This window comes from Streptomyces sp. NPDC001843 (genome assembly GCF_042891955.1).
Classification (GTDB): Bacteria; Actinomycetota; Actinomycetes; order Streptomycetales; family Streptomycetaceae; genus Streptomyces.
Genome location: NZ_JBIATQ010000002.1, coordinates 1 through 110,907, shown reverse-complemented (window position 1 = coordinate 110,907; position 110,907 = coordinate 1). Strand labels below are relative to the sequence as shown.

General features: G+C 72.0%; 106 protein-coding genes and 1 pseudogene (1 of these 107 only partly in view). 54 read left to right on the top strand and 53 right to left on the bottom strand.

The annotated features are described in order from the left end of the window. From ACFYZQ_RS06010 to ACFYZQ_RS05990, 5 genes are all read right to left on the bottom strand, one after another. Positions 1 to 846: the 5' portion of a ricin-type beta-trefoil lectin domain protein gene (locus ACFYZQ_RS06010; protein WP_389142125.1), read on the bottom strand. The gene continues 780 nt to the left of window position 1, outside the view; 846 of the gene's 1,626 nt are visible here — the first part of the coding sequence; the start codon lies at positions 844 to 846; its stop codon lies beyond the left edge, outside the window. Between the two features lie 370 nt (positions 847 to 1,216). Then, positions 1,217 to 1,594, bottom strand: coding sequence for a toxin Doc (locus ACFYZQ_RS06005; RefSeq protein WP_388793742.1), 378 nt, complete (start codon positions 1,592 to 1,594; stop codon positions 1,217 to 1,219). 3 nt (positions 1,595 to 1,597) lie between these two features. Then, positions 1,598 to 1,837 carry a hypothetical protein gene (locus ACFYZQ_RS06000; protein ID WP_388793744.1) on the bottom strand — a complete coding sequence of 80 codons (240 nt, stop codon included), beginning with the start codon at positions 1,835 to 1,837 and terminating at the stop codon, positions 1,598 to 1,600. 83 nt (positions 1,838 to 1,920) lie between these two features. Next, the gene (locus tag ACFYZQ_RS05995) at positions 1,921 to 4,161 is read right to left on the bottom strand and encodes a glycoside hydrolase family 9 protein (RefSeq protein WP_389142123.1); all 2,241 of its coding nucleotides are present in this window, start codon (positions 4,159 to 4,161) and stop codon (positions 1,921 to 1,923) included. A gap of 131 nt (positions 4,162 to 4,292) precedes the next feature. Continuing rightward, positions 4,293 to 7,397: a glycoside hydrolase family 2 TIM barrel-domain containing protein gene (locus ACFYZQ_RS05990; RefSeq protein ID WP_389142121.1), complete on the bottom strand. Its 3,105-nt coding sequence runs from the start codon at positions 7,395 to 7,397 to the stop codon at positions 4,293 to 4,295. Positions 7,398 to 7,640: 243 nt separating this feature from the next. Here ACFYZQ_RS05990 and ACFYZQ_RS05985 point away from each other — a divergent pair, with 243 nt between their 5' ends. Beyond that, positions 7,641 to 10,028 (top strand): SpoIIE family protein phosphatase, encoded by a 2,388-nt coding sequence (locus tag ACFYZQ_RS05985; protein ID WP_389142119.1) that lies wholly within the window; start codon positions 7,641 to 7,643, stop codon positions 10,026 to 10,028. A gap of 19 nt (positions 10,029 to 10,047) precedes the next feature. Here ACFYZQ_RS05985 and ACFYZQ_RS05980 read toward each other — a convergent pair whose 3' ends face one another. Next, positions 10,048 to 10,596 carry an RNA polymerase sigma factor gene (locus ACFYZQ_RS05980; RefSeq protein WP_389142117.1) on the bottom strand — a complete coding sequence of 183 codons (549 nt, stop codon included), beginning with the start codon at positions 10,594 to 10,596 and terminating at the stop codon, positions 10,048 to 10,050. 46 nt (positions 10,597 to 10,642) lie between these two features. Between ACFYZQ_RS05980 and ACFYZQ_RS05975 the strand changes: the two genes are divergently transcribed. The 5 genes from ACFYZQ_RS05975 to ACFYZQ_RS05955 all read left to right on the top strand — a co-directional run bounded on the left by ACFYZQ_RS05975 (position 10,643) and on the right by ACFYZQ_RS05955 (position 16,310). After that, positions 10,643 to 12,043 (top strand): serine/threonine-protein kinase, encoded by a 1,401-nt coding sequence (locus tag ACFYZQ_RS05975; protein ID WP_389142115.1) that lies wholly within the window; start codon positions 10,643 to 10,645, stop codon positions 12,041 to 12,043. Positions 12,044 to 12,275: 232 nt separating this feature from the next. Next, positions 12,276 to 12,977, top strand: coding sequence for a DUF4232 domain-containing protein (locus ACFYZQ_RS05970; protein ID WP_389142113.1), 702 nt, complete (start codon positions 12,276 to 12,278; stop codon positions 12,975 to 12,977). 214 nt (positions 12,978 to 13,191) lie between these two features. Next, positions 13,192 to 14,430, top strand: coding sequence for a hypothetical protein (locus tag ACFYZQ_RS05965; RefSeq protein WP_389142111.1), 1,239 nt, complete (start codon positions 13,192 to 13,194; stop codon positions 14,428 to 14,430). Between the two features lie 23 nt (positions 14,431 to 14,453). Continuing rightward, positions 14,454 to 15,749, top strand: a complete 1,296-nt coding sequence (locus ACFYZQ_RS05960; RefSeq protein ID WP_389142109.1) for an arsenic transporter — start codon at positions 14,454 to 14,456, stop codon at positions 15,747 to 15,749. A 69-nt stretch (positions 15,750 to 15,818) separates the two neighbouring features. Beyond that, complete coding sequence (locus ACFYZQ_RS05955) at positions 15,819 to 16,310, top strand: universal stress protein (RefSeq protein ID WP_389142107.1); 492 nt, start codon at positions 15,819 to 15,821, stop codon at positions 16,308 to 16,310. Between the two features lie 39 nt (positions 16,311 to 16,349). Here ACFYZQ_RS05955 and ACFYZQ_RS05950 read toward each other — a convergent pair whose 3' ends face one another. After that, the gene (locus ACFYZQ_RS05950) at positions 16,350 to 18,554 is read right to left on the bottom strand and encodes a ricin-type beta-trefoil lectin domain protein (protein WP_389142105.1); all 2,205 of its coding nucleotides are present in this window, start codon (positions 18,552 to 18,554) and stop codon (positions 16,350 to 16,352) included. A 380-nt stretch (positions 18,555 to 18,934) separates the two neighbouring features. Between ACFYZQ_RS05950 and ACFYZQ_RS05945 the strand changes: the two genes are divergently transcribed. Continuing rightward, positions 18,935 to 19,771 carry a phytanoyl-CoA dioxygenase family protein gene (locus tag ACFYZQ_RS05945; RefSeq protein WP_389142103.1) on the top strand — a complete coding sequence of 279 codons (837 nt, stop codon included), beginning with the start codon at positions 18,935 to 18,937 and terminating at the stop codon, positions 19,769 to 19,771. 3 nt (positions 19,772 to 19,774) lie between these two features. On the opposite strand, the gene ACFYZQ_RS05940 is transcribed toward ACFYZQ_RS05945, so the two are convergent. Further along, entirely contained in the window at positions 19,775 to 20,743 is a 969-nt protein-coding gene (locus tag ACFYZQ_RS05940; protein WP_389142101.1) for an aldo/keto reductase, read from the bottom strand. A gap of 112 nt (positions 20,744 to 20,855) precedes the next feature. Between ACFYZQ_RS05940 and ACFYZQ_RS05935 the strand changes: the two genes are divergently transcribed. Continuing rightward, positions 20,856 to 21,722 (top strand): endo alpha-1,4 polygalactosaminidase, encoded by an 867-nt coding sequence (locus ACFYZQ_RS05935; RefSeq protein WP_389142099.1) that lies wholly within the window; start codon positions 20,856 to 20,858, stop codon positions 21,720 to 21,722. A 156-nt stretch (positions 21,723 to 21,878) separates the two neighbouring features. Then, the gene (locus ACFYZQ_RS05930; protein ID WP_389142097.1) at positions 21,879 to 22,736 is read left to right on the top strand and encodes a hypothetical protein; all 858 of its coding nucleotides are present in this window, start codon (positions 21,879 to 21,881) and stop codon (positions 22,734 to 22,736) included. A 26-nt stretch (positions 22,737 to 22,762) separates the two neighbouring features. On the opposite strand, the gene ACFYZQ_RS05925 is transcribed toward ACFYZQ_RS05930, so the two are convergent. From ACFYZQ_RS05925 to ACFYZQ_RS05915, 3 genes are read right to left on the bottom strand one after another with little or no spacing between them, the layout of a single operon-like run. Beyond that, positions 22,763 to 23,296, bottom strand: coding sequence for a flavoprotein (locus tag ACFYZQ_RS05925; RefSeq protein WP_389142095.1), 534 nt, complete (start codon positions 23,294 to 23,296; stop codon positions 22,763 to 22,765). Between the two features lie 34 nt (positions 23,297 to 23,330). Continuing rightward, positions 23,331 to 23,531: a ferredoxin gene (locus ACFYZQ_RS05920; RefSeq protein WP_388793772.1), complete on the bottom strand. Its 201-nt coding sequence runs from the start codon at positions 23,529 to 23,531 to the stop codon at positions 23,331 to 23,333. 12 nt (positions 23,532 to 23,543) lie between these two features. Further along, positions 23,544 to 24,764, bottom strand: a complete 1,221-nt coding sequence (locus ACFYZQ_RS05915; RefSeq protein WP_389142093.1) for a cytochrome P450 — start codon at positions 24,762 to 24,764, stop codon at positions 23,544 to 23,546. A 288-nt stretch (positions 24,765 to 25,052) separates the two neighbouring features. Between ACFYZQ_RS05915 and ACFYZQ_RS05910 the strand changes: the two genes are divergently transcribed. Continuing rightward, positions 25,053 to 25,685, top strand: coding sequence for a LysE family transporter (locus ACFYZQ_RS05910; protein WP_389142091.1), 633 nt, complete (start codon positions 25,053 to 25,055; stop codon positions 25,683 to 25,685). Positions 25,686 to 25,830: 145 nt separating this feature from the next. Further along, complete coding sequence (locus ACFYZQ_RS05905; protein ID WP_389142089.1) at positions 25,831 to 26,280, top strand: nitroreductase family deazaflavin-dependent oxidoreductase; 450 nt, start codon at positions 25,831 to 25,833, stop codon at positions 26,278 to 26,280. Between the two features lie 68 nt (positions 26,281 to 26,348). On the opposite strand, the gene ACFYZQ_RS05900 is transcribed toward ACFYZQ_RS05905, so the two are convergent. Next, entirely contained in the window at positions 26,349 to 27,446 is a 1,098-nt protein-coding gene (locus tag ACFYZQ_RS05900; protein WP_389142087.1) for a cation diffusion facilitator family transporter, read from the bottom strand. A 65-nt stretch (positions 27,447 to 27,511) separates the two neighbouring features. Between ACFYZQ_RS05900 and ACFYZQ_RS05895 the strand changes: the two genes are divergently transcribed. Both ACFYZQ_RS05895 and ACFYZQ_RS05890 read left to right on the top strand, forming a co-directional pair. After that, on the top strand, positions 27,512 to 28,525 hold the full coding sequence (locus ACFYZQ_RS05895) for a glutathione S-transferase family protein (RefSeq protein ID WP_389142085.1): 1,014 nt from the start codon (positions 27,512 to 27,514) through the stop codon (positions 28,523 to 28,525). A 34-nt stretch (positions 28,526 to 28,559) separates the two neighbouring features. Further along, positions 28,560 to 28,859 carry a DUF4235 domain-containing protein gene (locus tag ACFYZQ_RS05890; protein ID WP_389142083.1) on the top strand — a complete coding sequence of 100 codons (300 nt, stop codon included), beginning with the start codon at positions 28,560 to 28,562 and terminating at the stop codon, positions 28,857 to 28,859. A 29-nt stretch (positions 28,860 to 28,888) separates the two neighbouring features. Here the strand turns inward: ACFYZQ_RS05890 and ACFYZQ_RS05885 are convergent, their stop codons facing one another. After that, positions 28,889 to 29,281 (bottom strand): VOC family protein, encoded by a 393-nt coding sequence (locus tag ACFYZQ_RS05885; protein ID WP_389142081.1) that lies wholly within the window; start codon positions 29,279 to 29,281, stop codon positions 28,889 to 28,891. Between the two features lie 59 nt (positions 29,282 to 29,340). After that, the gene (locus ACFYZQ_RS05880) at positions 29,341 to 29,805 is read right to left on the bottom strand and encodes a pyridoxamine 5'-phosphate oxidase family protein (RefSeq protein ID WP_389142079.1); all 465 of its coding nucleotides are present in this window, start codon (positions 29,803 to 29,805) and stop codon (positions 29,341 to 29,343) included. Between the two features lie 134 nt (positions 29,806 to 29,939). On the opposite strand from ACFYZQ_RS05880, the gene ACFYZQ_RS05875 reads away from it, so the two are divergent. Next, a complete protein-coding gene (locus ACFYZQ_RS05875; RefSeq protein ID WP_389142077.1) occupies positions 29,940 to 30,302 on the top strand; it encodes a DUF1304 domain-containing protein in 363 nt (120 codons plus the stop codon). Then, the gene (locus ACFYZQ_RS05870) at positions 30,299 to 30,862 is read left to right on the top strand and encodes a TetR/AcrR family transcriptional regulator (protein ID WP_389142075.1); all 564 of its coding nucleotides are present in this window, start codon (positions 30,299 to 30,301) and stop codon (positions 30,860 to 30,862) included. The genes ACFYZQ_RS05875 and ACFYZQ_RS05870 overlap by 4 nt, the downstream gene beginning before the upstream one ends. 4 nt (positions 30,863 to 30,866) lie before the next feature. Here ACFYZQ_RS05870 and ACFYZQ_RS05865 read toward each other — a convergent pair whose 3' ends face one another. Together ACFYZQ_RS05865 and ACFYZQ_RS05860 are read right to left on the bottom strand one after the other, a co-directional pair. Next, on the bottom strand, positions 30,867 to 31,673 hold the full coding sequence (locus ACFYZQ_RS05865) for a hypothetical protein (protein ID WP_389142073.1): 807 nt from the start codon (positions 31,671 to 31,673) through the stop codon (positions 30,867 to 30,869). Positions 31,674 to 31,737: 64 nt separating this feature from the next. Further along, complete coding sequence (locus tag ACFYZQ_RS05860; protein WP_389142071.1) at positions 31,738 to 32,685, bottom strand: GlxA family transcriptional regulator; 948 nt, start codon at positions 32,683 to 32,685, stop codon at positions 31,738 to 31,740. Between the two features lie 71 nt (positions 32,686 to 32,756). Here ACFYZQ_RS05860 and ACFYZQ_RS05855 point away from each other — a divergent pair, with 71 nt between their 5' ends. Further along, entirely contained in the window at positions 32,757 to 33,707 is a 951-nt protein-coding gene (locus tag ACFYZQ_RS05855; RefSeq protein ID WP_389142069.1) for an NADP-dependent oxidoreductase, read from the top strand. Between the two features lies 1 nt (position 33,708). On the opposite strand, the gene ACFYZQ_RS05850 is transcribed toward ACFYZQ_RS05855, so the two are convergent. After that, positions 33,709 to 34,815, bottom strand: coding sequence for an NAD(P)-dependent alcohol dehydrogenase (locus ACFYZQ_RS05850; protein WP_389142067.1), 1,107 nt, complete (start codon positions 34,813 to 34,815; stop codon positions 33,709 to 33,711). 36 nt (positions 34,816 to 34,851) lie between these two features. Further along, entirely contained in the window at positions 34,852 to 36,309 is a 1,458-nt protein-coding gene (locus tag ACFYZQ_RS05845) for an aldehyde dehydrogenase family protein (RefSeq protein WP_389142065.1), read from the bottom strand. Positions 36,310 to 36,413: 104 nt separating this feature from the next. On the opposite strand from ACFYZQ_RS05845, the gene ACFYZQ_RS05840 reads away from it, so the two are divergent. Together ACFYZQ_RS05840 and ACFYZQ_RS05835 are read left to right on the top strand one after the other, a co-directional pair. Next, entirely contained in the window at positions 36,414 to 36,842 is a 429-nt protein-coding gene (locus tag ACFYZQ_RS05840) for a MarR family winged helix-turn-helix transcriptional regulator (RefSeq protein WP_389142063.1), read from the top strand. 155 nt (positions 36,843 to 36,997) lie between these two features. Continuing rightward, positions 36,998 to 37,378 carry an anti-sigma factor antagonist gene (locus ACFYZQ_RS05835; protein ID WP_389142061.1) on the top strand — a complete coding sequence of 127 codons (381 nt, stop codon included), beginning with the start codon at positions 36,998 to 37,000 and terminating at the stop codon, positions 37,376 to 37,378. Positions 37,379 to 37,402: 24 nt separating this feature from the next. Here the strand turns inward: ACFYZQ_RS05835 and ACFYZQ_RS05830 are convergent, their stop codons facing one another. After that, a complete protein-coding gene (locus tag ACFYZQ_RS05830) occupies positions 37,403 to 38,356 on the bottom strand; it encodes a ribose-phosphate diphosphokinase (RefSeq protein WP_389142059.1) in 954 nt (317 codons plus the stop codon). A gap of 274 nt (positions 38,357 to 38,630) precedes the next feature. Between ACFYZQ_RS05830 and ACFYZQ_RS05825 the strand changes: the two genes are divergently transcribed. The 3 genes from ACFYZQ_RS05825 to ACFYZQ_RS05815 all read left to right on the top strand — a co-directional run bounded on the left by ACFYZQ_RS05825 (position 38,631) and on the right by ACFYZQ_RS05815 (position 41,140). Then, entirely contained in the window at positions 38,631 to 39,008 is a 378-nt protein-coding gene (locus tag ACFYZQ_RS05825) for a hypothetical protein (protein WP_389142057.1), read from the top strand. Positions 39,009 to 39,275: 267 nt separating this feature from the next. Beyond that, complete coding sequence (locus ACFYZQ_RS05820) at positions 39,276 to 40,307, top strand: hypothetical protein (protein WP_389142055.1); 1,032 nt, start codon at positions 39,276 to 39,278, stop codon at positions 40,305 to 40,307. A gap of 170 nt (positions 40,308 to 40,477) precedes the next feature. Beyond that, entirely contained in the window at positions 40,478 to 41,140 is a 663-nt protein-coding gene (locus ACFYZQ_RS05815; protein ID WP_389142053.1) for a DUF4230 domain-containing protein, read from the top strand. A 26-nt stretch (positions 41,141 to 41,166) separates the two neighbouring features. Here the strand turns inward: ACFYZQ_RS05815 and ACFYZQ_RS05810 are convergent, their stop codons facing one another. The 6 genes from ACFYZQ_RS05810 to ACFYZQ_RS05785 are packed head-to-tail and all read right to left on the bottom strand — an operon-like array spanning position 41,167 to position 44,924. Next, entirely contained in the window at positions 41,167 to 42,936 is a 1,770-nt protein-coding gene (locus ACFYZQ_RS05810; RefSeq protein WP_389142051.1) for a complex I subunit 5 family protein, read from the bottom strand. After that, on the bottom strand, positions 42,936 to 43,286 hold the full coding sequence (locus ACFYZQ_RS05805; protein ID WP_389143191.1) for a sodium:proton antiporter: 351 nt from the start codon (positions 43,284 to 43,286) through the stop codon (positions 42,936 to 42,938). Before ACFYZQ_RS05805 ends, ACFYZQ_RS05810 begins: the two co-directional genes overlap by 1 nt. Positions 43,287 to 43,302: 16 nt before the next feature. Beyond that, complete coding sequence (locus ACFYZQ_RS05800) at positions 43,303 to 44,043, bottom strand: MnhB domain-containing protein (RefSeq protein WP_389142049.1); 741 nt, start codon at positions 44,041 to 44,043, stop codon at positions 43,303 to 43,305. Continuing rightward, positions 44,040 to 44,300, bottom strand: coding sequence for a Na(+)/H(+) antiporter subunit B (locus ACFYZQ_RS05795; protein WP_389142047.1), 261 nt, complete (start codon positions 44,298 to 44,300; stop codon positions 44,040 to 44,042). The genes ACFYZQ_RS05800 and ACFYZQ_RS05795 overlap by 4 nt, the downstream gene beginning before the upstream one ends. Beyond that, on the bottom strand, positions 44,293 to 44,745 hold the full coding sequence (locus ACFYZQ_RS05790; RefSeq protein ID WP_389142045.1) for an MrpF/PhaF family protein: 453 nt from the start codon (positions 44,743 to 44,745) through the stop codon (positions 44,293 to 44,295). Before ACFYZQ_RS05790 ends, ACFYZQ_RS05795 begins: the two co-directional genes overlap by 8 nt. Next, positions 44,742 to 44,924, bottom strand: coding sequence for a hypothetical protein (locus tag ACFYZQ_RS05785; RefSeq protein WP_389142043.1), 183 nt, complete (start codon positions 44,922 to 44,924; stop codon positions 44,742 to 44,744). The genes ACFYZQ_RS05790 and ACFYZQ_RS05785 overlap by 4 nt, the downstream gene beginning before the upstream one ends. Before the next feature lie 252 nt (positions 44,925 to 45,176). Between ACFYZQ_RS05785 and ACFYZQ_RS05780 the strand changes: the two genes are divergently transcribed. Further along, positions 45,177 to 45,749 carry a VanZ family protein gene (locus ACFYZQ_RS05780; protein WP_389142041.1) on the top strand — a complete coding sequence of 191 codons (573 nt, stop codon included), beginning with the start codon at positions 45,177 to 45,179 and terminating at the stop codon, positions 45,747 to 45,749. Between the two features lie 58 nt (positions 45,750 to 45,807). Here ACFYZQ_RS05780 and ACFYZQ_RS05775 read toward each other — a convergent pair whose 3' ends face one another. From ACFYZQ_RS05775 to ACFYZQ_RS05760, 4 genes and pseudogenes are all read right to left on the bottom strand, one after another. Next, positions 45,808 to 46,053: a hypothetical protein gene (locus tag ACFYZQ_RS05775; protein WP_389142039.1), complete on the bottom strand. Its 246-nt coding sequence runs from the start codon at positions 46,051 to 46,053 to the stop codon at positions 45,808 to 45,810. 10 nt (positions 46,054 to 46,063) lie between these two features. After that, positions 46,064 to 46,204, bottom strand: a complete 141-nt coding sequence (locus ACFYZQ_RS05770; protein WP_389143257.1) for a hypothetical protein — start codon at positions 46,202 to 46,204, stop codon at positions 46,064 to 46,066. A gap of 238 nt (positions 46,205 to 46,442) precedes the next feature. Then, positions 46,443 to 46,682, bottom strand: a pseudogene (locus tag ACFYZQ_RS05765) (hypothetical protein); the annotation flags it as partial. Continuing rightward, the gene (locus ACFYZQ_RS05760; RefSeq protein WP_389142037.1) at positions 46,570 to 47,379 is read right to left on the bottom strand and encodes an SDR family oxidoreductase; all 810 of its coding nucleotides are present in this window, start codon (positions 47,377 to 47,379) and stop codon (positions 46,570 to 46,572) included. The gene ACFYZQ_RS05760 and the pseudogene ACFYZQ_RS05765, both read right to left, overlap by 113 nt. A 147-nt stretch (positions 47,380 to 47,526) precedes the next feature. Here ACFYZQ_RS05760 and ACFYZQ_RS05755 point away from each other — a divergent pair, with 147 nt between their 5' ends. The 5 genes from ACFYZQ_RS05755 (at position 47,527) to ACFYZQ_RS05735 (ending at position 52,187) form a co-directional block, all read left to right on the top strand. Continuing rightward, entirely contained in the window at positions 47,527 to 48,564 is a 1,038-nt protein-coding gene (locus ACFYZQ_RS05755) for a PHP domain-containing protein (RefSeq protein ID WP_389142035.1), read from the top strand. A 47-nt stretch (positions 48,565 to 48,611) separates the two neighbouring features. Continuing rightward, entirely contained in the window at positions 48,612 to 49,277 is a 666-nt protein-coding gene (locus tag ACFYZQ_RS05750) for an HAD family hydrolase (protein WP_389142033.1), read from the top strand. 59 nt (positions 49,278 to 49,336) lie between these two features. Next, entirely contained in the window at positions 49,337 to 50,548 is a 1,212-nt protein-coding gene (locus tag ACFYZQ_RS05745) for an aromatic acid exporter family protein (RefSeq protein ID WP_389142031.1), read from the top strand. Between the two features lie 304 nt (positions 50,549 to 50,852). Then, complete coding sequence (locus ACFYZQ_RS05740) at positions 50,853 to 51,884, top strand: SDR family oxidoreductase (RefSeq protein ID WP_389142029.1); 1,032 nt, start codon at positions 50,853 to 50,855, stop codon at positions 51,882 to 51,884. Between the two features lie 63 nt (positions 51,885 to 51,947). After that, positions 51,948 to 52,187 carry a hypothetical protein gene (locus ACFYZQ_RS05735; protein WP_389142027.1) on the top strand — a complete coding sequence of 80 codons (240 nt, stop codon included), beginning with the start codon at positions 51,948 to 51,950 and terminating at the stop codon, positions 52,185 to 52,187. A 10-nt stretch (positions 52,188 to 52,197) separates the two neighbouring features. Here the strand turns inward: ACFYZQ_RS05735 and ACFYZQ_RS05730 are convergent, their stop codons facing one another. From ACFYZQ_RS05730 to ACFYZQ_RS05720, 3 genes are all read right to left on the bottom strand, one after another. After that, on the bottom strand, positions 52,198 to 53,184 hold the full coding sequence (locus ACFYZQ_RS05730) for a phosphotransferase family protein (protein WP_389142025.1): 987 nt from the start codon (positions 53,182 to 53,184) through the stop codon (positions 52,198 to 52,200). 25 nt (positions 53,185 to 53,209) lie between these two features. Then, positions 53,210 to 56,377, bottom strand: coding sequence for a cytochrome P450 (locus ACFYZQ_RS05725; protein ID WP_389142023.1), 3,168 nt, complete (start codon positions 56,375 to 56,377; stop codon positions 53,210 to 53,212). Between the two features lie 129 nt (positions 56,378 to 56,506). Beyond that, positions 56,507 to 57,646, bottom strand: coding sequence for a winged helix DNA-binding domain-containing protein (locus tag ACFYZQ_RS05720; protein WP_389142021.1), 1,140 nt, complete (start codon positions 57,644 to 57,646; stop codon positions 56,507 to 56,509). Between the two features lie 115 nt (positions 57,647 to 57,761). On the opposite strand from ACFYZQ_RS05720, the gene ACFYZQ_RS05715 reads away from it, so the two are divergent. After that, positions 57,762 to 58,403 (top strand): PAS domain S-box protein, encoded by a 642-nt coding sequence (locus ACFYZQ_RS05715; protein WP_389143189.1) that lies wholly within the window; start codon positions 57,762 to 57,764, stop codon positions 58,401 to 58,403. On the opposite strand, the gene ACFYZQ_RS05710 is transcribed toward ACFYZQ_RS05715, so the two are convergent. Then, positions 58,337 to 59,257: a DUF3626 domain-containing protein gene (locus ACFYZQ_RS05710; RefSeq protein WP_389142019.1), complete on the bottom strand. Its 921-nt coding sequence runs from the start codon at positions 59,255 to 59,257 to the stop codon at positions 58,337 to 58,339. The genes ACFYZQ_RS05715 and ACFYZQ_RS05710 overlap by 67 nt on opposite strands. Before the next feature lie 79 nt (positions 59,258 to 59,336). Here ACFYZQ_RS05710 and ACFYZQ_RS05705 point away from each other — a divergent pair, with 79 nt between their 5' ends. The 4 genes from ACFYZQ_RS05705 (at position 59,337) to ACFYZQ_RS05690 (ending at position 63,604) form a co-directional block, all read left to right on the top strand. Next, positions 59,337 to 59,831 carry an FBP domain-containing protein gene (locus tag ACFYZQ_RS05705; protein ID WP_389142017.1) on the top strand — a complete coding sequence of 165 codons (495 nt, stop codon included), beginning with the start codon at positions 59,337 to 59,339 and terminating at the stop codon, positions 59,829 to 59,831. A 120-nt stretch (positions 59,832 to 59,951) separates the two neighbouring features. Then, positions 59,952 to 61,205, top strand: a complete 1,254-nt coding sequence (locus ACFYZQ_RS05700) for an aromatic acid exporter family protein (protein WP_389142015.1) — start codon at positions 59,952 to 59,954, stop codon at positions 61,203 to 61,205. A gap of 36 nt (positions 61,206 to 61,241) precedes the next feature. After that, a complete protein-coding gene (locus tag ACFYZQ_RS05695) occupies positions 61,242 to 62,288 on the top strand; it encodes a hypothetical protein (RefSeq protein WP_389142013.1) in 1,047 nt (348 codons plus the stop codon). 113 nt (positions 62,289 to 62,401) lie between these two features. Next, a complete protein-coding gene (locus ACFYZQ_RS05690) occupies positions 62,402 to 63,604 on the top strand; it encodes a lactonase family protein (RefSeq protein ID WP_389142011.1) in 1,203 nt (400 codons plus the stop codon). A 31-nt stretch (positions 63,605 to 63,635) separates the two neighbouring features. On the opposite strand, the gene ACFYZQ_RS05685 is transcribed toward ACFYZQ_RS05690, so the two are convergent. Continuing rightward, on the bottom strand, positions 63,636 to 64,235 hold the full coding sequence (locus ACFYZQ_RS05685) for a TetR/AcrR family transcriptional regulator (protein WP_389142009.1): 600 nt from the start codon (positions 64,233 to 64,235) through the stop codon (positions 63,636 to 63,638). A 109-nt stretch (positions 64,236 to 64,344) separates the two neighbouring features. Between ACFYZQ_RS05685 and ACFYZQ_RS05680 the strand changes: the two genes are divergently transcribed. Next, positions 64,345 to 65,889, top strand: coding sequence for a cytochrome P450 (locus ACFYZQ_RS05680; protein ID WP_389142007.1), 1,545 nt, complete (start codon positions 64,345 to 64,347; stop codon positions 65,887 to 65,889). On the opposite strand, the gene ACFYZQ_RS05675 is transcribed toward ACFYZQ_RS05680, so the two are convergent. The 11 genes from ACFYZQ_RS05675 to ACFYZQ_RS05625 form a co-directional block, all read right to left on the bottom strand. Further along, complete coding sequence (locus ACFYZQ_RS05675; RefSeq protein ID WP_389142005.1) at positions 65,851 to 66,690, bottom strand: pentapeptide repeat-containing protein; 840 nt, start codon at positions 66,688 to 66,690, stop codon at positions 65,851 to 65,853. The genes ACFYZQ_RS05680 and ACFYZQ_RS05675 overlap by 39 nt on opposite strands. 38 nt (positions 66,691 to 66,728) lie before the next feature. Further along, positions 66,729 to 67,622: an RNA polymerase sigma factor SigJ gene (gene sigJ / locus ACFYZQ_RS05670; RefSeq protein WP_389142003.1), complete on the bottom strand. Its 894-nt coding sequence runs from the start codon at positions 67,620 to 67,622 to the stop codon at positions 66,729 to 66,731. Between the two features lie 29 nt (positions 67,623 to 67,651). Next, on the bottom strand, positions 67,652 to 68,395 hold the full coding sequence (locus tag ACFYZQ_RS05665) for a PIG-L deacetylase family protein (protein WP_389142001.1): 744 nt from the start codon (positions 68,393 to 68,395) through the stop codon (positions 67,652 to 67,654). Positions 68,396 to 68,462: 67 nt separating this feature from the next. Next, positions 68,463 to 69,764: an alpha/beta fold hydrolase gene (locus tag ACFYZQ_RS05660; RefSeq protein ID WP_389141999.1), complete on the bottom strand. Its 1,302-nt coding sequence runs from the start codon at positions 69,762 to 69,764 to the stop codon at positions 68,463 to 68,465. Between the two features lie 97 nt (positions 69,765 to 69,861). Beyond that, a complete protein-coding gene (locus tag ACFYZQ_RS05655) occupies positions 69,862 to 70,890 on the bottom strand; it encodes a LacI family DNA-binding transcriptional regulator (RefSeq protein ID WP_389141997.1) in 1,029 nt (342 codons plus the stop codon). A gap of 81 nt (positions 70,891 to 70,971) precedes the next feature. Then, positions 70,972 to 72,384, bottom strand: coding sequence for a BNR repeat-containing protein (locus ACFYZQ_RS05650; RefSeq protein WP_389141995.1), 1,413 nt, complete (start codon positions 72,382 to 72,384; stop codon positions 70,972 to 70,974). Positions 72,385 to 72,404: 20 nt separating this feature from the next. Then, the gene (locus ACFYZQ_RS05645) at positions 72,405 to 72,725 is read right to left on the bottom strand and encodes an L-rhamnose mutarotase (RefSeq protein ID WP_389141993.1); all 321 of its coding nucleotides are present in this window, start codon (positions 72,723 to 72,725) and stop codon (positions 72,405 to 72,407) included. A gap of 17 nt (positions 72,726 to 72,742) precedes the next feature. Then, positions 72,743 to 73,822 (bottom strand): rhamnose ABC transporter substrate-binding protein, encoded by a 1,080-nt coding sequence (gene rhaS, locus ACFYZQ_RS05640; RefSeq protein WP_389141991.1) that lies wholly within the window; start codon positions 73,820 to 73,822, stop codon positions 72,743 to 72,745. 38 nt (positions 73,823 to 73,860) lie between these two features. Then, positions 73,861 to 74,874 carry an ABC transporter permease gene (locus ACFYZQ_RS05635; protein ID WP_389141989.1) on the bottom strand — a complete coding sequence of 338 codons (1,014 nt, stop codon included), beginning with the start codon at positions 74,872 to 74,874 and terminating at the stop codon, positions 73,861 to 73,863. After that, positions 74,867 to 75,940: an ABC transporter permease gene (locus ACFYZQ_RS05630; RefSeq protein ID WP_389141987.1), complete on the bottom strand. Its 1,074-nt coding sequence runs from the start codon at positions 75,938 to 75,940 to the stop codon at positions 74,867 to 74,869. Before ACFYZQ_RS05630 ends, ACFYZQ_RS05635 begins: the two co-directional genes overlap by 8 nt. Then, positions 75,937 to 77,454 (bottom strand): sugar ABC transporter ATP-binding protein, encoded by a 1,518-nt coding sequence (locus tag ACFYZQ_RS05625; protein ID WP_389141985.1) that lies wholly within the window; start codon positions 77,452 to 77,454, stop codon positions 75,937 to 75,939. Before ACFYZQ_RS05625 ends, ACFYZQ_RS05630 begins: the two co-directional genes overlap by 4 nt. Positions 77,455 to 77,716: 262 nt before the next feature. Between ACFYZQ_RS05625 and rhaI the strand changes: the two genes are divergently transcribed. From rhaI to ACFYZQ_RS05585, 8 genes are all read left to right on the top strand, one after another. Further along, on the top strand, positions 77,717 to 78,877 hold the full coding sequence (gene rhaI, locus ACFYZQ_RS05620) for an L-rhamnose isomerase (protein WP_389141983.1): 1,161 nt from the start codon (positions 77,717 to 77,719) through the stop codon (positions 78,875 to 78,877). 138 nt (positions 78,878 to 79,015) lie between these two features. After that, a complete protein-coding gene (locus tag ACFYZQ_RS05615; protein ID WP_389141981.1) occupies positions 79,016 to 81,055 on the top strand; it encodes a bifunctional aldolase/short-chain dehydrogenase in 2,040 nt (679 codons plus the stop codon). Further along, positions 81,052 to 82,500 (top strand): rhamnulokinase family protein, encoded by a 1,449-nt coding sequence (locus tag ACFYZQ_RS05610; RefSeq protein WP_389141979.1) that lies wholly within the window; start codon positions 81,052 to 81,054, stop codon positions 82,498 to 82,500. The genes ACFYZQ_RS05615 and ACFYZQ_RS05610 overlap by 4 nt, the downstream gene beginning before the upstream one ends. A gap of 72 nt (positions 82,501 to 82,572) precedes the next feature. Next, positions 82,573 to 83,328 (top strand): (Fe-S)-binding protein, encoded by a 756-nt coding sequence (locus ACFYZQ_RS05605; protein ID WP_389141977.1) that lies wholly within the window; start codon positions 82,573 to 82,575, stop codon positions 83,326 to 83,328. Continuing rightward, entirely contained in the window at positions 83,325 to 84,803 is a 1,479-nt protein-coding gene (locus ACFYZQ_RS05600) for a LutB/LldF family L-lactate oxidation iron-sulfur protein (RefSeq protein ID WP_389141975.1), read from the top strand. The genes ACFYZQ_RS05605 and ACFYZQ_RS05600 overlap by 4 nt, the downstream gene beginning before the upstream one ends. Continuing rightward, positions 84,800 to 85,444: a lactate utilization protein C gene (locus ACFYZQ_RS05595; RefSeq protein ID WP_389141973.1), complete on the top strand. Its 645-nt coding sequence runs from the start codon at positions 84,800 to 84,802 to the stop codon at positions 85,442 to 85,444. The genes ACFYZQ_RS05600 and ACFYZQ_RS05595 overlap by 4 nt, the downstream gene beginning before the upstream one ends. A 106-nt stretch (positions 85,445 to 85,550) precedes the next feature. Continuing rightward, positions 85,551 to 86,408: an AAA family ATPase gene (locus ACFYZQ_RS05590; RefSeq protein WP_389141971.1), complete on the top strand. Its 858-nt coding sequence runs from the start codon at positions 85,551 to 85,553 to the stop codon at positions 86,406 to 86,408. Further along, a complete protein-coding gene (locus ACFYZQ_RS05585) occupies positions 86,405 to 87,766 on the top strand; it encodes a VWA domain-containing protein (RefSeq protein WP_389141969.1) in 1,362 nt (453 codons plus the stop codon). The genes ACFYZQ_RS05590 and ACFYZQ_RS05585 overlap by 4 nt, the downstream gene beginning before the upstream one ends. Positions 87,767 to 87,791: 25 nt before the next feature. Here ACFYZQ_RS05585 and ACFYZQ_RS05580 read toward each other — a convergent pair whose 3' ends face one another. The 6 genes from ACFYZQ_RS05580 to ACFYZQ_RS05555 all read right to left on the bottom strand — a co-directional run bounded on the left by ACFYZQ_RS05580 (position 87,792) and on the right by ACFYZQ_RS05555 (position 93,240). Then, complete coding sequence (locus tag ACFYZQ_RS05580) at positions 87,792 to 88,151, bottom strand: cupin domain-containing protein (RefSeq protein WP_389143187.1); 360 nt, start codon at positions 88,149 to 88,151, stop codon at positions 87,792 to 87,794. A gap of 192 nt (positions 88,152 to 88,343) precedes the next feature. Then, entirely contained in the window at positions 88,344 to 89,024 is a 681-nt protein-coding gene (locus ACFYZQ_RS05575) for a transcriptional regulator (protein ID WP_389141967.1), read from the bottom strand. Between the two features lie 33 nt (positions 89,025 to 89,057). Then, positions 89,058 to 89,771: a hypothetical protein gene (locus ACFYZQ_RS05570; protein ID WP_389141965.1), complete on the bottom strand. Its 714-nt coding sequence runs from the start codon at positions 89,769 to 89,771 to the stop codon at positions 89,058 to 89,060. Between the two features lie 127 nt (positions 89,772 to 89,898). Next, the gene (locus ACFYZQ_RS05565; RefSeq protein WP_389141963.1) at positions 89,899 to 91,152 is read right to left on the bottom strand and encodes an alpha/beta hydrolase family protein; all 1,254 of its coding nucleotides are present in this window, start codon (positions 91,150 to 91,152) and stop codon (positions 89,899 to 89,901) included. 253 nt (positions 91,153 to 91,405) lie between these two features. Continuing rightward, on the bottom strand, positions 91,406 to 92,068 hold the full coding sequence (locus ACFYZQ_RS05560; protein ID WP_389141961.1) for a response regulator: 663 nt from the start codon (positions 92,066 to 92,068) through the stop codon (positions 91,406 to 91,408). After that, positions 92,065 to 93,240, bottom strand: coding sequence for a sensor histidine kinase (locus tag ACFYZQ_RS05555; RefSeq protein WP_389141959.1), 1,176 nt, complete (start codon positions 93,238 to 93,240; stop codon positions 92,065 to 92,067). The genes ACFYZQ_RS05560 and ACFYZQ_RS05555 overlap by 4 nt, the downstream gene beginning before the upstream one ends. Before the next feature lie 206 nt (positions 93,241 to 93,446). Here ACFYZQ_RS05555 and ACFYZQ_RS05550 point away from each other — a divergent pair, with 206 nt between their 5' ends. The 3 genes from ACFYZQ_RS05550 to ACFYZQ_RS05540 all read left to right on the top strand — a co-directional run bounded on the left by ACFYZQ_RS05550 (position 93,447) and on the right by ACFYZQ_RS05540 (position 96,574). Then, positions 93,447 to 94,367 (top strand): ATP-binding cassette domain-containing protein, encoded by a 921-nt coding sequence (locus ACFYZQ_RS05550; RefSeq protein ID WP_389141957.1) that lies wholly within the window; start codon positions 93,447 to 93,449, stop codon positions 94,365 to 94,367. Then, positions 94,364 to 95,188 carry an ABC transporter permease gene (locus ACFYZQ_RS05545; RefSeq protein ID WP_389141955.1) on the top strand — a complete coding sequence of 275 codons (825 nt, stop codon included), beginning with the start codon at positions 94,364 to 94,366 and terminating at the stop codon, positions 95,186 to 95,188. Before ACFYZQ_RS05550 ends, ACFYZQ_RS05545 begins: the two co-directional genes overlap by 4 nt. Positions 95,189 to 95,323: 135 nt before the next feature. Continuing rightward, positions 95,324 to 96,574, top strand: coding sequence for an MFS transporter (locus tag ACFYZQ_RS05540; protein WP_389141953.1), 1,251 nt, complete (start codon positions 95,324 to 95,326; stop codon positions 96,572 to 96,574). Between the two features lie 435 nt (positions 96,575 to 97,009). On the opposite strand, the gene ACFYZQ_RS05535 is transcribed toward ACFYZQ_RS05540, so the two are convergent. After that, on the bottom strand, positions 97,010 to 98,032 hold the full coding sequence (locus ACFYZQ_RS05535; RefSeq protein ID WP_389141951.1) for a LacI family DNA-binding transcriptional regulator: 1,023 nt from the start codon (positions 98,030 to 98,032) through the stop codon (positions 97,010 to 97,012). Between the two features lie 252 nt (positions 98,033 to 98,284). Here ACFYZQ_RS05535 and ACFYZQ_RS05530 point away from each other — a divergent pair, with 252 nt between their 5' ends. The 9 genes from ACFYZQ_RS05530 (at position 98,285) to ACFYZQ_RS05490 (ending at position 109,479) form a co-directional block, all read left to right on the top strand. After that, entirely contained in the window at positions 98,285 to 100,210 is a 1,926-nt protein-coding gene (locus ACFYZQ_RS05530; protein ID WP_389141949.1) for a glycoside hydrolase family 127 protein, read from the top strand. Between the two features lie 30 nt (positions 100,211 to 100,240). Next, a complete protein-coding gene (locus tag ACFYZQ_RS05525) occupies positions 100,241 to 101,485 on the top strand; it encodes an extracellular solute-binding protein (protein WP_389141947.1) in 1,245 nt (414 codons plus the stop codon). Positions 101,486 to 101,492: 7 nt separating this feature from the next. Next, entirely contained in the window at positions 101,493 to 102,461 is a 969-nt protein-coding gene (locus ACFYZQ_RS05520; protein ID WP_389141945.1) for a carbohydrate ABC transporter permease, read from the top strand. Between the two features lie 56 nt (positions 102,462 to 102,517). Then, positions 102,518 to 103,279, top strand: a complete 762-nt coding sequence (locus ACFYZQ_RS05515) for a carbohydrate ABC transporter permease (protein WP_389143184.1) — start codon at positions 102,518 to 102,520, stop codon at positions 103,277 to 103,279. Between the two features lie 44 nt (positions 103,280 to 103,323). After that, positions 103,324 to 105,066 (top strand): RICIN domain-containing protein, encoded by a 1,743-nt coding sequence (locus ACFYZQ_RS05510; RefSeq protein WP_389141944.1) that lies wholly within the window; start codon positions 103,324 to 103,326, stop codon positions 105,064 to 105,066. Between the two features lie 119 nt (positions 105,067 to 105,185). Next, complete coding sequence (locus ACFYZQ_RS05505) at positions 105,186 to 106,700, top strand: serine/threonine-protein kinase (RefSeq protein WP_389141942.1); 1,515 nt, start codon at positions 105,186 to 105,188, stop codon at positions 106,698 to 106,700. Between the two features lie 41 nt (positions 106,701 to 106,741). Next, positions 106,742 to 107,707: a pirin family protein gene (locus ACFYZQ_RS05500; RefSeq protein ID WP_389141940.1), complete on the top strand. Its 966-nt coding sequence runs from the start codon at positions 106,742 to 106,744 to the stop codon at positions 107,705 to 107,707. A 709-nt stretch (positions 107,708 to 108,416) separates the two neighbouring features. Beyond that, positions 108,417 to 108,572 carry a hypothetical protein gene (locus ACFYZQ_RS05495; protein WP_389141938.1) on the top strand — a complete coding sequence of 52 codons (156 nt, stop codon included), beginning with the start codon at positions 108,417 to 108,419 and terminating at the stop codon, positions 108,570 to 108,572. A 76-nt stretch (positions 108,573 to 108,648) separates the two neighbouring features. Continuing rightward, positions 108,649 to 109,479 carry an IS5 family transposase gene (locus ACFYZQ_RS05490; protein WP_389141936.1) on the top strand — a complete coding sequence of 277 codons (831 nt, stop codon included), beginning with the start codon at positions 108,649 to 108,651 and terminating at the stop codon, positions 109,477 to 109,479. A 12-nt stretch (positions 109,480 to 109,491) separates the two neighbouring features. On the opposite strand, the gene ACFYZQ_RS05485 is transcribed toward ACFYZQ_RS05490, so the two are convergent. Beyond that, a complete protein-coding gene (locus tag ACFYZQ_RS05485; protein WP_389141934.1) occupies positions 109,492 to 110,061 on the bottom strand; it encodes a dienelactone hydrolase family protein in 570 nt (189 codons plus the stop codon). Between the two features lie 53 nt (positions 110,062 to 110,114). On the opposite strand from ACFYZQ_RS05485, the gene ACFYZQ_RS05480 reads away from it, so the two are divergent. Further along, positions 110,115 to 110,699: an ArsR/SmtB family transcription factor gene (locus ACFYZQ_RS05480; RefSeq protein ID WP_389141932.1), complete on the top strand. Its 585-nt coding sequence runs from the start codon at positions 110,115 to 110,117 to the stop codon at positions 110,697 to 110,699. The last annotated feature ends 208 nt before the right edge of the window (positions 110,700 to 110,907 follow it).

The following is a 110,907-nucleotide window of genomic DNA, read 5'->3' as shown; positions in this document are numbered from 1 at the left end:
TGCGGCCGAACCGGCCCGTCCCGGGCGGGAGTCGAGATAGCGGCGGGCACCCCAGCCGAGCACGGCTTCGGCGAGCAGGATACCGGTACCGGCCTCGATCTGGCCGAGTTGCTCGGCGGCGTGCCGGCAGTAGCGGCAGGCGGCCAAGTGCTGCTGCACATCGGGCAGCAGGTCGCCGCCGCGCCGGATCGGCACGTCGAGGAGGCGGTTGTAGAAGCGGCAGTCCTTGCTGGGCGCGAGTTCCCGGTGGGCGCGGACGCAGCCCCGTCGGAAGGCTTCCCGGGCCTGCTCCAGCCCGGCCGCCGCGGTGTCGGCGTCCATACCGAGCAGACCCGCCGGGACGGTGAGAGGCTCCGCCTCGACCTCGGTGTGCCACAGCAGGCACTGGGCGAGCGGCATCAGCCCCCGGTAGGAGCGCTCGGCGAGGGCGCGGTTGTCGGGGGTCATGGACTGCACGGTGCGCATGCCCCGCCCCCCGGCCGGCTTCGCCAGGTCCGGCAGCACCTCGGGCAGGCGGTCGTCGGCCGACCACTGTGCGACCGTGTCGCGCACGGTCACCAGCAGCCGGGGCCGCAGCGGATCTGCCGGTTCGCCCAGCGCCAGCCGGTCGAGGACCCGGTGGAAGGCGGTGGCTGTGACCATGCGGACCACGGCGCCCTGGGCGGCGAGGCAGACGGCCGCGTAGTCCTCGGCCGGCTGCCAGTGCCGGGCCATGAGCAGTGCGACGGCGGAGGTGGCCTCTTCGTCCTCACGGCCGCGCAGTCGTTCGGCCAGTGATTCGTCGGACCCTCCGGGAGCACCGCCGGACGGCGGGTACGGGGGACGAGGGGGGTGGGGGGTGGGCACGGGGTGAATCCTTTGGTGCGTGTGCGCTCGAGTGGCTCACCCTTGCACAAGTCCCCAAAGCCCAACAAGGCGTTGGACCGCATCCATACCTCTGACAGAACTTCAGGCCATCGGTCTGCTCTCGCCTGTCCGAGCGCCCCGTGTGAAGCGCGCGCACACGCCGGACCTCCGCGCACGCTCCCGACGCCCGCCGCCGGGGAGTGCACTGGGAGCCGGCCTGCTCACAGGCCCCGCGCAGGACGGCGGCTCTGCTGCGCGATGTCGGCCGCCGGCCGCGTTCCTCCCGCCCTCGGCCGGCGGCCCCGGCCGGCCCGGGGCTTCTTCCCCTGCCGGCGGGGGCGGGTGCCGGACCGGCCGTCGGGTCCGGTGATCAGATCTGCCAGGAACGGAGCCGGTCGGCCGCGCCGTAGACGTCGGTCTTGCCGGACATCAGGTCCCGGGCGAGGTCGACGAGGGCCCCGTAGGGCGGGTCGATGCCGGCCCCGCTGACGAACATGTACGACACCGCCGTCGCACAGGCGAACCGCGCGTTGGCCGACGGCAGCGGCCTGAGCAGGGCGAGGGTGTGCAGCAGGGCCGCGGCCCGCCAGGCCGGGTCCGAGTCCACGCCGAGGCGGGGCGGATCGACCCGGTGCCGGGCGACGGCTGCGACCAGGGCCGAGAAGTCGTTGATCGTCGGCTGCTCGGGCAGCACTTCCTCGTGGCGCTGGAGCAGCCACGGCACGTCGATATGGAGGACTGGTGACATGGGTCAGGCGGCCTCGCCCTTGCCGGGGGGCTCGTCGTCCGGGAACGCGGCCGCGAACTCGTCGGCGTGCGTGGCGAAGAAGCGGCGGAACTCCTGGGCGCCTTCCTGCAGGGCGCGGTGCCGGGCGATGTCGGCCGCGGCCGCCTCGCGCACCAGGGCCTTCATCGACGTCCCACGCTCCTTGGCGATCTGCCGCAGGTCCTCTAGCTCGCGCTCGCTGAACTCCACGTTGAGAGCTGGCATGCCCCAAAAATAGCGCGCGGGTACTCAAGCGTAAATACCCCCAGGTCAGACGACATTTCCATCGGTACCCGCGCGTCCGTGCTCTACCTCTGGTCCGCCACGAACGACGCCATCCAGGCCAGGGCCGCGTTCCAGTTGATCGCGGTCTCGTTGGTCGACCAGGACTGGATGTCGTCGATGTAGCAGAACTGGCCGACGCAGCCGAGCAGTCTGCTCTGTGCGTACGGGTCCTGGATGCTCGAGTTGGGGCCTCCGGCGAGGGTTCCCTTCGGCGGGTTCGGGAGGGCCGGGTCGAGTTCGTGGGCGTACCAGCGGCTGTGCTCGTTGTGGGCGGCGACCTCGCCGTATCCGGTGACGTAGGAGATGTTGAGCGCGTTGCGGCCGAGGACGTAGTCCATGCTCTGGACCGCGGCGTCGCGGTACTTCGCGGCGCCGGTGAGGTCGTAGGCGGTCGCGATGACATGGGCGTTGTTGAGGACCTGGGCGTTGGAGCCCCAGTCGTAGCGGTTGCCGTCCGGGGCGTACGGCATGCCGTACGGCTGTGACCTCGCGGTCGCCAGGTAGGTGTCGGCCGCCCTGGTCACCGACCGGCGCACCTTGTCGCGGCCGGGGAGTCTGCTGGGCACGGTCGCCAGGTCCAGACGCCCTGCCGCGGCGGTGCGGCCCCAGTCGAAGCCCAGGCCGCCGAAGATGTCGGCGGTGTGCAGCGGGGAGCCGAGGACGTGGTCCGCGAACTGCTTCTCACCCGTGGTCAGGTACAGCTCGGCCGAGGCCCAGTAGAACTCGTCGGTGGCGTCGTCGTCGGGGTAGGCGCCGCCGCCGGTGCCGTCGTTCGGGTCCGGGTACGTCGTGGGGTGGGCGAGGGCGGCCGCCCAGGCCTTGCGCGCGGCCGTCAGGGCGCGGGCGGCGAAGGCGCGGTCGTAGGGGCGGTACAGGCGTGCCGCCTGGGCGGCGGTCGCCGCCAGGTTGAGGGTGGCCTGGGTGGTCGGGGCGTGCAGCTCCCGTTTCTGCGGGTCCTCACTGGGCAGCAGCGGCAGACCGGTCCACTGGGCATCGTGGACCTTGCTGTGCGCCATGCCCGCGAGGGGCTGTCCGTCCGGTACCTGCATCTTCAGCAGGAACTCCAGTTCCCAGCGGGCCTCGTCCAGCACGTCGGGCACCTTGTTGCCGCTCTCGGGGAGGGCGAGGGAGCCGTCACCCAGTCTTCCGGGTTCGCCGGTGCGGGCGTGCAGGGAGCGTTCGTAGGTGCTCAGCAGTTCCCAGGTGGCGATGCCGCCGTTGACGACGTACTTGCCGTGGTCGCCGGCGTCGTACCAGCCGCCGGTGACGTCGAGGGTGTAGTCGCACAGGCCCGGTTGGCAGGGGACGTGCGCGTCGCCCTGGTTGGGGGCGGTGTCCAGGTGCCCGGCGGGCCTGCCGTAGCCGGGACGGAGCGCGTCGCTGATCGCGATGCCGCTGCGCTGCGTGTAGTAGTACTTCAGCGAGTCGCGGCGCAGTTCCTCGTAGACCTGGGTGCCGATGTCGAAGGGACGGCTGGTCTCCCCGTCGGCGACCAGTGTGAAGTCCTTGCCGCGCGTCCGGTAGGCGCCGAAGTCGATCGACTGGACGTTCTGCGCGGAGGACACGTCGGTGCCGCGCGGCACGGTCCAGCCGTGGGCGACCGTCCTGCCGCCGGCGTTCCTCAGCTGCCAGGGCAGCCTCGTGGTGGAGTCGGTGACCAGGGTGGCGTTCTTCGGGCCGCCCGGCAGGTAGCCGGCCTGGTTGACGCGGACGCGCGGCCCAGTGTCGGGCTCGTACACCTCCGGCGGGACGCCGCCCAGCAGCGACACGTCGTCCAGGCAGATCCGCCAGGCGTCCGCGGCGCCGCCCACCTGGAAGGCGACCTGTGCCTGGCTGGTGTCGACGGGCGAGGTGAAGGTGTAGGAGTAGCCGTCGCCGGAGGGGGTCAGCTGCGGGCTCGTCTCGTACCAGGTGTCGTACGGGGACACCTGGAGCCCGACGATCGCCCGCACCACGTGCCCCTCGGGGGAACCGGACGCCTTGAAGGAGAACCGGTACGACTCCCCCTTGACCAGGGTGATGTCGTTCTGTCCGATGGCCGAGTCCCAGCGGTTGGCCGTGCCGCCGGGCACGTCGGCGCAGAGCCGCCCGTCGGACAGGCCCGCGGTGACGTTGCTGGTCCACCACGGGTCGGCGGTGGTGTCGAAGGTGCCGTTCCTCACCTGTTCGACCTCGTCGGCGCCGGCCTGCGCGGCCGGCAGGGCCGTGAACGCCGCGGCGAGGAGGGCGGTCACGGCGAGCAGGGCGGTTCTGCGTCGTTTCACGGCGGGCTCCTCGGGTGAGGTGGGAGCGCTCCCAAATGCGGACGCAGGCCATGCTGTGCGAGACATGACACGCCGTCAACGGTCCGGACGGGACGGATTTCCGCCCGGACCCACTTGACGTCCCGGACGTCCTACGCGTCGAGCCGGGTGATCCGTACCGCCCCCTTGGTCTCACCCGGGTGGGCGCTGGTCAGGGTGAGCCGGATGCGCGAACCCCGGGCCGCGTCGAAGGTGATCACCGTCGCGGCGTCCGAGGTGGTCGCCCAGTCCACGCTCGCGCCCGTCACCGGCGCGTACTTCGTCCCGTCCCACACGGCGACTTCGACCGACGCGGGCAGCGTGTGCGTGGCGTCGACGGTGAAGGTGGCTTCCACCCGGTCGAAGGTCCGGGTGCGGCCGAAGTCGACGGACACCCAATCCTCGGCCCGGGCTCCGTTGAACGCGGGCAACAGGGCCGTCGCCGACTTCGAGAAGGCGTTGGACCAGCCGGTCGCCGGGTCGCCGTCGAGCATGGCGGCGGGCAGGGTGTCCGGGCGCCCGGAGTAACTGGCGTCCGCGTAGGGGAGATCGCGCGGCGCCGGGTGGTCGTCCTGGAAGCCGGGGGCCGGCGTGCGGACCACCGAGCGGGCGGGCGTGGTGCGGACGGTCACCGTGTCCCCCCGCAGCCCCTCCACCCGTGCCGCTACCTTCAGGGCACCCGGCTTCGTGCCGGAGCGCACGATGGCCAGGGCCTTGCCGTGGAAGGCGGTGCGGGTGGCGGCCTGGTAGCGCTCGGCGCTCTCCTCGCGCCCGTTGTCGAGGCCGGCGAGGGAGCCGCCTCGCACGTCGAAGGCGATGAGGTGCTCGGCGCCCGGCACCACCACCCCGTGCGCGTCGACGATCTCGGCGGTCACGAAGACCAGGGAACGGCCGTCGGCCGCCAGGGACCTGCGGTCGGCGGTGAGGCGCACCGCGTGCGGGGCCCCGGCCGTGCGCAGCACATCACTCGCGACCGCCTTGCCGTCCCGCCGGGCCACCGCCTTGAGCTCGCCGGGCGCGTACGGCACCTTCCAGGTCAGGTGCAGCTTGCCCGCGCTGCCGTTCGGGCTGGTGTAACTGCCCGGGTAGGGGCCGCCGGTGAAGGTCTTGTCGTCGCCGGTGGCCTCGGTGGTCTCCAGGTAGGTGCGGCCGTCGGTGGTCTTCTTGGTGTCGAACTCCCGCACCCCCAGGGACTTTCCGTTGAGGAACAGCTCGACGGTGGGGACGTTGGCGTACGCCCAGACCTCCACCGTGTCCCCCGGCTCGTGGTTCCAGGTCATCGGCACGAGGTGCACCATCGGCTCGCTCACCCACTGGCTGCGGAACAGGTGGTACATGTCCTTGGGGAAACCGGCGGTGTCGACCGCGCCGAAGAAGGACGCCTTGACCGGGAAGACGTCGTACGGGGTGGGCTCGCCGATGTAGTCGATGCCGGACCACAGGAACTGACCGGCGAACCACTTGCGGTCCCGGTCCTTCTTGTGGCCGTACTCGCCGCTCATCGTCCAGGAGGCGAGGTTGTTGTCGTAGGAGGAGACCTCCCGCCTGCCGGGTGTGTGGTTCTCGCCGGTGTTGAGGTGCTCGGGCTCCTGGTAGCTGCCGCGGGTCGAGGTCTCGGAGGAGGACTCCGACTCGAAGAGGAACAGCTTCGGGTACTTCGCGTGCAGGGCGTCGACCGACTTGGCGGTGTTGTAGTTGAGGCCCAGGCCGTCCAGCTTGGCGAGCATGAGGTCCGCCGGGGAGCCCGTGGCGGGCACGCCGTGGTACTTGTTCGAGCCGATGACGACCGGCCGGGTGTCGTCCGCCGCCTTGATCGCGCCGATGATCCGGTCCGCCATTGCGAGCCCGGCGGTGGTGGTGGAGTCGGGGATCTCGTTGCCGATCGACCACAGGACGACGGCGGGCGAGTTGCGGGCGGCGAGGACCATCTCGGTGGCGTCCTTCTCGCACCACTCGTCGAAGAACCGCCCGTAGTCGTACTTGGTCTTGCCGGTCTTCCAGCAGTCGAAGGCCTCGACCATCATCACGATGCCCAGTTCCTCGCAGACCTCGATCATCTGGGGTGAGGGCGGGTTGTGCGAGGTGCGGAAGGCGTTGACGCCCATCGACTTCATGATGGTCATCTGCCGGCGCACCGCGTCGATGCTGATCGCAGCGCCGAGGGCGCCCTGATCGTGGTGGAGGTCGACGCCCTTGATCTTGGCGTGGGTGCCGTTGAGGGAGAAGCCCTCGTCCGGATCGAAGCGGTAGGAGCGGATGCCGAAGGTGGTGCGGTAGGTGTCGGTGGTCCGGCCGCCGGCCCGGAGTTCGGTCACCGCGGTGTAGCGGTGCGGGGCGGCGAAGTCCCACAGGCGGGGACGGGCGACGGTGAGTTCGTGGGTCTCGCTCGCCGTGCCGGAGACGGCCACCGTGGAGGACGTACGGGCGACCGTGCGGCCCCCGGGATCGAGGATCCGGGTCAGGACCCGCACGTCCGTGCCGCTGCCGGTCTCGTTCACCACGTCGGTGCGCACCCGGACGACGGCCCGCTCGGCGGTGATGTCCGGCGTGGTGACGTACGTGCCCCAGCGGGCCACGTGCACGGGGTCGGTCACCACCAGGCGGGCCTCGCGGTAGATGCCGCTGCCGGAGTACCAGCGGCTGCTGGGCAGCTGGTTCTGGACCTTGACCGCGAGGACGTTCTCCGTGGTGCCGTCGGTGTGCACCAGGTCGGTCAGGTCGAAGGCGAAACCGGTGTAGCCGTAGGGGTGCCGGCCCACCTGGGTGCCGTTGCAGTGGACGTACGAGTCCATGTAGACGCCGTCGAACTCCACCGAGATCCGCTTGCCCGCGCAGGCGGGCGGCAGGGTGAAGGCGAGGCGGTACCAGCCGAGGCCACCGGGGAAGAAGCCGGTGCCGCTGGTCGTGCCGTGCTCGGTGGTCGGGGTCTGCTCGATGCTCCAGTCATGGGGTACCGCGACCTCGCGCCAGGCGGAGTCGTCGTACCCGGGGTCGGCGGCGTTCGCGTACGCGCCGGTCGGGTCGGTGATGCCGCCCGGGTTGACCAGCGCGAAGCGCCAGCCGTCGCGCAGGGGGACGGTGCGGCGTCCCCCCGCGTCACCGGACGCCTCGGCGGTGCCGAGCGCCTCGGCGGCCCCGGCGGCCGGTGCGCCGAGGAGCGCTCCGGCCGTGGGGGCCGCCGTGGCGGCGACCAAAACCGATCTGCGAGTGACCGTCATGGCGGCTCTCCCTCATCAGGGCCCAGAAGTACTCACAACTGATCGTGAACGCACAGATTCTGACGTGGTGGCACACGGGTCAGTCAAGGGTGCGGGGCCGTACACCTGCCTCAGGAGCAACATCGGCCTGATTCGGCCCTTGACGCTGCCCCGTCCCCGCGGGGTTGCCTGCAGCGGGACGCACTAGGCTGGACCCCGAGTAACGCCCGTGTTCACAGTGAGTGTGCGCGATGGAGTCCGACCATGAGCCCGGTGTATCCGTTCGACGACGCCGCGACGGCGCGGGCTGTCATCGACGACCGGGGCACCCTGCTCGAGTGGAACGCCGGCGCCCGGCGGTTGCTGGGCTGGAACGCCACCGACATCCTGGGCCGCTCCGCCGTGACCATGCTGGCCGGCGGGGACAAGGCCCTGCCCTTCGCTCGCGGTGCTGACCGCTGGTACGGTATGATCACGCTGTGTCACCGTGACGGCTCGGCGGTGTCCGTGTGGGTGCTCGCCCACCACACCCCGCCGAACGGCGACCGCCCGGGCCGCTGGCTCGTGGTCACCCCCTTGGACGGCGACGCGCCGCCCTCGCCCGACGACCCGCTGGAGCGGGCCGAGCTCCTGCAGTCACCCTGTGCGATCGCCATCTACGACGAACGGCTGCGACTGCGCCGGATGAACGACGCCATGGCCGAGGAACTCGGTCTGCCGCAGGAGCGTCTGCGCGGGCTGCGCATGCCCGAGATCAACGGCCGACCGCAGAGCGTGGACATCGAGCAGCACCTGCACCGCGTGCTCACCACCGGCCGCGGGTACGACGTGCACTCCTACGTGCCGATCGGCGCCGACGGCCGCGGATACGCCTGGCTGGCCCGCATGGCCCCGATCACCGACGACTCCGGCCGGGTACGGGGGGTGTGCCTCGCCTCCCACGACTTCACCGAGCAGCACCTGGCCCGGGAGCGGCTCCAGATAGTCAACGAGGCGAGCGTGCGCATCGGCACCACCCTCGACGTCGTCACCACCGCCCAGGAGCTGGCCGACATGTGCGTGCCGGCACTCGGCGACTTCGTCACCGTCGACCTGCTCGATCCCCAGGAATACGGCGGCGAGCCCCCGGCCGATGTCACCGCCCCGGTCCGGCTGCTCCGGGTCGCGCACCGGTCCCTGCTGCCGGGCACCCCGGAGGCCGTGGCCGAGCCCGGTCAGGCCGACCTCTATCCGGCCTCGTCCCCGCAGGGGGCCTCGCTCACGGCGGGCCGCACGATCATCGCCTCGACGGCCTCCCGCGACCTGGAACAGTGGCTGGCCTGGAGCCCGACGCGTGCCGAACGGGTACGGGAGCTCGGCATCCACGCCACGATGTCCGTGCCGATCCGGGCCCGCGGCCTGACCCTGGGGGTCGCGGTGCTCACCCGGTACCGGCGGTCCGGCCCCTTCACCGCGGACGACGTGCTGCTCGCCGAGGAGATCACGGCCCGCGCCGGCGTCTGCATCGACAACGCCCGCCGCTACTCCCGCGAGCGGGAAACCGCCCTCGCCCTCCAGCGCAGCCTGCTCCCCCGCACCCTGCCGCGCACGGCCGCCCTGCTCGCCGCGTCCCGCTACCTGCCCGCGGCGCGCGCCGGGGTGGGCGGCGACTGGTTCGACGTGATCCCGCTGTCCGGGATGCGGGTCGCGATGGTCGTCGGGGACGTCGTCGGCCACGGCATCCAGGCCTCGGCCACCATGGGCCGGCTGCGCACCGCGGTCCGCACCCTCGCCGACATCGACCTCGCCCCGGACGAGCTGCTCACCCACCTCGACGACCTGGTGCTGCGGCTGGCCGAGGAGTCGGGCGGCGACGCAAGCACCGGCGAGGTCGGCGCGACCTGCCTGTACGCCGTCTACGACCCGGTGTCGCGCCGCTGCACACTGGCCCGTGCCGGGCACCCCGCGCCCGTGCTGCTGCTGCCCGGCAGGGCGCCCCGGCAGATCGACCTGCCGGCCGGGCCCCCGCTGGGCCTGGGCGGACTGCCCTTCGAGTCCGCCGAGCTGGACCTGCCCCAGGGCAGCGTCCTCTCCCTGTACACCAACGGCCTGCTCGAGTCCCGTGACCGGGACGCGGAGACCGGTCACCGGCTGCTGAACGAGGCCCTGGCGGGATACGCGGGCTCGCTGGAGGAGACCTGCGACCGGATCCTGCGCGCCCTGCTCCCCCAGGGCGGCTCGGCCGACGACGTGGCGCTGCTGCTCGCCCGCACCCAGGGGCTCCCCGCCTCCCAGGTGGCGACGTGGGACATCCCGGCCGATCCGGCGCTGGTCGCCCCGATCCGCAAGCAGGTCGGCCGGCAACTGGAGCAGTGGTCGCTGAGCGAGCTGGCCTTCACGGCGGAGCTGGTGGTCAGCGAGCTGGTCACCAACGCCATCCGGTACGGAGCACGCCCGATCCGGCTACGGCTGATCCAGAACGCGGCGACACTGATCTGCGAGGTGTCCGACACCAGCCACACCGCCCCGCACCTGCGCCGCGCCAAGACCTTCGACGAGGGGGGCCGCGGACTACTGCTGGTCGCCCAGCTCACCCAGCGCTGGGGCAGCCGGCACACCGCCGAGGGCAAGACGATCTGGGCGGAGCTGGAGCTGTACCAGGAAGATCAGTAGCGCCGGTGGCCGTGGGAGGTCAGGACGCGGTCAGCCAGGGCCGCACCTGCTTGCGGGCCTCGTGCAGCCGGGACTTCAGGGTGCCCAGCGGTATCCCGACACGCTCGGCGACCTCGGCGTACTCCAGCTGGCAGATGTCCCGGTAGACCAGCGGTGCGACCAGGTGCGGGTGCTCCCGCTCCAGGCGGTCCAGCGCCTCCAGCAGGTCGACACGGGAGCCCGCGATGACACTGGTGGTGCGCGGGTCGACGTACGCGGCGGGCTCGATCGCGGCCGGCTGCTCGGCGGCACGCCGCTTCAGCTCGCGGTACTTCTGCCGGGCGCAGTTGGCGACGACGGTGTAGAGCCAGGTGCCGAAACGGCTGCGGCCCTCGAAGGTGGAGATCCGCCGGGCGATCTGCAGCAGCACGTCCTGTGCGGCCTCCTCCGCGTCCTCCCGGCAGGGCAGGAAGCGTCCGCAGCGCCGGACGACCTCGGGCCGGACCTGAGCCAGCAACCGCTCCAGGGCCGCCGGATCGCCCGCGGCGGCACGCCGGGCGAGGTCTTCGGTCAGCGCCGCGTCGTACACCGCAGGTCCCCCTTGGATCCGATCTCCGAGCAGGCATGATAGTCGTATGCACTCCCTCGAGCGGATCGGCCGCTACCGCCTGGAACGACGCCTGGGCTCGGGCGCGTTCGGCACGGTGTGGCTCGCCCACGACGACCAGCTCGAGGCCCCGGTGGCGGTGAAGGTCCTCGCTGAGAACTGGTCGCACCGCCTCGACGTCCGCGACCGGTTCCTGTCCGAGGCACGCCTGCTGCGCAAGGCCGACTCCGGCCGGGTGGTGCAGGTCTACGACATCGGTGAACTCGCCGACGGCAGGCCGTACTTCGTCATGGAGTACGCCGACGCCGGCACCCTCGCCGACCGGCTGGCCGACGGCCCGCTGCCGGTGCCCGAGGCGCTGCGGCTGACCGCGCTGGCGGCCCGCGGCGCGGCGGCCCTGCACGAGGCGGGCATCGTGCACCGGGACGTCAAGCCGAGCAATGTACTGCTGCGCACCGCGCCGGACGGCAGCCTGCGGGTGCTGCTGGCAGACCTGGGCCTCGCCAAGAGCCTGGCCCAGGCGTCGGGCCTGACCCTGGCCGCCGGTTCGGCCGGGTACCAGCCGCCGGAGCAGGCCGAGCCCGGCGCCGGCATAGACGCCCGGGCCGACGTCTACGCTCTGGGCGCGGTCGGCTACGAGCTGGTCACCGGCACGGTCCCGGGTCCGCCGGGCAGGGTCGTACCGCCGCGGCGACTGCGCCCGGACCTCGCCGACGAGGTCCAGCGCGCCCTGCTGCGGGCGCTGGAGCCGGACCGCGAGCGACGCTGGCCGGACGCGACCGCGTTCGCGGACGAACTGGACCGGCTGGCCGTGCGGACGCCCGCCGCCCCGCGGCGACACCGGCTCGACGGAGTGCGCCGGAGGATCGGCGCCCTCACCCTCTCGGTCGCCGCGGTCCTGACCGCCGTGGCCGCGGCCGTCACGGTGACGCTGGTCCACGGGGGCTCCTCGGCCGGTTCGCCGCCCGACGAGGTGCGGGTCGAGGACTCCACCGGCCGGATCGTGGCCGAGGTGCCCTCCGGCTGGGGCCGCCAACTGCGCGACGCCGGCTGGGACCCGAAGGCGCTGGGCCTGGCCCCCGGGCACGAGCCGGGGCTCGCGGTCGCCGACGACCTCGCGAAGTGGCCGGACCTCGGTGCCGGGGTGGACGGGGTGTTCGTCGGCCTGAGCGAGCACGGCGACGTCACCGCGAAGGTGAACGCGCTCGCCCATGGCGGCTGCCACTACGACGGCAGCCGCGCCTACACCGCCGCGGCATGGCAGGGCCGGATCCGCACCTGGAACGGCTGCCCGGGCGGCGGCTCGATCAGCGAGACAGCGCTGCGCCCGGCGAGCGGCAAGGCACAGCCTCAGGCGTATGTGCAGATACGCCAGACCGGGGAGGCCGACGCGACGGAGCGCATACTCCGCTCGCTCCGGGTCACCTGACGGGTGACCCGCACCGCCCCGGAAGGGAAGACCCCAGGGAGACATCCCATGGAGTCGCCGCGCGGAAAGCACCCGTGCGGGAGGAACCCGTACGGAAGAACGGGCGAAAAAGCCGCGCGGACCGCGAACTTCGCGGCCGCTCGGCGCATCGGACTCTCATGACGGCGCACGAGGCGCCGCGGACACCCGCCGACACGGCGCGTGCCACGACCTTGCAGGAGTGTTGAGAGACATGGCGTACACCTCCCAGTCCTTGCGTGGAGCGGCCGTGCTCGGGAGTGCGGTCGCCGTACTGGGCCTCATGAGCGCATGCGGCAACGACACGGGTGGCGGTGCCCCGCAGAAGGTGCCGGGCAACGCATCCCCCGCGTCGGACGGGCCGACGGGTGCGACGCACACCTCGGGCGGCAGCGCCCCCGCGTCGCCGAGCGCCGCGTCCCCGGCCGGCACCCCGTCGTCCCGGCAACCGACCGCCACGACGGGCACGGGCGACAGCGCGGTGGACGCGGGCAGGAGCACCCGCTGCCACACCTCCGAGCTGAGTGCCACCGTGGGCCGCAACAACCCGGGCGCGGGTCAGGAGAACTTCCCCGTCGTGCTCACCAACAAGTCCGCCCGCACCTGCACCCTGCACGGCTATCCCGGCGCCGCCTTCGTGAACGCCTCCGGCACCCAGCTCGGCCCGGACCCGAAGCGCTCCTCCGGCAAAGCCGCCACGGTCACGCTGAAGCCGGGACAGAGCGCGTGGGCCGGCCTGAGCTTCTCCAACCCGGAGATCAGCGAGGCGAAGACGGCGACGCCCGCCGCGCTGCTCGTCACCCCGCCGGACGAGCGGGACCAGCTCAAGGTGAAGTGGACGGCCGGTGCGGTGCCGGTGTCCGGCAACTCCTCGTCCGTCTTCCTGACCGTCATCGCTCCCGGCACCGGCGCCTGATCCACCCGCCGGCCCGCCTGCACGAGCCCTGACCCGGACCCCGCTGCCACTCCCCCGGGCAGCGGGGTTCGTCATCGCCGCGTCCCGACTGTCACAGGACGGGAACAGGCACCGTCCGCCCCGATCTTTTGGCCGCAGCCGCCCATCGAACCCGTCGACCGCAACAGCGATGAGGCCCCCGACGGGGCCGCGACGAGGAAATCGGGGACGGAACATGAGCGGCATCTCACGCAGGCGTCTGCTGACCGCGGGAGCCACGGCGGGCGCCCTGGGCGCCCTCTCGGCCTGCTCGGCCGGGGGAATCTCCCTGGGCGGCGACGGCTCCAGAAGCGGCCGGAGCACGGCGCAGGCCCGGCCGCTGAAGAAGATCGGCGACGGTTCCACCGCCGACACCGGGGCCCAGCCGCACCAGCCGAAGGCCACGCGGATGAAGCCGGGTACCCGGCCGCCGCAGTTCGTGGTGTTCTCCTGGGACGGCGCGGGCGAGCTCAGCAACAGGTTGTTCTCCCGGTTCCGCAAGGTGGCCGCCGACCACGGGGCGAAGATGACCTTCTTCCTCAGCGGCATCTACACGCTGCCCGAGTCCAAGAAGCACCTCTATCACCCGCCGCAGCACCCGGTCGGCGCGTCCGCGATCGGCTATCTCGCCGACCGGCACATCCACGCCACGCTCCAGCAGGTGCGCTCGGCCTGGCTGGAGGGCCACGAGATCGGCACGCACTTCAACGGGCACTTCTGCGGCGCGGACGGGGTGCGCAACTGGTCGAGCGCCGAGTGGCGCAGCGAGATAGACCAGGCGGTCCGCTTCGTCACCGAGTGGCGGACGAACACCGGCTTCACCGATCTCGACCCGCTGCCCTTCGACTACCGCAAGGAGCTGATCGGCGGCCGCACCCCCTGCCTGGAGGGCCAGGCCGCGCTGCTGCCGACGGCGGCCGCGCTCGGCTGGAAGTACGACGCCAGTTCGCCCGGCGGGCTGCAGATCTGGCCGGGCAAGGTGCAGGGCAACCGGATCTGGGACTTCCCGCTGCAGTCCATACCCTTCTCCGGCCACTCCTTCCAGGTCCTCTCCATGGACTACAACATGATGTACAACCAATCCGCCGGAAACCCGCTGGGCGACCGCTCCCGGTACGACGCGTGGCGCACGCAGGCCCGCGACACGTACCTGGCGGGCTTCCACCGCGCCTACACCACCAACCGCGCGCCCTTCTTCGTCGGCAACCACTTCGAGCGCTGGAACGGCGGCATCTACATGGACGCCGTCGAGGAGGCCATCGGCCGGATGGCCGAGTACGACGACGTGCGCTTCGTCTCCTTCAAGCAGTTGGTGGCGTGGCTGGAGGCGCAGGACCCCGCCGTCCTGCGCACGATGCGCACGCTGAGCCCGGGGCAGTCCCCGGCAGGCGGCTGGGCGGAGTTCCTGGGCGCGGCGGGCACGGGGGCGTCGTAGGCCTCTTACCGACGTCTGCTTTCATGGGCGGGCACTCGTCGATCACCGAAGCGAAGGACCGAGCCCTGAACACCCCGCTCGCCGAGGCCCTGTCGGTCGTTCTGCTCGTCGCCGTGCTCGCCTGGGCCGTGGTGCGGCCCTTCGGCTGGCCGGAGGCGGTACTCGCCGTTCCCGCGGCCGGGATCGCCGTCGTCACCGGCGCGATCTCCGTGGACCACGCCCGGGCCGAGGCCGAACGGCTGGGCCCGGTGGTCGGGTTCCTGGCGGCGGTGCTGGTGCTGGCGCACTTCTGCGACGTCGAGGGCCTGTTCGAGTGGTGCGGGGCGTGGATGGGCCGCCGGGCGGCCGGGCGGCCGGTTCGGCTGCTGACGGCGGTGTTCACGCTGGCCTCGGTGATCACGGCGGTGCTCAGTCTGGACGCCACGGTGGTGCTGCTGACGCCGGTGGTGTTCGCCACGGCCGCCCGCACCGGTGTACGGCCCAAGCCGCACGTCTACGCCTGCACCCATCTGTCGAACACGGCGTCGCTGCTGCTGCCGGTGTCCAACCTGACCAACCTGCTGGCGTTCGCGGCGAGCGGGCTGGGCTTCACCCGGTTCGCCGCGCTGATGGCACTGCCGTGGCTGGTGGCGATCGGCGCGGAGTACGCGGTGTTCCGGCGGTTCTTCGCCCGTGACCTGTCGGCGGCGGCCCCGGGCACGGACGGGGCCGGGAAGCCGCCCGGACTGCCGCTGTTCGCGCTGGTGACCGTGGCGTGCACGCTGGCCGGGTTCGTGGTGGCGTCCGCGGTCGGCGTCGATCCGGCATGGGCCGCGGCGGCGGGGGTGCTGGTGCTCGCCGGCCGGGCGCTGTTGCGGAGGCGGGCGACGCCCATGACGGTGGTGCGGGCGGCGGCCCCGGGCTTCCTGGCATTCGTGCTGGCGCTGGGGATCGTGGTGCGCGCCGTGGTGGACAACGGGCTCGCCGACGCGCTCGGGCACGTGCTGCCCGGCGGTACGGGGCTGCCTGCACTGCTCGGCACGGCCGCGCTGGCCGCGGTCCTGGCCAACCTGATCAACAACCTGCCCGCCGTACTGGTCCTGCTGCCGCTGGCCGCGCCGGCCGGGCCCGGCGCCGTGCTGGCGGTGCTGCTCGGGGTGAACATCGGCCCGAACCTGACGTACGCGGGTTCGCTGGCGACGCTGCTGTGGCGGCGGATCGTGCACCAGCACGAACATGATGTGGACCTCGGGGAGTTCACCCGGCTCGGACTGCTGGCCGTGCCGTCGGCGCTCGTCCTGGCCGTGGTGGCACTGTGGGGGTCGCTGCAGGTGGTGTGAGACAGCGGGTGGCGTGAGGCAGCGGGTGCTGTGAGAGAGCTGGTGTGCGACCGAGGGAGGCCGACCGCAATGCGTGTGATCGTGTGGCTCGTCGAGGGCACCTGGCCCGCCTGCGTGGACGCCGTGGGCACCCACGCCCCGAACGCGTCCGACGTGGTGCTGCTGCATGTCAGCGGGCCGGACGTGCCGGGCGTCGCGCACGGCGCCTTCGCCGGGCTGCTGGGCCGCGGCCGTCCGGACCGGGATCCGGGCACCCGGCTGGAGGGCCTCGGCGGCCGCTCGGCCGCGGAGCTCCTGGAGACGGCGGCCGAGCGGCTGGGGCGGCCCTGCACCCGGCTGGAGCGGGCCGGGCGGGTCGAGCGGGAGGTGGTGGCCGCCGCCGAGGGCGCCGATCTGCTGGTGCTGGCCCGCGACGGGGACCGGGCACGCCTCGGGCCGCACAGCCTGGGCCCGGCCGTGCGCTTCGCCGTGGACCACGCTCCGTGCCCGGTACTGCTGGTGTGGCCGGAGGCGGCCCCGGCCCTGACCACGATGCCGCCCGCCCCGCCGCCGCACCACTGACGGCGGGGTCCGCCTGCCCCTGGAGGATCAGCTGGAGGTTCAGCGGCCCCTGTGGCCGAAGCCCGAGCCGTCTCCGTAGCCGGTGCCGCCGCCCCATCCGCCGCCGTACTGGCCACCGCTCTGGCCGCCGTACTGGCCACCGCTCTGGCCGCCGTACTGACCGCCCCAGCCGCAGTAGTACGGGTTGTAGGCGCACATGTCGGTGGAGGCGGTGCTCGACGGTGTCGGCTTCGCACTGTGCGAGGAGGCAGGCCGGGTGCTCGACGGGGTGGGCGCCGGCGAACGGGTCTTCGCGGACTTGGGCGTGACCGGGGCGGAGGTCGTCGCCAGAGGCGCGCTGTCGGCGTCCCAGTTGACGTTCTGCATCTGCAGGTCCGACTTGGAGGTGTCGATCACCCAGCGCTGGACGTCGCTGTCCACGCGGGTCTTGACGACGAGGGCACCCGCGCCGTCGGTGGCGGCGGGGGCCAGCGCCAGGTCCTGCTCCCCGCGCGGCACCAGGGCTCCCTGGAGGGTGAAGTCGTAGCGCACATTGACGCCGGAGGCGGCCGTGCACGGGGCGAGCTGGACCGAGTAGCCGAGGTGGGAGTCGAGGCACAGGCCGGGGTCGGCGGCGCTGCGCAGCTGCCCGTCGGTCTCGTACGTCCACTGCTGGCTCGCCGTCGAGGAACAGGTGGCCAGCTCGGTCTCGGCGCCCTCGACGGCCTTCTTGCCGACGACGCCGACGCACAGCCCGGAGGCGAGGTTGTGCAGCCGGCCGCGCAGGGTGCCCTTGGCGGTCTGGCCCGACCCGACCCAGGACGGGTTCGTCGTCGAGGAGCCGGAACCGGGCTTCTTGCCGTCCTTGCCGCTCGCGGCGGGGGTGGCACCGTCGCCGGAGCCGAGCACCGTCCACAGCACCAGCGGCAGCACGACCAGCCCGCTCACGGTGGCCACGGCCACGGAGAGGTTGCGCCGCCGGACGCGGCGGGCCGCCCGCTGTGCGGAACGGCGGGAGGCGGGGCTCGAGGCGTCGGCGGCCGCTTCGCCGTCCGGGGTGGAGGCGCGAGAGGTGCTCCGGCGCCTGCTCCGGGGTGCGGTTCCGCCGGAGCCGGGGCGCTCGGCGCGGCGCGCGCCACGGGGCCGGCGGGGCTCGCCACCGGACGCGGGTGCGGCGGTGGCGACCCCGTCGCTCGCCATGGGGGCGGGTTCCGGGGCGGCCGGGGACGCGCCGCCCGGCGGGCCCGCTGCCGGGTTGGCGAAGGGAGCGCCTGCGAAGGCTCCCGGAACCGGATCGGTGAAGGACTCGCCGCCCGCCAGGTCGGGTGCCGCGCCGGTGAAGGGGCTGCCGCCGGTGAGACCCGCCGCGATGGCGGCCGCGTGCTCGCCCCCGGCCGACGGGGCGCCGCCTTCCTGCCCGGCGGGCGCCTCGGCGCGGGCCGCCCGGGACTCCACGTAGGCCGCGGCGCCCCAGCCGAGCACCGCCTCGGCCAGGGAGAGCCCGAGCCCGGTGTTGAACCCGTCCAGCTGGTCGGCGGTGTCCCGGCAGTGCCGGCAGCCGTTCAGATGCCGCTGGAGGTCGGGGTCGACGTCGACGCCGGCCCGCCGATAGGTCACGTCCAGCATCCGTATGTAGCGCAGGCACTCGCCGTCCTCGGCGAGTTCACGGTGGGCCTGCAGGCACTCGTCGCGCAGCCGCTCACGGGCACGCCCCAGCTCCACGCGGACGCCCTCCTCGTCCAGACCCAGCAGCGCGGCGGGGATCGCGAGGGGTTCGGCCTCGACCTCGGTGTGCCACAGCACGGCGCGCGCGGACTGGGGCAGCCGCTGGAACGCGCGGGAGATCAGTCGCCGGTACGCGGGGGGCAGCATCCGGACCGCGGCGCGTTCGCCGTCGCCGGTGCCGGAGCGCAGCTCGGGGTGGAGGAGTTCCTGCCGGCCGTCGTTGTCCCACTCCGCCGCGATACGGCGCACGGTGACCAGGAGTTCGGGTCTCCAGGCCGAGGTCGGACCCGCCTGTCTGATGGTGGCGCCGAAGAGCCGGGTGAAGGCCGCGGTGGTGAGCATGCCGGCCGCACGCGGTCCGTCGGTGCACAGCCGGGCATAGGCGAAGGCCGCTTCCCAGTGCCGGTCGAGGAGCTCACCGACGGGATGCAGCGCGGGCGTCGCTCCTGTCCACTTCTTCAGCTCCGCGCTGAGCTGCTCGTCCGGGACGTCGAACGGCCGAGGCGGAGTGGGGGAATTCGACAGGCCTGCGTCATTCACCGGTGCATTCCTCCAAGACGCCGCACGGGATTTAGTCCATACCAAGAGGTATGGTATCCGGCCCTGCGACACGATCGGGACACCCGTACGGGCTTCGGCATCTCGAACGCGCACCTTCGGCGGCTCTTTTGGAGCGCCGGCGGGGCGTACGGGAGCGGCCCCGAGCATGCGGAGTGCGACACGGAATTGTCCGCCCGTGGACAGGGCACACCTTTGCACAGGCCAGCGGGCCGGAACAAGGGATCCCCCGGTTTTGCGTTCCGCTTGTCCGCACGGGCATTTTGACGAATTGTCAACAGCCCGGTTTTAGTGGTTCTCCCCCGTCCCGGCACGGTAATCGCCCGTTACGCGCCCGGCGGGGGCTGCGTAGCGTTGAGGTCATGACAGCCACGGAGAGCAGCGCCGCCATCGCGTCCGAGTCCCTGCGGCAGCGGGTCGGGGAGTTCGAGCAGGCCGGGTTCACGGTGGTACGCGGACTGTTCGGACACGACGAGACCGACCGGCTGTGCGCGGAGTTCGCGGCACTGCGCGCGGCGGGTCCGGTGCCCGGGCACTTCGAGCCCCGCACCCCCGCACCGGGCGACGGCGCGGCCGACCCGCTGGACGCGTACCCGAGGGTCATGCATCCGCACGAGATCAGCGGCCCGGCCCGGGAGTTCCTGCTCGACGCCCGGCTGCGCACGGTCCTCGAGGCGTTGCTCGGGGAGGAGGTGCTGGCCGCGCAGAGCATGTTCTACTTCAAGCCCCCGGGCGGCCGGGGGCAGGCCCTGCACCAGGACAACTTCTACCTCCGGGTGGAGCCGGGGACCTGTGTGGCCGCATGGGTGGCCTGCGATGTGATCGACCGGGACAACGGCGGGCTGGAGGTCGTCCCCGGCACGCACCGGATGGACCTGTTCTGCCCCGAGGAGGCGGACGCCCGGCTGTCGTTCGCGCGGGAGTACGTGCCGCCGCCGCCCGGTCTGAGCGCGGTGGCCGTCGACATGGCGCCCGGTGACGTGCTGTTCTTCAACGGCAGTCTGGTGCACGGTTCCTCGCCCAACCGCAGCGCGGACCGGTTCCGCCGCTCCTTCATCGGGCACTACGTCGGCCGCTCGGCCGAGCGGATCGGCGGCTACTACCGGACGCTGTCCATGGCGGGCGACCGGGTCCCGCTGCCCCTCAGCGAGGGAGCCGGTCCGTGCGGTACCGAGTTCGCACCGCACGGACCCCACTGACCGTCAGTGCCCGCTAATGGCGTGCGGGGTGTAGGGCGCCTCGAGCTCCTCGATCTCCTTGTCGCTCAGGGAGAGTTCGACGGCGGCCACCGCGTCCTCGATGTGCCGCGGCCTGGCGGCGCCGACGACCGGTGCGGCCACCGTGTCCTGGTGCAGCAGCCAGGCCAGGGCCACCTGGGCGCGCGGCACGCCCCTCTCGCCCGCGATGCGGGTGACGGCCTCGACGATCGTACGGTCGCTCTCCGGATACAGCCTGCTGCCGAAGTCGTCATTGGCGCTGCGCTCGGTCACGGCGCCCCAGTCGCGGGTGAGACGGCCGCGGGCGAGCGGACTCCAGGGCAGTACGCCCACGCCCTGGTCGGCGCAGAGCGGCAGCATCTCCCGCTCCTCCTCCCGGTAGAGGAGGTTGTAGTGGTTCTGCATGGACACGAACTTCGTCCACCCGTGCCGCTCGGCCGTGTACTGCGCCTTGGAGAACTCCCACGCGTACATCGAACTGGCCCCGATGTACCGGACCTTGCCCGCCCTGACCAGGTCGTGCAGCGCCTCCATCGTCTCCTCGACGGGGGTGTGACGGTCGTAGCGGTGGATCTGGTAGAGGTCGACGTAGTCCGTGCCGAGGCGGCGCAGGCTGTGGTCGATCTCCGTCATGATCGCCTTGCGGGACAGCCCGGCGCCGTTGGGTCCGGGCCGCGTCCGGCCGTGCACCTTGGTGGCGAGGACGATCTCGTCCCGGTCGGCGAACTCGCGCAGCACCCGGCCGACGATCTCCTCGCTGGTGCCGTCGGAGTAGACGTTGGCCGTGTCGAAGAAATTGATGCCCGCCTCCAGCGCCTGCCGGATCAGCGGGCGCGCCGCCTCCTCGTCGAGGGTCCACTCGTGGACGCCGCGGTCGGGCAGGCCGTAGGTCATGCAGCCCAGACAGATCCGCGAGACGTCCAGGCCCGTCGAACCGAGCTTCACGTACTGCATCGTTGCCGCTCCTGCCTTCGGGTGGGTTGCCGGAAGTCGAGCGTACGTCGTCCCAGGTCACCTGCCGGGCCCGACTTGACGGCCGCCGCAGGCGGGGGATTTGATCACACACGTGCCGTCACCAGCCACCCAGGATGTCTCCCGCGTCGGACGTCTCGGAACGGCCGCCGGCGCCGTCGTACTCGCCGTCGGCGCGGCCCTCGGGGTCGCGGGATGCGGTTCTTCCGGTGGCAAGCCGGGGCCGCCCGCGGCCGGCACGGCGAAAGGGGCGGTCCGCCTCCCGCCGCGCGCCGCCGGCTTCGACTATCAGATCGGCGGCCCCTACCGCCCGCCCGCGGGTGTCCGGATCGTCAGCCGCGACCGTTCGGCCTCCCCGGCACCCGGTCTGTACAACGTCTGCTACGTCAACGCCTTCCAGGCCCAGCCCGGCGAGCGCGCCTCCTGGCCGGCCGACCTACTGCTGCGCGACGCGCACGGCAAGGTGGTCGTCGACAGGGACTGGAACGAGCCGCTGCTGGACATCCGGACGCCCGCCAAACGCCGGCGCGTGGCCGAGCGGGTCGACCACTGGATCGACCGTTGCGCGGCCAAGGGCTTCGACGCCGTCGAGCCGGACAACTACGACAGCTACACCCGCTCCCGGCACCTGCTGACCGCGGACGACGCGACCGCCTTCATCACCCTGCTGGCCCGGCACGCCCACGCCCGGCACCTGGCCATCGGCCAGAAGAACACCGTGGAGCTGGCCGGGGAGCGGAAACGGACCGGGCTGGACTTCGCGGTGGCGGAGGAGTGCGCCGAGTTCGACGAGTGCGGGACGTACGCGAAGGCCTTCGACGACCGGGTCCTCGTCGTCGAGTACTCCGACGCCGGCCTGCGCAAGGCGGTGGCGGGCTTCGGCGGACGGCTGAGCATCGTGCGCCGGGACGTGCTGGTCTCCACGCCGGGCAGTGACGGGTACGTGCGCAGGACGCGGTGAGACCGCGGCCGCAGGAGCCACGGGGACGGACCGGCGCGCGGTTGCTGCCCGCAGGTGACCGGTCGGCGTGGGAACGGCCGGGCGGTCGCCGGGGTGCCGCATCCTCGGCGGAGGCGACCGGCGTACGGCCGGTCACGGCCGTACGGAGGAACCGCCGTGCCGACACGTCCGAGCACGCCCAGGATTCTGGCCGGGGCGGCGCTGCTGCCCCTCGTCCTCGTCTCGCCCGCCTGGGGGCGACCGGCTCCGCCACGGGCGGTCGTGCCCGAGCCGCCGGCCACGCTGTGCGCGACCGCCGGGGTCCTGCGCGGCGAGCACGGCCAGCGGGCCACCGTCAGCCTGTGCGCGGACGACGGCACCCCCACGATGTCCGTCTCCGCCCCGGCCACGTGCGGGCGGGCGGGAACACGGGTGCGCTACGCCTGCCAGACCTCGGGCCGGTGGACGGCCCGGCACGGCGAGCGGACGGCCCTGTCCGGGACGCTGCCCGGGGCGGCCCAGTACCCCGGCCCGGGGACGTACGACATCTCGGCCACCGTACGCGTACGGTCGGCGCCCGCCGCGGTCGATCTGCGGGGCACCGTGCAGGCCAGGCTCACCCTCACCGCGCCGCCGCCCGAGCGGACGCACCGCATCCAGGTGGACCGGGAGGCGGTGCGGGCAGGTGCCGTGACGACGCTGACGTACACGGTCCACCGTGACAGTGCGCGTGGTGACGGCAGTGCGCGGTTGGGGCTGATCGGCGAGGAGGGCAGCGGAGTGCGGTTGTCCACCGCCGACGGGCGCTGCGTCAACCCGCTGGTCGGCCGCTATCCGTCGAAGACCCGGCTGGCCCACTCCCTGGACTGCGCGCTCACCGACCTCCAGCCGGGCCGTCCCGCCAAGGTGGTCGTCCGGGTGACGGTCGGCGGCACCTGCTCCACGGTGGTGTCCAAACTGGGCTACTGGATGCCGCAGGGCCAGGCCCTGTACACCGGCGGCACGCTGGCCGGGCCGACGGTCGGCTGCCGCTGACCAGGGCCTGCCCGGCTGATCAGGCCCTAAGGTCCCTCCAGCAGGTCCAGCGCGCGCTCCCAGGCGAAGTCCGGACGTCCGCCGTCCCGCGGCGGCTCACCGGAGTACGGGTCGCCGAACCGGACGCCCATCCCGCGCAGGCGTATCAGGCTCTCCTGGTAGGCGGGATGGGCGGCCAGTGCGTCGGCCACGCAGGGCAGCACGGCGATCGGGACGCCGAGACCGGCGGCCTCGCACAGGGTGCCGAGCGCGAGGGTGTCGGCGATGCCGGCCGCCCACTTGTTGACGGTGTTGAACGTGGCGGGGGCGACCACGACCGCGTCGGGCGGCGGGAAGGGGCGCGGGTCGCCGGGGCTGCGCCAGGCCGACCGGATGGGACGGCCGGTCTGCGCCTCGACGGCGGCGGTGTCGAAGAAACCGCCCGTCGCGACCGGCGTCGCGAGGACGCCGACCTCCCAGTCCCGCTCCTGGGCGGCGGTGATCAGTTTGCTGACGTCCGCCGCGATCCCGGCCGCGCAGACGACGACGTAGAGGAAGGGTTTCCCGGCCTGTTCGGTCATCCGGGCACCCTACTGGTGAAGGCGCCAGCCCAGGTCAGCCGGCCGGTTCGGTCACCTTGATCGCGCCGACCGGGCAGGCCCGGGCCGCTTCCCGCACCATCGGGTCGCCGCCCCCGTCCTCCCGGCCGGGGATCAGGGCGCTGTAGCCGTCGTCGTCCTGGGTGAAGACGCCCGGGGCGGCCAGGGCGCACTGGCCGGCGCCGATGCAGGCGTCCTTGTCGATGTCGATGTGCATGGCAGGAGCCTCCTACCAGGTCACGGGGAGTTCCAGCATCCCCTGGATCGTGTCGCCCGGTTTGAACGGGATCTCCTCCGGTCGGGCGGCGAGTCGCAGTCCGGGCAGCCGGGCGAAGAGGGTTCCCAGGGCGATCTCCAGCTCCGCGCGGGCCAGGTTCTGGCCCAGGCACTGGTGGATACCGAAGCCGAAGCCGACGTGGTGACGGGCCGGACGGTGCCAGTCCAGGGTGTCGGGCTCGGCGTAGACGGACTCGTCGCGGTTGATGACGGAGGTCGCGAAGACCACGCCGTCACCGGCCCGGATGACGGTCCCCTCCACCTCGATGTCCTCCAGGGCGGTCCGCAGCAGCCCGTCGGCGATCGACAGCAGCCGCAGCAGTTCCTCGACGGCGGCGGGCAGCAGCGCGGGATCGGCACGGAGTTCGGCCAGCCGCTGAGGGTGCCTGAGGAGCGTGTAGGTGCCGAGCGAGATCATGTTCGCGGTGGTCTCATGGCCGGCGATCAGCAGGATGACGGCCAGGGACACGACGTCCGCGCGGTCCAGCGTGCCGTCGCGCATCTGGTGGTGGACGAGGTCGTCGAGGATGCCCTCACCGGGTCCCGGCTGTTTCGCCTTGTCGTCGGTCAACTCGCCCAGATACGCCTCCAGCCGGTTCCGGGCGTCCACGGTGTCGGAGGGCGCCGGACCGCGCAGCAGACGGCGGGACTGTTCCTCGAAGAACTCGTGGTCGGCGTACGGGACGCCCAACAGGGAGCAGATCACCATGGACGGCACCGGCAGCGCGAACGCGCCGACCAGTTCGGCGGGCGGTCCCTGGCCGATCATGGCGTCCAGCCGCTCGTCGACGATCCGCTGGATGGCGGGCCGCAGTTCGGCGGCGCGCCGGAGGGTGAAGTCCGGGACCACCATCCGCCGCTGGGCGCGGTGTTCGGGGTCGTCGATGCCCAGCAGGGCGACCCTGCGGTCGCGGACGGCCGCGATGCGGGGGGTGGTCGCCGGGAAGCCGGGGCGGTTGCGGTCGGAGGACAGTCGCGGGTCGGACAGCAGCGCGCGAGCGGTGGCGTGGCCGGTGACCAGCCAGGCCGGGCGGCCGTCGAAGAGGGTGACGCGGGCCAGGGGGCGGTGCGTGCGCAGCGGGTCGTAGGCGGTCGGTGGCTGGTAGGGGCAGGTGCGGTCCTGGGGGAAGGCGACGGGCTCGGGGTGAGCCATCGGTGCGGTCGTTTCCGTCATGGCGGACCTCGCAGACGAAGGGTGCGTGCCGATCTTCATTAGATGCCCGGGGCATCTATGAGGCGACGGCAAGTTCGGCCAGATCGGTGATCCGCGCCTTCTGGCCGAACACCATGCCCGCGGCCGTCGTGATCGGGCCGTTATTCGGTTGCGGTGCCGACTCGCGGGCCGCAGGATCGCCCGCATGTTCACCACTGACACCATCCTGCCGCCGATGCCCGCCGCCGTCCTTCCGGTGCGCGTCCAGCAGCAGCCCGGCGGCCCCCGGAGGCCCGATCCCGCGCGCCCGTGACGGCCGCGCTGGTCGCGGGCCTGATCGCGGGGTACGGCGTCGCCGTACCCGTCGGCGCGGTCGCGACCTACCTGGTGTCCCTCACCGCTCGTACGTCCCTGCGGACCGGCGCCTCGGCCGCTCTCGGCGTGGCGAGCGCGGACGGTCTCTACGCGCTCCTCGCCACGGTGGGCGGCTCCGCCCTCGCGGCGACGCTGCGGCCGCTGCTCGGGCCGCTGCGCTGGGCCTCGGCCGTGGTCCTGGCGGCACTGGCGGTGCTGGGCGCCGTGGCCGCCGTACGGCAGTACCACGCGCGCCGGCTCACCACCCGGTCCCAGCAGCCGCCGCCCGGTCCCGGCCGCGCCTATCTGGGTCTGCTCGGCGTCACCCTCCTCAACCCCACCACGGTGCTCTACTTCGCCGCCCTGGTGCTCGGCACCCGCGCCGGGGACGCCGCCCGCCCGCTGGAACAGGGCGTCTTCGTCCTCGCCGTCTTCGCCGCCTCCGCCAGCTGGCAGCTGCTGATCGCCGGCGGCGGCGCCCTCCTCGGCCGCGCCCTCACGGGGCACCGGGGGCGGCTGGTGACGGCGCTGCTGTCGAGCGGTGTGACCATGGCGCTGGCGGTACGGGCCGCGGTGGCACCCGGGTGACACCCGCCTGGCTCGATCGGGCGCCGGGCGGGGACGGCAGTGTTCCGGATCCGGCCGGGCGCGCCGTGGTACGGATGATTCGAGCACCGGCCGACGTTGGCACACGGTGCAAGTGATCGGCAGGACCGTCGAAGGGACGAACGTCATGCCTCTCGAGGGCGAGTACGAGCCCAGCCCGACCCAGTGGGTGCGCGAGCAGGTCGAGTTGTACGAGAGCTCCGGCGGCACCAAGGGGACGACACTGATGGACACGGGGCTGCCCGTGATCCTGTTGACGACCCGGGGCGCCAGGAGCGGCAAGATCCGCAAGACCCCGCTGATGCGGGTGGAGCACGAAGGGCGGTACGCGGTGGTCGCCTCGCTGGGCGGCGCGCCGAAGCATCCGGTGTGGTACTTCAACATCAAGGCCGACCCGCACGTGGAGCTGCAGGACGGCCCGGTGAAGCAGGACATGACGGCCCGTGAGGTCACCGGCGAGGAGAAGGCCGCGTGGTGGGAGCGTGCCGTGGCCGCGTACCCGCCGTACGCCGACTACCAGGAGAAGACCTCCCGGGAGATCCCGGTCTTCGTCCTGGAGCCGGCCGGCGGCGCGTGATCCGCGCCGTGCTTTAGAAAAATCTGTTTCCGGGAGGCATGGACCGTCTCCCCCCGGGCACCAGAGGGTCAGGCCCCGCCGCGTTCCCCCGTCGCGGCGGGGCTTTCCCGTGCCTCGCCCGCCGGCCGGTCGGTCACGTCGAGGAAGATCTGGTCGGCTTCGGGGACGGCCTCGGTGAGCGACCGTTTGATGCGCATGGCGACCTCCTCGACCCGCTCGCTGTCGAGGCCGGGCACCAGGTCGATCCGGGCGGCCACGAGCGTGGAGTCGAGGCCCATCTTCATGGTGAACAGCGCCTCGACGCTGTCGATCTCCGGCTGTTCCTCCAGCAGTGTCCGGATCCGGCCGCTCAGCTCCGGGTCGGCGGCCTCCCCGATGAGCTGGTCGCGGGCGTCGCGGCCCAGCCGGTAGGCGACGTAGACGAGCAGTACGCCGATCGCCAGCGAGGCGGACGCCTCCCAGACGACCTGACCGGTGGCCATGTGCAGCGCCATGCCGACGATGGCGAGGGTCACGCCGAGCACCGCCGTGCCGTCCTCGGCGACCACGGTGCGCAGGGCGGGGTCCCGCAGGCTGCCGCCCTGTCGGCGCACCTGGTGCAGCGCCCGGAACAGGGACGCGCCCTCGGCGAGCAGCGCGACACCCAGCACGATCAGGCCCGCCACGTAGCCGCTGAACTTCTCCTCGGCGCCGCTGTGGAGTGCCTCGGCGCCCTGGAAGAAGGAGAAGCAGCCGCCCATGACGAAGATGCCGACGGCGGCCAGCAGGGACCAGAAGAACCGCTCCTTGCCGTAGCCGAACGGGTGCCGTGCGTCGGCGGGGCGACGGCTGCGGCGCAGCGCCGCCAGCAGGAAGACCTCGTTCAGGCTGTCGGCGACCGAGTGCGCCGCCTCGGACATCAGGGCGGGCGAACCCGCCAGCAGACCTCCGGCGGCCTTGGCGGCCGCGATCACCAGGTTGGCGGCGAGCGCCACCCAGACGGTGATCCGTGTCTTCCGGTCGGCCTGGTGGTCGCCGGCCCCGGTCCTGGGCACCTCCGGCCCGGTGTTCCGCCCGGGGGACCTGCCGCCGTCCCGGGCCATGGTCGTCTGTTTCCGCTGTCGCGTCGTCTCTTGCGAAGATGTCCCGCTCACCACCGCCGGTTGCCCCCGGCCTGGACGGCTCACACCGTGCCGACGGCGGAAATCGGGGAACGCGTTCCCCAGGACGCCCCCTGCGGCAAGGAGGAAACATGGGTGGCGACGGCAACCGCTCGTACGGCCACAAGACGTTCACCCGGTCCAAGAGCCACTTCGCGGACCGGATCACGGCGGACGGCCGGGACGGCTGGCCGGTGGAGGCGGGCCGCTACCGTCTGGTCGTCAGCCGCGCCTGTCCGTGGGCGAGCCGGGCGGTGATCTCCCGCCGGCTGCTGGGGCTGGAGGACGCGCTGTCCATGGCGATCGCGGATCCGGTGCAGGACGACCGCAGCTGGCGCTTCACCCTGGATCCCGACGGGCGCGATCCCGTGCTCGGCATCGGCTTCCTGGCCGAGGCGTACGACCGGCGGGAGACCGGGTACCCGGGCGGGGTGAGTGTCCCGGCGGTCGTGGACGTGCCGAGCGGGCGCCTGGTCACCAACGACTACCAGCAGCTCACCCTGGACCTGGCCACCGAGTGGACGGCGCTGCACCGCCCGGGTGCGCCGGATCTGTATCCGGCCGCCCGGCGCGACGAGATCGACGAGGTGATGACGGGCGTCTACGAGGACGTCAACAACGGTGTGTACCGCGCGGGATTCGCCACCCACCAGCAGGAGTACGAGGCGGCGTGCGCCGCGGTCTTCCGGCGGCTGGAGCGGCTGACGGAGCGCTTGGCCCGGCAGCGCTACCTGGTCGGCGACACCCTCACGGAGGCGGACATCCGGCTGTTCACCACACTGGTCCGTTTCGATGCCGTCTATCACGGTCACTTCAAGTGCAACCGGTGGAAGCTTGCGGAGAACCCGGTGCTGTGGGCGTACGCCCGTGACCTGTTCCAGACGCCCGGCTTCGGTGACACGGTCGACTTCGACCACATCAAGCGGCACTACTACCAGGTGCACAGCGGCATCAACCCGACCGGGATCGTGCCGCTCGGGCCGGATCTCGCCGGCTGGCTCGCCCCGCACCACCGGGAGGAGCTCGGCGGCCGGCCGTTCGGCGACGGGACGCCGCCGGGGCCGGTCCGTCCGGGCGAGGAGGTACCGGCCGCGGGGCGGCCCTGAAAAACGTACAGATCGCGACGAAGGAGTTTCACACGTGGCCAAGAAGAAGAAGAAGCTGCCCCTCGCCTACCAGCCCGTCGGCTTCGTACTGAGCTGGGCGAGCGGGGCGCTGGCCGGTATGGCGTTCCGCAAGGCGTGGAAGGCGATCCGGCACGAGGACGACGCGCCCGACGCGCTGGACCCCGACCGCGGCTGGGGCGAGATCCTGCTGGCCGCGGCGGTCCAGGGCGCCATCTTCGCGGTGGTGCGCAGCGCCGTGGACCGCACCGGGGCCAAGGCCATCGAGCGCTCTACGGGGGTGTGGCCGGCGTCCGAGAAGGGAGGCCGGGACTGACCGTTCGACGGCTGAGCCGGTGCCTCCCCTCAGCCCTGCTTGGGTGCGGTGGGAGGCACCAGGCGCACCGTGAAGGAGTGCCCGGCCGGGTCGGCGTAGCCGCGTTCCTCGTACGGTCCGGCCGGGGCCTTGGTGTCGAGGGGCCGGCCGCCGAGCCCGATCACCTTGCGCTCGGCCTCGTCCAGGTCCTCCACCAGGAAGTCCAGATGTACCTGGAGGGAGTTCTCGGGGCGCGGCCAGCTCGGCGGGGTCGCGTTCATGTCCCGGCGGAACGCCAGCCGGAATCCGTCGGCCGCCCGGATCTCGACGAGGTTCGCGGACGCGGCCGTCTCCTCCCCCTGCAGCAACTCCTTGTAGAACTCGGCGAGTTTCTCGGGCTCGGCGCAGTCGAGCACCACAACGCCCGCTTTCACAAGTGCCATTGCTTCCTCCGTTGGGGATGAGAGAGACCCTTCCCTGCGGATATCCCGGCCCCGCGGATTCAGTCGGCCACCAGCCACTTCCCGTCACGCATCAGGTCACGCCCGTCCAGTTCGTTCGCTTCGCGCCAGGCCTGCACCCGCTGCGGGCGGATCCGGAAGTACCGATAGCGGGTCTTGAGGCCGCGCGGGTCGAAACCGGTTCTGGCGGGGAACAGTTCGGCTTCCTCCTCGGGCAGGTCGGCGAGTTCCACGGGGGTGACGGTGCCGTCGACCATGACGACGTCCCGGGTCGGCCCGATGCCCAGGCGCGCTGTACCGGTCGTCGCCAGGTTGCGGCCGGTGGGACTCGCGGCCGGGGTGGCGACGAGGAGGGTCTCCCCGTCCCACACGAAGGACAGCGGCACGAGGTACGGCGCTCCCCCGTCGGCGTCGGCGGAGGCGACCCAGAGGTCGACGTCGCGCTCGAGCCTTCGCAGGGTGTCCTGCTTGCGCTGCTCGGCGTTGCGGGCGGGCTGCTCGGTCATGGAGCGAAGTCCTCCTCGTAGTCGTGTCACACGTCTGACGATCAGGCGGGGTCCGGCGTGACGAACCTGCTCGATTTCCTGGACAACCGTCCCGCTATCCTGGACACCTGTCCAAGAAAGAGGGAGTCCTGGTCGTGGAAATCGTGGCGAACACACTGGTCGGCCTGGTGGCGGCCCTGCACGCGTACATCCTGGTGCTGGAGATGTTCCTGTGGCAGAAGAAGCCGGGGCGGGGTCTGCACGGCTTCGACCGGGAGATGGCACGCGCGACCGCGCCGATGGCCGCGAACCAGGGGCTGTACAACGGCTTCCTCGCGGCGGGCCTGGTGTGGGGGCTGGTGGCCGCCGATCCGACGGGGTGGCGTGCGCAGGTGTTCTTCCTGTGCTGCGTCGTGGTCGCGGGCGTGTTCGGGGCGGCCACGGCCAACCGCCGCATCCTGTTCGCGCAGGCGCTGCCCGGTGCGCTCGCCCTGGCGGCCGTGCTGGCCGCCCGGTGACCCGGCCCGCGCCCGAGGACCCACGGGCCGCCCGTACCCGGGCGCGGCTGCGCGCCGCCCTGCTCCAGGAGTGCGCGGAGCGCGCGTTGACCGAGGTCGGCGTGGCGGCGCTGGTGCGCCGGGCCGGGGTGGGCCGGGCCACGTTCTACGTGCACTACGACGGGCTGGAGGCACTGGCCGTCGACGCCTGCGCGGACGTGGTACGGGAGGCGGTGGAGGCGCTGCACGCCTGGCGCGGCCGGCCCGACCCGGTGCACGCCCCGCCCGCGCTGCTCGAGTTCTTCGCGGGCCTCGCCCCGCACGCCTCCCTCTACCGTGCCCTGCTCACCCCGGGCGGTGGCGGGCCGCTCGGGCAGGTCCTGCACCGCGACCTCAGGGCCCGCAGCCTGGCCGAGCGTGAACGGGCGGGCGCCGCCGACGCCCCGCTGGTCGCCTCGGCCGTGGCCGCGACCTTCGCCGGCGTCCTGGCCGACTGGCTGCACGGACTCCTCGACGCGAGCTCCGAGGAAGTCGCCCACCAGGTCTGGCAGTTGCTGGTGGCCCTGCACCGCAGCCGGTGACGTCTCACTTGCAGGCCAGGCCCTGTTTCGCCCGCGGCCAGGCCTCGACACCGTCGGGTGTGCGGACGTACGCCTTCGACTTGTCGTCCGTCAGCCACAACTGCCAGTCGCGGTAGCGGTATCCGGTGTCGTGGGCGTCGGCGGGCATCGGCACGTCCCTGTCGTACGCAGCGGACAGCTGGGTGCCGGCCTCGAACAGTCCGTCGGGGTCCCGTATGTACACCGGGTCACCGTTCCCCCGGCCGAGTTCCAGGAAGTGCGCGCTCTGCCAGTCGCAGTGTTCCGCGCCGGCGGAGCTGTTGACCTCGGTGACCGGTACCCGCCTGCCGGTCCGGTCCGTCCAGATCTCGAACCCCCAGGATTCGGATACATCGGCCGGGAGTTCGGCGGGGTCGCAGGAGGCGCTGGTCTCCGGTCCCCAACCCGGCCGGTTCTTCCGGTCCTTGGCGACCACGACGGCCACCTTCGTCCTGCCGCCGACGTCGTAGGAGTACAGGACGCGGTCGCCCTCCGCACGCTCGACGCGGTAGCCGGAGCGCGGGACTTCGGGCACGTAGATGTCGAAATACGCCTTCAAGCCCTCCTCGGGTGTGTCACCGCCGTCACCCTTGCTCCATCCGTCGCCCCTGTCGGCGTCGAAGACCTTCCCGTCGCACTCCAGCGCGCTGCGGGCGTTCATCGGGCCGCGGTACGGCGACGCCGGAGATGTGCCCTTGAGCACGAGGTCCTCCCCGCCCCCGTCACCGCATCCCGTCGCCGTCACGGCCGCCATGGTCGTCAGCAACGCCATCGCCACGAGATCTCTGCGCATTCCCCATCCCCGTTCCCCGGCCCAACCGCTTCCGCTCCTGCGACGCCAGGGGGAGCGGAAACGTTCAGCGTGCCGCCTGGAAGGTCCGCCGGTAGGCCTGCGGGGACACTCCGATCGCCGCGTGCAGGTGCTGGCGCAGGGACGCGCCGGTGGCGAAGCCGACCTCGCCGGCGATCTGGTCCACGGACAGGTCGCTGGACTCCAGCAGGTGCCGGGCACGGGCGACACGCTGCTGGATCAGCCAGCGGCCGGGGCTCAGGCCCACCTCGTCACCGAAGCGGCGGGCGAAGGTGCGCAGGCTCATCCGGGCGTGGCCGGCCAGGTCGGTCAGGGTGAGGGGTTCACCGAGGCGCTCCAGGGCCCAGGCGCGGGTGGCGGCGGTGCTCGCGGCGGGGTACTCGGGCACCGGCTGCATGATGTACTGCGCCTGGCCACCGTCCCGGAACGGCGGGACCACGCAGCAGCGGGCCACGAAGTTCGCCAGGGCGCTGCCGTGGTCCTCGCGCACGAGGTGCAGGCAGATGTCGACGCCGGAGGCCGCGCCGGCCGAGGTGAGAAACCGGCCGTCCTCGACGAAGAGCACGTCCGGGTCGAGGGTGACGCGTGGAAAGGCACGCCTGAAGCGATCGGCGACGGCCCAGTGCGTGGTGGCGCGGCGCCCGTCGAGCACTCCGGCCGAGGCGAGGACGAACGCACCCGTGCAGATGGAGACCACCCGGGCGTGCTCCGGGATCCGCGCGAGCGCCGCGGCGACCTCGTCCGGCAGTTCGTCGGGGATGCGGTCGGTCGGGAAGGACGTGATCACCACGGTGTCCGCGGACTCCAGCACGTCGGGGCCGTGCTCGACGGTGATCGAGAAGTCCGCGCTGGTGCGCACCGGATTCCCGTCGACCGTGCAGGTCAGCACCTCGTACCGGCCGTCGGCCGCGCCGAGGATCCGGCTGGGGATGCCGAGTTCGAAGGGGTAGACGCCGTCGAGGGCCAGGACCACGACCCGTTCCACACGCTGCATGGCACGATCGTATCGAAGGTTGGCAATCATGCCATTTTCCTGAAGGGCGGCCCACGGCAGGCTGGTCCACCATGAGCGATGCGAACACCATGCGTGCGATCAGTCAGGACGTCCTCGGCGGGCCCGAGGTCCTCAGGGAAGTGGAGCTGGAGCGGCCCGCGCCCAGGCCGAACGAGGTGCTGGTGCGGGTGCGCGCCGCCGGGGTGAACCCGACCGACTGGAAGCACCGCGCCCTCGGTGTTTTCCTGGGCGAGCCGCCCTTCGTGCTGGGCTGGGACGTCTCCGGGGTGGTGGAGGCGGTCGGCATCGGTGTCGCCGCCTTCGCGCCCGGCGACGAGGTCTTCGGCATGCTGCCCTACCCCTTCGGCCACGGATCGCACGCCGAGTACGTCACCGGTCCGGCCCGCGCCTTCGCGCACAAGCCGGCCTCCGTTGACCATACCCAGGCGGGCGCGCTGCCGCTGGTCTCCCTCACCGCCTGGCAGGCGCTGGTCGAGACGGCGGACGTGCGGCCCGGTCAGCGGGTGCTGATCCACGCGGCGGCCGGCGGTGTCGGCCATGTGGCCGTGCAGATCGCCAAGGCGCGCGGCGCGTACGTGATCGGTACCGCCAGCGCGGGCAAGCACGACTTCCTGCGCGGGATCGGTGTGGACGAGGCGGTCGACTACCGGGAGACGGACTTCACCGAGGCCGTGAAGGACGTCGACGTGGTGCTGGACACGATAGGCGGGGACTACTCCCTGCGTTCGCTGCGCGTGCTGCGTCCGGGCGGGCTCGTGGTGTCGATCCTTCCGGTCGGCTCCGGTGACTTCTACGAGGAGGCCGAGCGGCTCGGTGTGCGGGCGGTGCGGATGCTGGTCGACGCCTCGCGCAGCGGCATGAAGGAGATCGCCCGGCTGGTGGAGGAGGGCAGCCTGCGCGCCACCGTCGCCGGGACCTTCCCGCTGGCCGATGCCGCTGAGGCGCATGCGCTCGGCGACACCGGCCGGACCACCGGGAAGCTCGTCCTGCTGGTGGACTGAGTCAGAACGTCAGTACGGGCTTGATGGCCTTGCCCGCCTTCATGTCCTGCACCGCCTGCTCGATGTCCGCGAACGGGTAGGTGCTGATCAGGCGGTGCAGCGGGAGCCGGCCGTCCCGTACCAGCTGGACCAGGGCGGGGATGAAGGTCTGGGTCTCGCTGTCGCCGAGGGTCAGGCCGACGACCTGCTTGCCGCCGAGCATCCCGTTGACGTCCAGGGCGACCTCGGTGCCGAACGGCGGGGCGCCGACGATGACCAGGGTGCCGCGGGCGCCGAGCGCGTCGACGCCCTGGCGCAGCACTCCGGCGTTTCCGGTGGTCTCCACGATCCCGTCGGCGCCCTGGCCGCCGGTGATGTCGGCGAGCGCCGCGACCAGGTCCTCCTCCCCCGCGTCCACGGTGTGGGTGGCGCCGAGTTCGAGGGCCAGCTGGAGCCGTTCGCCGACCCGGTCGACGGCGATGATCGTGGTGGCCGGGGTGAGGGCTGCGGCCATCACGGCGGACAGGCCGACGGCGCCGGCGCCGAGCACCACGACGGTGCCGCCCGTCCGCGGCTTCAGCACGTTCCACACGGCGCCCACTCCGGTCTGCACCCCGCAGCCCAGCGGGGCGAGGGACGCCAGCGGCAGGTCCTGGTCGACCTTCACCAGGCTGCGCCGGTCCACCAGGGCCCGCTCGGCGAACGACGACTGGCCGAAGAAGTGGCCGCCGAGCGGCTCACCGTCCCGGCTGACGGTGCTGCTGCCGTCGGCCCGGCGGCCTCCGATGAGGTTCAGCGGCAGCCAGGTCGCGCAGTACGCGGGGTGCCCGCCGTGGCAGTTGCGGCACTCGCCGCAGGAGGTGAAGGACAGGATGACGTGGTCACCGGGCGCGACACCGGTGACGGCGGAGCCGACGGCCTCGACGACGCCCGCTCCCTCGTGGCCCAGCACTCCGGGCAGGGGGAAGGGCAGTCCGCCGCTCGCCACGCCCAGGTCCGTGTGGCACAGGCCGGCCGCCACCATGCGGACCACCGCCTCATGCGGTCCCGGCTCGTCGAGTACGACGTCGGAGAGGGTGAAGGGCGCTCCCCCGGACTCGACCACGGCGGCGCGTGTGGTGATGGACATCGCGTGCACTCCTTTCGGTTCGGTGGTGGGGGGCGTTCAGTCCAGCGAGACGACGACGGACTTGACCTTGGTGTAGGCGGCGAGGGCCTCGGGGCCGTACTCACGGCCGAAGCCGGAGTCCTTGACGCCGCCGAAGGGCACCGCGGGGTCGAGCATCGCCCAGTCGTTGATCCAGACGATGCCCGCCTGGAGGCGGTCGGCGATGCGGTGGGCGCGGGCCAGGTGGGAGGTCTGCACGCCCGCCGCCAGCCCGTACGGGGTGGAGTTGGCGAGGGCGACGGCCTCGTCCTCGGAGTCGAAGGGCTGCACGGTCAGGACCGGGCCGAAGATCTCCTCCTGGACGACGCGGGAGTCGTTGGGCAGGTCCGCGATGACCGTCGGCTTGTAGTAGTAGCCGCCGTTCAGGTCGAGCCGCTCGCCGCCGCACACGATGCGGCCGCCCTCCTTGCGGGCCAGGGCGACGTACTCCTCGACCTTGTTCAGGTGCTTCTCCCCCGCCATGGGGCCGACGACGGTGGCCGGGTCGCGCGGGTCACCGACCGGCACGCCGGGCACGGCCTCGGCGAGGATGCCGAGCAGGGTGCCGTACACCTCGCGTGCGACCAGCAGCCGGGGCCCGCCCATGCAGAACTGCCCCGTGTTGAAGACGAAGCCCTTGATGACCGCGCCGACCGCCTTCTCCAGATCGGCGTCCTCGAAGACGACGTGGGCGGCGTTGCCGCCGAGTTCCATGGTGACCGGCTTGAGGGCCTCACCGGCGGCGCCTGCCACATGCCGGCCGACCGCGCTGGAGCCGGTGAAGGCGACCTTGTCGACGCCCGGGTTGCGCAGCAGGGCCTCTCCGGCCACCGGTCCGGTGCCGGTGACGACGTTGACCACGCCGTCGGGCACCCCGGCCTTCCGCAGCAGGCCGGCCATGTACAGGGCGCTGAGCGGGGTCTCGTCGGCGGGCTTGTGGACGACCGTGTTGCCGGCCGCGAGGGCGGGGCCGATCTTCGAGCCGGCGAGGATCAGCGGGAAGTTGAACGGGGTGATGGCGGCGACCACACCGAGGGGTTCGCGCCGGGTGTAGGCGAGGGCGTTGAGGGGGGTGTCGCGGGTGGCGCCGTCCAGGGAGTAGGCGAGGGCGGCGAAGTACTCGTAGTCGTTCGCGGCGTTCGCGATGTCGACCGCGCCGCACAGCGTGATCGGTTTGCCGACGTCGAGACTCTCCAGGGCAGCGAGTTCGTCGGCGTTCTCGCGGATGAGTTCTGCGACCCGGTGCAGGATCCGGCCGCGTTCCCGGCCGCTCAGTCCGGACCACTCGCCACCGTCGAAGGCGGCTCGGGCGGCGCGGACGGCTGCGTCGACGTCGGTGGCGCCCGCCTCCGCGACGGTGGTGACCACCTGCCCGGTGGACGGGTCGATCACGTCCGTACGGGCACCGTCGGCGGCCTCCCGCCACTGACCGCCGATGAACAGCTGCCCGGGACCGGTGTCGATGGTGGTCGTCATGCCTACTCCCCAGCGTAGATCGCTAAGACTTCAACCAACAGGATTCCTGTTGGTGCGCAGTCTCATTACAGACAGGTTTCCTGTCAATGGTCTAGGGTTCGCGCATGGTCGGTACACGCATACGCCCATCATTGCTCTACATGGTCAAGCAGGTGGAGCTGGTGGTACGCGCACGTCTGGACGAGCTGGTCAAGCCCGCGGGGATCACCGCCCTGCAGTACACGGCCCTCACCGTGCTCGAACGGCACGACGGACTGTCGGCGGCGCAGCTGGCACGGGACTCGTTCGTCACCGCCCAGTCGATGGCCGACCTCGTCCGATCGCTGGAGGGCCGCGGGCTCGTGCGGCGGGAGCGCAATCCGCGCAACCGGCGCGAACTGCTGATCCTGCTCACCGACGCCGGGCGCGAACTGCTCGCCGGCTTCGCGGACCCGGTGCGGGAGCTGGAGGAGCGGATGGTCTCCGGTCTCACCGCGGGCCAGGAGGAAGAGTTCCGCCAGGCGCTCGCCAAGGCCTGGCAGGCATTGTCGTAAACCCTGACACGTCGTCACCTGTCACGCACACCACAGGAAGACACGCGCCAAAGTCGAAGACATATGTCAATCGAACATGCTCAAATTCCTTCTATCGAGGGTAACTTGCAGGGCGAGGAGCGGATGGCCCGGCACGGGTGGGAGGTGACGCCGGCATGCACCAGGAACCCGCACCACTCACCCGGCACCTGCGCATCCACCAGGACCGCGGGCACACGGTCCTGGAGTTCCGCGGTGAGATCGACATCATGGCGGCCACGGAGATCACTCCGTACCTGGACCGGGTGACGGACCGGACCGGCGCGCGGATCGTGATCGACCTCGGGCAGATCGACTTCTTCGACTGCTCGGGTCTGCGTCTGCTGTACCGGGCCCGCAGCCGGGTGCTGGAGCGCGGCGGGCGGCTGCACCTCGTGTGCGCCCACCCGCTGACCCTGCGCGTGCTGCGGGTGACGGGGCTGGCGCGGCTGCTGCCGCCGCGGCCGACCCTGGAGGAGGCGCTTCGGCAGTCCGAGGCGACGTCCGGCACGTTGTGACGGCCTTCGCCGGCCGAACGGCGGTCACTCGCCGCGCGACTCATCGAACAGGGCACTGACGGACTCGCCATTGTGGATGCGCCGAACCGCCTCCGCCAGCGCCGGGGCGATGGACAGCACGCGCAGCTTCTCGGTGCGCTCGTCCACCGGGACGGGCACGGTGTTGGTGCACACGATCTCCAGCACGTCCGGCTGCTCGCTCAGCCGTTTCAGCGCACCCGCCGCGAAGAGTCCGTGCGTGCACGCCACCCGGATCGAACGCGGCCGCAACTCCCGCAGCCGGTCCAGGAGTTCCAGCACAGTGCTGCCCTTGGCGATCTCGTCGTCCAGCACGATCACGTCCCGCCCGGCCACCTCACCGATGACCGAGCTGATGCTCACCCGGTCGTCGGCGAACCGCTGTTTGGCACCGGCGGCCACCTGCGCGCCGATCAGCCGGGCGAACGCGGCGGCCTCCTTGGCGTTGCCGAGGTCGGGTGAGACGACGGTGGTCCGCGTGAGGTCGTACCGCCGGAAGTGCGCGGCGAGTTCGCGCAGGGCGTGCAGGTGGTCCACCGGGACCGAGAAGAAGCCGTGGACCTGGGGTGCGTGCAGCGTCATGGCGAGGACCCGGCTCGCGCCCGCCGCCACCATCAGGTCCGCGACCAGCCGGCCGCCGAGCGAGATACGCGGGGCGTCCTTCTTGTCGGAGCGGGCGTAGGAGTAGTGCGGCATGACGACGGTTATCCGTCCCGCGGACGCGCCCCGGGCCGCGTCGCTCATCAGCAGCAGTTCGACCAGGTGCTCCTGCACCGGTCTGACCAGCGGCTGGATGAGGAAGACGTCGCGTTCCCGGCAGTTGGCCTGGAGCTGCACCTCCAGACAGTCGTTGGCGAACCGGCTGACACGGGTCGGGCTGAGCGGCACGCCGAGGTGGGCGCAGACCTCCTTCGCCAGTTCCGGGTGGGCACTGCCACTGAAGACGGCGATGTCTCGCACGATCCGCTCCTCGCGTGATCATTACGGGTCGCGGCTCATGCTACTGCCCCTCTCACCACGGCGCGGATGCCTGGAGACGTCTCTTTTCGGGGGCGGCGGCTCCGAAGCGGTAGGCAACCTCGGCACAGGCGTGGTCGTCCTCCAGGGGTGGCGGTTGTTGCCTCAGGGCCGCGAGGCACGAGGCCATGGCCGTCGCACCGGCTGAAGCGGCCGGCCGTCCGGCAACGCACCCACCAGCCACCCGTCCACTGGGACACCCGTTCTTGGAGGTTCGATGAAGTCCGTCGTCCGTAAGGTCTCACGCTTCGCGGGGGTGAGCGTGGCGGTTGCGGCCATGTCCCTTACCGGCGCAGCCGCAGCCCACGCAGAACCCCCCACCCAAGGCTGCCCGTACCCGTACGTCTGCTTCTACGTCGACGGCAACGCCTTGAACGCGGGCACTCCGATGTCGAAGTACCGGGACGTCACCAGCGGCTATCAAGCGGTGACGCCTCGGCCGCACTACGGGGTCCTCAACACGCGGAATGACGACGTGGTCTATCTGCGGCTCCAGAGCGGCGGCTCGATCTGCCTCGAGCCCAACAGCCAAACGGTGTTCGCCGATTCCTACAAGGTCAACGGGATTAAGATCTCCAGTAGCTCCACGTGCTGAATCCGCCGGGACGGCGGCAGCCGGCCCGTCTGGATCGTGACCACTGACCCGACAGGCGGCAGTTGTTTCATCGGCGGCGCGTCACTCACCTGTCGACGACGCTCCGCCGGTCTGCCGGAACCGGCCCTCACCTGAGCACCAGCAGCATCGTCAGGCTCCGGCAGAGACCTGCCCATGCCGGCACGGAGACCGCTGCGCGCCGGCATGGCTCTTCACGAAACGGGGGCGCCGCAGAATCGCGGCCGACGGCTGTCTAGGGTCGCGTGCATGCCGAGGACCACACCGCAGCGCCCGCTTGATGTCGAGGCGCTCTTCCCGGAATTGGCGACCTACCGGGGCACCACCACCCGGCTCCACCCACGCCCCGGCGTACCGGAGGCGGCGGACAGTTCCGTGGGCGGTCCGCTGCTGTGGCCGACGAACGAACCCTGGCCGGTGTGCACCGAGTCCCACAGCCACGCGCGTGGCCGGCGCCCGGCGGACATCCACCGGCATCGGCAGATCCTGGCTTCCGCGTGGCTCCGTGAACCGAATCCCGGCCCCACGGACGAAGAACGGCGGCTGCTGGAGCAACTACGCCGGACACACCGCGTGTCAGAGGCCGCTGCAGCCGACCCACTGCCATTGATCGGCCTGGCGCAGCTCTACAGGAGGGACATCCCCGACCTGGCGAACGGGCCGGACGACTGCGATCTCCTCCAGGTGTTCTGGTGCCCCTTCGACGCCCACGGCCCGACCGGCCACGGCATGCTGCTCGACCTGCGCTGGCGCCGGTCGTGGGAAGTCACCGAGGTGCAGACCTCACCGCCACGGCCGCAGGTCGTCGGCTTCGAGGGGTACGTGCCCGAACAGTGCGTGCTGGACCCGGAACAGGTGGTCACCTACCCGTTCGCCGGCCTCCTCCCGGAGGAACTGTGCGCTCGGATCGACGACTGGGAAGAAGCACTGGAGGAGGCGGCCGAGCAGTCGGAGGGCGACTGCGCCGCCGCGCCGGTGGGCTACCAGTACGACCTGTCCATCCCACCGGGCTGGCGCGTCGGCGGCTTCGCCTCCTGGCACGCCACCGACCCGTGCCCCATGAACTGCCGGACCTGTGCGACACCGATGCACCTGCTGCTGACCATCGACAGCACGGAATGGGACGGCGGCAGCGGCAGCTGGAAGCCGCTGCAAGAACAGGACCTGCCTACCCACCGGTCCACCAGGCCGACCGAGGTCACCGTCGGCCGCTGGGGCGAACTCAACATTTTCGCCTGCCCCGAGGAACCCAGCCACCCGCACCGCTGGAGCATCCAATAGCTCACTCGGTCATGACCAGTGCGGGCCGTCGTCTCTCGGGTTCCGGAGACAGTCCCTGGTCCCGGACGAAGAGACCGCCGTGGCCGCACTCGCGACCGGCGCCGCCCCAACGCGCCGGTCTGTTACGGCCCTTGGTGGGCATGCGGACTGTAGGAAGGAGGACCGTCACCATGACGACTTCCCTCACGCGCCTGCCCAGGCGCATGCCCGGCTGGGCCAAGGTGGTGACCGCGTTCGTGCTGGTGCTCGTGGTGCTGTTCGCCGGGATCCGGCTGGCCGTGCTGCCGGGCATCAAGGACCTGTTCGGCACCGAGACGCACGACCGTTCCGGCCCGGCGCTGCTGAAGTCCATCCAGGACATGAGCCGTTACGACGCCGCTTCCGGCAACTTCCAGGTCGTCGTGGACCTGGAGAAGGACGCCAAGTACCTGCCCGACGCGATCCGCGGCACCCGCACCCTGTACGTCGGCGCGGGCACCGTGGACGCCTACGTCGACCTCGGCCAGGTCGGCAAGGACGACGTGACGGTCAACGGCGACCGCACGTCGGCCACGCTCCGGCTGCCGCACGCGCGGCTCGGCAAGCCGGCACTCGACGCCGACCACTCGTACGCCGTGTCCAAGCAGCGCGGTCTGCTGGACCGGCTCGGCGACCTCTTCTCGGACAACCCCAACAGCGAACACGCCGTGCAGGAGCTCGCGGTGAAGCACATCGGCGCGGCGGCCAAGGACAGCGGGCTGACCACGCGCGCCGAGACCAACACCACGGACATGCTGCAGGGCCTGCTCGGCTCCCTCGGCTTCAAGGAGGTGCACGTGACGTACGGGACCTGATGCGGCCCACCGGGCCTGCCCGCGCCTCAGCCGCCCAGCACGCCCGGCAGGGCGAGCGCCCCGAGCAGGGTGGTGCCCAGCAGCAACCAGGCCACGTAGTCGCCGACGTGGCCCGACTGCAGCCGGCGCAGCGGCCGGACCCAGCCCGGGGCGGCGGCCGGGCCCGGGCGGGCGACGGCCCGCGCGGCGAGTCCCACGGCCAGCAGCGTGGACAGCAGGCCCAGCAGGATGCCGGCAGGGGTCCACTCCACGGCGGCCGCGGCACCGCCCGACCCGGCCTCGTTGGCGGCCCGGGCGACGGCGTCGGCGAAACCGGGGACCAGGCCGACGGCGACGGCCGCGGCGAGCAGCACCGCCGGAACCGCGGTCATCGTGTCCGGGACCCGGCGGAGCCTGCCGCGGGTCTCGGGCCGTTCCTCGGCGCCGGTGGTCTCGTCCTCGGCGGCGTCCTCGGGACGGGGTCCGAGGCCCAGGAAGACCCGGGCGGCGACCCGCAGTACGGCGCCGGCGGTCACCGCGGAGGCGGCGACGTACAGCACGGTGAGCGGGCCTCCCACGGCCTCCTCGGTGACCGACTTGCCGAGCGCCGTGCCGAACGGCGGCAGCCCGGCCAGGCCCAGCGCGCCGAGGGTGAACAGCACGCCGACCGTGCGCAGCCGCCGGGCCCGACCGTGCAGGGCGTGTTCGTCGACGCTGCCGTACCGGTCCAGGAGGATGCCCGCGCAGGCGAACAGCGCGGCTTTCACCCCCGCGTGCCCGAGGACGTACAGCGCGACCCCGTCGTCGGCCTCGGGGGTGAGCGTGCCGACGCCGACGAGGAAGAGCCCGGTGTGGGCGATGGTGGAGTAGGCCAGCATCCGCTTGATGTGCCGCTGGTACCAGCACATCGCGGCGCCGACGGCCGCCGTCACCGCGCCGAGCACCACCAGCGCCCGTTCCACGTCGGCGGACGGGATCCCGCCCGGCCCGGAGAACACCGTGCCGTAGACCCGCCACGCGCCGAAGACGCCGAGTTCGACCATGACACCGGACAGCAGCATGCACACGGGGGTAGGCGCCACGGCGTGCGCGTCCGGGAGCCAGAAGTGGAAGGGCGCGGTGGCGGCCTTGACCAGCAGCCCGGTCATGACCAGCACGAAGGCGGCGAGGACGAGCGCGTCGGGCCGTCCGTGCGTGGCCGCGGTGTCGAGGCCGCGCCCGATCTTCGTCATGCCCAGCTCGCCGGTGCGGGCGTACAGCAGGCCGATGCCCATCAGCATGGCGTACGCGCCGAGGGAGTTGATGACGCCGAAGGTGACCGCACCCTGCACGGCCTTCGGGTCGTCGATCCGGTAGCCGGTCAGCGCGTAGGCGACGACACTCATCAGCTCGAAGAACACGAACGCGTTGAACAGGTCGCCCGCGATCGCGAAACCGCACATGCCGCCCTGGAAGAGCAGCATCAGGGCGGGGAAGGAACCGGCGTGCCGGCGCGGGGGTTCGTCGAAGTAGTGCCAGGAGTACACCAGCGCCGCCAGCGTCAGCAGGGAGACGAGCACTGCCATGCCCAGCCCCGGCCCGTCCCCGGTGAGCACGATACCGACGCTCTCGCCGCCCACGGGCACCCAGCCTCCCGCCCATTCGACCAGCGGCGGGGAGGAGTTCAGCAGCAGGACGACCGCGAGCACGGCGGTGCCGCCGGAGACCGCGCAGCCGGCGGCCTCGGCCACGACGCGGGGCAGGCGGCGGCCGGTCGCGATGAGCAGCGCGGCACCGAGCAGCGGTACGGCGACAAGCAGCGGCAGCAGGTGGTGCATCAGCCGCGCAGCTCCCTGAGTTCGTCGGGGTCGACGGTGCCGTGCCGCTTGGCGATCTGGATGACGAGCGCGAGCAGCAGCGCGGTGACGGTGGCGCCGACGACGACGTCGGTGAGGGCGAGGGCCTGCACCACGGGGTCGACTACGGGCCGCGACCCGGGCTCGATGTCGGAGAACACCGGGGCCGTGCCGCCGCTGCGGTAGCCGACGGCCAGCAGCAGGACGTAGGTGGCGGCCTGGCACACCGACAGACAGCCCACGGCGTGGATCAGGTTGCGGCTGGTGGCCAGGCCGTAGCAGCCGGTCAGGAAGACCCATGCGGCGACCAGGTACGGAAGGACGTGCAGCACGGTGGTCACAGTGGTCTCAACTCCCGCTCTCCCCTTCGATCTCGACGGCCTGGTCCAGGAAATTGGCGAGCAGCACGACCACCGCGCAGGCGACCTCCATGCCGATGGCCGCGTTCAGCAGGGGGATGATGCCGCCGGACGAGAGTGTGTTGAACGTGCCGTACGGCAGCAGCGTGTTGGCCAGGAACGCGGTCCCGGCGAGCAGGCCGGCGATGCCGAGCACCAGGTAGGCGGAGGCCGCGAGGGAATCACCGACCTCGAACAGGGCGACCGGGCGGACGCGTTCCAGGGCGCGGTAGTCGGCGCCGAGGTACAGCAGGTGCAGGGCGGTCGCGGCGACCACGCCGCCCTGGAAGCCACCGCCGGGGCTGAGCTGGCCGTGGGCGATCACGTAGAGGCCGGTGAGCAGGGCGACGGGGAGCACGACCAAGGCGTAGCGGCGTACCGGCAGCGCCACCTCGGCGGGTTCCGGCCGGGCCCGGTGCTCGTCGCGGGTCTGCCGGAGCAGGATCACACAGCCGAGCACCGCGGCGAACAGGATGGTCATCTCACCGAGGGTGTCGTAGGCGCGCTGGTCGAAGTTGACGGAGGCGATCGTGTTGGCGGTGTGCCGGGCGAGGGCGGCGTGCACGGCCCGCTCCCCGTAGGGGTGCCGCCGGCCGCCGAAGGACGGCAGGTCGAGGCAAGCGGCGACGAGGAGGGCGGCGAGGCCCGCGCCGCCCACGGCGAGCAGCCACAGCCGGGCTCGCGGGGTCACCGGTCACCGCCCTTGGCCCGTGGCCGGCGCTTGACCTTGCGCACCGACAGCATCACCAGCAGCGGGGTCAGCGCGGAGCCGACGGCCAGCTGGGACAGGCCTACGTCGGGGGCCTGGAGCACGGTGAACAGCACGGCGAGCAGCACGCCGAGAGCGGACAGCACCAGGGCCTGGCGGGCCGGGTCACGGGTGACCACGGCCGCGGGCGCGGCCGCGGCCACCAGCAGCAGGGCGACGACGATCACCACATCAGCCATGGCGCACTCCCCGTACTCCACCGGACAGCGCCCGGGAGGCCACCAGGTTGCCGCCGACCAGCAGGGCGCCGACGACGAGGAGCTTGACCATCGCGCGGCTCGGTCCGGTGGCCGCGCACAGGACGAGCACGACGACCGCGCCGAGACCCGCGGCGGCCCAGGTCGGTCCCCAGGCCCGCGGCCGGTCGTCCTCCAGTTCGTCACTGAGCAGCCGGGCGAAGACGAGGGTGCCGACGGGGCCGAGCAGCGCCAGCAGCAGGGCCAGGTCGACGTACGAGGGGCGTCCGTAGCCCTGGGAGAGGAGCAGCAGGGCGGGGCAGACCGCCGAGGTGATCAGGTTCTGGGCCATGACACGGCGCCGCAGCGGGCCGGTGGCCACGCCCCACAGGGCCGCGCCCGCTCCCCCGGCGAGCAGGACCGCCGCCGCCAGGATCCAGCCGTTCACCGCCAGTTCACCGCCCGTCGCGCGGCCCGGGCGGCGAGCGCCGTGACGGCCGCCGCGGTCGCGCCGACCACCCACTCCAGGGTGTCCACGGTGCTGATCAGCACCAGCCACAGCAGGGTGAGCGCGGCCCACCACACAAGCCACTCGCCGACGGCGAGGAGGGCCGTACGCCGGTTCACACACACCTCCTCGGGCCTGAGGGAAGCCGGTTTCACGGCGTTGCATCCGTTTGGCCGGTTTCGCCCGCTTCGGGCATCCAAGCACCGCCCGAGCCGGAGCGAGCGGCGGCGCGCGGGCCTGTGCCCCCAGTGCCCCGGGAGGGCGTCCGGAAACCGAGGGGGGAACCGGCCCGGATCGCGTCGGGCGGCATTCCGCGTCGCTTCGCGGGTAACCGCGCTACCACGCGCGGAGGTTGAAGACTGGAGGATCGGATGAGCATCACTGCCGCACGCCTGCGCAGCCTCAGGGGCGGCCGCGCCGCAAGAACCGGCCGTACCACCAAGGCCGGCCGCGCCGACCGGAAGGCGCCGCCGGACAGGGCCGGGCACCATGTTCTGCCGCTCCCCGTGCGACTGCTGGCCATGCTGGTGGCCTTCGCCTTCATGGTGGCGTTCGCGGTCGTGCTGGCACGGCTCACGCTTCAGCCGTCCCCGGCATCGGTGTCCCTCACGCACACCAACCTGCACCCGGGCCGCTCCCTGAGGGCCTATCTGGACCAGCCACAACTGCACGACGCCGTCAAGCAGATCGGCGGGAACCTGGTGCTGGGCATCCCGTTCGGGGTGCTGCTGCCGATCCTGGTGCCCCGGGTGCGCGGCATCCTCAGGGTCCTGCTGGTCACCGCGATCGTGATGCTGCTGGTGGAGACCGCTCAGGGCCTGCTGGTGACCGGACGTGCCTTCGACGTGGACGACGTCATCCTCAACACCGCCGGGGCCCTGGTGGGTTACCTGCTGCTGGGGCGCCGGCTCGGCCGTGTGCACGCGCGCGTGCGGAAGCAGTGACCGCCGGGGTGGGCGGCGCCGGCCGGCTGTGTCCGGGCCGGGCCCCCGGGGCCATGCCCTAGTGGGGCGCCCAGGTGAACTTGTCGCCGCCCACCCAGCGCACCTGGTCCGGGTCATCCAGGTCGTGGACCGTGATGCCGTACGCGGCGGCGGCTTCCAGGACGTCGGTGACGGCCCTCGCCTCACCCACCACTTGACCGTCGATCTCCACGATGCGGAAGGGCGGCCTGCCCGGCTTCCCCGGCATCACCGCGTGCACCAGGATCCGCGGGTGGGACATGTAGGGAGCTGCTTGTTCGGTCATGTGATCCAGCCTAGGACGGGAGCCGCCCCGGCGGCCGTCCGCGACCGCCGTCGAGCGGTTGCAGGACGGCCGCCTCGGCCGCTCCCTGGGTGGCGGGGCACCCGAACGTCCCGTGTTCCCCCAGCCGGGTGAGCTCGGGGGCGATCGTCACCCCCCTCCTCGAACAGTTCGAAGACCCGGGGGTCGATGTAGGAGGCCCTGGCACACGGCGGGAGTGTTGCGCAGGTAGCGGCTGATCTCCCGCACGGCACGGGCGGTCTGCCGGCGGCCCTGCCGTCCCAGTGGACGAGCAGCCGTTCCCCGCCGCGCACCGCCCTTGGCCGGACAGCTGAAGGTGACCACGGGCAGATCCACACGTCCCGCCAGGCCGGCGGGATGCTCAGGGCCCGGATCCGGGCGCGCTGCGGGGGATCGGTGAGGGGCCGGCCCTTCTCGTCCCGGTAGCCGAAGCCCCGGCCGCGGCGGACCCGGCTGAGACCGGGCCGGACGCAGGAGCCGGTGCGCAGCCGCAGGGGCTCAGGGACGCCGCCAGTCGTCGCTCGTGAGGTGGGATCCGGCCATCGGGCCCATCCGGAGCATGCCGCCGTCGACGGCCCAGGAGGCGCCGGTGACGTAGGAGGAGTCCTCACTGGCCAGGAAAGCGATGACGTTCGCGACCTCCCGGGCGTCGCCCGGCCGCCCTAGCGGCACACCGGGGCGGCTCTCGGTGTGCGGGTCCGTGTCCTCCTGCCCGGTCATGGGCGTGGCGATCTCGCCGGGCGCGACGGCGTTGACGGTGATGCCGTACTCGGCGAGTTCCAGCGCCATGACCTGGGTGAGCAGGCCGAGTCCGCCCTTGGCCGCGCAGTACGGGGCCGCGCCCACGCGGGGCTGGTGTTCGTGGACGGAGGTCACGTTGACGATCCGGCCGCCGTCGCCCTGCCGGATCATGTGCCGGGCCGCGTGCTGCCCGCACAGGAAGGGGCCGAGCAGGTCGACGTCGATGACCTCGCGCACCTTGTCCGGTTCCAGGTCGACGAAGGGCGTCGAGGTGCCCGTACCGGCGTTGTTGACCAGGATGTCGAGTCGGCCGAGCCGGTCGCACAGCTCGTCGACCGCGCCCGCGGCGGCGGGCAGCCGGGTGAGGTCCATCTGCGTCACGACGGCCCGCCGCCCCATGGCGCGCACCTCCTCGGCGGTCTCCTCGGCGCCCTTGAGGTCGCTGTGCCAGGTGATCCCGATGTCCACGCCCTGCCGGGCCAGGCGGACGGCGGCGGCGCGGCCGATACCGGAGTCGGCGCCGGTGATCACGGCCACCGGGGAGCGCGGTGCGGCGGGAGCGGACATGACAGGCCTCCTCCTCCATGGGCGGACGGAGCATCGCAGTACCCGGGAGCGCAGCCGGCAAACGGGCAGGACGTCGTGCGGCCACCGCGCCGCCGGGGAACCCTGAAGGGGCACCCCGGTGCTGTGACCGGGGCGATCGGAGGTGGAATGGACCCCGTCGAGGCACTGGAGCGGATCGCCTTCCTGCTGGAACGGTCGATGGCGCCGACCTACCGGGTACGTGCCTTCCGTACGGCCGCCCGGGTGCTCGCCGGGTTGCCCGCCGAGGAGGTCGCGCAGCGTGCGTCCGCGGGCACCCTGGAGTCCCTCAAGGGCGTCGGCCCCAAGACCGCGCAAGTCGTGCGCGAGGCGCTGACCGGGCAGGTGCCGGGCTATCTGCAGCGGCTTCAGAGCGAGACGGGCGGCCCGCTCGCGCACGGCGGCGAGCGGCTTCGGGCGCGCCTGCGCGGCGACTGCCATCTGCACTCCGACTGGTCCGACGGCGGCAGCCCGATCGACGAGATGGGCCGTACGGCGGCCGGGCTCGGCCACGAGTGGGCGGTCCTCACGGACCACTCGCCCCGGCTGACGGTCGCACGCGGCCTGTCGCCCGAGCGGCTGCGCCGGCAGCTGGGGGTGGTGGCGGAGCTGAACGAGACGTGGGCCCCGTTCCGGCTGCTGACCGGCATCGAGTGCGACATCCTCGAGGACGGCTCACTCGACCAGGAGCCGGAGCTGCTCGACCGGCTGGACGTGGTGGTGGTGTCGGTGCACTCCAAGCTGCGCATGGACGCCCGGTCGATGACCCGCCGCATGGTGGCCGCCGTCCGCGACCCCCGCTCCGACATCCTCGGTCACTGCACCGGCCGGCTGGTGAGCGGGCGGGGACGGCCGGAGTCGGAGTTCGACGCGGAGGAGGTGTTCGCCGCCTGCGCCGAGACCGGCACCGCCCTGGAGATCAACTCCCGTCCGGAGCGGCTGGACCCGCCGCGGCGGCTGCTGCGACAGGCTGTCGAGGCGGGCGTGCTGTTCTCCGTCGACACCGACGCGCACGCGCCCGGCCAGCTGGACTGGCAGATCCACGGTTGCGCGCGGGCGGAGGAGTGCGGGGTGCCGCCCGAGCGGGTGGTGACCACCTGGTCCATGGACGAGCTGCTGGCCTGGACGAGGGAACGGCGCACGCCGTCCGGCGTGACGGGCGTCTGACGTGGTACCCGTGCCACGTCAGAGCGAGCAGAGAGAAAGGCCCCCGGATGGACCGAGCCCGTGCCGCCGTGTTCGACGTCGACGGAACGCTCGTCGACACCAACCACCTGCACGCCGTCACCTGGTGGGAGGCCTTCCGGCAAGCGGGCCACCGGGTGCCCATGCATGCCGTCCACCGGGCCGTCGGACTCAGCTCCGCCGACCTGATCGCCCGTCTGCTCGGCGACGACCGCGACAAGGACCGGGACGGTGAGCTCAGCGCCGCTCACAAGGCGCTGTACGGACAGTACTTCGACCGCCTGCCCGCGCTCCGGGACGCCGGGGACCTGCTCAGGCGTCTGCACCGGGACGGCTGGGCGGTGGTCCTGGCCACCTCGGCCAGCGGCGCCGAGCTGGGCGCGCTGCGCCGGGCGATCGACGCGGACGACGCCATCACCGCCACCGCGAGCGCCGACGACGTGGAGCAGGGCAAGCCCGCCCCGGAACCGGTCGAGCACGCCCTGGAGCTGGCCGGGATTCCCGCCGAGCGGGCGGTGTTCGTCGGCGACACCGTGTGGGACATGCGGGCCGGCAGCCGGGCCGGGGTGCGCTGCGTGGGCGTCCTGTGCGGCGGTATTCCCCGCGGCGATCTGGTGGAGGCCGGCGCGGAGGCGGTCTACGACGACCCCGCGCACCTGCTGGCGTCCCTCGGCGACAGCCCGCTGGCTCCATGACCTGGGATTCGTGCACTTCAGCCACTTGACGAAACGCGATCTTGGGATACCCGCACAACATGACGAGCGTGACATGGATACCACGACAGGCACTGTCCCGGGGTGCGTCGGGCGTCGGCAGGTCCATCCGGGCCGCCTGGCGGGGGCCGGGCCGGGAGCGGGACCTGGTGGTGCAGTCGCTCAAGGCCGCCGGGGCCGCGCTGCTGGCCTGGTACGTGGCGAGCGACTGGCTGAGCGACCCGATGGCCATGATGGCACCCTGGGTCGCGCTGCTCATGGTGCAGGCCACGGTGTACAGCTCGCTGCGGCAGGCGGCGCAGCAGCTCGCGGCGATCTGCATCGGCACACTGCTCGGCACGGCGGCGCAGGCGGTCGCCGGGAACACGCTGGGCGCGCTCGCCATTTCCCTGCCGGTGCTCATGCTGCTGGCGAACTGGTCGCGCTTCGGCAACCAGGGCATCTACGGGGCGACCACGGCGGTGTTCACCCTGGCCTCCGGCAGCGTCACGGCGGCCTCGGCCGGGCACCGGGTGGGCGAGTCCGCGCTGGGCGCGGTGATCGGGGTGGCGGTCAACGCGTTCGTGGTGCCGCCGATCCATCTGCGGGACGTGCGGGAGAACCTCGCGACGCTGGCCCGGCAGGTGGGTGATGTGCTGTGCACCGTCGCCGAAGGTCTCAGGCGCGGGGACTGGGACGCCGACACCGCGGCCGAGTGGTCGCACGCCTCGTCCCGGCTCGAACACTGTCTGGATGCGCTGCGCTCGGCCCGCGGTTGGAGCCGGGAGAGCCTGCGGCTGACCAACCGTGTGCTGCGCGCCTTTCGCCGGGCCCCCTCGGACGTGCCGCCGGAGGACGAGGACGAGCGCTGGAGCCGGGTCACCGGTCACGTCCGCGCCCTGACCCGGACGCTCGCGGTCTCCGCCGACGACGGCCGTACGGCCACGCCTCCGGACCCGGCGCTGCTGAAGCCGTACGCGGAACTGCTGGAGCTGATCGCCCGGTCGTGCCACAAGGAGAGCGACCGTCTGCTGGGCGGGCGGCCCGGCGGGGACGGCGGCGCCCGCTGCGGCGGGGACCCCGGCGACGGACAGGACGACGACGACCGCGCCGAGGAGGCGCGACTGGAGCTGCGCCGGCAACTGCAGGAGGGTCTGCGTGAGCACGAGGGATGGGAGGCGCCGCGGGCGGCGGTCCTGGGCACGATGCTGCTGCAGGCCGAGAACCTGTGGGCGGAGACCGCTCCCCGCTCCACCGACGACTCCGGACAGTGACGCACATCACCGCACAGGACGGTACACATCGGAACAACCACCGGTGGTTGTCCGTTGAACCCGACGTGGGTGCGGATGGGACAGTGTCCCCGGGCCTCACCTTTTGCCCACAGGGACGATCGTTCGGCTGAAGCCCTGTGGAGCCTTTCGCCGAGAGGCGACCGCCATCCGCGCCCACCACCTTGCTGCCCCGACCGGTCTTCCCCCGTCCGGTCGGGGCTTTCCCATGTCCGCTTCGCGCGTGCGCACCGGGCGAGCCGGGTACTCGGGCCGTCCGGCCGTCAGCCGCCGAGAGGAGCCGAGGGTGAGCAGCGCAACGGGTAGCAGGGTCGTGGTGACGGGCGCCACCGGCAACGTGGGTACGAGCGTGGTGCGCCTGCTGGCGCAGGATCCGGAGGTCGAGTGGGTGCGGGGTCTGGCCCGCCGGACGCCCGAGTGGATGCCCCCGAAGACCGAGTGGTCCCGCGTCGACGTGGGATCGGAACAGGCCGATCTCGCCGAGCGGTTCGCGGGGGCCGACGCCGTCGTCCACCTGGCGTGGGCGTTCCAGCCGACACACGACCCGGCGAAGACCTGGCGGACCAACGTGCTCGGCAGCATCAGGGTGTTCGAGGCGGTGGCCGCGGCGCGGGTGCCGGTGCTGGTGCACGCCTCGTCGGTCGGCGCCTACTCACCTGGCCCCAAGGATCAGACGGTGGACGAGTCGTGGCCGACCCACGGCTGGCCGGACGCCGCGTACTGCCGCGAGAAGGCGTACCTGGAGCGGACGCTGGACATCTTCGAGCGCGACCATCCCGACGTGCGGGTGGTGCGCATGCGGCCGGCCTTCCTCTTCAAGCGTCAGTCGGCGAGCGAGCAGCGCCGGATCTTCGGTGGCCGCTTCCTGCCGGGCCCGCTGGCCCGTCCCGAACTGCTGCCGTTCCTCCCGGACGTGCCCGGGCTGCGGGTGCAGGCGCTGCACACCGACGACGCGGCGAGGGCGTATCAGCTGGCGCTGCGCTCGCCGGACGCGCGCGGCGCCTTCAACCTGGCGGCCGATCCGCCGGTCGACGCGGATCTGCTGGGCGGGATGCTCGGCACCCGTCCGGTGCGGCTGCCCCGTACGGCGGCCCGGTCCGCGGTCGCCGCCGCCTGGGGGCTGCACCTGCTGCCCGCCTCACCGCATCTGTTCGACGCGGTGCTGCGGCTGCCCCTGATGGACTGCACGCGCGCGCACTCCGAACTCGGCTGGCGGCCGGAGCACACCGCGACGGACGTGCTGCAGGAGTTCCTGGGCGGGCTGCAGCAGGGCGCGGGGGCGGACACCGAACCGCTGCGGGGCCGCAAGATCGGCTGAGGTTTCGCAGGTCATAGGGCTGGTACTCACCTACGTCCGACAACAACCCGAGGGGAGAAGGCAGTGGCCGACAACCGCCGGCACGGCCCCGGGGAGGGCACCGCGCCCGTCCCGCGGGACCTTCCGGACCAGCAGGCACAACCCGGTGAGGACCCGTGGGAAGCGGCCGCGGGTCAGGGACGCGACGACAGCGCCGGGAAGGACCTTCCCGACACCGACGAAGCCGGGACGGGACGGCAGGACGCGCCGCGCCCGGCACCGGAGCAGACGGACAACCCCGTGCCGGACGAGCCCTCGGCCTGAGCCGGAGGGGTCAGCGGGCCCGGGAGGGCGGTGCCGCCTCCTCGATCTCGTCGAGGGCGGCGACGAGCTGCGGGGCCACCGTCTCCTGGACCCAGCGCTCCTTGTCCGCCCCCACCGCCCGCGGGATGGTCTCGGTGAGCATGATCAGGTAGAGGTAGGCGCGGTAGAGGGCGAGCCGGAGCCGGGACGGGCCGTCCAGCCCGGCCACTCCCCCGGCGGCGCGGTAGCCCGCGAGGAACGCCTCGTCCCGGCTGATGTCGCCGAGCAGGGCGAGGGAGACGAAGTCGGCCACGGGGTCGCCCCAGAACATCCGCTCACCGTCGATGAGGCCGCCGATGCGCACGCCGCCGGCCGAACGGTCCAGCAGGATGTTGCCCGGCCACAGGTCGAAGTGGACGGGGCGCGGGACGACGACCTCCTCCAGCGCGGGGTACGCGGCGCGCGCGGTGCGGGCCACCGCGTCGACCGGGCGGGGCAGCCGGGCCGCGTAGTCACGGGCGTCGTCGAGGATCGCCTCGAACATCGCGGTGAACGCGGTCCGCCAGTCCCGGGCGAGCGGTCCGAGGGCACCGGACGGATAGCCGAAGCCCGGCCCGTGCAGCCGGTGCAGCCGGGCGACCTGGCGGCCCAGCTCCGTGCGCAGCTCGACGCGTTCGGCCTCGGTCACCGACGTGTCCCAGGGTTCGCCCGGGCAGAGGGTCATCAGCAGATGGGGTTCGCCCGTGTCGCCCGCGAGGGCCACCACGCGCGGCGCCGGAACCCCGGCCTCGGCGGCGACCCGGCAGAACTCCGCCTCGGCGACCAGCAGCCGCGCCTCGTGGCGCAGACCTGGGGCGGTGGGCGGGACCTTCAGCACGTACCGGCTGCCGTCGGTGAGCCGGAGCTCCTCCACGGTGTTGTAGGTGCCGCCGCTCAGCGGGCGCACGTCGGCCAGCAGGCCGGGCGGTATCCGGCAGTCCTCCAGAACGCGCCGGGCCCTTTCCCAGGAGTCCGCCATCGTGCGCCCACCCCTCCCCTTCGGGTCAGCCGGCCGTGTACACGTCCTCGATGTAACGGCCGTGCTCCATCAGCCTGTCGAGCCACTGCTCGGCCGCCGCCGCGTCGGCGCCGGGCGTGCGGTCCCGGTACAGGGTACGGAACGCCTCACGCACTCCTGGTGCCATGCGTGCGCCGTCGCCGCAGACGTACACCCGGGCGCCGGCGTCCAGCAGCCGCCACACCTCGTCGGCCTCCGCGGCGATGCGGTGCTGGACGAACATCACCCCGTCCTCGGGCGCCGCGCTGAAGGCCGGGCGCAGCGAGACGGCCCCGGCGGTCTCGGCGGCGCGCAGCTCGTCCGCGTGGAGGAAGTCGGCGTCGGGGGCGTCGCAGCCGAAGTAGCAGACGGCGGGCGGGAGTTCGGCACCGGCGGCGAGTGCGGCGGTGCGGTCGGCGATGGCGCCCCGGAACGGGGCGAGACCGGTGCCCGCCGCGATCATGACGATCGGCGCGCTGTCGTCGATCCGGAACGCCTCCCGGCAGGGCTGGACCCGGGCGAGCACCGTGTCGCCGGGCCGGAGCGCGGCGAGGTGGCCGGAGCCGGTGCCCCGGTAGACGCCCTTGCCGGAGCGTGCGGGCGCCTGGAGGAGGGAGACCATCAGCTCCGCGTGGCCGGGGTCGACGGCGGGCGAGGAGGAGATGGAGTAGTGCCGGGGGCGCAACGGCGTGAGCACGTCGAGGAGCCGGCCCCAGTCCAGGACGCCGCTCAGGGCCGGGTGGTCCTCGATCACCTCGACGAGGGTGCGCGGGTCGTCGCTCAGGGCGGCGAGGGCGGCCCGCTCGGGCGGGCAGGGGTTGGCCGCGGCGAGCGCGGACAGCTGCGCCGGGGTCGGGCGCTCCTGTAGCTCCACGTGGTGCGTGAGCAGTTGGCGCACGGTCAGCGGCCGGTCCACCGGGAGGCCGTCGCGGCGCGGTCGGGCGGCCCGGACGTCCAGGACGGTGTCGAGGTCGGCGCCCAGTGCCGCGGCGGCGCGCGCCACGAGGCCGGGGTCGTTGGCGGGCAGGACGGTGAGGTGGTCGGCCGTGCGGTAGGTGACGCCCTCGGGCAGGGCGACGCGCAGGAAGCGCTTGGTGCGGGGGTACCCCGGGGCGGTGAGGTCGCGGGTCTCGGTGACCGTCATGGGGACGAGCCCGTGCCGCTCGGCGAGCGCGTCCAGCGGGCCGCCGGTCAGGGTGCGGACCTCGTACGCCGTGGTGGGCTCGGCCTGGGCGGAGGCGGTGGCGTCGGGGTCGCCGTACCGCTCCAGGAGGGCGGTGCGCAGCCGGGCGGTGAATTCACGGACCGCGCCGGTCAGGTCACCGGACGCGTCGGCGGCGGCGCGGTCGGTGAGCCGGGCGGCGCCGAGTTCGGCGAGGCGGGCGTCGACGCGGGTCGGGACCTGCTGGTAGGTGGCGGCCCAGTTGCGGTCGCCGACGCCGAGGACGGCGTACGTCACTCCGGTCAGGTCCGGGGTCTCGTCGAGCCAGGCGGTGAAGGCGGTGGCGTCATCGGTGGGGCGGCCGTTGTAGGAGGCGGCGGTGATGACGACCGGGCGGTCGGTGGGCAGGCCGCCGGCGTAGGCGTCCAGCGGCGCGGTGTCGGTCTCGCAGCCGAGGGCGGCGGCCTCGTCGGCGAGTCGGCCGGCGAAGTCGCGGCAGGTGCCGTAGTTGCTGCCGTGCAGGAACAGGGCGCCGGTGCCGGGACGGACCCGGGCCGGGAGGGCGGCCGTGTCGGTGGCCTCGGGGGTCCGGGCGGGGGTGGCGCCCGGCAGCGGGGCGTGCTCGCGGTCGGCGGGGGTGCGCGGGGTCAGGGTGAGGGTGAAGCCCTCGGGCTTGAGGGTGAGGGTCTCCTTCACGGTGAGCGCATAGTCGGCGTGGTCGTGCAGCCGATAGCGGTGGACGAGCATCGCCAGCAGCATCGTCGCCTCGTGCAGCGCGAACTGCCGCCCGATGCAGGCGCGTTCACCGGTGCCGAACGGCTTGTAGGCGTGCACGGGCCGGGCCGCCTCCGCTTCGGCGGTGAACCGGTCGGGGTCGAACAGCTCGGGGTTGTCACCCCAGACGGGCTGCCGGTGCAGCATCGGGGCGAGCACGGTGACGGCCTGTCCGGCACGCAGCGGGACCCGGCCGCCGAGCAGCGTGTCCTGAAGGGCGTGCCGGCTGAAGGCGGCAGCCGTCGGCCACAGCCGCAGCGCCTCGCCCAGGACCTGGCGGGTGTAGGTGAGCCTGCCGACCTCCTCGTACGTCGGCTCGGGGTCGGCGTCGTCGCCCCACAGGGCGTCGGCCTCGCGCTGGACGAGTCGGAGCGCGGTGGGGTGCTTGGCCAGGTGGTACAGAGCGAAGGACATCGCGCCGGAGGTCGTCTCATGTCCGGCGATCAGGAAGGTGATGACCTGGTTGCGGATGTTGGCGGTGTCCAGCCTGCCGCCGTCGGCGGGGTGTTCGGCGGTGAGCATCAGCCCGAGGAGGTCGTCGGCGGCGCTCTGGTCGGTGCCGGCCCGGGAGGCGATGACGTCGTCGACGACCCGGGCGAGATAGTCGGCGTCGGTCCGGAAGGCCGCGTCGGCCGCCGAGTAGTCGCCGCCCGGGGTGCGGGCGAGGCGGGTCATGCTCCACTCCAGGCAGCGGACCATCGACTCGACGAAGGGGTGCGGTTCGCGGCGCTCGAAAGAGCCGAAGTCGTAGCCGAATCCGGCGAGGCCGATGGTGTCGAGGGTCATGCGGGTCATGTCGTCGGGGACGTCGACCGCCTGCCCGTCCCGGGCCGCCCGGTCCCAGGCGGCGATGAGCCGCCGGGCCACCTTCAGCATGACCGGATGGTAGGTGCGCATCGACCCGAGCGCGAAGGCGGGCATCAGGATGTCGTGCGCCCGGGCCCAGTTGGGCTCGTCGTTGTACGCGGTGAACAGTCCGTCGGCGGTGAACTCCCGCACGTTCTCCAGGGCCGGGCCGACGTGCTTGGCGAACCGCTCCTCGTCGGCGAGGTCGGCCACCAGGGCGGCGTCGGCGACGAACAGCGTGTCCCGGCCGTGCAGCCGCCGCACCAGTGCCGGTCCGTGCTCCCGCATGAGCCGCATGACCTGCTGGATCGGTGTGCGGCCGGGACCGGTGGCGGTGATGTCGACGACGGGGAGGACGTCTGCGGGGGTGGGGTGCGGCGCGGTGGGGGGCATGACGCGACAAGTGCCTTTCGCGGTACGGCTGGTACTGCGCACCAGCGTGCTCGAACCGCGCCCCCCGGCCGTACCACGGCACTACACGATCGTGCAGGGGAAAGTCCCCGCAAGGGCTTGCGCGGGCCGTCAGCCGGGGAGTAGGCGTACCTGGCCGTCGGGGAGCCTTCGCCACCAGTGTTCGTAGCGGCTGTAGGCCCTGGGCTCACGGCGGGCCAGCAGGGCGGTCAGCGAACGGGCCTCCTCGGCGAGTCCGTCCCAGGCGCCGGGCGCCAGTTCGCGGAAGGCCGTCGCCTCGACACCGCCCTCGACCGGACGCCACACACCGGCGACCCGGCCGTCCACCAGCAGTGTGGGCAGTACGTCGCCGTTGACCCGGATCACCACCCGGCGCAGGTCCTCGGGGATCACCCGGGTGCGGTCGGCGTGGGCGAGGAGGACGCTGTCCCACATCCCGAGCAGCCGGGGCGGCGCCGGTGTGTCCGCGGGCGGCCGCGGAGCACCGGGGACGTCGAACAGGACGGTGCCGTCCGCCCCTTTCAGCTCCTCCACGGCGTCGCCGAGCGCGCGCAGCGCCTGCCGGACCGGGGCCCGGGGCACCATGCCGAACTGCGCGATGTCCGCGACGGAAGCCGGCCCGAACGCGGCCAGGTAGCGCAGGACGAGCGCCTGCAACGCCTGCGGCACCGCCTCGCGGTCGGTGGGCGGCGGGCCGGTCGGCGCGGCGACGAACGACGCCCGGGCGCCGAACGACCAGGGCCCGCCGGTCGCGACGTGCAGCAGCGTCGCGTACGCCTTCAGCCCCCACCATGCCCCTGGCGTCTTCTCGGCCCCCAGCCGCGCCGCCAGCCAGGCCCGCAACTCGTCGGCGCTGCGCGGCTGTTCCGCGAAGGCGAGCAAGTCCGGCAGGAGTGCGTGCGCGTCCCCGGGAGTCAGTCCCGCGGCGGCGAAGCGGTGACCGAGCCGGGACGCGTACAGCGTCTGCTGCATCGCCTCACGGAACACCCGGTGGTCGTCGGCGTGGACGGCGTGCAGGGTGATCCGCATCAGGGTCGCCTTGACCAGAGTGCGGTCGGCGAAGGCGGCGTCCAGGTCGTCCGGGTCGAAGCCGTCGACGCGGTTCCACAGCGCCACGTACGGCGAGGCGGGATACTGCGCCTGCAGCGCGACCACGCGGCGCACGGCCGCACCGATGTCCGACGGCTCACGCTTCAGGAGGAGTTGGCGGGCGAGGGTGGCCCGGTTCAGTTCGCGGGCGGTGATCTCCACGATCGGCGATTGTGCCGTGCACCCCCCCCGGTCGGGCCACCGGTTTGCCCCTGACCTGAGTACCCGTCTTGGATGGACGGACAGGGACAGGAGCGCGAGGCGGCGGGAGGTGCGGGTGGAGGCGGGCCGGATCGAGGCCGTGGTGTGGCGCAACCGTGCGCTGACGCTGTTCGACCGGATCGCGGTGCCGGTCGCCGTGTGCGACGTGTACGGGGTGGTGGTGCTCGCCAACCCGGCGATGGCCGCCGAGTGCGGTACGACGCCGGGGCGGCTGCACGGACGGGACGTGCTGGAGTTGTTCCGGCCCCAGGAGACGACGCAGGTGGAGCGGATCGCCGAGGCGCTGCGGCTGCGGCACCGGTCGCGGTACCAGGTGTCGGTGCGCTGGCGGGCGCCCGGTGGTGCCGAGCGGTACGGGGAGCTGACGGCGGATCCGGTGAGCGACTCCGTCGAGGAGACGCCCGCGCTGCTGGTGATGCTGCGGGTGCTCGGTGAGCGTGAGCGGCACGCGGAGGAGCCCGCGCGGGTCACGCCGGTGGAGGGGCGGGTGCTCGCGCTGCTCGCCGGGGGCGCCACCACGACGCGGGCCGCGCGCGAGCTGGGGCTCACCACGGACGGGGTGACCTATCACCTGCGCCGGCTGTCGGCCCGCTGGGGCGCCGCCAACCGTACGGAACTGGTCGCCCGGGCCTATGCGTCCGGAGTGCTCGCGGCCGGTGTCTGGCCGCCGGTGCCGACGGCCGCGGAGGCGGAGTAGGCCGTGCCCGCGCCTTCGGGGGCGCCGAACCGGGCGAGGGTGTGCCACACCATCTTCAGGTCCTGCAGGAGGTGCTGGCCGGTGCGGGCCGCGTCGCCGATGACCCTCGGGGTGAGCAGGCCGTCCTCGGCGATGGCGGCGCCCAGTGCGGCGTACTGCGGACCGCGGTAGTCGGCGCGGCGGCGCAGTTCGGGCACGGTCAGCCGGTAGCCGGGGTGCCATTCCAGCGGGCAGGGCAGCAGCCTGGCCGCGGCCTCGACGGGCGTGCCGCGGTAGCTCGCGTCCAGGACGAGCGCCTCCACGTCCCGGTCCAGCAGCACTCCTCCGTGCACGTGTGCCTCGATGTAGTCGTTGAGCGCGTCCTGCTCGTCCGCCTCGGCCAGGGCGATCAGTGACATCCCGGCCGCCACGCCGAAGTCGGCCGGCTCGGCCGCGCTGTCGGGGTAGCAGAAGGTCGCGCGGGCCAGGACCGGGGACGTCAGGCGGAAGCAGGAGGAGCCGAACCGCGGTGCGGCGCCGACCACTTGCCGGCGGAAGTCGAGTGCGCCGTAGACGGGTCGCTCCCGTGCGGGCGCGTCGTCATAGGCGCCGCCGAAGATACGGCTCTCCCAGCGCCAGCGGTCGCCACCGGCGTGTGCGGTGAGTCCGCCGTTGCTGGTGCCGGTGACGAACTGCGAGTGGTACGCGCCGTCCCTGGCCAGCGCCCGCAGCAGGGGCAGGCCGCCGGAGACCCGGTCGGGGTGGAAGTTCAGGGTGATGCGCAGGTCCGGGTCGACGGCGGGACCGGAGGAGAGTGCCGCGACATGGCGCAGCGCCGCCCGGGCCCGCGCCGGCCCGGTGGTGCGGAAATCCATTGGCTCCCCCTCGTGATGCCGTCTACGCTAGGCAAAAACCTAGTCCCCCTAGGTTTCATTCTCTCAGAGAGACCTACCCATGAAATCCCTCACCGAGCAGGACATCCGCAGCTCCTTCATCAACTGCTCGAAGGGCGACGCCAAGCGGCTGACGCTCCCCCGCGACCTCGACCAACGCCCCTGGGCCGACCTGGATTTCCTCGGCTGGCGGGATCCCGGCGCGCCGGACCGCAGCTACCTCGTCACCGAGCGGTACGGCCGGCCGGTCGGCGTGGCGCTGCGCTTCCCGTCCTCGCAGCGCGGGTTCCTGCACCGCAGCATGTGCTCGCTGTGCCTGACGACCCATCGCGGAGGCGGCGTGTCCCTGATGGCGGCGCGCAAGGCGGGCCCGGCGGGCCGCGAGGGCAACTCGGTCGGCCTGTACATGTGCACCGACCTGGCCTGCTCCCTGTACGTACGCGGGAAGAAGCTCCCCGACTCCGGGGCGCGCTTCGAGGAGAGCCTCACCCTGGAGGAGCAGATAGCCCGCACGACGGGCCACCTGTCCGCCTTCCTGGACAAGCTGTACGCCTGAGGCCAGGCCTTCCCCGGCCCGGCTCCCCCGACCCCGACCGGTGAGGTTCGTGGTGGCTGCTTGCCACCCGGCCCATCGAATGTGTTCGATGAGTCACCTGAACGGGAACGGGTGCAAGCGATGCAAGTAGTACGAGAGTGGACGGCGCCCCTGTCGCGTTTCCTGGGACTCAGGCGCGACCCGGTGGTCGTCCAAGCCCTGCGGTCGGCCGTCGCGGCCTCGATCGCCTATGTCATCGCGCTGCGGCTGAGCCCGGAACCGGCACCGCTGACCGCGCCCCTGACCGCCCTGCTGGTCGTCCAGGTGACCTTCTACGCCACGCTGCAGAACGGCATCCGCCGGGTGAACGCCGTGGTCGCGGGTGTCCTGGTCGCCATCGCGTTCAGCCTGCTGGTGGGCCTGACCTGGTGGAGCCTGGCGCTGCTGATCGTGGCCGCGCTGGGCGTGGGGCACGTGGTGCGGGTCAACGAGTACGTGGCCGAGGTGGCGATCAGCGCCATGCTGGTGCTCGGCGTCACCACCATCGGGTACACCGCCTGGGCCCGCATCGTGGAGACGCTGATCGGTGCCGGCGTCGGCATGGCCTGCAACCTCCTGCTGGCTCCCCCGGTGTGGGTGGACAAGGCCGGGGAGTCCATCGAGGGGCTGGCGCGGCGGGTGCGGCGGCTGATGCTGCGGATGGGTGAGGAGGCCGCCGAGGAGACCCCGGTGGAGGAGGCCACCGCGCGGCTGTACGAGGCACGGCGGCTCGACCACGACATCATCGAGGTGGACGCGGAGCTGCGGCAGGCCGAGGACAGCCTGCGGCTCAATCCCCGGGTGCGCGAGGGCCTGCTGCACCGGGTGGTGCTGCGCACGGGACTGGACACGCTGGAGATCTGCACGGTCGTGCTGCGCGTACTGGCCCGCTCCTTCACCGACCTGGCCAAGGCTCGTGATCCCGAGCCGATGTTCTCGCCGGAGACGGGCGCCGCGGTGCAGCAGCTGCTGTCCGAGATCGCCGACGCCGTGGTGAGCTTCGCCGTGCTGGTGACCACCGACCTCAGCCGCAACGCCGAGTCGGCGGAGGCCCGGCTCACCGCCGAGCTGCACACGGCCGCCGCCACCCGCGACAAGGTGGCCGTGACGCTCAGGGCGGAGGCCGAGCGGGACACCCGGTCCTGGCAGCTGCTCGGCGCCGTGCTGACCGAGGTCAACCGGATCATCGACGAGCTCGACACCGAGCACCGCTCGCGGCGCCTGCTGGAGGAGCTGGACCGCGTCTCCCGCGAGCAGCGCGCCCGGATGCCGTGGCTGACCCGGCTGCGGGAGCGCATCGGGGTGTACGAGCAGATGCACCGGAACCGCCTGGGGGCCGGCAGGCGTTTCCCGTGAGGAGAGAAATCGGCTGACGCGGAAGGGGGCGTGCGGATGAGCGGCACGGCCGTACGGATCGACGGGAACACACTTCGCCTGCCGGGCGGACTGGCGGTGCGGTTCGTACGCACCCTGCGCCTCCCGGAGTCGGGCACGCATCCGCTGCCGCCCGGGCTGGGCGAGTTCCCCGTCCGGCGGATCGCCGACCACGCCGACGCGGTGCCCGAGGAGTGGCGGGCGCGCGGCGGCGTGCTGCTGCCGGTGTACCTGCGCGAGGCGATGTGGCTGAGCTTCGCGGGCACCACGGAGCCGGCCGCTCTGCAGGTCGGCGTGGGCAAGGTATGTGCCGTGTCGGGCAAGCCGTTCAGCGACCGGCTCTCCAGGGACCCGCAGAACTATCTCGTGCTGCCCCGCCAGCCCTGGCTGGACGGCATCAACTCGGGCAAGGGCACGGTCCGCCAGTTCGTCGCGGTGCCGCTGGGGCTGGGCGCGACGGTGGAGGGCCAGGTCACGGGCGAGGAGGTGTGGGGCGGCGTGCAGCTGCGGTCGTTCCCGCTGCGGGAGGACCTCCTCACCGAGTGGCGCGAGGAGCAGCGGGCCCTTGAGCGGGCCCGGCGGGCCGGGGAGCGGACACGGGGATACGGCGGCCCCCCGGGCGCCCCCGCCATGGCCGCCATGGCCGCCCCGGGCGCCTCCCCCGCGCCGGGGTCGCGAAGCAGCGCGGCCATGGGGCTCGGCGTCGGCGGCTCGATGCGCCAGGAGGTCTACCGGGACGACCGGCCGCTCGCCCACTGGTCCGAGGAGCCGTCGGGGCGGGTGTTCGTGCACCTGGTCACGCCGCCCCAGTGGCGGCGTATCACGGGCGAGGCGCCGCCGCCGTCGCCGGTGGACCGGGCGGCGTACACCAGGGCGGGGCTGCCCTGGTACGACTACTACGACCAGGACGCCGAGGACCTCGCCCCCGCGGACGCCCTGGAGTCCGTCAAGCCGGTCGGCGACTGGCTCGGCGACGACCTCGAGCCCTGGCAGGCTCCGTCGCCCGGTCAGGTGACACAGCTGAAGGACGCATCGGGCCTGCCAGTCGAGGACGGCGAGTGGTAGACACCGCAGCCCGTTGCAGCTTGCGCAACAGGTATTGCCGTACTTGCCCTTCGGTCGCGGTCCACGCGAAGGTGGCCGTCAGGACCGGGGCAGCGACGACCTGAGGTGCGGGCATGGACAGTGGGGCGCGGACGCGCGGCGGCTGGAGCAGGCGCCGGTTCGTCGGGGCAGCGGCGGGAACCGCCGCCGTGGTGGCGGTTCCCGCCACCGCCGCACCCCGGGCGGACTCGCCCACGCCCCGGGAGCGCACGGCCACCGCACGGGTGGAGCGCGGGGCCGCCGACGGGTCCCCCCGCCCGCTGTACCTGGGTACGTACACCTCCGTCGACGGCGGCGGCACCGGCATCGGCCTGGCCTCGTACGACCCGGTGACGGGCGGGGTCACCGGCGCGGGGACCCTCACCGGCGTGGCCGATCCGTCGTACCTCGCGGTGCATCCGGACGGCCGCACCCTGTACGCGGTCGACGAGCGGACGCACGGCGGGGTGAGCGCCGTGCGGCTGGCCGACCGGCACGTCCTGGGCACCCGGAGCACCGGCGGAGCGGCTCCCTGCCACCTCTCCGTACACCCCACCGGGCGCTGGCTGCTCAGCGCCAACTACGGATCCGGCAGCGTGGCCGTGCACCCGATCGAGAAGACGGGCGCGCTCGGGGAACGCACCGACCTGGTCACCCACTCGAGCCCTGCTCCCGGCCCGGGCCAGCAGGGTCCGCACGCCCATCAGATCGTCACCAGCCCCGACGGCGGCCATGTGCTCGCCGTCGACCTGGGCACCGACACCGTCTACAGCTACCGCCTCGACCCGGCGATGGGCACGCTCACCGAGGTCGCCCGGGCCCACGCACGAGCCGGCGCCGGCCCGCGCCACCTCACCTTCCATCCGGACGGCCGGTACGCCTACGTGGCCGACGAGGTCGACAACACGGTCACCGTGTGCGCCTACGAGCCCGCCACCGGCCGTCTGGCCATCGGCGCCCCGCAGCCCACGGGCACCGGTGGGGGCACCAGCTACCCGGCCCAGATCCTGGTGACCGCGAACGGCGCGTACGCCTACCTGGCCAACCGCGGCGACAACAGCATCACCCGGTACGCCGTCGAGGCGGACGGCGCCCGGCTGCGCCTCGTCGACACCGTGCCGGTCGGCGGGGACTTCCCCCGGCAGATCGCCTTCTCGCCGGACGGCGGGCTGCTGTTCGCCGCGAACCAGCGCTCGGGCACGGTGAGCGTCTTCCACGTGGACACCGGCAGCGGGGAGCTGCGGCTCGCGGGTGAGCCGTTCGCCTCACCGGTCGCCGTCTGCGCGCTGCCGCTGTAGCGCCCGCGGCGGTACCCGGCCGTCCCGTTCCTCACGCGATCACGCCGAGCAGTGCCCGGGCGCACAGGTCCCGCACCTCGGCCCGGGACAGCTCCGATCCGCGCAGCCACTCCAGGCAGACCGCCGTGGTGAAGGCCAGCCAGCCACGCACCGCCAGGCGGAGCCCTGGGCGCTCCGCGAAGGCCGGGCCGAACTCCGGGTCGGCGGCGAGGGCGGCCAGGATCTGGCTCTCCTGCGCGGCCAGCGCCCGCCGGTAGACCCGGCGCACGTCCTGGTCGCCCGCCGCGTCGGCGCGGTGGAAGGCGCGGAAGCCGTGGGCGTGGGTCTCGACGTACTCCAGGTAGGTGTCGAGGGCGGCGGTGAGCTGCTCGCGCACCGGCACCCCCGGCACGGCCTCCGTCATCCGCAGCATGCGCTCGCTCTCGCGCGCCACGACCGCCGCGAAGAAGTCCCGTTTGGCCGGGAAGTAGTGGTACAGCAGCCCGCGCGAGACTCCGGCGATCTCGGCGACCCGCTCGATCAGCACGTCGTCGTAGGGGGACTCCGAGAACAGCCGCGCGCCCACCGACAGCAGCTGCTCGCGGCGCTCGGTGGTGCTGAGTCTGCGACGGGTGCCCCGGTTGGCGGCCATGCCCGCACTTTACTTGACGCGGGTTCAACAACCGGCCCAGACTGAAGCCCGCTATTGAACTCACGTACAACACGCTCGACCGGTGACTTGGATCAAGGGAGATCGCGTCATGGCTGGGACGGACGCCGGTGCGCCGGGCGGGACCGGGCTGCCGAAGGGCTTCCGCGGGGCCGAGCAGGGCTGGCCGGAGCTGGAGCGCATCCCTCGTCCGCCGTACCGGGTGCCGCTGATCGGTGACGTGCTCGGCGTCGACCGGAGCACACCGCTGCAGGACTCGATGCGGTTCGCCCGCCGGCTGGGCCCGATCTTCCGCCGCAAGGCGTTCGGCAACGAGTTCGTGTTCGTGGCCGGTGCCGGGTACGCGGCCGACCTCGCGGACGAGTCACGCTTCGCCAAACACGTGGGCCTCGGGGTCGCCAATCTGCGGCCGGTCGTCGGGGACGGGCTGTTCACCGCGTACAACCACGAACCCAACTGGCAGCTGGCCCACGACGTCCTCGCCCCCGCCTTCAGCCGTGAGGCCATGGCGGGCTACCACCCGATGATGCTGGACGTGGCCGGGCGGCTGACCGACCACTGGGACCGGGAGCTGGCGGCCGGACGTGCCGTGGACGTGCCCGGTGACATGACCAAGCTGACCCTGGAGACCATCGCCCGCACCGGGTTCGGGCACGACTTCGGCTCCTTCGAGCGCGGCCGCCCCCACCCCTTCGTGGCCGCGATGATCGGCACGCTCACCTACGCCCAGCGGACGAACACAGTGCCCGCACCGCTGGCCCCGCTGCTGCTGCGCGGCGCGACACGGCGCAACGCGGCCGACACGGCCCTGCTGGGCCGCACGGTCGACGACCTCGTACGGGCCCGGCGCGAGGCGGGCACGGGCGGGGCCGGGGACCTGCTCGACCGGATGCTGGCGACGGCGCACCCGCAGACCGGGGAGCGGCTGTCCGCCCGGAACGTCCGGTACCAGGTGATCACCTTCCTGGTCGCCGGCCACGAGACCACCTCGGGCGCGCTGTCCTTCGCCCTGCACTACCTCTCCCGGCACCCGGAGGTGGCGGCCCGGGCCCGCGCCGAGGTGGACCGGGTCTGGGGCGCCACGGCGGCGCCCGGCTACGAGCAGGTGGCGAAACTGCGCTACGTGCGCCGGGTCCTCGACGAGTCGCTGCGGCTGTGGCCCACGGCCCCCGCCTTCAGCCGGGAGGCCCGGCAGGACACCGTGCTGGCCGGGGAGGCCGGTGAACACCCGATGCGCCGGGGCGCGTGGGCGCTGGTGCTGCTGCCGATGCTGCACCGCGATCCCGAGGTGTGGGGCCCGGACGCCGAGCGGTTCGACCCGGACCGGTTCGACGCGAAGGCCGCCCGGGGCCGCGCCCCGCACGTCTTCAAGCCGTTCGGCACGGGGGCGCGGGCCTGCATCGGGCGCCAGTTCGCGCTGCACGAGGCGACACTCGTCCTCGGCCTGCTGCTGCGCCGTTACGAGCTGCGGGCCGACCCCGGCTACCGGCTGCGGGTCTCCGAGCGGCTGACGCTGATGCCGGAGGGCCTGCGCCTGCGGCTGGAACGGCGCACCGCACCCGTGCCCGTGACGGCCGGGGACAAGGACGGCCCGGCCTCAGCGGCGCGCTGCCCAGTGCCCGGGGTGGGTGACTGACTCCGGCAGCCGGGTGCCGGCGCTGCCCCGCGCCGCCTCGAGCTGGGGCTGGGTGAGGAAGAAGGCGCCGGTCAGGTCGGCGTCCGAGAGGTCCGCGTCGCGCAGGTCGGCACCGATCAGGTCCGCTCCGCGCAGGTCCGCGCCGGTCAGGTCGGCGGCGATGAGGCAGGCGCCGCGCAGACTGGCCCCGCGCAGGTCGGCCCCTTTCAGCCGCGCGCCCATGAGATCCGCGTGCCGACGGTCCTTCTTCCTGCCGCTCTTTCCCCCGAAGCCCGCGCGCACCAGGTCGCTGGTGCGCAGCAGGAGGACGTTGACCTCCTGCCGGTGGGCGGCCACGTCGAGCCCGGCCACTTCCTCCGGTGTCCGCCGGGTGAGCCGCTCGGTCTCCTCCAGCGCCCGGCGCAGGTCGGCGTGCACGGGGCGGGCGGCAGGCAGGCTCAGCGCCTCGGTGAGGTACCGGAGCAGTTCGTGGAGCTGCCGGACGACCGGGAACACCTCGAACATACGGCGGGCGTGGTCGCGGGAACCGGTGCGCCAGTCCTGGCCGCCGAAGACGACCTGGGAGACCTTCTGGCCGGCGCCGAAGCAGTCGTAGACGGTGCAGCCGGTGAAGCCCTTCTCCCGAAGCCGGGAGTGGATGCCGCAGCGGTGGTCGCTCCCGAGGTTCGGGCAGGGCTTGCCCGCGGGCTTGTCGAGGGCGAAGTCCGCCGAGGCGGCGAAGGGCAGGGCGACGCAGCACAGTCCGAAGCACGAGGCGCAGTCGCCCCGTAGTTCCGACCGGTCGGCTATCTCATCTGGCATGCGGTACAGCCTACTGACCTGCGGATCAGCTGTGGCCGTCACTCCGTGAGCACGGGCAGGTCCAGCCGGGCCAGGCGTTCGGGGTCGGCCAGGATGTACATGCCGGTGATCCGCCCGTCGGCGACGGTGAGGGCGGTGACGGACACGGCACGGCCCTCCGGCGCGGTGACGAGGCCCAGCGAGCCGTTGACCAGCACCGGCCGCGCGAAGGCCGCGAACTGGCGGAACAGGAAGGCCTGTTCGGCAACCACCCGCGCCCCGTGCACCACCTTGGAGGCGCCCGCGCCGCGCACCAGGGCGCCCGCGTCGGCGCGCAGCACCACGTCCGGGTGGAGCAGGGCGACGAGGGCCTCGAAGTCGCCGCCGCGGGAGGCCGCCAGGAAGGCGTCGACCACCTGGCGCTGCGTCGCGAGGTCGGGGTCGGAGGACGGGGTGGCGCCCTGTACCCGGCGGCGGGCCCGGCTGGCCAGTTGCCGGGTCGAGGCCGGGGTGCGCTCGACGACGGGCGCGATGTCGTCGAAGGGCACGGCGAACATGTCGTGGAGGACGAACGCCAGCCGCTCGGCGGGCTCCAGCGTCTGCAGCACCACGACCAGGGCCAGGCCCACCGAGTCGGCCTGCAGCACCTCCTGCTCGGGGTCGACGGCGGACAGCGGCCGGATCACGGGATCCGGCACGAAGGCCTCGTCGATCGGCTCCTCGCGACGCGCGGTACGCGAACGCAGCATGTCGAGGCAGACCCGGCCGACCACCGTGGTCAGCCAGCCGCCGAGGTTCCTGATCTCGTCCGGGTCGGTCCGGCCGAGCCGTAACCAGGCCTCCTGGACCGCGTCCTCGGCCTCGGCGAGCGAGCCGAGCATCCGGTAGGCCACGGCCTTGAGTTGACCGCGCTGTTCCTGGAACCGGTCGGCCAGGAGTTCGGTGTCGTTCATGTCGTCCCCGTTCGGTCGGTGGATGGGTGCTACCTGGCGAGCAGTTCGAAGGCGACCGCGGGCTTGCCGCCGAAGCGTTCACCGGCGGCGTCGGCGCCCGCGGTGAGGAACCCGCGCGCGTACGTCTCGGGGTCCTCGTCGGTCAACGCCTCTATGTAGGTGCGGTGTTCGAGCAGCGACCGGATCGCCCGCTCCAGGCCCGCCGTCGCGTCGACGGCATGCGTGGGCGAGGCCGAACCGGCGACGGCCACCCAGCGGACCCCGTTCCAGGGCTCCAGGCCCTGTGCGGCGAGTTCGGGGAAGATCCACCGGTTTGCGGCGTCGGCCGCCGCGTCCAGCGTGGCCCTGCCCACGGCCACGTGGTCCGGGGTGTTCCAGGCGACGCCTCCCCAGGTGTCGCGGTGGTTGAGGGTGATCACCAGCTCGGGCCGGTGGCGGCGGATCGCGGCGGCGATGTCACGGCGCAGGGCGGTGCCGTACTCCACGACGCCGTCCCGGTGACCGAGGAACTCCACCACCGGGACGCCGACCACGGCCGCGCTCGCCCGCTGTTCCCGCTCCCGCAAGGGGCCGCACTCGGCGGGGTCCAGGGTGTCGATGCCCGCCTCGCCGCGGGTCGCGAGGACGTAGGCGACCTCACGGCCGGCGTCGGTCCAGGCGGCGACGGCCGCGGCGCACCCGTACTCGAGGTCGTCCGGGTGCGCCACCACGGCGAGGGCACGCTGCCAGTCGGTCGGCATGGGCTGCAGCTGGGTGATCTCCGGCTCGGTCATGGGCGCAGACTATGCCGCCCGACCACTCGCGCAACCGCTTTTCCGGCGGCCCGCGGCAGCCGGGGTGTCACACCTCGTCACGGGCCATGGCCAGCAGCCGGTCCAGTACGCGGGGCGCGCCGGTGCGCAGGCCGTCGTGCTCGAACTCGTCGGTGACCCAGGTGCGCAGGCCCCGGATCGCGCGGGCGGTGCGCAGTGCGTGGGTGGTGTCCACGTACATGTCGTCGTGGTAGACGGCGGCCACGGCCGGGACCTCGTTCGCGGCCAGGCGTGCGGGGTCGTACAGGGGCGGCCAGTCGGTGCGGGCGGCGAGCAGGTCGGCGGTCTCGCGCAGGGGGCGCAGGGCCGGGTCGCAGTCGAAGGTCCAGGGGTGGACGCTCTCCCCGGTGAAGAGCAGCGGCGCGTCGCCCGCGAGGGCCTTGGCCGCGTCGAACTGCGGGAACTCGGCGCGCACCCGCTCCGCGGCCCAGTCGGTGGGGCGGTCGTCCTGGCCGTAGATCGTCTCGTGGACCAGGGCGTACAGCGGGTGGCTCGCGTACGACAGCAGGCCCTGGACCTCCTCCTGGAAGGCGTCCGACAGCTCCCAGCCGTGCGGGGTGCGGACGAAGGCGTCCTCGAGCAGGTAGTGCAGGCGGTGGCTGCCGTCGCTCGTGCCGAGCAGGATGCCGAGGGACTGGAAGGCCTCGACGCTGAGGCGGTGGCCGCTGGGCAGGACCACGTCGTGGGTCAGCAGGTGGTCGGCGATGCGGCGGGCGCGTTCGACGTCCTGCGGGTAACGGGCGTAGTGCGCGACGACCTTGCGTTCGATACGGGGGTAGGCGGCCCGGTAGACGTCGTCGGCGTGGGCGTCGAGGGAGGGCAGGCCGCCGGTGATGACGGCGGTGCTCAGGCCCTCCGGTGCAAGGGACAGGTACGTCACCGCGCAGAAGCCGCCGTAGCTCTGGCCGAGGACGGTCCAGGGGGCGCCGCCGGTGAGCCGGGGGCGGATCAGCTCGCAGTCGCGGACGATGGAGTCGGCCCGGAAGTGCGTGAGGTAGCGGGCCTGTTCGGCGGGGGTGCCGCGCATCGGGAGCGTCTGCCGGTTGGCGGGCGTGGAGCGGCCGGTGCCGCGCTGGTCGAGGAGGAGGACACGGTGGTCCTCCAGGGCGCGGCCGAGCCAGGCCTGCTTGCCGATGAAACGGTTCGCCCCGAAGCCGGGGCCGCCCGTGAGATAGACCAGCCACGGCAGGTCCCGGTCCGCCTTGTCGCTCGCGACGGCTTCCCGGGCGTACAGCTCGATGGTCTCGCCCGCCGGGTCGGCGTGGTCCAGGGGGACGGTGAAGTGGTGGTCGGTGAGGACGACGCCGGGCTGGCGATAGCTGACGGTCAACTGGTCTCCCGGGACGGACGGATGGTCGCGTCCCAGTTCAGCACATGTCCGTGCGCCGTCCGACCCCCGGGATCATGGAAAGTTACTGAATCGTGGGTCAACGGGCGGCGAGACTGGAGCGGCGCACCACCAGCTCCGGCTGGAGCACCACCCGGCGGTGCTCGTGCCCCTTGGCGGTGTCCTGCGACGCCTCCGTCTCCTCCAGCAGCAGTTCGGCGGCAAGGGCGCCCATGGTGACGGCGGGCTGCCGTACGGAGGTCAGCGGGACGGCGGCGGCCGCCGCGAACTCGATGTCGTCGTAGCCGACGATGGCGAGGTCGTCGGGGACGACGACACCGGCCGCGTACATGGCCTGCAGCACGCCGAGGGCGAGGAGGTCGTTGGCGCAGAACACCGCGGTCGGCCGGTCGGCGAGGCCGAGCAGGCGGGCACCCGCGTCCCGCCCGGCGGCCACGTCGAGGCGCTCCGTGGGCAGCTCGCGCAGGGCCTCGGGGCCGAGCCCCGCCTCGGCGAGGGCGTTCAGGGCGCCGGTGCGGCGGTCCCTGACCTGGTTGAAACCGGGCGGGCCGCTGACGTAGGCGATGGAGCGGTGGCCGGCGTCCACCAGGTGCCGGACGGCCAGGGCACCGCCCGCGACGTCGTCGACGGAGACCGAGCACTCGGTGGTGCCCTCGGCGACCCGGTCGACCAGCACGAAGGGGATGCCGTGCCGCCGGAACGCGTCGATGTTGCGCCCGGTGGCGTCGGCCGGGGTGAGCAGCACGCCGCGCACCCGCTGCTCGGCGAAGAGAGACAGGTACTCGGCCTCCTCGCCGGCGCTCTGGGCGCTGTTGCAGACCATCACGCCGAGCCCGGCCTCACGCGCCGCCCGTTCGGCGCCGCGCGCCACGTCCACGAAGAAGGGGTTGCCCATGTCGAGGACGAGCAGGCCCATGATCCGGCTGCGGCCGGCACGGAGCTGGCGCGCGGACTCGCTGCGGACGTAGCCCAGCCGGTCTATGGCGGACTGCACGCGGGCGCGCGTCTGCGAGGCCACCGTGTCCGGACGGTTGATGACGTTCGACACAGTGCCCACCGACACTCCGGCGGCGCGGGCGACATCCTTGATACCCACCGACTGGGCCATCGGGCGGGGACCTCCAGAAAGACGAGGGGGCGGCGGGAAAGCCCTCACATTACCGTTCATCCCGCCGCACACCCGACGGGGTCAGGCGGGCAGGGCGAAATCGACGACGTGCAGCGCCGAGGGGGTCGTACCGCTCGACTTCTCCTGGTACATGAAGGACAGCACGTTGTCGGCCTTGACCCGCAGCTCGTCGATCACGACCTCACCGAAGGCGTTCAGGTCGCTGCCGTCGTACAGCAGCGACCAGTCGGTGTACCCGGAGGCCTTGGAGGAGCCCGCGATCCGGCCGTAGGGGAAGACGGCGTAGGCGTTGTCGTACCGGTCCAGGACCAGCTTGGTGCGCTGGCTGGAGTTCAGCGGGACCGGGATCTCGGTCTTCTGCCAGCCGCCGGAGGAGTTCTTGCGCAGGTGGAAGGCACGGCCGTGCGCGGTGCGGTCGGCGACGTAGTCGGTGGTGCACTGGCCGAAGCGGCCGGGGACGTAGGAGATGATCGCGTGCGGCAGGCCGGTGGAGTCGGTGGTCTGGCTCTCCTGGTTCATCAGGGAGTGGTCCGGGTTCAGCGGGTCGACGACCAGGCCGCCGTCGGTGACCGCCACCATGTCGGAGGTGCCGGTCGTTCCGACGACCGTGCCCGCGTCGTTGCGCCAGGTGCGGCCCCGGTCGGTGGAGTACACATAGCCGGTGTCGTGGTTGGTGATGCCGCCGCTGTCGCACATCACGGCCGCGTTCTGCTCCCGCCAGGTGAAGAAGGAGTGCAGGCGCCCCTTCCCGTCGTAGTCGATGCCGTGCAGGTACATGTTGCGGGCGGTGCTGGAGCCGTGCGAGCTGGTGTAGGTGCCGGTGGAGCTGCTCCACTCCCCCAGCGCCGTCCAGGCCGCGCCGTCGTATTCGGCGAGCGCGTTGCGTCCGTTGCCGGAGATGCCGGCGCGGTAGCTCAGCTGCAGCCTGCCCTCGGGGGTCGACACGAACTGCGGGTACGTGAACTGCGCGGTGAGCGCGAGCCCGTCCAGCGTGGTCTGCACGGAGCCGAAGACGGACGACGTCCAGGCGGTGGACCCCGGGTTGTCCAGGAGTCCGGCCACCGACTTCACGTAGAAGAAGCCGTCGCTGTGCGAGTCCATGTTGAGGTGCAGCCGTCCGTCGGTCCTGGAGACGCCCATGGAGATCACGTTGTGCGAGTCGTCGCTCCCCAGCTGGTGGGAGAGCGTCACGGTGGACCAGGTGGCGCCGCCCAGGACCCTGCGGGCGACGACCGCGTTGCGGGTGGCGGTGTACCAGGCGGCGTACTGATGGCCCTTGTAGGTGAACAGGCCGTTCTTCTGGAACGAGTTGTTGTTGACCAGGCCGTCGTAGGAGACGAAGTAGACGGCCTGGGCGTCGAGTCGGGTGGTGCCCTGCTTGGTGACGGAGGGGCCGGGGGATGCGGCCCGTGCGATGCCCGGTGTTGCCATGGCGGCCAGCATGGCGGACCCGAGCACGGTACGTCTTCTCATGGTGCGGCTCCGGTGAGCGGTCAGGCGAGGTGGAACACTTCGGTGAGCGGTTTCATCGCTTCGTCGGGTCGGGCGCCGTCCAGCGACTCGAAGAACGGCGCCATCTCCGCCTGCCAGCGGGCGTTGACGTCGGTGGCCTCCATGCCGGCCTGGGCGGCGGCGAAGTCCTCGGTCTCCAGGTAGCCGACCAGCAGGCCGTCCTCACGCAGGAAGAGCGAGTAGTTGTGCCAGCCGGTGGCTCTCAGAGCCTCGAGCATCTCCGGCCACACGGCCGCGTGCCGCTCGCGGTACTCGTCGAGGCGGTCCGCCCGGACCTTGAGCAGGAAGCACACGCGCTGCATCAACACCCCTTGTCGCATCAGAAGTTGAACTGGTCGATGTTCTTGGCGTCGAATACGGTCGGCTTGCCCAGGTTGATCACACCGTCCTTGCCGATGGTGTATGTGGTGGAGCCGGCCTTGAAGGTTTCGCCCTCCTTCCCGGTGATCTGCCCGGAGGCCAGGGCGACGGCGGTACGGGCGGCCAGGTCACCGAGCTTGGCCGGGTCCCACAGCTCGAAGGCGTCGACGGTGCCGTTCTTGACGTACTTGCGCATGTCGTTGGGCGTGCCGAGGCCGGTCAGCTTGACTTTGCCCTTGTACTTGGAGCCCGACAGGTACTGGGCGGCCGCCTTGATGCCGACGGTGGTCGGGGAGATGATCCCCTTCAGGTTCGGGTACTGCTGGAGCAGGCCCTGGGTCTGCTGGAAGGACTGCTGGGCGTCGTCGTTGCCGTACGCGATCTTGACCAGCTTGACGTTCTTGTACTTCGGGTCCTTCAGCTCCTCCTTCATGTAGCCGATCCAGGTGTTCTGGTTGGTCGCCGTCTGCGCGGCGGACAGGATCGCGATCTGGCCCTTGTAGCCGATCTGCTGGGCGAGCAGTTGCACCTCGGTGCGGCCGAGGTCCTCGGCGCTGGCCTGGGAGACGAAGGCGTTGCGGCAGCCGGGAGTGGTGTCGGAGTCGTAGGTGACGACCTTGATGCCGTTCTTCATGGCCGTCTTGAGCGCGGTGCACAGGGCGCCGGGGTCCTGCGCGGACACGGCCATCGCGTCGACCTGCTGCTGGGTGAGGGTGTTGACGTAGGACACCTGGCCGGAGGTGTCGGTGGCGCTGGAGGGGCCGACCTCCTTGTACTTGGAGCCCAGTTCGGTGAGCGCCTTCTCGCCGCCCTTGTCTGCGGAGGTGAAGTAGGGGTTGTTGACCTGCTTGGGCAGGAAGCCGACTGTCAGGCCCTTCTTGGTGGCCGCGTTCGGGTCGGCCTTGCCGGCCGTCGCGTTCGAGTTGTCCTCGCTCTTGACGTCGTTCTTGGTGGTGCCGCCGCAGGCGGTGACGGCGAGGGCGAGGGAGGCGGCCGTGGCGAGGGCCGCGCAGGCACGGCGGATCGACGACTTGCGCATGGCGGTTTTCCTTTACGAGGGGTGAGCGAGGGAAGGGGTCATGCGGCAGGCGCGGGGGGAGCCTTGGTGACCGGCGTGGAGGGAGCCCGGCGGCCGGCCCGCGCGACGGAGATCTGACGTGCGACCCGTGGGCCGAGCACGGAGACGACGAGCAGGACGCCGGTGACGACGATCTGCGACTGGGCGGAGACGTTGAGCAGGCTCATCGCGTTCTGCAGAGCGCCCAGCAGGAACACACCGGCGATCGCGCCGCCGAGCGTGCCCTTGCCGCCGTCGAAGTCGATTCCGCCGAGCAACACGGCGGCCACCACGGACAGTTCGAGGCCGGTGGCGTTGTCGTAGCGGGCGCTGGCGTAGTGCAGGGCCCAGAAGACACCGGTGAGAGAGGCCATGAGGCCGGTGGCGACGAACAGCAGGAGCTTGGCCCGCTTGACGCGGAGCCCGGCGAACCGGGCGGCCTCCTCGCTGGCGCCGATCGCGAACAGCGACCGCCCGAACGGGGTGGCGTGCAGCACGACGACGGCGATCGCGAGGAGCACCAGGAAGGGCAGGAAGGCCTGCGGCAGGAAGGAGTTGCCGAGCCGTCCGGCGGCGAAGTCCAGGTACTGGCTGGGGAAGTCGGTCACCGCGTCGGAGCCGAGGACGATCTGCGCGATGCCCCGGTAGGCGGCGAGGGTGCCGATGGTGACGGCGAGGGACGGCAGTCCGAGCCGGGTCACCAGCAGGCCGTTCACAAGGCCGCACACCACGCCGAGCAGCAGGCACAGCGGGATGATCTGCTCGATCGCCAGCCCCTCGTTCCACAGCTTGCCCATCACCGCGCCGGACAGGCCGGCCGTGGAGGCCACCGACAGGTCGATCTCGCCGGCCACCACGAGCAGGGTCATCGGCAGGGCGACCAGCGCGATGGGGAGGGTGTTGCCGATCAGGAACGACAGGTTGAGGGCGTTGCCGAAGCCGTCGACGAAGGAGAAGGACAGCAGGAGCAGCACGATCAGCAGGGCGCCGACCACCGTGTCCCAGCGGACGGCTCGGGACAGGGACTCAGGCATGGCGGGTGTCCCCCTTCTTCGGGGCCGCCTTCACGGAGGCCGACTTCTTCTTCAGGGCGGACGCCACCCGCAGGGCGACGACCCGGTCCACGGCGATGGCGAGCAGCAGCAGGACGCCGTTGATGGCCAGCACCCAGACGGAGCTGACGCCGAGGGCGGGCAGCACGCTGTTGATGGAGGTCAGCAGCAGCGCGCCGAGCGCGGCGCCGTAGACGCTGCCGGAGCCGCCCGTGAAGACGACGCCGCCGACCACCACCGCGCTGACGACGGTGAGTTCGTATCCGTTTCCGGTGCTGGAGTCCACGTTGCCGAACCGGGCCAGGTACATGGCGCCCGCGAGGCCGGCGAGGCCGCCGCAGAAGGTGTACGCGACGAGGATCCGCTTGCGGACGGGGATGCCGGCGAGGCGGGCGGCCTCCGGGTTGGAGCCGAGCGCGTACAGCTCGCGGCCGCTGCCGTAGTGCTTGAGGTAGTAGGCGGTGGTGACCAGGACGGCGAGGGCGATCAGCGCCAGCCACGGCACCGCCCCGAGGCCGCCGGAGCCGAAGTCCACGAAGCCGCCGGGCAGATCGGACGCCGTGATCTGCCGGGAGCCGACCCAGATGGAGTCGATGCCGCGGATGATGTACAGCGTGCCGAGGGTGACGACGAGGGCGGGCACCTGACCGAGGCTGACGAGCAGGCCGTTCAGCAGGCCGAAGCCCACCCCGAGCAGGACCGCCAGCACGATCGCCACGGCCGGGTCGCCCCCGCCGTGCAGGTAGGTGCCGGCGGCGAAGGCACAGATGCCGAGGGTGGAGCCGACCGAGAGGTCGACGTTGCGGGTGATGACCACCAGCGACTGGCCGGTGGCGACCAGCACCAGGATGGTGGCGTTCAGCAGCAGGTCCTTGACGCCCTGCTCGGAGAGGAACTCGCTGTTGCCCAGCTGGGTGACGACGATCATCACCAGGAAGACGACCAGGATGGCGAGTTCGCGCATCTTGAAGACGCGGTCGACGAGCCGTGCGCCGCTGGACCCCGGCACGTCGGCGACGGGGGTCTCGTGCGGAGTGGTCACCGTCATGCGGCTGCCCTCCCGGTGGCTGCGGCCATCACCGTTTCCTCGGTGGCTTCGGAGCGCGGGATCTCGGCGGTGAGGCGGCCCTCGTGCATCACGAGCACGCGGTCGGTCATGCCGAGGATCTCCGGCAGGTCGGAGGAGATCATCAGGACGGCCACCCCGTCGGCGGCCAGTTCGGACAGCAGCCGGTGCACCTCGGCCTTGGTGCCGACGTCGATGCCCCGGGTGGGCTCGTCGACGATCAGCACCCTCGGGCCGGTGGCCAGCCACTTGGCGAGGACTACCTTCTGCTGGTTGCCGCCGGACAGCGTGGAGACGGCGTCGGCGATCCGCGCGTACTTGACGTGGAGCTTGACCGCCCAGTCGAGGCTGCGGCTTCGCTCGGCGCCGCGGTCGACGAGCCCCGCCTTCACGGTGGTGCGCAGCCCGGTCAGACCGATGTTGCGCTCGATGGACATGTCCATCACCAGGCCTTGGGCGCGCCGGTCCTCCGGTACCAGGGCGAGCCCCGCGGCCATCGCGGTGGACGGGGCGCCGTTGGGGAGCTTCCGCCCCTCGACCTCCACCTCGCCCGCGTCCCAGCGGTCGATGCCGAAGACCGCCCGGGCGACCTCGGTGCGTCCGGCGCCGACGAGACCGGCGAGGCCGACGATCTCACCGTGCCGCACCTCGAACGAGACATCCGTGAAAACACCCTCGCGGGTCAGCCGCCGCACTCTCAGGGCGACTTCGCCCGGCTCGACGGCCTGCTTCGGGTACAGCTCGTCCAGGTCGCGGCCGACCATACGGCGGACCAGGTCCTCCTCGGTCATGCCGGCCAGCGGCTCACTGGCGATCCAGGCGCCGTCGCGCAGGGTGGTCACCCGCTGGCAGATCTCGAAGATCTCCTCCAGCCGGTGCGAGATGAACAGCACCGCGGCGCCCTGTTCGCGCAGGGTGCGCACGACGCCGAAGAGACGGGCGACCTCGCTGCCGGTCAGGGCGGCGGTGGGTTCGTCCATGATCAGGACCCGGGCGTCGAAGGAGAGCGCCTTGGCGATCTCGACGATCTGCTGGTCCGCGATGGACAGACCGCGGGCGGGCCGGTCGGGGTCGAGGTCGACGCCGAGCCGGCGCATCAGGGCCAGGGTCGCGGCATGGGTGGCCTTGTGGTCGATACGGCCGAGCGCGCGGCGGGGCCGGCGGCCCATGAAGATGTTCTCGGCGATCGACAGGTCCGGGAAGAGCGTGGGCTCCTGGTAGATGACGGCGATACCGGCGTCGCGGGCGTCGCCGGGCCCGTGGAAGACCACGGGCACGCCGTCGAGCAGCACCTGGCCGGCATCCGGCCGGTGCACTCCGGCGAGGGTCTTGATCAGCGTCGACTTGCCCGCGCCGTTCTCCCCGGCGAGGGCGTGCACCTCGCCGGGGAACAGCTCCAGGGAGACGCCGCGCAGGGCGCGTACGGCGCCGAAGGACTTGGCGATGTCCTTCAGCGCCAGCACCGGTGCCGGGCCCGTGTCGGACGGCTGGGTCATGGGTGGCTCCTCGACGACGCCGGCGGGTCGGGCCTCAGGGCGTCGTGAAAGGTTTCAACTGGATTGCCGGGACGTTAGGCACCCCGGACATGTCACGTCAATGGGTAGCGCTCGAAAAGATTTCGATAGCCGAAGGTCACGCCCGGGTCACGGAAAACAGGCCTGGACAGAGGGCTTGACACACCCTCGGGAGCGCCATAGCTTCCCGTCCTGAATCGTTTCACCCAGAGGCCTCTCCGGCCCGATGTCACAGGAGCCCGAAGTGACCGACCTCGCCGCGGTGAAAGCCGCGCTGAAGACCCAGGCAGTCGAGACGCCGTCGTGGGCGTACGGGAACTCGGGGACCCGTTTCAAGGTGTTCGCCCAGGCGGGCGTGCCCCGCACACCGCAGGAGAAGCTGGACGACGCGGCGCAGGTGCACGCCTTCACGGGGGTCGCCCCGACCGTGGCGCTGCACATCCCCTGGGACAAGGTGGACGATTACGCCGCCCTGGCGAAGCACGCCGAGGAGCGCGGGGTGAGGCTCGGCGCCATCAACTCCAACACCTTCCAGGACGACGACTACAAGCTGGGCAGCATCTGCCACCCCGACGCGGCGGTGCGGCGCAAGGCCGTCGACCACCTGCTGGAGTGCGTCGACATCATGGACGCGACGGGTTCCACGGACCTGAAGCTGTGGTTCGCGGACGGCACGAACTACCCCGGTCAGGACGACGTGCGGGAGCGGCAGGACCGACTGGCCGAGGGCCTCGCCGAGGTGTACGAGCGGCTGGGGGACGGGCAGCGGATGCTGCTCGAGTACAAGTTCTTCGAGCCGGCCTTCTACACGACGGACGTGCCGGACTGGGGCACGGCGTACGCGCACTGCCTGAAGCTCGGGCCGAAGGCGCAGGTCGTGGTGGACACCGGGCATCACGCTCCGGGAACCAACATCGAGTTCATCGTCGCCACGTTGCTGCGGGAGGGGAAGCTCGGCGGGTTCGACTTCAACTCGCGGTTCTACGCCGACGACGACCTGATGGTGGGGGCCGCGGACCCCTTCCAGTTGTTCCGGATCATGTACGAGGTCGTGCGCGGGGGCGGGTTCACCTCCGAGGTGGCGTTCATGCTGGACCAGTGCCACAACATCGAGGCGAAGATCCCGGCGATCATCCGGTCGGTGATGAACGTGCAGGAGGCTACGGCGAAGGCTCTGCAGGTCGACCGTGCCGCACTGGCCGGCGCTCAGCGGGCCGGTGATGTTCTCGGGGCGAACGCCGTGCTGATGGACGCGTACAACACGGATGTGCGGCCGTTGCTTCGTGAGGTGCGGGAGGAGATGGGGTTGGACCCCGATCCGATCGGTGCGTACGCCCGGTCCGGGTGGGGCGAGAGGATCGTTGCCGAGCGGGTGGGCGGTCAGCAGGCCGGGTGGGGTGCGTAGGCGTCTGCCGGGTTCTGTTCGTCGCGGGCTGCGGGCCGGCTGTGGCTGGTCGGGCCCGCGCGGCGGAGCCGCACATCGGCACAGCCCCGCGCCCCTAAATGCTTTCACTCACGTCGGTTCAAGAAGTAAGGGATCTCCATGTCACCCCACCCCGAAGCCGCCGCCCTCCTCTCCCGCTCCCACCGGCTCGGCGCCGATCCCCGTAACACCAACTACGCCGGCGGCAACGCGTCCGCGAAAGGTACCGACACCGACCCCGTGACCGGTGGGGACGTCGAGCTGATGTGGGTGAAGGGGTCCGGTGGGGACCTTGGCACGCTCACCGAGGCGGGACTTGCGGTGCTGCGCCTCGACCGGTTGCGGGCGCTCGTCGACGTCTACCCGGGGGTCGAGCGGGAGGACGAGATGGTCGCCGCGTTCGACTACTGCCTGCACGGCAAGGGCGGGGCGGCCCCCTCCATCGACACCGCGATGCACGGGCTGGTGGACGCGCCGCACGTGGACCACCTGCACCCCGACTCGGGGATCGCGCTGGCCTGTGCGGCGGACGGGGAGAAGCTGACCGCCGAGTGCTTCGGCGACACGGTGGTGTGGGTGCCTTGGCGGCGGCCGGGCTTCCAGCTCGGGCTGGACATCGCCGCGATCAAGCGGGCCAATCCGCAGGCGATCGGGTGCGTCCTCGGCGGGCACGGGATCACCGCGTGGGGCGACACCAGCGAGGAGTGCGAGAGGAACAGCCTCCACATCATCCGCACCGCGGAGACGTTCCTCGCCGAGCGCGGGAAGTCCGAACCCTTCGGGCCCGCCCTGGAGGGATACGAGGCGCTGCCCGAGGGCGAGCGGCGGGAGCGGGCGGCGGCTCTCGCGCCGTACGTACGGGCGATCGCCTCCCAGGACAGGGCGCAGGTCGGGCACTTCACCGACTCCGACGTCGTCCTCGACTTCCTGGCCCGGGCCGAGCACCCGCGGCTGGCGGCCCTCGGCACCTCCTGTCCGGACCACTTCCTGCGCACCAAGGTCCGCCCGCTCGTCCTGGACCTGCCGCCTGCTGCCCCGCTCGAGGAGGCGATCGCCCGGCTGAAGGAGCTGCACACCGAGTACCGCGTGGAGTACGCCGCCTACTACGGGCGGCACGCCGAGCCCGACTCCCCCGCGATGCGCGGCGCCGACCCGGCGATCGTGCTCGTCCCCGGCGTGGGCATGTTCTCCTTCGGCAAGGACAAGCAGACCGCGCGGGTGGCCGGCGAGTTCTACGTCAACGCGATCAACGTGATGCGGGGCGCCGAGGCGGTGTCGACGTACGCGCCGATCGAGGAGTCGGAGAAGTTCCGCATCGAGTACTGGGCGCTGGAGGAGGCCAAGCTCCGGCGGATGCCGAAGCCGAAGCCGCTGGCGACGCGCATCGCCCTGGTCACCGGCGCCGGCAGCGGCATCGGGAAGGCGATCGCCCACCGGCTGGTGGCCGAGGGGGCGTGTGTCGTCGTCGCGGACCTCAACTCCGAGAACGCGCAGGCCGTCGCCGAGGAGCTGGGCGGGCCGGACAAGGCCGTCGCCGTCACCGTGGACGTCACCTCCGAGGAGCAGATCGCCGAGGCCTTCAAGGCGGCGGTGCTGGCCTTCGGCGGCGTGGACCTGGTGGTGAACAACGCCGGCATCTCCGTCTCCAAGCCCCTGCTGGAGACCACCGCGAGGGACTGGGACCTCCAGCACGACATCATGGCCCGTGGTTCGTTCCTGGTGTCGCGGGAGGCGGCCCGGGTGATGATCGCCCAGGCGCTCGGCGGTGACATCGTGTACATCGCCTCCAAGAACGCCGTCTTCGCCGGACCCAACAACATCGCCTACTCCGCCACCAAGGCCGACCAGGCCCACCAGGTGCGGCTGCTGGCCGCCGAGCTGGGCGAGCACGGGATCCGGGTCAACGGGATCAACCCGGACGGGGTGGTACGTGGCTCCGGGATCTTCGCCGGTGGCTGGGGGGCCAAGCGGGCCGCCGTGTACGGGGTGGAGGAGGAGAAGCTGGGCGAGTTCTACGCGCAGCGGACCATCCTCAAGCGGGAGGTGCTGCCGGAGCACGTGGCGAACGCGGTGTTCGCGCTGACCGGCGGTGACCTCACCCACACCACCGGGCTGCACATCCCGGTCGACGCGGGCGTGGCGGCCGCCTTCCTGCGATGAGCGCCGCCCTGAGGTCGTACGCCGCGGTCGACCTCGGCGCGTCCAGTGGGCGCGTCATGACCGGCCGCGTCGGATCCGACTCGCTGGAGCTGAGCGAGGCGCACCGCTTCCCCAACCGGCCCGTGCGGGTTCCGGAAGGGCTGCGCTGGGACGTGCTCGCGCTGTACTCGGGCGTCCTGGACGGGCTGCGGGCGGCCGGGCAGGTGGACTCCGTCGGCATCGACGGCTGGGCCGTCGACCACGGCCTGCTGGACGCCGACGGCGCCCTGCTGGGCAACCCGGTGCATTACCGCGACACCCGCACCGAGGGGGTCGCGGAGAAGGTGTGGGCGACGGTGCCCGCCGCCGAACTGTACGCGGCGACGGGGCTGCAGTACGCCCCGTTCAACACCCTGTACCAGCTCACGGCGGCCCGCTCCACGGCCCAGTTCGCCCAGGCACGGCGCCTGCTGCTGATCCCCGACCTGCTGACGTACTGGCTGACCGGTGAGCAGGGCACCGAGCTCACCAACGCCTCCACCACCCAGCTCATCGATCCGCGCACCCGCGACTGGTCGTACGACGTGGCCGCCCGGCTGGGTGTCGACCTGATGCTGTTCGCGCCGCTGCGGCGGCCGGGCGATCCGGCCGGGCTGCTGCGGCCGGAGGTGCTGGAGGAGACGGGGCTGACCGGGCCCGTGCCGGTGACGACGGTCGGCTCGCACGACACCGCCTCGGCGGTGGCCGCCGTACCCGCGAACGGTGAGCGCTTCGCGTACATCTGCACCGGCACCTGGTCCCTGGCCGGGCTGGAACTGACGAGTCCGGTGCTCAGTGAGGAGAGCCGGGCCGCCAACTTCACCAATGAGCTGGGGCTGGACGGCACGGTCCGCTATCTGCGCAACATCATGGGACTGTGGCTGCTGCAGGAGTGCGTACGCGCATGGGGAGATCCCGACCTCGGGCCGCTGCTGCGCGAGGCGTCCCTGGTGCCGGCGCTGCGCTCGGTCGTGGACGCGGGCGACGCCGCGTTCCTGGCGCCCGGCCGGATGCCGCAGCGGATCGCCGAGGCCTGCCGGGTGTCGGGGCAACCGGTGCCGGCGAACCCGGCCGAGCTCACCCGGTGCATCCTCGACTCGCTCGCGCTCGCCCACCGCCGGGCGGTCGAGGACGCCCAGCGGCTCGCCGGCCACCCCGTCGACGTCGTCCATGTCGTCGGCGGCGGCACCCGCAACGCGCTGCTGTGCCAGCTCACCGCCGACGCCTGCGGGCTGCCCGTGGTGGCCGGCCCGACCGAGGCGGCGGCCCTCGGCAACGTCCTGGTGCAGGCTCGGGCGCACGGGCTCGTCGGGGACCTGGCCGACGCCCGGCGGCTCCTGGTCGCGACCCAGCCGCTGACCCGTTACGAACCGCGCGGCGACACCGTCCGCTGGCGCGACGCGGAGGCCCGGCTCGCCAAGCGGTGAGCCGGGGTCTCCCCCAGGCTCCGTCCGCCCACTACTCTGCACTCGTCCGATGACCGACTTCGAGGAGCTGCGATGCGTGTCGCCCTGTTCCTGACCTGTGTCAACGACACGCTCTATCCGGACACCGGCCGTGCGGTGGTGAAGCTGCTGACCAGGCTGGGTGTCGAGGTCGACTTCCCGATGGCGCAGACCTGCTGCGGGCAGGCGCACTACAACACCGGCTATCGCCATGAGGCCGAACCGCTCGCCCGGCATTTCTCCGATGTCTTCGGGGGATACGAGGCGATCGTGACGCCCTCCGGGTCCTGCGGGGCGATGGTGCGGGAGCTGTATCCACGCATGGGCGAGCGGGCGCGCGCCGAGGGACGCGGGGACGCGCTCGCGTCCGTGCTGGCGCCGGTGGTGCCGAAGACGTACGAGCTGACCGAGTTCCTGGTGGACGTGCTGGGGGTGACGGACGTCGGGGCGTACTACCCGCACAAGGTGACGTACCACCCGACCTGCCACGGACTGCGTGGGCTGGGTCTCGGGGACCGGCCGCGGCGGCTGCTCCGGGCCGTGAAGGGTCTCGAACTGGTGGAGTTGCCGGGGGCCGACGAGTGCTGCGGCTTCGGCGGGACGTTCGCCCTGAAGAACTCCGACGTGTCGGCGGCGATGGGCGCGGACAAGGTGCGGAGCGCCGAGTCCACGGGAGCCGAGGTGCTGTGCGCGGCCGACAACTCCTGCCTGATGCACATCGGCGGGACCATGACCCGGCTGAAGGCGGGCATGCGGCCGGTGCACATCGCGGAGATCCTGGCGAGCACGGAGGAGGAGCCGGCCGTATGAGCGGGACGTATCTGGGAATGCCTGCCTTTCCCGAGGCCGCGCGGGAGGCGGTCGGCAACGGGACCCTGCGCGGCAACCTCCGGCACGCCACCCACACCATCCGCGCCAAGCGGGCCAAGGCCGTGGCGGAGGTGTCCGACTGGGCGGCGCTGCGGGAGGCCGGGAAGCGGATCAAGGACCATACGCTCCGTCATCTGGACCGTTACCTCGTCCAGTTGGAGGAGTCGGTCACGGCGGCGGGCGGCATCGTCCACTGGGCCGCCGACGCCGACGAGGCCAACCGGATCGTCGCCGAACTCGTCAAGGCCACCGGCGAGTCGGAGGTCGTCAAGGTCAAGTCGATGGCCACACAGGAGATCGGGCTCAACGAGGCACTCGAAGCGGAGGGCATCCGCGCCTACGAGACCGATCTGGCCGAGCTGATCGTGCAGTTGGGCAAGGACCGGCCCTCGCACATCCTGGTGCCGGCCATCCACCGCAACCGGGGCGAGATCCGGGACATCTTCCGCTCCGAGATGAGCGAGTGGGGCCGCCCGGCCCCGGAGGGCCTGACCGACACACCGGCCGAACTCGCGGAGGCGGCCCGGCTGCACCTGCGGGAGAAGTTCCTGCGCGCGAAGGTCGGCATCTCCGGTGCCAACTTCATGGTCGCCGAGACCGGCACGCTCGTGGTCGTCGAGTCCGAGGGCAACGGCCGGATGTGCCTGACCCTGCCGGAGACGCTGATCTCGGTGGCGGGCATCGAGAAGATCGTGCCGACCTGGCGCGACCTGGAGGTGTTCCTGCAGACGCTGCCCCGCTCGTCGACGGCCGAGCGCATGAACCCGTACACCAGCACGTGGACGGGGACGACCGACGGCGACGGGCCGCGCGCCTTCCACCTGGTCCTCCTCGACAACGGTCGCACCGACACCCTCGCCGACGAGGTCGGCCGTCAGGCGCTGCGCTGCATCCGCTGCTCCGCCTGCCTCAACGTCTGCCCCGTGTACGAGCGAGCGGGCGGCCACGCCTACGGCTCGGTCTATCCCGGCCCGATCGGCGCGATCCTCAGCCCCCAACTGAGGGGCACGGCAAGCGAGATCGACGCCTCCCTGCCGTACGCGTCCTCGCTGTGCGGCGCCTGCTACGAGGTGTGCCCGGTGGCCATCGACATCCCCGAGGTGCTGGTGCACCTGCGGGAACGGGTCGTGCAGGGCGGCACTGCGACCCGGGCGGGCAACAAGGTCGTGCTCAAGCCCGCCAAGGGGCATGCCGCAGAGCGGGCGGCGATGCGCGCGGCCCGCTGGGCGTTCGCCCACCCCGCGGCTCTGCGGGCCGGGCAGCGGCTCGCCTCCCGCACCCGCCGCCTGCAGCCCCGTACGCTGCCCGGCCCGGGCCGGGCGTGGAGCGGGACGCGGGACCTGCCGGCCGTACCGGCGGAGCCGTTCCGCGACTGGTGGCAGCGTACGCACGGTGGAAAGGACGGGGCGAAGTGAGCAGCAGGGACCGGATCCTGGGGCGGGTGCGTCGCGCACTCGCCGACGTCACGCCGGACGACAGGCCGTACGAGCAGGCCGTCGTGCGAGAGTATCTGCGCGAGCACGGCGGCCGGAGCGTGCCGGAGACCGTGGACCTGCTGGCCGAGAACCTGGCCGACTACCGGGCGGTCGTGCACCGCTGCACGGCCGGTGACCTGACCGCCACGATCGGCCGGCTGCTCACCGAGCGGGGCTCGAGGACCGTGCTGGTCCCGCCGGGAGTCGACGCGCACTGGCTGGAGGGCACCGACGTGGAGCGGGTCGCGGACCGCGCCGAGAGCACACCGAACGAGCTGGACCGGGTCGACAGCGTGGTCACCGGCTGCGCGGTCGCCGTCGCCGAGACCGGCACGATCGTCCTGGACGGCGCCCCCGACCAGGGCCGCCGCCGCATCACCCTGATCCCGGACCACCACATCTGCGTCGTCCGGGTGCCCGAGCAGGTCGTCTCCTCCGTCCCCGAGGCCCTCGAACGCCTCGACCCCGCCCGCCCGTTGACGTGGATCTCCGGCCCGTCGGCGACCAGCGACATCGAACTGGACCGGGTGGAGGGCGTGCACGGGCCACGGACGCTGGAGGTCGTGCTGGTCGGCCAGTGACCCGGGGCCTTGGGTCGATCGCGTCGGAACCACGTGACAGTGGCGCTGAACAAGCGCTTAGATAGCCACCTGGACCCGCGACACCCGACCGCACCCGGAGGCCCCGTTGTTCACATCCGTCGACGACGTCTCCGCCCGTCTCGCCGAGACCGGCTACCTCGCCTCCCCCGCCGTCGCCACGACCGTCTTCCTCGCCGACCGGCTGGGCAAGCCCCTGCTGGTCGAGGGGCCGGCCGGGGTCGGCAAGACCGAGCTGGCGAAGGCCGTCGCGCAGGTGGCGGGCGCGCGGCTGGTGCGGTTGCAGTGCTACGAGGGCGTCGACGAGTCGCGGGCGCTGTACGAGTGGAACCACGCCAAGCAGCTGCTGCGCATCAGCGCGGGCCGCGACGAGACCTGGGACGAGGCACGCACGGACATCTTCAGCGAGGAGTTCCTGCTACCCCGTCCGCTGCTGACGGCCATCCGCGGCGACGAGCCCAAGGTGCTGCTGATCGACGAGACCGACAAGGCCGACGTCGAGGTGGAGGGGCTGCTGCTGGAGGTGCTCAGCGACTTCCAGGTGACCGTGCCGGAGCTGGGCACGGTCACGGCGACCCGGCGTCCCTTCGTCGTGCTCACCTCCAACGCCAGCCGTGAGCTGTCCGAGGCACTGCGCCGCCGCTGCCTGTTCCTGCACATCGGCTTCCCCGAGGAGGAGCTGGAGCGGCGCATCGTACGGCTGAAGGTGCCGGGGCTCGACGAGGCGCTGGCCGAGTCGGTGGTGCGGGTGATCGGCGCGCTGCGTGCGATGGACCTGCGCAAGGTGCCCTCGGTGGCGGAGACCATCGACTGGGCGCGCACGCTGCTGGCCCTGGGTGCCGGGACGCTGGACGAGACCATGGTCCGGGAGAGTCTGGGCGTGGTCCTCAAACACCAGGACGACATCCTGAAGGCCGCCGCCAAGCTCGACCTGGACGCCCTGTGAGCACCCCCGCGGGGGTGGCGGACCGGCTGACCGGCCTGGTGGCGACCCTGCGCACGCACGGGGTACGGATCGGCACCGGGGAGACCGTGGACGCGGCCCGCGCGGTGGAGGCGCTCGGCCTCACGGACCGGGAACTGCTCCGCGAGGGGCTGGCCGCGACGCTGCTGCACGGCACGGGGCAGCGGGCGGTGTTCGACCCGGTCTTCGACCTGTACTTCCCGCGCGGTGTCGGCGGACCCGGCACGGCGGAGCCCGCCGACCGCGACGACCTGCGCGAGAGGCTCGCGGACGCGCTCGCCGCCGACGACCGCGCGGCCATGGCCCGGCTGGCGGCCGAGGCCGTGGACGCGCTGGGCGGGTACGGGAGTTCACCGGAGTCGGACGGCTGGTCGGCGTACCAGACCCTCGACCGGCTGCGCCCGCAGACCCTGCTGGCCCGGGTGCGGGCGGGCGTCCGTGAGCGGGACGGGCGGGCGGGCTTCGCCGACCGGTTGCTGGACGACGAGATCCGCCGCCGTATCGACGCCTTCCGCGCCCTCGTCGCGGCCGAGGCGCGGCGCCGGGTCGCCGAGCGGCGCGGCCGGGAGCTGATCGCCCGGCGGGCGGTGGCGCCGACCGCCGACCGGGTGGACTTCCTCTACGCGGGCCGGGACCAGCTGGCCGAGCTGCGCAGGACCGTCGCGCCGCTCGCCCGCAAGCTGGCCACCCGGCTGGCCGCGCGTCGCCGCAGGGCCGCGCGCGGCACGATCGACCTGCGCCGGACCCTGCGCGGCTCGCTGTCGACGGGTGGCGTGCCGATGCGGCCGGTGCTGCGCCGGCGCCGCCCGGTCCGGCCGGAGCTGGTGCTGCTGTGCGATGTGTCGGGCTCGGTGTCGGGTTTCTCGGACTTCACGATGCTGCTGGTGCAGGCGCTGCACGACCAGTTCAGCAAGGTGCGGGCGTTCGCCTTCGTCAACCGGCTCGACGAGGTGACCGGGCTGCTGGAGCACGGCGCGGCCGACCCGGAGGGCCTCGGGGCCCGCATCCGCGCGGAGGCCGTGCTCACCGGCTGGCACGGCAGCAGTGACTACGGGGTGGCGCTCGGCGAGTTCGCGGAGCGGTACGGCGACGCGGTCGGCCCGCGCACCACCGTGTTCGTTCTCGGTGACGCCCGGACCAACATGAGCGACCCCAACCTGGCCGCCGTCCGCCACATCGCCGGACGGGCCCGCCGTCTGTACTGGCTGAACCCCGAACCACGCCCCCAGTGGGGCACGGGCGACTCTGCCGCGCCCGCCTACGCGGAACTGGCCGAGATGCACGAGTGCCGCACGGCCCGGCAGCTCAGCGCCCTGATCGGGCGGCTGCTACCGGTGTGAGACCACCCGCGTCCCCTGCGTCCGCTCAAGCCTTCGCGTACTCCTGGGCCATCTGCCCGGCGAAGTCGTACACGACGCACGGTTCGTCACCGACCACCCAGGCGTCGTGGCCGGGCGGGCAGACGAAGACGTCGCCGGGACCGACCTCCGACTCCCCGCCTTCGCCTTCCATCCTGAGGTGCATCCGTCCCTGCACCACGTAGCCGTTGTGGTGGACCTGGCAGGTGTCGGTGCCCGCGATCGGGCCCACGGACTCCGACCAGCGCCAGCCCGGTTCGAAGGTGCCCACGGCGAAGTCGAGCCCCGTCAGGTGCACGACTTCGAGGTGGCCCCGGGGGAAGTCGCGGCGCTCGTCGGGCTTCTCGACCGTCTTCACTTCCAACATGGTCATGACGGTGTTCTCCCTTCCGGCGACTCACCGCGGCCGGGCCTGCGCGTCGCCGCCCGGCGGCCACGACGGCACCGGCTCCACCCACGGCGACCTGGCCGTACCACTCCATCGTCGGCCCGGCAACCCGGCACCGCCATTCGGGTGACCCGGGCCATGAGGTCCGTTCCGGTGACCGCGGCCGTGCGGTCAGTTCCCGTCGCCCTCGGACGCGGCGGACCTGGCCTGGGCGAGATAGCTGTACGCGGACGCGCGGGAGATCCCGAGCCGCCCGGCGACCTGTTCGACCGCCCGGCGCACCGCGAACACACCCCGTTCGTCGAGGCCGCGGAACAGCTCCAGGCGCTGCGCCCGGTCGAGCTGCGACCAGCTCGCGTTCTGCCGCAGCTGGTGCGCGTCGACGATGGCGTCGACCACCGCGTCGATGTCGTCGCCGAAGGCGGTGGTCGGCGGCTCCGCGGTGTCCGTGCCGGTCCCGGCGAGGGAACCCAGCAGGGTGTGCGTCTGGCTCAGCGCGGTGACGTCGAGGTTGACGCAGAGCGCGCCGAACACCGCACCGCCGGAGTCCCTGAGCGGCATCGTCGAGGACTTCACGAGCTTCCCGGCCGGTGTCCGGGTCAGGTAGTTCAGCTCGTCGGCCGCCGTGTCGCCGCGGGCGACCATGCGCATGCCGATCTCGCTCATCGCCCCGCCCACCGTGCGCCCGGTCACCTCCCCGGCGAGGGCGACCACCGACTTCTCCGGGCGCCGGTAGTCGTGCAGGACCACCTCGCACACCGGCCCGAAGGTCGCCACCAGCCCGTCGACGACCGGGCCCAGCGCGGCGAGGATCGCGTCCCGCTCCGACTCCGGGGAGAGTTCGTCGGCCATCGGGGACTCCTTCACTCGGCGGTGCTGTCGAGACTACCCGTCCAGACCGTGTACGGGGAGTCCAGCTCCGAGGGTCGTGCCGGTGCCCGCGCGGCCGGCCTCGTCGGCGTGCCGACGTTGCGCGTCGTGTCGACGTACCGCGTACACCGCGTAGGCGTAGGCCACGTCCAGGACGAGGCAGGCCACGTAGAAGTAGTGCATCAGCGCGGTCTCGTGGCGCGGCACCGCGTCGGGGTCGGTGAGCAGGGTCAGAGAGGCGCAGGCGGTGCCGACGAGCTTGGTCAGCGCGATGCCGAGGGACTGACCGCGCAGGCCCCGGCGGGCGGCGAGCATCCCCAGGAACATGGCCGACATCGCCACGTTGCTGCCGAACGCGGTGATGGCTCCCTCACCGCGGTCGAACTGCTCGGAGGCGAAGTTCATGCCCAGGTAGGCGAGCAGCAGCACGGCGACCAGCGCCGGCAGGAACAACCGCTCGGGCAGATAGGGGAATTCGGCCCTGCCGAAGCGGACGACGGTGTAGGCGATGGCGAGGTCGAAGCAGAACCACACGATGTTGACCACCTGCATGACTCCCGCCTGCGGTCGCACGAACGCGAACATGAACTCCCAGCTCATGTTGGTCGCGAACGCCACGACCGGCATCCCGAAGGTCCGCTCCCGCAGCCCCGCGCGGATGATCAGCGCGTAGGCGGCCGCCCAGAAGACACCCGTGCCGAGCAGAAACGCCGTGTGCAGAGCCCCCATGCCGACCCTCCGTCAAGTTACCGATCCGGTGCGTACCGGCGACTACTCTGACACGATGCCCCTTCGCCCGCGGCCCCGTACGGACCGGCTGCACACCCCCGTAGCGCCGCCGGCCCGCAGGCTGCCACTACGGCAGGTACCGCACCTCGGGGAAGGCCCGGGACGGCCCGTCGAGCAGGTGGCCCCGGCGGTGGCGCAGGTGCTGGTCGAAGAAGGCGAGCGGGTAGGCCTGCTGGATCTTCACGGCCCTGGCCGGGTCGAGGTTGCCGATCCAGGCCTTCAGCTGTTCGTCACTCATACCGGCCGGCTTCGCCATCTGTGGCATGAGCACCTGGGTGTCGCCGTAGGAGTGGTGGGTCGCACCCTCGGCCTGGACGTCGAGCCGCCAGCCCTTGAGGTGGGACCAGAACACGGCCACGTTCGGGTCCTGGGGACGGGCGAACTTGGCGGTCATCAGCATGAACGGCCGGTCCAGGTCGGTGGTGATGGTGGGCTGCGGCCCGGGCTGCATCGGTCCGTCCAGGCTCAGCCCGGCCCCCACACGCCTGTCCGTCAGCATGACGCAGGCAGTGGCCGTGCCGCCCTTCGACCAGCCGAACATGCCGATGCGCGACGTGTCGAGGGCCTGGCACAACCCGTCCGGCAGCGGGCGACGCCCGGCGTCGGGGTTGTGCCCGGCGGCGATCTGCTCGACGCAGTCGAGGACGAAACGGATGTCCGTTGCGTAGTCCACCGCGTACATCGTGTGCTGGTCGTCCCTGATCGGGGTGACGACCTGGCCGTCGGGCAACTGGCTGTACGCGTCGTTGATGTGGTCCACCGTCACCACGACGTAGCCGTGGCTGGCGAGCTCCTGCACGATGACGGTGTGGTCGGAGCGGTGGCTGCCCGCGCCGTGCGAGTACACGACCACCGGCAGGCCCCGGCCCGTGCGGTGCGCCGGGGCGCCCTCGTGGCCGGCCGTGAGCGGCGCCAGAGCGATGTCGGGCGGGAAGTCGGTGGAGGCGAGCAACGCCCGCAGCGCGTCGGCGGGCATCCACGGCACGCGGGCGTACCGATCTGCGTCGCCACGGGCGGGGTACCAGACGCTCGCCATCAGCTGGCGGTAGTGGCCGGGGCCGGCATCGAGGTCGGGGCGGGAGGCGTCGACGAGGTGCAGCTCCACCGTGCCCACCGGGTGCGGTCCGGTGGGCTCCGGCAACGTGAGCTGCGCCGGGGCCGAGCCGGTAGGGACCGGCGCGCCGCCCTCGGTGGCCGGGGCCGGGGCGGCCCAGGCGGGGGCCGCGGCGGCGAGCGGCACGGCGGCTCCGGCAGCGAGCACAGCACCCAGCATGCTGCGGCGTGTCATCCGGTCGCGGCTTGTGAACGGCGTGGTGGTCATGGACCCTCCCAGGGGTGTTCCTGATCCTCGGATGCCTCACGGAAGCCTCATCCGGCGGTCCGTGAGCACGGACGGAACGCTGTCACGCACTCCCCTCGGGCATCATCCGCCCACCGGTTGATCATCCGGGTGGGCATCGGCCCACGGGTTGCCATCCGCAGGATGACCCGCTCGGCGGCGTAGCCCTCGCGGGAGTCGCGGCGTGGGACCCGCGCCCACAGCCGCCGGGTTCGCCGTTGGGTCCGGGCCTCGGTCAGCGAGGCGGCGTGACGAGCCCCATCTCGTAGGCGGTGATCACGAGCTGGACACGGTCTCGGGCTCCCAGTTTGGTGAGCAGTCGTGACACGTGCGATTTGGCGGTGGCCACCGTGATGAAGAGATCCTCCGCGATCTCGCTGTTCGTCCGGCCTCGACCAACCAGGGTCAGCACTTCCCGTTCCCGCTCGGTGATGCCCTCGACCTGCCGCGAGGAGCGCTCCGGCGCAGCCTCGGGGCGCCCGGCGAAGTCCGCGATCAGACGACGCGTCACACGCGGAGCGATCAGTGCGTCGCCGGCGGCGACCACACGGATCGCCGCGAGGATGTCGTCCAGCGCCATGTCCTTGACCACGAATCCGCTCGCGCCCGCCCGGAGCGCGCCGTAGACATGGTCGTCCTCGTCGAAGGTGGTCAGGACGAGGACACGCGTCGTCGCCGGACCGGCCGTGATCAGGCGCGTGGCCTCGATCCCGTCCATGCCGGGCATCCTGATGTCCATGACCACGACGTCGGGGGCGACATCCGTGACCAGTTGGACCGCCTCGGCACCGGTGGCGGCCTCACCGACGACCTGCAGGTCAGGGTGATCGGCCATGAGCACGCGCAGACCGGACCGTACCAACGGCTGGTCGTCGGCGAGCACGACTCGCACGGTCATCGGGCCTCCGTAGGTACGGCGACGGGCTGGGGCAGCGGCAGCCGGGCCGCCACCCGGAAGCCTCCTTCGGGACGCGGTCCGACGCGGAGGTGGCCGTGCAGCAGGGCGACCCGCTCCCGCATGCCGATGATGCCGAAGCCGTGGGCCGCGCCGTTCTCGGGGGCGCCGCGCCCGTCGTCGACTATGTCCACGGACAGTTCCTCGTCCCCGTAGTCGATGGCCACCCGGCAATGTCCGGTGCCCGCGTGACGGACCACGTTGGTCAGCGCCTCCTGCACGATCCGGTACGCGGACAGGTCGATGTCGGCCGGCAGGGGCCGCTGATCCCCGCTGAAGCGCACGTCGACGAGTACGCCCGCGCCCGCGGTCGCGGTGATCAGCCCTTCGATGTCCGCCAGCCCAGGAGAGGGCGCGCGAGGTGCCTGCCCGGAGACCGGGGCGTCCCGATCGGTCTGACGGAGCGCCACCAGCGTGCGCCGAAGGCCCGCCAGCGTCTGTCTGCTGGTCGCCTCGATCGCCCGGAGTGCCTCGCGGGCCTCGGCGGGCTGCGTCTGGATGACCCGGCTGCCCACACCGGCCTGGATGGCGATCACACCGATGCTGTGGGCGATCATGTCGTGCAACTCGCGTGCGATCCGCAGCCGTTCGGCGGTCACGGCCTGGGCCACTTCCTGTGACCGCAGCGCCGACGCGTACTCGCGGCGCTCACGGCTGAGCAGACCGGCCATGCACGACGCGGCCATGGCCAGGAGGGCGATCACGCTGCTGACCGTCAGGCTGTCCCCGTGCGCGAATCCGCCGATCAGCAGGAGTTGCACGGTGAGGGATACGGCCACGGCGACGACCGAGACCCGCCGGGTGTGGGTGGCGACGACGATGCTCAGGACGAGGTCCATCGCCAGGTAGGAGAGGAACTGGCCCGGATACGACACCGCCAGGCTCGTACGGGCGGAGCCGGGCGGCCCCACCACCACGGCGGTGGAGCCGAAGAGCGTCATGGCCAGAGCCAGCAGCGGCGTTCGTCTCAGCACACCGGTGAGCAGGCTCGCGGCCAGCAGCGCCCCGACACCGTGGACCGTGCCCGACGCCCGCGGCGCACCCCCCACCAGCAGACCCACCACAAGGAGGTAGGAGGCACCCCCCGCCCAGGCCACGGCCTTCGTCCTCGTCATCGGTGGTGCGCCCTCTTGTAGACACGGCCGCAGTGAGCACAGCACGAAGGCGACCAACTGATCGTCATGGGGTTCACCCCGTGAGACTAACCGGCAGGCGTCCGCGCGGCATCCGCCCGTGGACGTACGCTCACGGGCCAACCCGTCCACGTGATTGCCGCCCACGGCCCCATGCCCGGACGGGTTCCTCCCGGCACTGTGGTGCCGTGATCGAAGTCAGCGAACTCACGAAGCGCTACGGCGGCAGGACGGCCGTCGACCATCTGTCCTTCACCGTGCGGCCGGGCCTGGTCACCGGCTTCCTCGGCCCCAATGGGGCCGGCAAGTCCACGACGCTGCGGATGATCCTCGGCCTGGACGCGCCCACCGCCGGTGCCGCCACCGTCGGCGGCGTCCCTTTCCACCGCCATCCGCGCGGGCTGCGGCACGTCGGCGCCCTCCTCGACGCCGGCCAGGTCCACGGCGGGCGCAGCGCCGCGGCCCACCTGTCCGCCCTGGCCCGGAGCAACGGCATACCGCGGCGCCGGGTGGACGAGGTGCTGCAGGAGGTGGGACTGGCCGAGGTGGCGACCCGCCGCATCGGCGGATTCTCCCTCGGCATGAAGCAGCGGCTGGGAATCGCCGCCACCCTGCTCGGCGATCCGCCCGTGCTCATGTTCGACGAGCCGATCAACGGCATGGATCCCGAAGGCGTGCTCTGGGTACGCCGGCTGTTCCGGCGCCTGGCCGCCGAGGGGCGCACGGTCTTCCTCTCCAGCCACCTGATGTCGGAGATGGAGAACACCGCCGACCAACTGGTCGTCATCGGCCGAGGCCGCCTCATCGCCGCCGAGTCGGTACGGGACTTCGCGGCCCGTAGCACTCGTATCAGCGTTGTGGTGGGGACACCGCGGCACGCGGAGCTCGCAGCCGTGCTGACGGCGGCGGGCGCCTCGGTGGCCCTGGAGGGATCGGCCGGCGCGGAGAGGCTCGCCGTGGCCGGGCTGCCGGCGGACCGGGTCGGGGCGCTCGCCTTCGAGAACGGAATCCAGCTGAACGAACTGACCACCCGCACCGCCTCACTGGAGGCGGCCTTCATGGAACTGACCGCCGACAGCACCGAGTATCTGGCAGGACGACCCCGATGACCACACTCGCCTCCGTCTCCCCCACCACCCGCGTCACCGGGCCGCCCGCACGCTTCCGCGACCTGCTCGCCTCCGAGTGGATCAAGACGCGGTCCCTGCGCTCCACCCCGTGGACGATCGCGCTCACCGTCCTGTTCGTCATCGGATCCTCCGCCGTGGCCACGCTGGCGGACCACGCCGCGGGCTCCGGACCCGCCGACTTTCTGCCCTACGACGCCTACCCGCCGGCCGGCTACTGGACACTGATACTCGTCGCCGGCAGTGCCGGCGCCCTCACCGTCGTGAGCGAGTACAGCAGCGGCCTGATCCGCACCACCACCGTGGCCGTCCCCGCCCGCGGCTCCATCGTGCTGGCCAAGGCGGCCGTCACCGCCGCGCTGTGGACCGCGGTCGGCACGGCCGTCTCCCTCGGTTCGTTCCTGGTCTCCCAGGCCATCCTGTACGGGCGCCACGCCGGTGTTCCGATCACCCACGCCGGGGTGTTCCGGGCGATGGCGGCGTCCGCGTTGCTGGCTCCGGTGTGCGCGCTGGTCGGACTGGGCCTCGGCGTTCTGCTCCGGCACACCGCCGGGACCATGGTCACCAGCGTGTTCACCCTGCTGATGCTGCCCACGATGTTCTCGGAGCGCGATCGCTGGTCGGCGGACATCAACCACGCGCTGGTGTCGGCCGCGTGGAAGCGCCTGGTCCAGAACTGGGAGCCGGACCCCGGATCCCTGGCCTACACCGCCACGGTCTCCGGCTCCTGGATCGTGTACGCGCTCTGGCCGCTGATCGCGGTCGCACTCGCTGTGCTCGTCGTGCGGCGCCGCGACGTGTGAGCCTGCCTCCGGGGCGCGCCCATTGCCGGAAGCAGGCCGCTGCCCCTTGGCGAGGTGACCCTACGCCTCGTCTGCAGGCACGTTGATCCGGTGTAGCGTGTGATCCCGTTCGCCGGGTCGACAGGGGAGACGGGCTTGACGTCATCGGAGCGCGATAGTCCTGCCTTATGGGGCAATCCCGCCTACCGTGTCTTCCTGGTCGTCCAGACCCTGTCGGCCCTTGGTGACTCCTTCTCCTACGTGGCGATCCCGCTGCTGGTGCTGCACAGCACCGGCTCGGTGGTCCAGATGGGCGCCGTCACCGCGCTCACCGGCGTCGCCTCTATCCTCACCGGGCTGTTCGCTGGTGTGGTCGCCGACCGGGTCGACCGCAGGCGGCTGCTGATGGCGGCCGACGCGGCACGCTGTCTGCTGTACCTGTTCCTCCCGCTGGTCTGGGCGTTCGCCACACCTGTGTGGCTGGTCTACCTCGTCGTGCCGGTCGCCGAGGTCTTCTCGATGCTTTTCCAGGTCACCTACGTGACCGTGGTGCCCGCGCTCGTGCCACCGGAGCAGATCACCCGGGCCAACGGCCATCTCTACGCGAGTTTCGCGGTCGCCGGCGCCCTCGGCCCGGCGCTCGCCGGTCTGGTCGCCTCGGCGGCCGGTCCCGCCGCCGCCATCGGCATCGACGCCGCGACGTTCGCGATCTCCGCGCTGGGCCTCGGGTTCGTCCGGTTCGGCGTCGTGGCCGCGCCACCCACCGGGAGCGAACGCGGGCGGGTTCGCGGGGAGTTCATGACGGGCGCCCGCTTCCTGTGGACGCATCCGGTACTGCGCCCGCTGACCGTCCTGCTGACCCTGCTGACCTTCCTCACCTACGGTCTGCCGGATCTCGTGGTCTACCTGGTCAAGCACGAGCTCGGCCGCCCGGACGCGACGGTCGGCTATGTCCTCGCCGTGGGCACCGTCGGCACGTTCGCCGCCGCGTCCGTGGTCGCCCGCGTGCGCAGCCGCCTGGGCTTCGGGGTGAGCTGGATCGGCGCCTTCTCCGTGGCGGGCCTCGCCGTCGCCTGCCTGGGTGTGTCCCGGACCGTCCCGGTGGTGGCGGCGCTGGTGACGGTCCAACTGCTGTGCACCGGCATCGCCGGCATCTGCTCGATGTCGCTGCGCCAGGAGGTCACCCCTGGGCATCTGCTGGGCCGGGTCACCTCGTCGTTCTGGACCGTCCAATCGGCCCTGGGCCCACTGGGCGCGGCCGCCACCACCGCGGCCGCGGCCGGGCTGGGCGTCACCACGGTCTGCCTGTTCACCGGCGTCGCCGTGCTGCTGGTGGCGCTGGCCGGATCGGTTACCGGCATCCTGCGACCGGAGACCGGCGAACCCCGGCTGGAAGAGCCGGTATGACGGCCGCGGCACCCCGGTCGACGTACTGAGGAGAGCGGGGCACGCTCCACGGGGGAACACGCCCCGACCGGCCCGGCCGACGTTGAACCATGCGCAGACGGACGCGAGTTCGGCGGTTGTGGTAGTAGCCGCCGCATGCCCCGCGCCGTCGGCCGGTGTCACTCGCGGGCCGACCGGCGGCCCGCCCGGCCCGCGAGCCGTGCCCCCCGCACATGAGTTCCTGGAGGCGAACTCCCCAGCCGTAGGTCTGCCCGAGGGGGGCACGCCTCCGCGCCGCCGGTGGCACGCCCGCCGCCCCGCGACCGGCACCACCCCCCTCCGCCGCCCGGCCTGACCGGCGAACGTGCCGGCGCGGCCGAACCGCGCGTCGCACCGGACCGGCCCGGCGCCCACCCAGGGTGGGCAACCACGGAGCGAGGGATCCGAGGCGACGCTTCAGCTCGACTCGCGCACCACCAACCGGCACGGCACCGTGTGGACGCCCGGTTCGGCATCGGCGTCGATGGCCTGGAGCAGCCGCAAGGCGGCGATGCGGCCGATCTCGGTCAGGTTCATGTCGATAGTGGTGAGCGGTGGCCGGCAGGCCAGCGCCATGGTGTCCCAGTTGTCGTAGCCGACCACGGCGATGTCGCCGGGCACGTCCCTGCCCCGCTCGCGCAGCGTGTCGGCCACGCCGCGGGCGATCTGGTCGTTGCCGCAGAAGAAGGCGTCTGTGTCGGGGGCGGTGCGCAGCACGGCATCGGCGGCTCGCCGGCCCCAGGCCTCGCTCCACTCGCCGTAGTGCACCCGGCCGGTGGCCGGGCCGAGTTGGGCGGCCTCCAGGTGCTCGACGGCATGCCGGGCGCGGTCGCGGGCGGCCTGGTGGTGCTCGGGGCCGGTGACGTGGGCGATGCGGGTGCGGCCGGTGCCCAGCAGGTGCTCGACGGCCAGGTGGGCGCCGCCCCGGTCGTCGGTGACGACGGAGGTGTCGGCGGGGTCGGTGGACGGGGCGAGCGCGTAGACCACGGGGATCGAGGGGTCGAGCCCCGTCAGCGGTGGACGCGGGTCCGTGCGGCGGCCGGCCACGATGATGCCGTCCACCCTGCGGTCGGTGAGGGTGGCCAGGTGGTGCTGTTCCCGGATGGCGTCGCCCCGGGTGTCGCACAGCAGTACGGAGATCTTCCCGGCGCCCAGCGCGTCCTCGGCACCCAGCAGCACGGGTGTGCTGAACCGGCCTATGCCGTCCGTCGTCATCAGGCCCACCGTCCAGCTGCGCCCGCTGTGCAGGCTCTGCGCGTGCTGGTTGGGCCGGAAGCCGAGCGCCTCCACCGCGTCCAGCACTCGCTGCCGGGTCTCGGGACGCATCCGGCCGCCGCCGTTGAGCGCCTTCGAGGCCGTGCCCACACTGACGCCCGCCAGCGCGGCCACGTCGGCGAGCCGGGCCCGGCCGGTGAGGGGGGAGCCTGGAGCAGAGGTCACGGGCAAACCTTTTCCTTGGGGACGGCGACGCCTGCCATGGTGACAGCCTGCGCGCCGTGCTGCCAAGCGAGTGGGCAAACTGAAAAATCTCTTGCCGTGCCTCTTGACCGGACTTCCGCGCTGCCCTCTACTTTCACGACGAGAAAACGGTTGCCCAAACAATCTCCGTCCCACCGCCGGGGGCGACCACCCCATACGCCGTAAGTGCGCGCCCGAACACCGGACTTCGCCCCGCCACCACCCCGGAGAGCCATGCCCCGCACACCCTCCGCCCCGTCGTCCCCCATCGGCCCTGCCGGCCCGGTCCGTCCAGGCCTCGACGCCCAGGTCGCACTGCGCCCCGCGGCCGCCCGCATCGACGCCGGTTTCTGGTACGCCCGCCGTGAGACCAACGCCCGGGTGTCCCTCCCCCAGGGCCCCGGCCTGCTGGAGTCCGCCGGGAACCTGCACAACCTGCGGCTGGCGGCAGGCACGGCCCGGGGCGAGTTCCAGGGCGCCTACCCGTTCGTGGACACGGACGTCTACAAGTGGCTGGAGGCGGCGTCCTGGCAGCTGGCCGAAGGCGGTCCGGCGGAGCTGGCGGCCGACGTGGAACGGATCGTCTCCCTGGTCGCCGCCGCCCAGCAGCCGGACGGCTACCTCAACACCTGGTTCCAGCTGGTCAAGGGCGGCGAGCGCTACCAGGACCTGCGCTGGGGCCACGAGCTGTACTGCGCGGGCCATCTGATCCAGGCGGCGGTGGCCCACCACCGGACCACGGGCCGCCCCGAACTCCTCGAAGTGGCACGGAAGTTCGCCGACCACATCGACTCCGTCTTCGGCCCGCCCGGCAGCGGGAAGCCCCTCGACGGCATCGACGGCCACCCCGAGGTGGAGACCGCCCTGGTGGAGCTGTACCGGGAGACCGGCGAGCGCCGCTACCTGGACCTGGCCGGCTACTTCGTCGACCGCCACGGCCATGGCCTGCTCGGCGGGGAGGCCTACTGCCAGGACCGCGTCCCGCTGCGCGAGGCGGCGAACGTCGAGGGCCACGCCGTACGGCAGTTGTACCTGCTCGCCGCGGCAGCCGACCTGGCGACCGAGACCGGCGAGCCCGAACTCCGTGCCGCGAACGAGCGGTTGTGGCAGGCCATGACCACCACCAAGACGCACCTCACCGGCGGTCTCGGCGCCCACCACGACCAGGAGGACTTCGGCGACCCCTACGAACTACCCAACGAGCGCGCCTACTGCGAGACCTGCGCCGCGATCGCCTCGGTCCAGTGGAGCTGGCGCATGGCCCTGCTGACCGGCGAGGCCCGCTACAGCGACCTGATCGAGCGGACCCTCTACAACGGCTTCCTGGCCGGTGTCTCCCTTGACGGCGAACGCTGGCTGTACGTCAACCCGCTCCAGGTCCGCGACGGCCACACCGACCCCGGCGGCGACCAGTCGGCCCGCCGCACCCGCTGGTTCCGCTGCGCCTGCTGCCCGCCCAACGTCATGCGGCTGCTGGCCTCCCTGGAGCACTACCTGGCCAGTGGCGACGAGGGCGGCCTGCAGATCCACCAGTACGTCGACGGCGACTACGCCACCGACGGCATCACCGTCCGCTGCGAGACCGACTACCCCTGGCACGGCACGATCGCCCTCGTCGTCGAGGAGACCCCCGCCGACCGCCCCTGGACGCTCTCCCTGCGCATCCCCCAGTGGTGCCGGGAGTACCGGGTGCGCTGCGGGGACGAGACGTACGGCTCCCCCGTCACCGACGGCTGGCTGCGGCTGACCCGCACCTGGTCCCCCGGCGACCAGGTCGTCCTCGAGCTCGGCCTGGAACCCCGTCTCACGGCCGCCGACCCTCGGGTGGACGCCGTACGCGGCTGCGTGGCGATCGAGCGGGGCCCGCTCGTGTACTGCCTGGAGCAGGTCGACCACCCCGGCGGCGGACTGGACGACGTCGTCGTCGACACCACCCGCCCGCTCGCCGTGAAGCACCGCCCGGACCTGCTCGGCGGGGTCACGACGGTTGTCGCGGCGGGTCGGCGGCGACACATCCCCGACCCGGGCTGGTGGCCGTACGCCACCGCCGGCGACGCCCCCTCGGCGCACGGCGAGCCCGTCGAACTGACAGCCATCCCCTACTACGCCTGGGCCAACCGCGAAGACGGCAGCATGCGCGTCTGGCTGCCCACCTCCTGAACAACCCTCCTAGACAACGAGGTCAGCCCCGTGACACCCACCCGCCGCACCCTGATCGCCGCGACAGCCGCCGTCAGCGCCCTCGCCTCCCTCACCGCCTGTGGAGGCGGCTCCGACAACTCGGGCTCCTCCAAGGCGTCCGGGAGCACGTACACCTTCTGGGACCCCTACCCGCAGTTCGACGCCTCCTCACCGTGGGGCAAGCTCGTCAGCCAGTGCGGCACGAAGGCCGGGGTGACCGTCAAGCGCACCGCGTACGACACCACCGATCTCGGCAACAAGGCGCTGCTCGCGGCCCAGCAGGGCAACGCGCCCGACGTGATGCTCGTGGACAACCCGGTCGTCTCCACGCTCGTGGACGCGGGGATCCTCAACAAGACGAGCGACATAGGGCTCGACACGGCCTCGATCCAGAAGAACATCATCGGCGCGGGCACCATCGAAGGCGCCTCCTACGGAGTCCCGATCGGCGCCAACACCCTCGCCCTCTACTACAACAAGAAGGTGTTGTCCGCGGCCAAGGTCGACCCGGCCTCGATCAAGGACTGGAACTCGCTGAACGCGGCCCTGAAGAAGGTGAAGGCGGCCGGGAAGAAGGGCATCACCTTCTCCGCGATCAACACGGAGGAAGGCAGCTTCCAGTTCCTGCCCTGGTTCTGGGGTGCGGGCGCCGACCTCACCAAGCTGAACTCCGCGAAGGGCGTGGCCGCGCTGTCGCTGTGGAAGGACTGGGTGGACAAGGGCTACGCGCCCAAGGACGTCCTGCAGAACACGCAGACCACCAGCTGGCAGGAGTTCGCCACCGGCACCTACGCGTTCGGCGAGAACGGCACCTGGCAGCTCGGCAACGCCCAGAAGGCAGGGTTCGGCTACGGCGTCATCAACATCCCCGCACAGGACGGGGGTTCGGCGCCGGTGCCCACGGGCGGCGAGTTCGTCACCGTGCCCGTACAGAAGGACACCGCGCGCTACGACATCAGCAAGAAGATCGTCACCTGTCTGACCAGCGACGCGAACCTCCTCGCGACCGACACGACGCTCACGTACGTGGCACCCACGTCGACGGTCCAGGCGGAACAGGTGAAGCAGAACCCCGAGCTCAAGCCGTGGGTGTCCGCCGTGGCGGCCGCCCGTGGCCGCACCAGCGGCGGCCTCGGCTCCAAGTACCCCACCATCTCGCAGCCGATGTGGACCGCCGTCCAGTCGGCCCTGTCCGGCAGCAAGAGTCCCAAGTCCGCGCTGGACACGGCCCAGGCGAGCGCCGGGAAGGGCTGAGGCCGACATGACCATCGCCCGAGTCGACCGCCCGCGCCGGGCGCCGGCCGTGGCGAGGACGAGTGGCGGAGACACCCCGCTCCTGCGCCGGCGTCAGCGGCGCAGGAGCAGGCTGACCGCGCTCGCCTTCGTCGCCCCACTGCTCGCCTATCTCGCCGCCTTCTACGTCTACCCCCTCTACCGCAACCTCGATCTGAGCCTGCGCGACTACACCGTCCGCTCGTTCGTCACGGGCGACGCGCCGTTCTCCGGCTGGGACAACTTCCGAAAGGTCCTGGACGACCCGACGTTCGGGCCGGCGATGCGGCACACCATGGTCTTCACCTTCGTGTCGATCGCCTTCCAGTACGTCATCGGGCTGGCGCTCGCGGTGTTCTTCAACCGGCGCTTCCGGCTGTCGGCGGTCCTCAGGGCGCTGTTCCTGATCCCCTGGCTGCTGCCGCTGATCGTGTCGGCGTCGACCTGGTCGTGGATGTTCAACAGCGAGTCGGGGGTGGTGAACTACTTCCTGCACTTCTTCGGCGTGAGCCCGGTCGGCTGGCTCACCTCGCCGGACTGGGCGCTGACCTCGGTGATCGTTGCGAACATCTGGATCGGCATCCCGTTCAACCTGGTCATCCTCTACAGCGGGCTGCAGAACATCCCGGCCGAGCTGTACGAGGCGGCGGCCCTCGACGGGGCGAGCGCCTGGCAGCAGTTCCGCCGGATCACGTTCCCGCTGCTCCGTCCGGTGTCGGCGATCACGCTGCTGCTCGGGCTCGTGTACACCCTCAAGGTGTTCGACCTGATCTGGATCATGACGAAGGGCGGCCCGGGCGACGCCTCGTCGACCCTGGCGACCTGGTCGTACCAGCTCGGCTTCGGCACGCTGCTGCCCAAGTTCGGCCCGGGCGCGGCGGTCGGCAACATCCTCATCCTCATCGCCCTGGTCTTCGGTCTGCTCTACGTCCGCGTCCAAAGGAGGCAGGAAGCGTGAAGTCCCTCGCGAGGGGCCGGCTCCACACCGTCATCGGTCTCCTGCTCACCGCGCTGATGCTGTTCCCGGTGTACTGGATGCTGAACGTGTCCCTCACTCCCCAGCAGGACATGCGCAAGAGCCCGCCCGACCTGCTGCCGCTGCACCCGACCTTCGAGGGCTACAAGGCCGTCCTCGACGACCAGCTGCCCTATCTGGGCACCAGCCTGCTCATCGGTCTGGGCACGGTCGCCCTCACTCTCGTCCTCGCCGCGCCGGCCGGTTACTCGCTGGCGAAACTCCGCCCGCGCGGCGGCGGTGTGCTGGGCCTCGCCCTGCTGATCGCGCAGATGATCCCCGGGATCGTCATGGCGATGGGCTTCTACGGCACCTTCCTGGACCTCGGTCTGCTCAACTCCTGGTGGGGACTGATCGTCGCGGACTCCACCATCGCGGTGCCGTTCGGCGTCATGATCTTCACGGCGTTCATGTCGGGCATCCCCGGTGAACTGACCGCCGCCGCGCTCATCGACGGCGCCGGGACCTTCCGCACCTTCTGGTCGGTCGTCCTGCCGCTGAGCCGCAACGCCCTCGTCACCGTCTCGCTCTTCACGTTCCTGTGGGCCTGGTCCGACTTCGTCTTCGCCAACACCCTCGACGGCGGCGGCGACATGCGGCCGATCACCCTCGGCATCTACAAGTACATCGGCAACAACAACCAGGAGTGGAACGCGATCATGGCCACCGCCGTCGTCGCCTCCGTCCCCGCAGCGGTCCTGCTGGTCCTCGCCCAGCGCTACGTGGCCGCGGGTGTGACCGCGGGCGCGGTGAAGGACTGATCCACCTCTCCCATCCCCCTCTCTCCGTGAGGAGAATCCCTGTCATGAGCCGCACAAGACCATCCGTACGTCTGACGGCCGCGCTGGGTACGGCCGTCCTCGCGGCCGGTGTCGCCACCGCCGCCCCCGCACACGCGTCGCCCACCGCCTCCACCACCCTGATCGTGAGCGCCGACCGGACCCTGCGCCCCGTCACCCATGTCGCCACGGGCAGCCTCTACGGCCTGGCGGACGCCTCGACCCCCGCCGACAGCCTGGTCACCCCGTTGCAGCCGAACACCTTCGTGCAGATGGCCCCGGGTGGCTCCCAGCTGCCGAACGGCGAACCCAAGCCCGCCGGTGACGCGCTCGTCGTGGCGCCCAAGGCGGCAGGCGCGGGCGCCAAGGTTGTCGTCCGTATGCCGGACTGGTACCCGAACTTCCCTTACAAGTGGGTGAGTTGGAGCGACTGGCTGTCGGCGGTCGACAAGCAGGTGGCGTCCGTGCGGTCGTCGGGCGCCACGAACATCGCCGCGTACGAGCTGTGGAACGAGCCTGACTGGACGTGGGACACGGCCAATGCGGGCGCCTTCGACGCGGGTTGGACGCGCACGTACAAAGAGGTCCGCGCCAAGGACGCCACGACTCCCATACAGGGGCCCAGTCACTCCTATTGGAACCAGTCCTGGATGAGCACGTTCCTCACCGACGCCAAGGCGAGCGGCACCGTCCCCGAGATCATCTCCTGGCACGAGCTGCAGGGCAGCAAGGACATCGCGGCGCACGTGTCGGCGTACCGCGCGCTGGAGTCGAGCCTGGGTATCAGCCCCCGGCCGATCGCCATCGAGGAGTACGCCAAGCCCGCGGAGATGGGCGTGCCCGGCGCCCTGATCGGTTATGTCGCCAAGTTCGAGCGGGCCGGGGTGCACGACGCCGAGCTGGCCTTCTGGAACCACTACGGCACCCTCGGCGACACCCTGACCGACACCGGCGGCTCGCCGAACGGTTCGTACTGGATGTACAAGTGGTACGGCGACATGTCGGGGAGCATGGTCCCCACCACGCCACCCGCTCAGACGGGCATCGACGGCATCGCGTCCCGCAACAGCTCCGGCAACCAGATCAGCGTCATCGCGGGCGGCTGCACCGGCTCCTGCGCGGTGACCGTCAACGGACTCTCGTCGCTGCCGGCCTTCGGCAGCACGGTCCACGTCAAGCTGGAGTACACCCCGAACACCGGCCGTACGACCGCCTCCCCCGGCCCGATCACCGTCTCGGACGCCGACTACACCGTCTCGGGCGGCTCGATCACCGTGCCGGTGGCGATGAACGCCTCCGACGGCTACCACCTGGTGATCACCCCGAGCGGCACGAACACCTCGCTCGCCGGCCGCTACCAGATCACCAACAAGAACAGCGGTCTGGCCCTCGACACCCTGAACGGGGGCACCGCCCAGGGCACCTCGGTGGCGCAGGCCACGTCCACCACGGGCACCGACGAGAACTGGACCCTGGTCGCCGCCGGCTCGGGCCTGTACAAGATCGTCAACCAGAAGAGCGGTCTGCTGCTCGGCATCAACCAGATGAGCACGACCGACGGCGGCACAGCCCTGATCTGGGGTGACAACGGGACCGCTGACCATCTGTGGCAGGTCATACCGGCCCGGGACGGCTACTACAAGATCGCCAACTACAACAGCGGCCTGCTGCTGGGCGTGGACCAGATGAGCACCGCCTCCGGCGCCCAGGTCCTGCAGTGGACCGACAACGGCACCGCCGACCACCTGTGGAAGCTGACGGCGCGCTGACGCCGTCCCCGCACCGGGGTTCCCGCGCCTGATGTCGGCAGGCCCGGGAACCCCGCCCCGCGTGAACCCGCGCACACTCGGGGCAGTCGGCCGCATACCGGCGGCTAAGGTGACGCGGGATGACGAAGGGGGCACACCAGACGGAGGACAGGGCGGTGTCGGACGAGGGGCGGCTCCTTGCCGGACGCTACCGGCTCACCGAGCGGATCGGCCGGGGCGGCATGGGAACGGTGTGGCGGGCCGAGGACGAGGTGCTCGCCCGTGAGGTCGCGCTCAAGCAGCTGCACGCCCCGCCGCACCTGTCGGACGACGAGCTCGCCACCCGGTACGAGCGCACCCGCCGCGAGGCCCGCAGCGCCGCCCGTGTGGTCCACCCCAATGTGATCGTCGTCCATGACGTGGTCGACGACGGCGGGCGGCCCTGCATCGTCATGGAGTACGTCCCGGCCCCCACGCTCGGCGATCTTTTGAAGGACGGCGCGGCCCTCCCGTACGAGGAGGTCGCCAGGATCGGCCTGGGCATGACCGCCGCCCTGGCCGCCGCCCACACCGCCGGCGTCCTGCACCGCGACGTCAAGCCCGGCAACGTTCTCCTCGGCACCGGCGACCGGGTGGTACTCACGGACTTCGGGATCGCGCTGACGGACGGATCCTCGACCCTGACCCGGACCGGTGAGATGGTCGGCTCGATCGACTACATGGCACCGGAGCGGATCCGCGGACACCGGTCCGGACCGGCCTCCGACCTGTGGTCGCTGGGTGTGACGCTGTTCCAGGCGGTGGAGGGTCGGCCGCCGTTCCGCCGGGAGACCGCGATGGAGACCGCGTACGCCATCACCGCCGCCCCGCACGAGCCGATGCGGCAGGCCGGCCGGCTGCAGCCGGTCATCGAGGCCCTGCTGACGAAGGACCCCGGCGGGCGCCCCTCGGCGGAGCAGACCCGGGAAGCCCTGACAGCCGCCTTGTCGGACGGCACGAGGGGTGGGCTGCCTCCCGGCCGGCCGGAGGCCGACCCGTCACGGCCGCGAAGCCACGGCCGCCGCAGGCGGCGGGTCGGCCGGGCGCGCCTCGTCCTCGGGGCCACGGCGGCGGTCCTCGCCACCGCGGCCGTCACCGCGCTGTTGTACGCCACCGGGCACCACGGAGCGAGCACCCCGGCCACCGCGACCACGAGTGCCACCCCCTCCCCCGTGCCCACGGGCTACCACCTGGTCCACGACCGGCGGCTCGGCGTCTCCTTCCCCGTCCCCGACAGATGGAAGGCCCGTGCCGGCGCCGGCGACGAGGTCACCTACGCCGACCCCACCGGTCTGGCCGGGATCACCATCGGCATGGTCGAGCCCGCCGGAGAGAGCCCCATGGCCCACTTCGCGGACATCGAGACCAACACCAAGGTCAACTACCCGACGTACCGCAGGCTGCGCATGCAGCGGACCACGTTCCGGGGGCAGCCGGCCGCGATCTGGGAATTCACCTTCCAAGGCCGTGCCCGCCTCTTCCGCGCCGCCGACCTGGGCTACGGCCGGGAGGGCGGCCGGGAGTACGACCTCTACCTCTCGGCCCCCGACGCCCGGTGGGACACCTTCCGTCCCGTACTCGACACCGTCCGCGACGGATTCACCACGACCGGCTGACCACTCGGCACGGGGGTCCGCCGACCGCTAGGTTGGCGGTCATGAGCAACCTTGACCGCGCGCCCGTACCGAGCGTGTGCGGTGGCCGCGGATTCGTCGTCGCCGAGCCCGTCCGCGAGCTGCTGAGCCCCCGCAATGTCAGGCTCGGCGAGTCGACCGAGGTACGCCGGCTGCTGCCGAACCTGGGCCGGCGCATGATCGGAGCCTGGGCGTTCGTCGACCACTACGGCCCGGACGACATCGCCGACGAACCCGGCATGCAGGTGCCGCCACACCCCCACATGGGACTGCAGACGGTCAGCTGGCTGCACGAGGGCGAGGTGCTGCACCGCGACTCGACCGGCAGTCTGCAGACCATCAGGCCGAAGGAGCTGGGGCTGATGACCTCGGGCCGGGCGATCAGCCACTCCGAGGAGAGCCCGAGGTCGCACGCCCGCTTCCTGCACGGCGCCCAGCTCTGGGTCGCACTGCCCGACACCCACCGCCACACCGAGCCCATGTTCGAGCACCATCCGGCACTGCCCACGGTGACCGCACCGGGTCTGACCGCGACCGTCCTCCTCGGCGACCTGGACGGTTCGGCCTCCCCCGGCACCGCGTTCACGCCGATCGTCGGCGCCGACCTGGCCCTCACCCGGGGCGCAGACCTCCGGCTGCCCCTGGAACCCGACTTCGAGTACGGAGTCCTCGCGATGTCCGGCGAGGTGCACGTCGACGGGGTTCCCGTACTGCCCGGCTCGATGCTCTACCTCGGCTGCGGACGCACCGAACTGCCGCTGCGGGCCGAGTCGGACGCCGGGCTCATGCTCCTGGGCGGTGAGCCGTTCGCCGAGGAGATCATCATGTGGTGGAACTTCATCTCCCGGTCTCAAGATGAGATCGTACAGGCCCGAGAGGACTGGATGAAAGGGACACGTTTCGGGGAGGTCAAGGGCTACGACGGGGCTCCGTTGCCGGCGCCGACACTGCCGGCAGTACCCCTGAAACCACGGGGAAGAGTGCGCTGACCTGGGAAAATGCAGGCTTGCAGCCGAGATGTTCGAGCCGTCTTCCCTGCTACCTCTCAACGCCGAGGGTTGGCTCCCGAAGCCCCTTCGGATACCGCGGCACGGACGTTACCGGGTCTGTCCGCGTCTCCGACGTGTGGGCATGTGTGGGCAGCTTTGGCCGGACGAATGCTGACCCAATGCTGACTTTCCTGACAGGGCGTCATGGGCGGCGAACCGATGCTGTCGCCGATGGCGGAGCCTGCCGTCGTGTCGGATCGACTGCAGGGCGTCCGCAGTCCCTGCTGTCTCCCGAGCCAATTCGCTTCGGGGACAGCATCGACTGAGACGGTCAGTCCGGTGATTGTGGGACCCCAACAAGTTCAGATGCAGTAACACGCTGCTGGCAGCCGTACCGGCCCAGACGGGGCCGCTGCTCCCCCACCAGCGCGCTCGACCCCGGAACTGAACACCGCCGTTCTCCGACCCGAGCACTCGACCAAGGTCCCCTCATATCGAGCGCCCGGAACTTAGTCGGCGTGTCCTGCCGACGGCCGGGTCGTTGCGAAGGGCGACACATGCACAATCCGCCCCCCGGCAAGCGCGCTCGAGGGCCCTGCCCGCCCGGCCAGCGCCCTCACCTCCCGACGGCGCTTCGGAGCTGTCGTCACGCGGCGCTCCACTGATGGGGCTGGCCCCCGCGCCACTCCACCGAGCGCGGATCATCCCGGTGCTGCGGGAGATCTCCCAGCACACCAACATCAAACTGTCTGTGATCGCCGAAAAACTCATCCAGCACGGACTCGGCGCCGCCCTGCCCGATCCGATCACGGGCGAACTGCACGCTGCTATCGCCCGCCACGCCTGTCGCTCGGGCCCGGGCTGACGACCAGGACCGTCATACGGCTAAGGCCTGTCCGATGGGTCAGTGACGAGCTGGACTGCCGATCGTTCAACGCTATGTGGAGCGGGGTGATCTGACCGACTCTGAATGGGCCCAGCTAGAGCCGCACTTGCCGAAGAACACCGGTCGAGGCGGCCGGTGGAAGGAACACAGGCAGGTCATCAATGGGATCTTCTTCCGCATACGGACCGGCATCCCTTGGAGGGACTGGCCCGCGGACGGCACTTGGGAGAAAATCTTCCGGGCCGCCCAGGCCGACGCCGACGCTGATGGTCGGATCGACTGGTCCATGGTGAGTGTGGACTCCACTGTGTGCCGTGCTCATCAGCACGCCGCCCGCGCACGCAAACAGACACCGCGGAAACCGGGCAAGCGCACCCCGCCCGCTCAGCACCGCCCCGATGAGGCGCTGGGCCGTTCGCGCGGCGGCCTGACAACGAAGATTCACTTGGCAGGTGAGGGTGGTCTGCGGCCTCTGGCCATGCTGGTAACCCCCGGTCAGTGGGGTGATGTCCCCCAGATGATCCCGGTTCTCGAGCGCATTCGTGTGCCCCGGCCGGACGGCGGCCATCCACGCACCCGGCCCGACCATCTCAGCGGCGACAAAGCGTACTCATCACGCCGCAACCGCCGTTACCTGCGGCGTCGTCACATCAAGCACACCATCCCCGAACGCCGAGACCAGCAGGCCCACCGCCTACGCCGTGGGAGTAACGGCGGCAGGCCCACCGGCTTCAATGCGGCACGCTATGTCCGCAGGAACGAGATCGAGCGGCTGATCAACCGATTGAAGGTCAACCGGGCAGTGGCCATGCGATTCGACAAGAGGGCATACGTCTATTACGGCACCGTGACCGTCGCAGCCCTGTGCCTCTGGCTTCGCGCATGACCCGCCAATGACCTAGCGCGAGCCGAGGAACTCAATCGCCCGCTGGGTCAGGAGCTTGGCAGCGTCCGGGTCGTAGGACGGCAGCGAATTGTCCGCGAACAGGTGCTGGTCTCCGGGATACAGGAACATCTCCGCGTCAGCGCAGTCGGAGACGAGCGCGCGAGCAGCGTCGATGTCCTCGGTGAACAACGGATCAGCTTCCTTGGCATGTACCTGCACCGGCACACGGGCAGGCCATACCGCACTGAACTCCGACACCGGGATGCAGGCGTGGAACAGGAGCGCGCCCCGCGCGCCCGCCTGCGTCTGCGCCAGCTTCTGGGCCGGAAGTACACCCAGTGAGAAGCCAGCGTAAACGGCATCCCGCGGCAGCTGGTCGGCCGCGCGGACACCGCGCTCGGTGATCTCGCCGAATCCGACCTGCTCCACGTAGCCCATGCCCACCTCAAGGGAGTCGAACGTTCGCCCTTCGAAGAGATCGGGCGTGTGGACGGTGTGGCCGGCCGCGCGGAGTTCATCGGCGAAAGCAGCGACTCCGGAGGTCAGCCCCTGCGAGTGATGGAACAGTACGACCTCTGTCATGCCCGACCCCTTTGTGGGTAGCGAATGATCCGGAACTTTAGAATAATCGAGAGGTGTCGAACAATACCCGCCTCCCCGACTACGACCTTGCCGACGTCACAGATGTGACAGCCCCGGACCAGCTGCGCGCACTGGCTAACCCGCTGCGCAACGCCATCCTCGAGCTGCTCCTCGAACGCGCCGCGACCGTGAGCGAACTGGCCGCCGCACTCGGCCGCCCCAAGAGCACGGTTGCGCACCACGTGAGCGCCCTGGCGGATGCCCAGCTGCTGAAGGTCGTGCGGACCCGCCGGGTGCGAGCCATCGAAGAGCGCTACTACGGCCGCACCGCGCGCATCTTCCGCATCGGCACGATCAGTCCGACCGACGGGGACGCCACGCCGTACTGCAACAACGATCTCGCCACGGCCGCCGCCGAGTCGGCCCCCGCACATCAGGCAGATCAACTCTCCTCGATTGTGCGGCACGTACGGATCCCGCGGGAGCAGGCCCGCGAATTTTGGGCGCGGGTCCTGGAACTCGCCAACGACTACACACAACTCCCGCGCGGCGGCGATGTGGTGTACGGCTTCGCGGCCGGGCTCTATCCGACCGACCATCCGGCGCTGCCGGAGGCTGAGCCTGCAGCGAAGGACTGACCTGCAACCCGGGTTAAGGCGTCCGCAGCCGCGACCTACAGCACCCGAATCTTCACGCCCCTGGCGCACCTCGGGCCGCAACCCACCAAGTCGCATGACCCATCGGACAGGCCCTAGTAGTGCTTCGTTACGTTGGGTGATCTCGGCTGGTGGTGGGCATTGTCCTGGTATGAGGTTGGGGGAGGTGGAACGGCTCCGGGGTGAGTTA

Bases quoted from the DNA above. Each gene is read 5' to 3' on its own strand.
- ACFYZQ_RS05760 (WP_389142037.1), bottom strand. From the start codon at position 47,379: ATGTCCGCTCCCGCCGCACCGCGCTCCCCGGTGGCCGTGATCACCGGC.
- ACFYZQ_RS05610 (WP_389141979.1), top strand. From the start codon at position 81,052: ATGAGCGCCGCCCTGAGGTCGTACGCCGCGGTCGACCTCGGCGCGTCC.
- ACFYZQ_RS05665 (WP_389142001.1), bottom strand. From the start codon at position 68,395: ATGACCGAGCCGGAGATCACCCAGCTGCAGCCCATGCCGACCGACTGG.
- ACFYZQ_RS05520 (WP_389141945.1), top strand. From the start codon at position 101,493: ATGACCATCGCCCGAGTCGACCGCCCGCGCCGGGCGCCGGCCGTGGCG.
- ACFYZQ_RS06000 (WP_388793744.1), bottom strand. From the start codon at position 1,837: ATGCCAGCTCTCAACGTGGAGTTCAGCGAGCGCGAGCTAGAGGACCTG.
- ACFYZQ_RS05690 (WP_389142011.1), top strand. From the start codon at position 62,402: ATGGACAGTGGGGCGCGGACGCGCGGCGGCTGGAGCAGGCGCCGGTTC.
- ACFYZQ_RS05810 (WP_389142051.1), bottom strand. From the start codon at position 42,936: ATGCACCACCTGCTGCCGCTGCTTGTCGCCGTACCGCTGCTCGGTGCC.
- ACFYZQ_RS05505 (WP_389141942.1), top strand. From the start codon at position 105,186: ATGACGAAGGGGGCACACCAGACGGAGGACAGGGCGGTGTCGGACGAG.
- ACFYZQ_RS05645 (WP_389141993.1), bottom strand. From the start codon at position 72,725: ATGCAGCGCGTGTGCTTCCTGCTCAAGGTCCGGGCGGACCGCCTCGAC.
- ACFYZQ_RS05965 (WP_389142111.1), top strand. From the start codon at position 13,192: ATGAGCGGCATCTCACGCAGGCGTCTGCTGACCGCGGGAGCCACGGCG.
- ACFYZQ_RS05840 (WP_389142063.1), top strand. From the start codon at position 36,414: ATGGTCGGTACACGCATACGCCCATCATTGCTCTACATGGTCAAGCAG.
- ACFYZQ_RS05885 (WP_389142081.1), bottom strand. From the start codon at position 29,281: ATGGCACTTGTGAAAGCGGGCGTTGTGGTGCTCGACTGCGCCGAGCCC.
- ACFYZQ_RS05990 (WP_389142121.1), bottom strand. From the start codon at position 7,397: ATGACGGTCACTCGCAGATCGGTTTTGGTCGCCGCCACGGCGGCCCCC.
- ACFYZQ_RS05860 (WP_389142071.1), bottom strand. From the start codon at position 32,685: ATGCAGCGTGTGGAACGGGTCGTGGTCCTGGCCCTCGACGGCGTCTAC.
- ACFYZQ_RS05700 (WP_389142015.1), top strand. From the start codon at position 59,952: ATGCAAGTAGTACGAGAGTGGACGGCGCCCCTGTCGCGTTTCCTGGGA.
- ACFYZQ_RS05570 (WP_389141965.1), bottom strand. From the start codon at position 89,771: ATGGGGGCTCTGCACACGGCGTTTCTGCTCGGCACGGGTGTCTTCTGG.
- ACFYZQ_RS05825 (WP_389142057.1), top strand. From the start codon at position 38,631: ATGAAGTCCGTCGTCCGTAAGGTCTCACGCTTCGCGGGGGTGAGCGTG.
- ACFYZQ_RS05615 (WP_389141981.1), top strand. From the start codon at position 79,016: ATGTCACCCCACCCCGAAGCCGCCGCCCTCCTCTCCCGCTCCCACCGG.
- ACFYZQ_RS05775 (WP_389142039.1), bottom strand. From the start codon at position 46,053: ATGACCGAACAAGCAGCTCCCTACATGTCCCACCCGCGGATCCTGGTG.
- ACFYZQ_RS05895 (WP_389142085.1), top strand. From the start codon at position 27,512: ATGGGTGGCGACGGCAACCGCTCGTACGGCCACAAGACGTTCACCCGG.
- ACFYZQ_RS05850 (WP_389142067.1), bottom strand. From the start codon at position 34,815: ATGTCCATCACCACACGCGCCGCCGTGGTCGAGTCCGGGGGAGCGCCC.
- ACFYZQ_RS05485 (WP_389141934.1), bottom strand. From the start codon at position 110,061: ATGACAGAGGTCGTACTGTTCCATCACTCGCAGGGGCTGACCTCCGGA.
- ACFYZQ_RS05730 (WP_389142025.1), bottom strand. From the start codon at position 53,184: ATGGCGGACTCCTGGGAAAGGGCCCGGCGCGTTCTGGAGGACTGCCGG.
- ACFYZQ_RS05710 (WP_389142019.1), bottom strand. From the start codon at position 59,257: ATGGATTTCCGCACCACCGGGCCGGCGCGGGCCCGGGCGGCGCTGCGC.
- ACFYZQ_RS05745 (WP_389142031.1), top strand. From the start codon at position 49,337: ATGACGAGCGTGACATGGATACCACGACAGGCACTGTCCCGGGGTGCG.
- ACFYZQ_RS05580 (WP_389143187.1), bottom strand. From the start codon at position 88,151: ATGTTGGAAGTGAAGACGGTCGAGAAGCCCGACGAGCGCCGCGACTTC.
- ACFYZQ_RS05510 (WP_389141944.1), top strand. From the start codon at position 103,324: ATGAGCCGCACAAGACCATCCGTACGTCTGACGGCCGCGCTGGGTACG.
- ACFYZQ_RS05725 (WP_389142023.1), bottom strand. From the start codon at position 56,377: ATGCCCCCCACCGCGCCGCACCCCACCCCCGCAGACGTCCTCCCCGTC.
- ACFYZQ_RS05925 (WP_389142095.1), bottom strand. From the start codon at position 23,296: ATGACCGAACAGGCCGGGAAACCCTTCCTCTACGTCGTCGTCTGCGCG.
- ACFYZQ_RS05880 (WP_389142079.1), bottom strand. From the start codon at position 29,805: ATGACCGAGCAGCCCGCCCGCAACGCCGAGCAGCGCAAGCAGGACACC.
- ACFYZQ_RS05635 (WP_389141989.1), bottom strand. From the start codon at position 74,874: ATGCCTGAGTCCCTGTCCCGAGCCGTCCGCTGGGACACGGTGGTCGGC.
- ACFYZQ_RS05985 (WP_389142119.1), top strand. From the start codon at position 7,641: ATGAGCCCGGTGTATCCGTTCGACGACGCCGCGACGGCGCGGGCTGTC.
- ACFYZQ_RS06005 (WP_388793742.1), bottom strand. From the start codon at position 1,594: ATGTCACCAGTCCTCCATATCGACGTGCCGTGGCTGCTCCAGCGCCAC.
- ACFYZQ_RS05750 (WP_389142033.1), top strand. From the start codon at position 48,612: ATGGACCGAGCCCGTGCCGCCGTGTTCGACGTCGACGGAACGCTCGTC.
- ACFYZQ_RS05915 (WP_389142093.1), bottom strand. From the start codon at position 24,764: ATGACGGAAACGACCGCACCGATGGCTCACCCCGAGCCCGTCGCCTTC.
- ACFYZQ_RS05815 (WP_389142053.1), top strand. From the start codon at position 40,478: ATGACGACTTCCCTCACGCGCCTGCCCAGGCGCATGCCCGGCTGGGCC.
- ACFYZQ_RS05780 (WP_389142041.1), top strand. From the start codon at position 45,177: ATGAGCATCACTGCCGCACGCCTGCGCAGCCTCAGGGGCGGCCGCGCC.
- ACFYZQ_RS05605 (WP_389141977.1), top strand. From the start codon at position 82,573: ATGCGTGTCGCCCTGTTCCTGACCTGTGTCAACGACACGCTCTATCCG.
- ACFYZQ_RS05820 (WP_389142055.1), top strand. From the start codon at position 39,276: ATGCCGAGGACCACACCGCAGCGCCCGCTTGATGTCGAGGCGCTCTTC.
- ACFYZQ_RS05650 (WP_389141995.1), bottom strand. From the start codon at position 72,384: ATGAGAAGACGTACCGTGCTCGGGTCCGCCATGCTGGCCGCCATGGCA.
- ACFYZQ_RS05655 (WP_389141997.1), bottom strand. From the start codon at position 70,890: ATGGCCCAGTCGGTGGGTATCAAGGATGTCGCCCGCGCCGCCGGAGTG.
- ACFYZQ_RS05575 (WP_389141967.1), bottom strand. From the start codon at position 89,024: ATGGCCGACGAACTCTCCCCGGAGTCGGAGCGGGACGCGATCCTCGCC.
- ACFYZQ_RS05695 (WP_389142013.1), top strand. From the start codon at position 61,242: ATGAGCGGCACGGCCGTACGGATCGACGGGAACACACTTCGCCTGCCG.
- ACFYZQ_RS05515 (WP_389143184.1), top strand. From the start codon at position 102,518: ATGCTGTTCCCGGTGTACTGGATGCTGAACGTGTCCCTCACTCCCCAG.
- ACFYZQ_RS05675 (WP_389142005.1), bottom strand. From the start codon at position 66,690: ATGCCAGATGAGATAGCCGACCGGTCGGAACTACGGGGCGACTGCGCC.
- ACFYZQ_RS05630 (WP_389141987.1), bottom strand. From the start codon at position 75,940: ATGACGGTGACCACTCCGCACGAGACCCCCGTCGCCGACGTGCCGGGG.
- ACFYZQ_RS05685 (WP_389142009.1), bottom strand. From the start codon at position 64,235: ATGGCCGCCAACCGGGGCACCCGTCGCAGACTCAGCACCACCGAGCGC.
- ACFYZQ_RS05955 (WP_389142107.1), top strand. From the start codon at position 15,819: ATGCGTGTGATCGTGTGGCTCGTCGAGGGCACCTGGCCCGCCTGCGTG.
- ACFYZQ_RS05500 (WP_389141940.1), top strand. From the start codon at position 106,742: ATGAGCAACCTTGACCGCGCGCCCGTACCGAGCGTGTGCGGTGGCCGC.
- ACFYZQ_RS05960 (WP_389142109.1), top strand. From the start codon at position 14,454: ATGGGCGGGCACTCGTCGATCACCGAAGCGAAGGACCGAGCCCTGAAC.
- ACFYZQ_RS05530 (WP_389141949.1), top strand. From the start codon at position 98,285: ATGCCCCGCACACCCTCCGCCCCGTCGTCCCCCATCGGCCCTGCCGGC.
- ACFYZQ_RS05855 (WP_389142069.1), top strand. From the start codon at position 32,757: ATGAGCGATGCGAACACCATGCGTGCGATCAGTCAGGACGTCCTCGGC.
- ACFYZQ_RS05625 (WP_389141985.1), bottom strand. From the start codon at position 77,454: ATGACCCAGCCGTCCGACACGGGCCCGGCACCGGTGCTGGCGCTGAAG.
- ACFYZQ_RS05600 (WP_389141975.1), top strand. From the start codon at position 83,325: ATGAGCGGGACGTATCTGGGAATGCCTGCCTTTCCCGAGGCCGCGCGG.
- ACFYZQ_RS05905 (WP_389142089.1), top strand. From the start codon at position 25,831: ATGCCTCTCGAGGGCGAGTACGAGCCCAGCCCGACCCAGTGGGTGCGC.
- ACFYZQ_RS05795 (WP_389142047.1), bottom strand. From the start codon at position 44,300: ATGGCTGATGTGGTGATCGTCGTCGCCCTGCTGCTGGTGGCCGCGGCC.
- ACFYZQ_RS05975 (WP_389142115.1), top strand. From the start codon at position 10,643: ATGCACTCCCTCGAGCGGATCGGCCGCTACCGCCTGGAACGACGCCTG.
- ACFYZQ_RS05845 (WP_389142065.1), bottom strand. From the start codon at position 36,309: ATGACGACCACCATCGACACCGGTCCCGGGCAGCTGTTCATCGGCGGT.
- ACFYZQ_RS05940 (WP_389142101.1), bottom strand. From the start codon at position 20,743: ATGCAGTACGTGAAGCTCGGTTCGACGGGCCTGGACGTCTCGCGGATC.
- rhaS (WP_389141991.1), bottom strand. From the start codon at position 73,822: ATGCGCAAGTCGTCGATCCGCCGTGCCTGCGCGGCCCTCGCCACGGCC.
- ACFYZQ_RS05565 (WP_389141963.1), bottom strand. From the start codon at position 91,152: ATGACCACCACGCCGTTCACAAGCCGCGACCGGATGACACGCCGCAGC.
- ACFYZQ_RS05755 (WP_389142035.1), top strand. From the start codon at position 47,527: ATGGACCCCGTCGAGGCACTGGAGCGGATCGCCTTCCTGCTGGAACGG.
- ACFYZQ_RS05920 (WP_388793772.1), bottom strand. From the start codon at position 23,531: ATGCACATCGACATCGACAAGGACGCCTGCATCGGCGCCGGCCAGTGC.
- ACFYZQ_RS05555 (WP_389141959.1), bottom strand. From the start codon at position 93,240: ATGACGAGGACGAAGGCCGTGGCCTGGGCGGGGGGTGCCTCCTACCTC.
- ACFYZQ_RS05680 (WP_389142007.1), top strand. From the start codon at position 64,345: ATGGCTGGGACGGACGCCGGTGCGCCGGGCGGGACCGGGCTGCCGAAG.
- ACFYZQ_RS05705 (WP_389142017.1), top strand. From the start codon at position 59,337: ATGAAATCCCTCACCGAGCAGGACATCCGCAGCTCCTTCATCAACTGC.
- ACFYZQ_RS05945 (WP_389142103.1), top strand. From the start codon at position 18,935: ATGACAGCCACGGAGAGCAGCGCCGCCATCGCGTCCGAGTCCCTGCGG.
- ACFYZQ_RS05545 (WP_389141955.1), top strand. From the start codon at position 94,364: ATGACCACACTCGCCTCCGTCTCCCCCACCACCCGCGTCACCGGGCCG.
- ACFYZQ_RS05560 (WP_389141961.1), bottom strand. From the start codon at position 92,068: ATGACCGTGCGAGTCGTGCTCGCCGACGACCAGCCGTTGGTACGGTCC.
- ACFYZQ_RS05865 (WP_389142073.1), bottom strand. From the start codon at position 31,673: ATGCGCAGAGATCTCGTGGCGATGGCGTTGCTGACGACCATGGCGGCC.
- sigJ (WP_389142003.1), bottom strand. From the start codon at position 67,622: ATGAACGACACCGAACTCCTGGCCGACCGGTTCCAGGAACAGCGCGGT.
- ACFYZQ_RS05835 (WP_389142061.1), top strand. From the start codon at position 36,998: ATGCACCAGGAACCCGCACCACTCACCCGGCACCTGCGCATCCACCAG.
- ACFYZQ_RS05970 (WP_389142113.1), top strand. From the start codon at position 12,276: ATGGCGTACACCTCCCAGTCCTTGCGTGGAGCGGCCGTGCTCGGGAGT.